Origin of the sequence: Streptomyces sp. PsTaAH-124, assembly GCF_000373685.1 — a bacterium.
GTDB lineage: Bacteria > Actinomycetota > Actinomycetes > Streptomycetales > Streptomycetaceae > Streptomyces > Streptomyces andamanensis.
This window is the reverse complement of record NZ_KB892162.1, coordinates 77,377-191,935: the sequence shown is the minus strand read 5'-3', so window position 1 is coordinate 191,935 and position 114,559 is coordinate 77,377. Positions and strand designations below refer to the sequence as shown.

Sequence of the window (114,559 nt, the reverse complement as noted above, 5' to 3'; positions counted from 1 at the left end):
CCCGGGCCCCGTCCCCGCGCCGGGGCGGGGCGGAGCGGCGGCCGGGTCCGGCGGGAGGAACTGCCAGAGCTGGGGCCAGTCCGACCAGAAGGTGTACGAGGCCGGGCCGAAGACCTCCACCAGCAGCCGGGCCGGCAGCGGAAGCAGCGGGGTGGCGAGCAGGCCCAGGTGCAGTGGTCGTACGACGCGGCCGGTGGGGCGGTGGGTGAGGCGCAGGTGCCCGGTGTGCCGGTCGTGCGCGACGTCCAGGTCGGCGGGTCGGATCAGCCGGCCGGGGGGCCGGTGCGAGGTGGAGCCGTCGAGGTCGATCGTGTACCGGGTGGCGGGGGCGCGCTGGTTGAGGGCACTGCCGAAGGCGGCGTCGAACTCGGCGTACAGGATGCCGCTCTGTTCGCTCTCGGGTGCTGTGAGGGTGGTGGCCGGGTCCGGGTGTGTGCGCGGTGCGCCGAGGAGGCGGGCGGTCCGGGTGCGGCCGGTGCCGTGGCCGCCGGTGACCGTGTTGAGCACCAGCGCGGGACCGGTGCCTGCGTCCGTGTCCGTGCTCGTGTCCGGGCGTGCGTGTGTGTCTGTGTCTGTGTCTCTGCCGGGGAGTGTCTGGACGTAGCAGGTGTGGCGGTCGCCGGAGGTGTGCGGGTCGGGCCAGGCGGCGCACAGCTCGCGGACGGCTCGTGGGTCGAGCCGGACCGTGCCGTCGGGGCCGGGCGTGGTACCGGAGATCAGACGGCGCAGTTCGTCCTGCCGTCGCGTGTCCCGCGCGGTGGCGAACACTGAATCCGGTGCGTCCGGGGTGTTCGGCTCGGCTCGGTCCCAGTGGGCGCCGAAGTCCTTGAGGAAGGTGGACAACGGCCGTACGAAGCCCGGCCCGTAGGCGCTCGCGGCGCGCTGTCCCAGCGCCTCCCGCCGGGGCGCGAGGGTGTCGAAGGGGGCGAGCAGGGCGGGCACCAGGGCGAGATCCGCGAGAGCGGTCCGCCAGGCGGCCGGGTCGAGGACAGCGGCGGTACCGGTGACGACGGTGTTGTGGAAGTACGGTGTGCCGCGCTCCGGTCGCCCGGCCGGACCGAGCAGTCCGAGCCGGTGGGCCGCGTCCGTGGTGCGGGTGTGCACGGTGGCGGCGATACGTCCGTGGGATCCGGGCTCGGCGGCGCGGGCGGCGTCCGCTGCGTCGCGGACCGCGCACAGATCGGCGAGCAGGAGCCTGACGCGGTCGGCCGCCTGCGGGGCGGACGGCTGTGTGTCGGTGGGCTGTGCGCCGGTCGGTTGTGTGGCGGCCGGTGCGGGCAGCCGCTTGCCGAGCCAGTCACAGAGCGAGGCCGCGTCCAGTTCCTGGTCCGGGAGGCCGAGGCGTACTTCCAGCAGCCCCAGCCGGACGAGCTGTGCGACGACGGCGTCTGCGGCGTCGGCGGTGGCCGCCCCGGGCCGGGCAGTGGTGCCACCGGTCGGCCCGGGTGCGCCGAGCAGGGCGCGCAGCCGCCGGGGATTTCCGCCCTCGGGGACCGCCGCCAGGATCGCCTCCAGCGCCGGTGTGGCGGGCAGCGAGCGTACGGCACCGGACGGGCCCGGCACGGTGAACAGCCACTCCTCGTCCCCGCCCGGGGAACGTACCCGGGTGGCCCACGGGTTGACCCGCAGTTCCACGGCCTCCTCCAGCTCGGGCAGCAGCGCGAGGGCGGCGGCGATCCGGGACAGCGGCAGCAGACCGGCTTCGGCCACCTCGGTCCGGACGGTGCTCTCCAGGCGTACCGCGGCGCCCGCGTCCGCCGCCCAGCGGCCGAACCCGCTCGCGGCGAAGGTGGTGAGCGGGCTGGGCTTGGCCATCGCGCGGGCCGCGTACTTGGCCAGCCGGACGGCCGCCCCGTCCAGTGGCCGCCGTCCGGCTCGGGCGCGTTCGCGCCAGCGCAGCACGTCCGCGTACAGATCGGCGCTGGCATACCCGAGACCGGCGGCGAACGCCCGGTCCTCGACGAGCTCCGCCAGGGCCGCCGCGGCGGAACGGGTCTCGGCGGGGAGGAGACGCTCCAGCTCGGCGAAGAGTTCGCCCCGGGTGCCCAGCAGGGCGGTGTGCCGGTGCAGGCCCTCGGCGAGGGCGGTGCCGAGGACGTGCGCTGGGGCCGCCCTGTCCAGCAGCGCGGCGATACGGGCGCCTTGATGGACGGCTCGGCGCAGCCCCACCAGCCGGGCCTTGAACGGGCGCGCGGCCTCCGTACCGATCACCCCGTGCAGTTCTTCGCCGAGGCGCGCCGCGTCGAGGGCGAGCCGCTGGTCCAACGAGGCGATCCGCACGGCGAGTTCGGTGCTGTGCGGGATACGGGAGGCGTCCAGCGCGGTGGCGGGCAGACCGGCGACGCGTACGCCGAAGGGGGCGGAGAGGACGTCGGCGGAGGATGCGGAGCACGGACCGGGGGCGGGGCAGGTGGCCGTGGGGGCGGGGCGGACGGGTGGAGTCCCGGTGCTCATCAGAAGACCACCGGGACCCGGAAGGAGGCGCCGGGCCGCGCCGTGCCGAGGGCCACCTGGAAGAGGACCGTCTCCTCGTCCGGGGACAGGCCCAGCAGATGTGCGGCGCGGGCGGCGTCGTAGCCGTTGTGCACCCGGGCGGAGAGCCCGTTCCGGGCGGCGACGACACAGATCCGGTGGGCCACCGCCCCCGCGGTCAGATGCAGCCTGCGGAACGCGTCCGCGCCGTACTTCGCCACCGCCTCGCCGCGCCGGACGGCGATGTAGGCCGTGCAGGCGGTGGCGCGGAAGTTGACCGACACCCGGCCCTCGGTCTGCCCGATCTGCTCCAGCAGCGGAAGCGGGTCGCCGTCCTGGACCCGGCGGGTCTGTCCGCCGTCGTGCACAAGGTGCCCCGGCCCGGTGCCGGTGACCCGGCTGACCAGCAGATGGCAGGAGAAGTCGTCGAACGGCGCGTCGGCGAGGGCGGCGCCGAGCTCGGTGAGCAACCGCGCCGGGGCGGCCACCGGGGCCGGGTCGAAGATCGCGGCACCGGAGTGGCGGGCCCGCAGCACCGAGGCCAGGTCGGGCGGCAGCCAGGGCGGACCGCCGGCCCTCAGGGAGGCCGGATCGGCAACGGTGGACGGTTCGGGGCCCAACTCCACGTATCCCATGGGGTGTTCACCGGCCTCCGGCAGCCAGTTCGCGCACAGCCCGAGCAGGGTCCCCAGGTCCGCGCCGGGCCGGGCGGGCAGGCCGAGTGCGGCGGCCACCAGGTGCGCCGCGCCCAGCAGCATCCCCGCTTCCTGGGCGCACAGGCGCGGCGCGTAGTCGCCGTAGAGGCGCGCGGTGCGGGCGAAGCGGCTGGTGATCACGAGGAACGCGGGCGGGCCCGGGGCGAACGGCCGACGGGCCGCGGAGGAGACGCCGAGGCCGACGAGCTGATGACGAAGCGGATCGAAGCGGTACGCCGCCTGGGTGGTGACCAGGGTCAGTTCGCTCGGGTAGCGGCAGCGGGCGGAGGCCACCGCACGGTGCAGTGGACGGCCGCCCGGGGTCGGATCGTGCTGGAGCAGACCGTAGGAGTAGTGCAGCAGCGCGGCGAGGACGGCAGGATCGGCGAGGTCGGCCGGGGAACCGGGGGAGGGCGGGAGCCGCAGCGGTGGCGGCGCCAGCGGCAGGGGGGGACCGGCGGGAAGCGGGTCCTGGCCGGGGTCGGTCGTGCCCGGGACCGGGGCACCGGCGGCGAGCGTGTCCGGGATGGCGCGGCGGGAGTAGACCGCCTCGGACCAGAGGTCCATGGGGAACGGGCCGTCGGGCACCGTCACCTCGGCCGGGCGCGCAGCGCTCGCTGTGCCGGTCACGCCGCGTCCGCGCCGACGAGGCGGCCGGTGCGCAGGTCCAGTGCCACCGGCTCGGCGACCGGTGAGGGGCGGCCGTCGACGTCCGGGCCGTCCAGCCCTGCCGTCCGGTACAGCAGGTGCAGGCAGAGCTGGTCGGCGGCGAGTGCGGCGACCGGGCCGCCGAGGTAGGAACTCGGCTTCCGTGTCCGTGCGTTGCCCCCGGTGCTTGCGGTCGTCTCCCGTGCGGATCCGCCGCTGTCGGACGAGTCGCCGGGGGGCGGTGACTCCGACGCACCGCGGGGCTCGCTCACGGCGCTGATCACGATGTGGTCCCCTCGGCCCACCGCCTGCCCGTACCGGACCCCGGCGCGTTCCGCGAGGGTGTGGGCCCGCGCCATGGAATCGGGGGTGAACACATCGGAACCGAGCAGTAACACGCCGGTGTCGGGAGGGAGTCGGTCGAGAGGGCCGTCCAGTTCCTCGTATCGGAAGGAATGGTCCTCCTCGCGCAGCAGCGCGACGCAGTCCCGCAGCCGGGCCGTGCCGTCGTCCGCGGCCTCGTCGATGTGCAGGCGTATGTGTGCCACACCCGAGGCGATCAGGGCGAGAACGAGGGCGCCCGCCAGCCGTCCCGCACCGACCACCACGGGGGCGCAGTCGCGGTACCGCTCGAAGCGGTGCTCGGGCGAGTCGGCGCGCGCCGCGACGAAGTCGATCAGCGAGGCGTGCCGTGCGCGGACCTCCGGACTCAGTCGGTGCGGCAGATCCCGCGCGGCGTCCCGTGCGAAACCCTCCCTGACCAGCAGGTCCACCAGTGTGCGGACATGCCGGGCGGCCTGCGGCGCGAGGCCGGCGGTGAGCTGGTCCAGACTGCTCCGGCCGTCCAGGAACGGGCGCAGCCGCTCCAGCCAGGGATACATGCCCGGCAGCGCGAAGGCGGCGGTGTGCCGGGGCCCGCTGATCACCACGCCTCGGTCGGAGGGCAGCAGATGTGTGTCGGGAAGCAGTCTCGGCCTCATCGCCACCTCCATCGGGACGCCGCTGCGGGAAGGTGCTTCCGCGGGCGAGCAGCCGCCGACGGAAGCCGTGATGCGTGGCCTCTCGGCGGCCGACACTAACCGATTCAAATGGTCTAGTCCATCCCCTTCACAAGGGAGGACCGCCACGCTAATGTCCCAACTCGTTGTCGCCAACACGTTGTTGACGGCATGTCAAATCGGGAAGGAGGGTTCTGATGAACGAGTTCAGCAATGGCACGCCCTCGCTCGCTGACGCGGTCGCCGACCTCGCGCTGGACCTCGACCTCGGCTCGCTGGCCGAGGACGAGCACAGCCAGTCGCTGACGGCGGGCCACGGCATGACCGAGGTGAGCGCGTCCTTCTGCTGTGCCCCGCCGCCGAACTGCTGCAATTGCAGCTGTTCCTGAGCCGGCCGGCGGCGTGTGCCGGGCGGGGCGCCCCGCCCGGCACACGCCGCCACGGCGCACCCTGGAAGGATGCGCCGTGCGTACGGTGCGACCGTGCGGATACCGGGCGCCGTCAGGCACTCAGCACTGAGGCCGCCGCCCGTGGTTCGCCCGGTGCTTGCGGCGGGCCTTCTTCTTCCGGCGACGCTTCGAGGACATGCAGACCTCCTGATGAGGCACGCGCGGGTGTTCCCCGGCCCATGCTTCCACAGCTCCCGGCGGTCCGCGATTCATGGAACGGGCCCAGCGTCCGGCCGACCGGGGAACGGTTGCCTCGGCAGTACGACCACGGGAAGGTACCGGCGACCACGGTGGACGCCTGGGGCCGGGCCCTCTGGCTGATCCGCCCCGACGTGGAGGTCCGCACGAGCCGGTACGGCCGGACTTCCCCCGACCGCGCACCGGCTCGCACGACGCGATTCCGGTCATCAGCAGTGGCTCCGCAGTCCGGGGGCATCCCCTGCGCGGCATCACCCTGCGGGTGGCCCACCTGGACCGAGGCCCGTGCCGATGGCCGGACGCGGCTGCGGAGGACCCCTGTGGTCACTGCTCGTCAAGCCGCTGGCGACGGGGTGCCAAAGACGCGGGCCGCGGTGTACTGCCACAGTCGGGACCGGGCCGAGGGGATCCCGGGATCCTGGAACCGGAGGCACGGAAGCGACCTGGTGCAGGTCCGGCTTGCCGTGACCGGGGTGAGGCCCGTCAGAGCACACCCGACTTGGGGGGAACATGCGTTCACCGATCTCATGGCGCGGCAGGACTGTCCGGGCCGTAGGAATGACGGTCTTCGCGGCAGGTGCAGCCATGATGGCCGCCGGGCCCGCCAGCGCGTCCGACGTCGACTGGCAGATCCTGACGAGCGACTCCGGCCGGCCGGGAGGCATCGCCCAGTGGTCGGGACCGGACACCTTCCGGGTCTGCGACAACCAGGCCGACGGTCTGCGGGCCTGGGGCAGGGCGACCTGGGGAAGCGGCTCCTCCACGACGCTCCAGGACGCGAACGGCGCGGGCACCTGCACCACGGGCCACACCAATTCCCTGAAGGCAGGGGTGCCCCTCACCATGGAGATCTGCCTGCGCGACGGCCCGACCGGACCACTGCGGTACTGCGTGACCAAGACCGGCAAGGCCTGACGACACCGGGTGCCGGACGCCCGGGGGCCCGCCGCGGTGACCGCGGCGGGCCGCTGCGGTGCCACCTGCGGACGACCGCCCGACCGCATACCGCGCGCCGCCCCTCACGAGTACCGTGTCCGCCGAACCCTCCGCGCGGCCAGCGCCGCTCGCAGGGGGCGGCCGTGGCGGCATCGGATGCGGCGACCTCGGCTCGGAATCTCGCGAAGTCCCGTTCTGCGTAAGCCTCGTCGACATTCTCTCGATGCGCTCGTCGCCCTCAGGCGAGCGTCACCTCCACCGGCAGCCGCTTGACGCCGTTGACGAAGTTGGAGCGGACCCGGGGGACGTCGCCGGTCAGGTGGATGCCCGACAGGCGGGGGATCAGTTCCTCGAACAGGATGCGGATCTCGGTGCGGGCGAGCAGATTGCCCAGGCACAGATGGGGGCTGCCCTTGCCGAAGGTGACGTGGTCGTTGTCGCGGCGGGTGACGTCGAAGCCGTACGGGTCGGGGAAGACCTCCTCGTCGCGGTTGCCGGAGGCGAACCACATGACGACCTTGTCGCCCTCCTTGATGTGCCGGCCGCCGAGTTCGACGTCGCGGGTGGCGGTGCGGCGGAAGTGGTAGACGGGGGAGGCCCAGCGCAGGAACTCCTCGACCGCGCCGGAGATCAGGGAGGGGTCCTCCTGGAGGCGGGCCAGTTGCTCCGGGTGCTGGAGGAGGGCCAGCATCGCGTGGGTGATGGTGTGCCGGGTCGTCTCGTTCCCGGCGACGACCAGCAGCAGGAAGTAGTTGTCGAAGTCCCGCGGGGAGAGCGGCACCCCGTCGCGCGGGGTCTCGTTGACGAGCCGGGAGACCAGGTCCGTGCCGGAGCCGCCGCGCCGCCGCCGGGCCAGTTCGCGCCCGTAGGCGAACACCTCCAGCGAGGCGGGGGAGCGGAAGGGCAGATCGCGGTACCGCTCGCTCTCCGCGCTGTGCAGGAGCACGTCGGCGTAGTCCGGGTCGGTGTTGCCGATGATGCGGTTGCCCCAGTCGATGAGCCGCTGGTTGTCCTCGGGCGGCACGTCCAGGAGGCGGGCGAGGACGTTGATCGGGAAGTCGGCGGAGACCTCCTTCACGAAGTCGAAGGAGCCCTTGGCCAGGGCCGCGTCCAGGGTGGTGGCGGTCAGGCCGCGCAGGAAGTCGGCGTAGCTGTTGATGACGCCCGCGCCGAACTGCCGCTGGAGCAGGCGGCGCAGCGCGCGGTGGCGGACTCCGTCCAGTTCCAGGAGGGAGGCGCGCCGGGCGATCTGGTCGTCGTCGACCTCCTCCAGATTGACGAACCGCGTGGAGGTGAACGTCTCGGCGTCGCGGTCGACGCGGGCGATGTCGGCGTGCCGGGTCACCGCCCAGAAGCCGGAGTTGGGGGACTCCTCGGGCTGCCAGTGGACGGGGTCCTCGTGGCGCAGGGTGTGGAACATGCGCCAGGGGGTCACGCCGTCGGTGAAGTTGTCGAGGTCGGCGAGGTCGACGTCGGCCAGGGGCAGCGGCTCGCGGACGGCCTCGGACACGAGCGGGGCTGTCGGGGTCATGGGGTGGGCCTCCTCGGGGTCACAGGTGGTAGGCGTACTCGGTGAACTCCCAGTCGGTGACGTGCCGTTGGAAGCGTGCGACCTCGTCGCGCTTGTAGGTGAGGTAGGAGGCGGTGAAGTCCTTGCCGAGCAGGTCGGTCAGTGCCGTGTCCGCCTCCAGCGCGTCCAGGGCGGCGGGCAGGCTGCCGGGCAGCACGGTGGACCGGGCGGAGTCGTAGCCGTAGCCCTCCAGCGGGGCCGGCGGCTCCTCGCCCGCCAGGACGCCCAGCAGCGCCGCAGCGAGGGTTCCCGCGATCAGCAGATAGGGGTTGGCGCCCGCGTCGCCCAGGCGCAGTTCGAAACGGGTCGCCGCGCCGCGCTCGGGCGGGATCCGGACCATGGCGCTGCGGTTGTCCAGACCCCAGTCGATCAGCCAGGGCGCGAGGGTGTCGGGGCCGAAGCGCTTGTAGGAGTTGACGGTGGGGTTGGCGAGCGCGGCGAGCGCGGGCGCGTGGGCGAGGACCCCGGCCACGGCGTGGCGGGCGGTCGCGGAGAGGCCGTACGGCGCCGCCGGGTCGGCGAAGGCGCTGATGCCGTCCTCGTCCACACAGGACAGGTGGAGATGGAACCCGGAACCTCCCGCGGAGTTGAAGGGTTTGGCCATGAAGGTGGCCAGCCGGCCTTCCTTGCGGGCGAGTTCCTTGACGGCCGTCTTGAAGCGGAAGGCGCGGTCGGCGGCCTCCAGGGCATCGGAGTGGGTCAGGTTGATCTCGAACTGGGAGCCGTCGTACTCGTGGTTGCCGCCGCTGACGCCGATGCCGAGATCACGCAGCATCCGCAGCGTGCGCAGCAGGTGGTTGTCGCGGTCTGCGCGCAGCCCCGCGGTGTAGACGACGCCCTGGGCCTCGCTGTAGCGGCGCCAGCCGGACGCCGTCTCCGGGGCGGCGTCGCACAGGAAGTACTCCAGCTCGGGGCCCACCACCGGGCGCAGCCCGTGCTCGGCGCACCGCTCGACGACGGCGCGCAGCAGGTCGCGGGGGGACTCGGGCGCGGGCAGTCGGGTGGCCGGGTCGGTGACGTCGCCCAGGCAGGTGGCGACCCCGGGTTCCCAGGGCAGGGCGGTGAGGGTGTCGAGGTCCGGGTGGACGCAGATGTCGGGCAGTCCGGCGTCGAGGCCGCCGGGGACGGGGACCGTGTCGCCCTGGGGGCTGGTGTGGTAGACGGCGCGGCAGAAGGCGAGGCCGTGGTCGCAGGCGGCGGGCAGGTGGTCGAGCAGGACGTCCCGGGCCCGTTCGGTGCCGATGAGGTCGGGATAGGTCACCCGGACCACGTCGATGCCCTCGGCGGCCAGGCGTTCCAGGTGCCGGCGGACGGACGGTGCGTCGGATGCGCTCACCGGTGTCTCCTCTGGAGAAGGGGGGCGCCTGTGACGGCTCGGGCGCCGGGGGAGAAGGGGGTAGAGGCGGTCTCGGACTGCGGGAGCGCAGGAGGCCACAAGCTTGTTTGATCGCAAACGGTAGGGCCGGGCGACGCGCTCCCGCAAGAGGGGCGTCACGGAAATTTATCCATCCGGATAGCTATTGACCAGGGCCCTGCCGCTTCCTATCTTGTTTGAAGCCAAACGAGTTGGGGATCCGGTGTCCCCCCGTGTCCCTTGGCCGGGGCCCGGCCCCCGCGGCCGGGCCCCTTCTCCACCACCCCGACGCCCCCTCAGCCCCAGGAGGACCGGCCATGAAGGTCGTCGTCGACATGAACAAGTGCCAGGACCACGGCCAGTGCGTCTTCGCCGCCCCCGACGTCTTCTCCTTCGACGACACCGGACACCTGGCCCACGTCCCCGACCCCGACGAGACACTGCGCGACGACGTCGAGGAGGCCGCCGACGTCTGTCCGCTCCAGGCCATCCGGATCGAGGACTGAGCCGTGCGCGCCACCGTCGTCGTGGCCGGCGCCTCCCTGGCCGGCCTGCGCACCGCCGAACAACTGCGCGCGGCGGGCTGGGACGGCCCGGTCACGCTCGTGGGGGACGAACCCCACATGCCCTACAACCGCCCGCCCCTCTCCAAGGAGGTGCTGGCGGGCCGGGCGTCCTTCGCCTCGCTCGCCCTCAGACCCCGCCCCGCCGTCCACGACGTGCGCTGGCGGCTGGGCACCCGCGTCGTCCGCGCCGACCTCGACCGGCGCACCGTCACCCTCGCCGACGGCGAGACCCTGCCGTACGGCGGACTCGTCGTCGCCACCGGCACCCGCCCCCGCCGGCTCGACTGCCCCGGTCCGCGCACCGGCCGGCACACCGTGCGCACCCTCGACGACGTCCGGGGCCTGCGCACGGCGCTCACCCGGCCGGGCGCACGGGTGGTCGTGGTGGGCGCCGGGTTCATCGGCTGCGAGGTCGCCGCCACCGCCGTCGCCCTCGGCGCCGCCGAGGTCACCGTCGTCGACCCGCTGCCCCTGCCCATGGTCCGCCCGCTCGGCGAACTGCTCGCCACCGCCCTGCTGGCGCGCCACGAACGGCGGGGAGTGCGCTTCGCCCTCGGCACCGGCGTGACGGCGTTCACGGGCGACGACCGCGTCACCGGGGCCGTCCTGGCCGACGGCACGGTCCTCGCCGCCGACGTCGTCGTCGAGTCGGTCGGCTCCCTGCCCAACACCGAATGGCTCGACGGCAACGGCCTGGACCTCACCGACGGCGTACGCACCGACGCGCAGCTGCGCGCCGGCGGCCGCCCCGACGTGATCGCCGTCGGCGACATCGCCCGCTTCCCCAACGCCCGCTACGACGGCGTACCGCGCCGCGTGGAGCACTGGTCGATGCCGAGCGACACCGCCCGGCACGCCGCCCGCACCCTCACCGCCCACCTCACCGGCACCGCAGAAGCCCGCGCGCCGTTCGCGCCGCTGCCCACCTTCTGGAGCGACCAGCACGACGTCCGGCTCCAGTCCTTCGGCGCCCCCGCGCTCGGTCTCGACGACGTCCGTGTCCTCGACGGCGACCCGGCCGGGGACCTGGTCGTCGGCTACCACCGCGGCGGGCGCCCGGTGGGCGTCGCCGCCCTCGGCGGACCGGCCGCCGCCGCTGCCGCCGCCCGCCACCGCGCCGCCCTGGCGCGGCCGCCCGCCCTCATCGCGTAAGGAACAGCAGCCATGACCACCGTCCGCGGATTCCTCCACCCCAAGACGGCGACGGGCACCTCGTCGCTGATCCCCGCGCCGCCCTGGCGCTACTCCGGCGACCTGCTGACCGTCGAGTACCGCACCGACCCGGACCGGGTGCGCGCCCTGCTGCCCGAACCGCTCGAACTCGCCGAGGAGGACCCCGGCGCGGTCGCGCTGATCTGGGCCGACTGGCAGTCCTGCTCGGCCTCGGGCGCGGAACTCCTCGACCCGGTGCTCGCCCAGTACAAGGAGGCGTTCGCGGTCGTCCGCTGCCGCTACCGGGGCCGGACCTACAGCCGCTGCGTGTACATCTGGGTCGACAAGGACTTCGCGATCGCCCGCGGCCTGCACCAGGGCTACCCGAAGAAGCTCGGCTCGATCCACCAGACCCGCCCGCACCCCTACGGACCCGCGCCCCGCATCGAGGCCGGGGCCCGCTTCGGCGCCACCCTCGCCGCCGCCGACCGGCGCCTGGCCCAGGCCGTCGTCACCCTGCGCGAACCCGCCCCGGCCAACGGCTTCGTCAACGCCCACCCGATGGCCCACCACCGCTGGCTGCCCTCCGTCGAGAAGGGCGGCGGCCTCGCCCTGGACGAACTGGTCGAGTCCGGCGCCGCCTCCTTCGAGGGCGGCCCTTCCTGGGTGGGCGACGCCGACCTGGAGCTGTTCGCCTCGCCCACCGAGGAACTGGCCCACCTGGAGATCCGCGAGCCGATCGCCGCGTACTACCGCCAGGTCGGCGTGGTCTGGGACGGCGGCCGGCTGCTGGAGTCGCACACCTCCGGCGCCCAGTGACCGCACCGCAGACCCCGAGGAGCCCCACCGCATGAGCACACATCTCACCACCGTCGCCGGAGTCCCCGTCGACACCCGGCACTTCATCGGCGGCGAACGCGTCGCCTCCACCGAGACCTTCACCGACGTGTCCCCCATCGACGGCAGTGTCCTCGCCGAGATCTCCCGGGGCACCGCCATGGAGGCCGCGGCGGCCGTCGCCGCCGCCAAGGCCGCGTTCCCCGCCTGGGCCGCCACCCCGCGCGCCGAACGCGCCCGCCTCCTGCACGCGATCGCCGACGGCGTCGAGCGGCGCCTGGAGGAACTCGCCCTGGTCGAGACCACCGACAACGGCGCCCTGCTGCGCTCCCACCGCCGCGGTGTCATGCCCCGTGTCGCCCACAACTTCCGCTTCTTCGCGAACTGGTTGCTCGAACTCGGCCACGAGGACTTCACCACCCGCGGCCACACCAACCACGTCACCTGGGACCCCGCCGGACCCTGCGTGCTGATCACCCCGTGGAACGCCCCGTTGATGCTGGCCACCTGGAAGGTCGCCCCCGCACTCGCGGCCGGAGACACGGTCGTCCTCAAGCCCGCCGAATGGTCCCCGCTCACCGCCTCGCTGCTCGCCGACATCGCCGCCGAGGCCGGACTGCCCGCCGGTGTCCTCAACGTCGTCCAGGGCTACGGCTCCGAGGTCGGCGACCCCCTCACCGCGCACCCGGACGTGCGCCGCATCAGCTTCACCGGATCCGTGCCGACCGCCCGGCACATCTCCGCGTCCGCCGCCGCGAACCTCACCCCGCTCAGTCTCGAACTCGGCGGCAAATCACCCCTGCTGGTCTTCGCCGACGCCGACCTCGACCTGGCCGCCGGCCTCGCCGTCGAGCAGTACGACAACGCGGGCCAGGTGTGCCTGGCGGCCACCCGCATCCTGGTCGAGGCCCCGGTCGCCGAGGAGTTCACCCGCCGCTTCACCGAGAAGGCGGCCGCGCTGAGGCAGGGCGACCCGAGGGAGGAGACCACCGACATCGGGCCCACCATCCACCCCCGACAGCTGGAGAAGATCGACGGCTTCGTGCGGCGCGCACTGGAGGCGGGGGCCCGCGCGGTGATCGGCGGCCATCGGGGAGAGGGCCAGTACTACGTCCCCACCCTGCTCACCGATGTCCGGCAGGACTCCGAGATCGTGCAGGAGGAGGTCTTCGGACCCGTGCTGACCCTCCAGACGTTCGAGGACGAGGACGAGGCCGTACGCCTGGCCAACGACACCCGCTTCGGACTCGCCGCCACCGTCGCCACCGGCGACGCCGAACGCGCCGCACGGGTCACCGCACGCCTGGTCGCCGGAACCGTCTGGGTCAACTGCTTCTTCGTCCGCGACCTCAAGGCGCCCTTCGGCGGCTCCCGCCACTCCGGGGTCGGCCGCGAGGGCGGCACCTGGAGCTTCGACTTCTACTGCGACGTCAAGAACACCGTCACCGCGCCGAAGGGATTCAAGGACCATGGGTGAGATCGTCGGGGCGGGACTGCTCGCCCATGTGCCCACCATCGTGCTCCCCGAGAAGACCCGCCGGGAACTGAACGAGGGCAAGGAGGTCACCCTCGTCACCGGCCTCAGGCAACTGCGCCGGGACGTCTTCGAGCGCGACGACTACGACACCGTGGTCGTCCTGGACTCCCACTGGGCCACCACCGTCGAGTTCGTCGTCACCGCGCAGCACCGCCGGGCCGGCCTGTTCACCTCCGAGGAGCTGCCGCGCGGCATGTGCCGCATGCCCTACGACTTCCCGGGTGACCCCGAACTCGCCCGCAACATCGCCTCGTTCGCCGGGACACACGGCACCTGGATCACCCCGATCGACGACACCTACCTGCCGGTCTACTACGCCACGCTCAACCTGTGGAAGTACCTCGGCGAGGGCCTGCCCGACAAGCGCTGGGTGTCCATCGGCGTCTGCCAGACCGGCGACATGGAGGACCATCTGCGCCTGGGCCGCGCCCTGGCCGACGGCATCGCCGCCACCCCCGGCCGCCGGGTGCTGCTGATCGCCTCCGGCGCGCTGTCGCACACCTTCTGGCCGCTGCGCGAGCTGCGCGACCACGAGGCCAGCGACCCGGCGCACATCTTCACCCCCGAGGCCCGCGCGGCCGACCTGGAGCGCATCGACTGGTTCCGGCAGGGCCGCCACGACAAGGTCCTCGACACCATGGACACGTTCTGGAAGTACCGGCCCGAGGCGAAGTTCTTCCACTACCTGATGATGGCCGGCGCCCTGGGCGAGCAGGCGTGCACCGCCCCCGGCCGCCAGTACGGCGAGTACGAGAACTCCGTCGGCACCGGCCAGGTCCACCTCTGGTTCGACCGTCCCGAGGACGGCTGGACCGGCGCGGGACCGACCACCCCCGCCTCCTCCGCCCGCACCCACCGCGACCGCGCCTAGAAAGGCCCCGCCCCATGCCCGAGTACCGCCGCATCCTCCTGGACGGCCAGGTGACGGAGACCGTCCGCGACGGCGACGAACTGGTCGCCGGGGACGGCCGCCGCGTCCCGGCCTCGGCCGCGGTCCACCTCCCGCCGGTCGTCCCGTCCAAGGTCGTCGCCGTCCACCTCAACCACCGCAGCCGGGTGGAGGAGTTCGGCATCGGCCTGCCCGCCACCCCCACCTACTTCCACAAGCCGGTCTCCGCGCTCAACGCCCACGGGGGCGCGATCGTCCGGCCCGAGGGCTGCAAGTGGCTCAACTACGAGGGCGAGGTGGCGATCGTCATCGGCAGGACCGCGCGCAACATCTCCCCTTCCGAGGCGGGCGCGTACATCGCGGGCTACACCGTGGCCAACGACTACGGGCTGCACGACTTCCGCGACACCGACGCCGGGTCCATGCTCCGGGTCAAGGGCTCCGACACCCTGTGCCCGCTCGGCCCCGGCCTGGTCACCGACTGGGACTTCCACGGCAAGCGGCTGCGCACCTATGTCAACGGCCAGGTGGTGCAGGACGGTTCGACCGACGAGATGCAGTGGGACATGCACTACCTCGTCGCCGACATCGCCCGCACCATCACCCTGTACCCGGGCGACGTCCTGCTGTCCGGGACCCCGGCCAACTCCCGTCCGGTGCGGCCGGGGGACGTGGTCGAGGTCGAGGTGGAGGGTCTCGGCCGGCTCACCAACCACATCGTGAGCGGCCCCACCGCGATCCGCGCGGACGTCGGCGCCCAGCCGACCGAGTCGGAGGAGGTCCTGTCCACCGCGCTCGGCGGCGACTGGGAGTTCCGCGGCATCAGGCCGCCGCGGCGCTGAGCGGGGCGCCGCCGGTAGGGTCGGGGGCATGACCGACCCCCAGGAGCCCGCGGACGGCCGCCGCGGCCGCAAGCGCGTGACGCACTACGGCACCGGACGGGTCGCCCTGCTGGACGCCGCCGTCCGCGTGGTGGCCCGGGTCGGTCTGCGCGGGCTCACCTACCGGGCGGTCGCCGAGGAGGCCGGGGTCACCCACGGTCTCGTCGTGCACCACTTCGGCTCCCGGGACGCGCTCATCGAGGAGGCCGTAGACCACGCGGTCCGCGCCTCGCTCGGCGTCAGCGCCCTGGAGGGCGGCACGGGCCGGGCACCGGACTTCGCCGCGGGCCTCGGGGAGATGGTGGAGGCCGGTCCCGACCTCCAGGCGTTCCAGTACGAGCTGATGCTGGAGGCCCGGCGCAGGCCGGAGCTGCTGCCGCAGCTGCGCGCCCTGTACGAGGGGTACTTCGAGACCGCCGGGAGCGAGCTGTCCCGGATCCTCGGCGACCAGGCCGACCGGGGCCTGTCCCGGCTGGTCTTCGCCGCGCTGGAGGGCCTCGTGCTGCACCAGCTCGTCTTCGGCGAGCGCGAGGTGACCGAGGAGGCGCTGGCGCGGCTGCGGGACCTGCTCGCCGGACTGGCCGCGGACGGCCGGGACGCCGAAGGCACCCCCGCCGCCGACACCGGCACCGCCACCGGCACCAGCACCGGCGACGCGTCCGGGAGCTGAGCGCGCCCGATCCCCGCCGTACCCGCGGCCGGGTGGCCTCGGGCCGCCCGGCCGCGGCCGTGTGCCGCCGAGGACGGTCCGATTCCTGTCGTCCGCACCCCTTGTCAAACGGATAGTCCCGCACCACCATGGGGCAACTCGTTTGGGCCGAAACGACTTCCCCCTTCTTCTGGCAGGTGAATCCGAGTGGACAGTCACACGGCGCCCGCGGAGCGGACCGTACGGGACGCCCCCGCCGCAGCCGCGCTCAAACCCGACGCCCTGGGTGTCCTGGGCATCCTCTTCTTCGTCCTGTCCGGCCAGGCCCCCCTGACCGGCATCGCCGGGGCGGCCCCGATCTCGGTCGCCATCGGCAACGGCGCGGGCACCCCCGCCGCCTATCTGCTGGCGGGCGCGGTCATCCTCCTCTTCTCCGTCGGGTTCGTCGCCATGGGCCGCCATGTCGTCGACGCCGGTGCCTTCTACACGTACATCGGCAAGGGCCTCGGCCCGACCACCGGCGCCGGCAGCGCCGCCGTGGCGCTGTTCTCCTACTGCGTCATCCAGGCGGCCATGTACGGCCTGTACGGCGCCACCCTGAGCACCCTGGTCGCCCATGACACGGGCCTGCGCCTGCCCTGGTGGGTGTGGACGCTGGCGACCATGGCCCTGGTCCAGGCACTCGCCGCCACGGGCATCGAGGTCGGCGCCAAGGTGCTGGCCCTGCTGGTGTGCGCCGAGTTCACCGTCCTGCTCGTCTTCGGCCTGGTCACCCTGGTGAAGGGGGGCGGCCCCGAGGGCCTGGGCGCCGCCGCCAGCTTCTCCCCGTCCGCGGCCCTCCAGGGCGCGCCGGGAGTCGCCGTCATGTTCGCGGTGGCGTCCATGTTCGGCTTCGAGGCCACCGCCATCTACGGCGAGGAGGCCCGCGACCCCAAGCGGACCGTGCCGCGCGCCACCTACCTCTCCGTCGTGGTGGTGACCTGCTTCTTCGCCCTGACCTCCTGGATGCTGGTCGCGGCCCACGGGGCGTCCAGGGCACCGGGGGCGGCGGCCGCGGCGCTGGCGGGCGGGGACGCCTCGGACTTCGTGTTCGCGCCGATCGCCGCGCTGTTCGGCCACTGGATCGACGCCGTGCTGCCCGTCCTGCTCGCCACCTCGCTCTTCGCGGGCATCCTCACCTTCCACAACTCCGCCAACCGTTACCTGTTCGCGCTCAGCCGCGACCGGCTGCTGCCGCGGGGCCTGGGCAGGCTCAACGCACGCCACGCCCCCTGGGCCGCCGGTTGCGCGCAGACCGTCATCGCCCTGGCCCTCGTCGTCCCGTTCGCCCTGCTCGGCAAGGACCCCGTGGTGAGCCTCTTCTCCTGGTTCAGCGGACTGGCCGTCCTGGCGATGATGCTGCTCTACCTGCTGACGTCCCTCTCGGTGATCGTCTTCTTCCGCCGCACCGGCCTCGACCGCCGCCGCTGGAACACCGTGCTCGCCCCGGCCCTGGGAGCGGCCGGTCTCGCGGGTGCCGTCTGGCTGATCCTGGCCAACTTCACCACCCTGATCGGCGGCGACACGGGCACGGCCGTCCGGCTCGTGCTCTCGGTACCGGTGGTGATGCTGCTCGGCATCGGCGCCGACCGGCTGCGCCGCCGGGGCACCGCGGCCACCGGCTGACCCGCGGCCGCCGAACACCGCCCCGCCTCCCCCCGTCCCGCCCCCTTCCTCCCTCTCTCCCGCACCCCTCCGGTCCGCACCACCAACGAAAAGAGGACGCACGGTGGACGCCACCCACGACGACTGGATCCGCCGGGCCAAGGCGCTCCGGCCGAACGGCGCACACGTCATCGACGGCCGCGACCACGCGGCGGACCGCACCTTCCCCGTCGTCTCCCCGAGGGACGGCCAGGTGCTCGCCGAGGTGGCCGACGCGGACGCGACCCAGGTGGACCTGGCCGTCACCGCGGCCCGCCGCGCCTTCGACGACGGCCCCTGGCCGCGCCTGGCACCCGCCGAGCGCGGCCGGACCCTGCTGCGCGTGGCCGACCTGATCGAACAGCGGCGGGCGGACCTCGCCCTCACCGTGAGCCTGGAGATGGGCAAGCCGATCAGCGACGCCCACGACATCGAACTGCGCGCCCTGATCAACACCTTCCGCTGGTACGGGCAGCTCGCCGACAAGCTCACCGACGAGTCCCCGCACACCGCGCCCGACGCCCTGGCCCTGGTCACCCGCGAACCGGCGGGCGTCGTGGGCGCCGTCGTCCCCTGGAACTTCCCCCTCACCCTGGCCGGCTGGAAGATCGCCCCCGCCCTCGCCGCCGGGTGCACGGTCGTCCTCAAGCCCTCGGAGCACGCACCGCTGTCCGCCCTGGCACTCGCCCGCACCGCCGCCGAGGCAGGTCTGCCGCCCGGTGTCCTCAACGTCGTCAACGGCGACGGACCGGGCGCCGGACGGGCCCTCGGCCTCCATCCCGGCGTCGACGTCCTCGCCTTCACCGGCTCGACCGCCGTCGGCCGCCACTTCCTGCGCTACGCCGCCGACTCCAACCTCAAGCGCGTCTGGCTCGAACTGGGCGGCAAGTCACCCAACATCGTCCTGCCCGACGCCCCCGACCTGGACCGGGCCGCCGCCACCGCCGCCTGGGGCATCTTCTTCAACCAGGGCGAGATGTGCACCGCGCCCTCCCGGCTGCTGGTGCACACCTCCGTCGCCGAACGCGTCACCGAGGCCGTCGTCGCCCGCGCCCGCGCACTGCGCGTCGGCGACCCCCTCGACCCGGCCACCGAGATGGGCGCGCTGGTCGGCCACGATCACCTCGACCGCGTACTCGGACACATCAGGACAGGCACCGGCTCCGGCGCCCGGCTGCGCACCGGCGGAGAACGCACCCTGACCGGCACCGGAGGCACGTATCTCCAGCCCACCGTCTTCGACCGCGTCCCACCGGACAGCGCGCTCGCACGCGAGGAGATCTTCGGGCCCGTCCTGTCCGTCCTCGCCTTCGACGACCTCGACGAGGCCGTGGCCCTCGCCAACGCCACCGACTACGGACTCGCCGCCGGACTGTGGACCTCCGACCTGTCCACCGCCCACCGCGTCTCCCGCGCCCTGCGGGCCGGCACCGTCTGGGTCAACTGCTATGAGGAGGGCGACCTCACCGTGCCCTTCGGCGGCATGAAGCAGTCGGGCAACGGACGGGACAAGTCCGTGCACGCCCTGGAGAAGTACACCGAACTGAAGACCACCTGGATCCAGCTGTGAACGACACCCGCGCCGCCCACCGGCCCCTCGTCGCCGTCCCGGCCCGCTTCTCCGCCTCCGCCTCGGCGCTGCGCCACGCGGCCGAGGTCAACGCCCGCGCCCTGGTCGAGGCCGTCTGGCGGGCGGGCGGCGAGCCCGCCACCATCCACCCCCACGCCCCCGGCGGCGTCTGCGACCCGGCCCAGGCAGCCGCCCGGCTCGCCCGCTTCGACGCAGTCCTGCTCCCCGGCGGCGGGGACCTCGCCCCCCACCGCTACGGGGCGCACGAGGCGCACGCGGCCGTCTACGACGTGGACGACGAACAGGACGCCTTCGACCTGGAGGTGGCCCGGCAGGCACTCGCGCTGAGGCTGCCGCTGCTGGCGGTCTGCCGGGGCCTCCAGGTGGTCAACACCGCCCTCGGCGGCACCCTGCACCAGGACATGGGCGGACCGGGCCGCGAGCACCGGCATCTGCGCCACCCGGTGTCCCTCACCCCCGGATCCGCCGTCGCCGCCGTCACCGGAGCCGACAAGGCCGAAGCCTCCTGCTACCACCATCAGCACGTCGACCGGCTGGGCAGCGGCCTGACCGCCACCGCGTACGCCGCCGACGGCACCGTGGAGGCGGTCGAGCTGGAGGCGGCGGGGCCCGGGACCGGCGGCTGGTTCCTGGCCGTGCAGTGGCATCCGGAGGACACGGCCCGCGAGGACCCCGCCCAGCAGCGGCTGTTCGACGCACTGGTCGCCGCCGCGCGCGGCACCCGCTGACCGGGCGGCGCGGCGGGGGCGGTTCAGCCCTTGGCGCGCCGCCCGCCGCGCCGCGGCGCCAGCTCGGCGCCCGCCAGCAGCGCCCTGCGGCGGTCCTCGCCGTGCTGCTCCACCTGGAGGACCACACGCCGCAGGGTGGCCGCCAGGCCGCTGCACTCCTCGGTGGTCAACTGCGAGGTGACGAAGGCCTCTTCGTCGTTGAACGCGGGGAAGACACGGCGCATGAACTCCTCGCCCTCCCCGGTCAGGCTCAGCAGCACGAGCCGCCCGTCGGTCGGGTGCCCCGCCCGGCGCAGCAGCCCCCGCGACTCCAGGGTGCGGGCCACACCCGTGAGGGTGCCCTTGGAGATGCCCGCCTCCTCGGCGACGTGCCGGGTCTCCGACTCGCCCCACACCCACACCACCCAGAGCACCACGAACGCGGTCCAGGTGAGGTTCGAGCCGCGCAGTACGGAGTTCTCCAGGTGGTGGCGCACGGTGGAGGCGGCCCGGTAGATGTTGGCCACGGCCGCCATCTGCTCCCGCTGGACGGCGATGCCGCCCAGCTTGGCCTCCGCGAGCTTCTCCGCTTCGGTGATGGATCGCTGGCCGGGCAAGCGTGCTCCCTGGGTCTGGACAGCACCGGGCGGCGTGTCGGTCCGGCCGGTCGTTCGGGAACGAATTGTACGGGCGTGGCCGGCCCGGGGCCGAGGGAGACCGGGAAGGCCCCCGGCGCCGGGCCGGCCGTTCACGCGGGAGGGACGGCGCGCGGCGCGGTCACCGCTCCCGCTGCCGGGGCGTGCCCTGGTCGCGTTCGTACACGATCCGGCCGTCGAAGACGGTCAGGTCGATGTCGAGCCCGGGGATGTCGTGCGGATCGGTGGCGCGCAGATCGCCGCCGAGGACGCACAGGTCGGCGGCCTTGCCCGCTTCCACGGTGCCTTTCCAGGACTCGGCGAAGTCCTGCCGCGCCGCGTTGACCGTGTAGGCGCGCAGCGCCGTCTCCAGCGGGACGCACTGCCCGGGGCCGCTGACCCGTCCGGTGGCCTTGGACTCGCGCAGCATCATGGCGGCCACGCCCTGGCGCCAGTTGGGCGCGGTGATGGGGGCGTCGGAGCTGGCGCAGACCGCGATGCCCGCCTCGGCGGCGGAACGCACCGGCCACTGGTAGTCGGACCGTGCGCCGCCGACCACGTCGTCCATGAGGTCGGCGATGGTCCACTTGATGGCCGGGTTCATGTTGATGCCGTAGCCGTGCGCGGCCAGTTTCGCCAGGCTCGCCGGGGAGGCGAAGTCGCCGTGGATGACGTAGTGCCGGGCGTCGGGGCGCGGGTGGGCCCGGTCGGCGGCGACGAAGGCGTCGACCACCGCGTCGATGCCCCGGTCGCCGGTGACATGCACTCCGAGCTGGTGCCCGGCCGCGTGGGCGACCCGTATCATCTCGGCCAGTTCGGCCTCCTTCAGACCGGCGTCGGCGCCGTGCACGCACAGCCCGCCGTGGCCGCCGCCCGCGTACGGTTCGCTCATCCACGCGGTCTCGTTGGGCGGCACCCCGTCCGCGAACACCTTGACCCCGATGACGGCCAGCCGTTCCGGGTCCACGTCGTCCGGTACGGCGAGCCCGGCAAGACCCTCGGTGACATCGGCCGCCGAACCGCCCATCGGCGCCGGGAGCAGCAGGATCCGTACGCGGGCGGCCAGTTCGCCGCCGCGGGCCAGTTCGACGTACGCGTGGAGCGTGCCGGTGTCCAGGCCGCCGCCGAGGATCTGGGCGCCGCCCGGACCGAGGCCCGGCTCGGTGTAACTGGTGATGCCCTCGGCGTGCAGGGCGGCCACGGCCGTCCGGATCGCCGTCCTGCGCTGGGCCACGGTCGCGGGCGGGATCAGCTCCTGCACCAGCGCCTGGGCCGTCTCCTTCAGGATGCCGGTGGGCTCCCCGCCGGCGTCGGTCTCGATGACCCCGCCGGCCGGCGGCTCGCCCCCGCGGGCGACCCCGGCGAGTTCGAGCGCCCTGGAGTTCACCCAGACCATGTGGCCGGAGAAGTCGGTCAGGCAGACCGGGTGATCGGGGGCGGCGGCGTCCAGGTCACCGCGGGCGGGGCGGCGGCCCGGGTCGGCCAGGCACTCGGCGAGGTAGCCGACGTCCCAGCCGAGGCCGGTGATCCACTGCCCGGCGGGGGTGGTGGCCGCGGCCTGCCGTACGGCCTCGGCGACGTCGGCGATCGACCGGACCTCCGGATGCCCGAGGCTCAGCGCGAACGGCGGCCGGGTCAACGCCCAGGCGGCGGCGTGCAGATGGGAGTCGTTGATCCCGGGGAGCACGGTCCGCCCGGCGAGGTCGATGACCCGGGTGTCCGGTCCGGCCAGCGCGGCGATCTCCGCGTCGCTTCCCACGGCGAGGATCCGGTCGCCCGCCACGGCCACCGCCTGGGCCACGGAGAAGTCGTCGTCGATGGTCAGCACGTCGCCGCCGGTCAGGATGAGGTCCGCTGTCGTTGGCATCGGCGGCCTTTCTTGCAGAGGAGGAAGAGGAGGAAGAGGGGGGAGAGGAAGAGGGGGGAGGGGTCAGAGGTCCAGCACGCGCCGGAGCCAGGACCGGCGCGCGGCCAGGGCGGCACGGGTCACCTCGTGGTCGGGGGCGAACACGTCGAAGCCGTGGAACGCGCCCTGCCAGATGTGCAGTTCCGCCTGACCGCCGGTGGCCCAGATGCGGTGCGCGTAGGCCACGTCCTCGTCGCGGAACAGCTCCGCGCTGCCCGCCTCGACGAACGCGGGCGGCAGGCCCGACAGATCGGCCGCCCGCGCGGGGGCCGCGTACACCGACACGTCGGCCGTGCCGTCGCCCGCCTTCTCGCCGAGCAGTGCCCGCCAGCCCAGCAGGTTCATCTCCCGCTGCCAGGTGCCGAGCCCGTCGTACTGGTGGCTGGAGACGGTGGTGTTGCGGTCGTCGAGCATCGGGCACAGCAGCAGCTGCCCGGCCAGGTGCGGTCCGCCCCGGTCGCGTGCCAGCAGGGCCACACCCGCCGAGAGGCCGCCGCCCGCGCTGCCGCCCATGACGACGAGGCGGCGGGGATCGACGCCGAGCTCCGCGGTGTGCTCCGCCAGCCACCGCAGACCGGCGTAGCAGTCCTCGACCGGGGCCGGGTCCGGGTGCTCGGGGGCGAGGCGGTACTCGACGTTGACGGCGACCACGCCCAGTTCCTCGACGAGGGCGGCCAGACGTACGGTGTCCTGGTCGCGGTGGCCGCTGACCATGCCGCCGCCGTGGATGTTGTAGAGCCCCGGGACCGGCCCGGTGACGCGGCGCGGGCGCAGCACGGTGATGTCCAGGTCCGGCGCGCCGTCGGGCCCCGGGATCGTACGCTCCTCCGCGTCGATCTCGCGGCCGCCGACCACCTCGCCGACCGGCGGCACGGGGATGAGGGAGGCGGAGGCGCGCATCGCCTCGACGGTCGCGGGCGGTGCGGGCGCCTCACCGGACCCCCGGGACATGGCGTCGAGCACCGCCTCCAGGGCCGGGTCGAAGGGAACGGGCGTGACGGACATGGTGCTCCTGTCCTGGTGCGGGCCGACCGGTGGGGAAGGGGTGGCCGTGGGGAAGGGCGGCCATGGGGAAGGGGTGGCCGGGCGGGCGGCCGGGCTCACCCGGGGTGTGTGAAGGTGAGCGCGCGCGCCGGGTTGTCGACCATGATCGTGCGCAGGTCCCGTTCGCTCACCCCGAGGCCGCGCAGGGCGGGGAGAAAGTAGCGGGGGATGTAGTCGTAGCCCTTGCCGCCGTACTTCTTGAGCTGGATCTTCTGGCACACGTCGTGGCCGAGCAGGATCTGGTGGGCGTGGCCGCGTTCGACCAGTCCGGCGATGCCCCGGGCGACCTTGTGGTCACTGGTGAGGAACAGGTGTCCCCAGGGGCTGCCGGGCGACGCCAGGAAGTCGAACTCCACGAACACGCCCCGGGCCAGCACCCGTTCGCCGAACTCGGGGTCGGTGAGGATTTCACCGCCGTGCCCCAGGACGATGTTGGCGGGGTCGACGCCCTCCTCGTCCAGGATGTCGAGCACCCGGAACTTGTCCTCGCCGACACCGCCGACATGGAAGGTGACGGGGGCGCCGGTCAGCCTGCTCGCCCGGCCGCTCGCACGGACGCTCTTCAGCTCGTTGCCGGTCAACGGCACGGAATCCGCGCCGACTTCACCGATGATGCCCGACCGTACGCCGGTTCCGCCGGCGCCGAGGACGATGTCGCGCACGAGGGTGTCGCTGAGTTCGTCGACGGTGCGCTCGTCCATGTCGGAGGGATGGAACGTGGGGGTGTACCAGCCGCCGCCCATGACGACGTGCAGTCCGCTCGCCCGGGACAGCCGCAGCAGTGACCCGGGGTCGCGGCCGAGGCCGGCGGGGGAGACCTCGACCAGGGTGCCGCCGCCGCGGCGGGCGAAAGCCAGCACCTCGGTGAGCATCTCGTCGAAGTCGTCGCCCAGGATGTCGTTGTCGGCGTTCGGGCGGCCGTGGCGGGTGCGTGCGAGGGTGGCGAGCGTGAGCGGTTCGGCGGCCTCGGGCGCGTCCTCGCCCGGCCGGCAAAAGCCCGGCGGACGGCGCAGGTCGACGAAGACGTGCTCGTGCATGAGCGTCGGGCCGAGCACCGAGGGGTCCACCGGGCCCGCGACGGTGAGGACCTGCCCGGCGAGGTCGGGGATGTCAAAGGGGTGGCGGCTCACTGGTCCGTCCTCGGGGTCGTGAGGGTGAGCAGTCGGCGCGGGTTCGTCACGGTGACGGTCTCGACCAGGGCCTCGTCGGCACCGAGCATGCGCAAGTAGGGGACGAACTGCTCCAGGACGAAGCCGTATCCGCCGCCGCCGTAGGCGAGCAGCTGCGACTTGGCGCGCACGCCCTGGGAGAGCAGGATCTGTCCGGCACGGCCCCGGCGGGCGAGTTCGAGCACGGCCGCGGCGACGTCCTGGTCGTCGCAGACGCTGCGCACCGAGGGCAGCCGGCCGAGCCGGTCGAACTGCACGAACACCCCGCGTTCCAGCAGGGGTTCGAGGTCGTCGGGGCGCGGGGTGAGCGGGTCGCAGTGTCCGACCGCCACCCGGGCGAGGTCCGCGCCCTGCTCGGCGATCAGGTCGAGCACGCGCTGCTGGTCGGCCGGGTCCGCGCTGCGGTCGATCGTCAGGGCGGCGCCGGTGGCCGCCGAGGCCCGTGCCGCGGCGACGAGGACGGCGCGTTCGGCGCCCTCGCGCGGGTCGAGGGCGGCGAGCGCGCCGATGATGCCGGCCCGCACTCCGTCCACGCCCTCGGTGAGGTCGCGGACGATCTCCTCGGTGAGGCGGCCGGGGTCGTTCCCGGCCGGTTCGCCGGACCAGCCCGGGTGGTGGCATCCGCTGCCCATCACGATGTGCAGACCGCTCGCCTCGGCGATCCGGCGCAGACCGGCCGGGCGGCGGGCGAGCGCGTCGGTGGTGGCGTCCACCAGTGTGCCGCCCCCCGCGCGGCGCAGCGCGGTGGCCTCGGCGGTGGCCAGTTCCTCGTCGTCGAGCAGCCAGTCGTCCCGGTTGGGCGCCCCCATGCCCACCTCACCGAGCAGGTCCATGGTGAGCGGCGCCCGGTAGCGGGCGAGCCGCCCGGCGTCCGTGGGGCGCTCCCGTCCGGTGGCCGCCCAGGACGCGGGGGTGTCGTGGGGCGGGGCGAAGTCGCCCAGCAGGTGTTCGCGGGGGAGTACCGCGCCGAGCGCGTCCGGTGCGATCTCGCCGGTGACGGTGACGACCGTCTCCCGTGCTGCCCGCGCGGTTCCCGGCGGGTGTACCGCTGCTGCGGTCGGATCGGTGGTGGGCATGCGGTCAACGTAGCAGATGAGATCAGTAATCGTATACGATCTGGCATGGAAAAAGTCCCGCCGCCCGCGGAGTGTGCCGGGCGGCGGGACGATCAGCCGGGGGAGCGGCGGGTCCCGTACGGGCGGGCCGGGCGCGACAGCCGGGACACGCCGGTGGGCTACTGGATCGGTGGGCCGGTGGACCGGAGGGTCGGTGGACCGGGTCAGTCGGCCCGGGGCGCGTCCTGGGCGTGGTGCAGCGCGTCGGCTGTGGCGATCTTGTGCGCGCACGCGACCCGTTCGATCTCCTGGGCCTGCGCGCCCGCCGCGATCAGCTCCAGCATCCGCTCGTGCTCCTCGACCGAGCGGCGGGCCCGGCCGGGGACATAGGTGAACGTGGAACGGCGCATATGGTCCAGCCGTGCCCACTCCGCCTCCAGGAGCGCGACCAGATGCCGGTCCGGGCAGTGCTCGTACAGCGAGAAGTGGAACTCCCGGTTGAGCGCGGTGAAGGAGGCCGGGTCGAAGTCCTCCAGCGCCTTGACCATACGGGCGTTGACCTTCCGCGACCGATCGATGTCCCGTGCCGTCATGTGCGGCGCGCAGATCGCGGTCGCGTACCCCTCCAGCCGGGCCAGCACCTGCAAGGAGTGCTCCACCTGCGCCGCGTCGAAGACCGCCACCCGGGCGCCGATGTTGCGCTCGACCTCGACGAGCCCGTCGGACTGGAGCCGGCGCAGCGCCTCGCGCAGCGGGATGGTGCTCACCCCGGTCTCCCGCGCGAGCCGGCTGAGGACCAGCCGGTAGCCCGGACCGTAGGTGCCGTCGAGGATGCGCGAGCGCAGCAGGTCGTAACTGACCTCGGCCTTCGACTCCTTGGCCCGGGTCTGCTTCTGCGTGACACTCATCGCTGTCCCCTCGTCCTGGTCCGGCCGGCCCTGGCGCGGCCCCGGAACTGTACGCGGTCGGCGGTCCCCGGCGCATCGGCACCGGCCGCGCCGCACCTGGTCCTGCGCTCGGTCACCGGGCGAGGACCTCCAGGACCGCACGGCGGAAGGCGGCGTCGGCCAGGGCGTCCTGATGGCCGCCGGGCACCGTGGTCAGCTCCGCCCCCTCGATGCCGGCGACGATACGCTCGATCCCCCGGGTCATCACGTCGTCGGCGCCGACGACGAAGACCGGCGGGGTCGCCCCGGCCCAGCCCTGCGGGACGAACGGCGTACCGCGCAGGCCCTCGACGCACAGCGCCAGAGCGGCCGCCCGGTCCCCGTGGGCGCGGACCATGCCGGCGATCATCGCGGTGAAGGGATCGGCCGGTTCGGTGCCGTCGGCGACCGCGCGGTGCAGCGCCCGGACGTCGACCGCCTCGAAGGGCTCGGCCGGGCTGAGCCCGCCGAGCACCGCCCGGCGCAGCCGGTCGGGCGCCGCCCCGGCCAGCTCCCACAGCAGCCGCGCGCCCAGCGAGTAGCCGACGGCGTCGAACGCCGTGGCACCCGCCTCGTCCAGCACCGTCAGCAGGGCCGCGGCCAGCGCCGGAGCACCCGCCTCGGCCGCCGCCGAGGGCGCGGGGCTGTCCCCGTGGCCGGGCAGGTCGGGCACGAGCACCGTCCGTCCGGCGTCGGTCAGCGCCCGGACGGTCCCGGTCGCGACCCAGTCCCTGTCCCCGTCGGAGCCGAAGCCGTGCAGGAGCAGCACCGGCGGCGCGTCGGCGGCCGGGCCGGGGGAGGAGAAGCCTTGAGTGCCGGGAGTGCCGGGAGTGCCGGGAGTGCCGGGAGTGAACGTACGGACGGCCGGACCGGTTCGACCTTGCATCGTGTGGGCGCCCCTCACTGAGAGTTCCGAAGGTGGTGTCACTGTCATCACAGTGCCTCTTCCACTCTAGATCATGCATGATAGCGTATACGATTATTGAGGCCGCCGCGCTCGCCCCGGCCTCCCGGTATCTCCATGAGCCGCCTTCCGGCCGGCCAACCCCGGTCACCCCGGCGGCGACCGGCACCACCCCTCCTCGACCGGCCCCCGCCGCCGCTCACGCCCCAGGAGAACTCCCATGCCGCACCCGCTGGGAACCCAGCCGTCGAAGATCATCGCCGTCCATCTCAACTACCCGAGCCGGGCGAAGGAGCGTGGACGGATCCCCGCCCAGCCCTCCTACTTCCTCAAGCCGCCCTCCTCCCTGTCCGGCACCGGTGACCCCCTGGTGCGCCCGGCCGGCTGCGAACTCATGGCCTTCGAGGGCGAGATCGCCCTCGTCATCGGCCGCCACGCGCACCGGGTCACCCCCGAGCAGGGCTGGAGCCATGTCGCCTGGGTGACCGCGGCGAACGACGCAGGCGTCTACGACCTCCGGTACGCCGACCGCGGCTCCAACCTGCGCTCCAAGGGCGCCGACGGCTTCACCCCGCTCGGCCCCCGGCTGCTGGACGCCGCCACGCTCGACCCGGCCGCGCTGCGGCTGCGCACCTGGGTCAACGGCGAACTCGTCCAGGACGCCGACACGAGCACCCTGCTCTTCCCGTTCGGCACCCTGATCGCCGACCTCTCCCGGCTGGTCACCCTGGAGCCGGGCGACGTCATCCTCACCGGCACCCCGGCCGGGGCCTCCGTCGTCTCGCCCGGCGACGTCGTCGAGGTGGAGGTCGGCGACCCGGACCGTGAACTGTCCACCGGACGGCTGCGCAACACGGTGACCGAGGCCGCCCTCGACCTGGCCGACTGGGGTGCCATGCCCCGCGTCGACACCGCGCTGCGCGCCGACGCCTGGGGTCCCGGACACCTGCCCGGACCCGCCCTGGACCCGGGCCTCGCCGACGCGCTGCGCTCCGTCGCCACCGCCACCCTCAGCTCGCAGCTGCGCAAGCGCGGACTCCAGCACATGACGATCGACGGCGTGCGCCCCACCCGGCCCGGCGACACCCTCGTCGGCACCGCCCACACCCTGCGCTATCTGCCGCTGCGCGAGGACCTGTTCCAGAAGTACGGCAACGGCATGAACGCCCAGAAGCGCGCCGTGGAGGAACTGCGCCCCGGCCAGGTGCTCGTGATGGACGCCCGCCGTGACCCCACCGCCGGCACCATCGGCGACATCCTGGCCCTGCGCGCCAAGATGCGCGGCGCGGCCGGCATCGTCACCGACGGCGCCCTGCGCGACAGCGCCGCCGTCGCCGCCCTCGACCTGCCCACGTACTACGCCGCCGAGCACCCCGCGGTCCTGGGCCGCCGCCATGTCCCCTGGGACACCGGCGTGCCCGTGGCCTGCGGCGGAGCGCTCGTACAGCCCGGCGACATCCTCGTCGGCGACGCCGACGGCGTGGTCGTCGTCCCGCCCGACCTGGCCGGGCAGCTCGCCGCCGACAGCGCCGAGCAGGAACTCCAGGAGCGCTACATCGCCGAGCAGGTGGCGGCGGGCGAGCCCATCGAGGGCCTCTACCCGCTCGGTCCCGCCCGGCAGGACGCCTACCGGCGGTGGCGCGAGACCGAGACCCGGTCCTGACCGCGCCCACGCCCGCGTCTTCTTCTGTCCGCCACCCGCTCCACCCGCTTCACCGACCCCGCCTGCCTGACCCGCCCGCACCCATCGCCCTCCACGCACCCGGAGCAGCACATGAAGTTCCGCACCGACCCCGCCACCATCCGCGGGTCCATCGCCCCCGTCGTCACCCCGTTCACCGACGAGGGCGCCCTCGACCACGACAGCCTGCGCGGCCTGATCCGCTGGCAGCTGGAGTCCGGCTCGCACGGCATCTCGCTGGGCGGCTCCACCGGCGAGCCGTCCGCGCAGAGCACCGCCGAACGCATCGCCGCGATGCGCACCGCGGCCGACGAGATCGGCGACCGGGTGCCGTTCCTGCCCGGCACCGGCTCGCACAAGCTGGACGAGACCCTGGAGATCACCGCCGCCGCCCGGGACCTGGGCGCGGACGCCGCCCTCGTCATCACCCCGTACTACGCCCGGCCCACCCAGGAAGCCCTGTACCAGTGGTACGCCACGGTGGCCCGTGAGTTCCCCGACCTGCCGCTGGTCGCCTACAACGTGCCCTCGCGCACCGCCGTCGACATCGCGCCCGAGACCGTCCGGAGGCTCTTCACCGACTTCGACAACTTCGTCGGCGTCAAGGAGACCACCAAGGACTTCGAGCACTTCTCCCGCGTCCTGCACGCCTGCGGCCGCGACCTGCTCGTGTGGTCCGGGATCGAGCTGCTGTGCCTGCCGCTGCTCGCGCTCGGCGGCGCCGGATTCGTCTCCGCGGTGGCCAACCTCGCGCCCGCCGCGGTGGCCCGCATGTACGAGCTGTGGGAGGCCGGCGACTTCGACGCCGCCCGCGACCTGCACTACCGGCTGCACCCGCTGGTCGACCTGCTGTTCGTCGAGACCAACCCGGCCCCGGCCAAGTGGGTGCTCGCCCAGCAGGGCCGGATCGCCTCCGCCCACGTCCGCCCGCCGCTCACCGGACCCACCGAGGACGGCCTGACCCGCATCCGGGCCCTGCTCGTCGAGGGCGGCGACCTCACCCAGCAGCTCTGACCCCGCGAACGAAGCCCCGCGAACGAAGCGGCTCCGCGAACGAAGCCCCTGCGAACGAACCCCCGCGAACGAAGAGAGACGCCATGAGCACCGACACGCCGGCCCCACGCCCGGCCGACCTGCCCGAGCAGATCCAGCACTGGATCGGCGGTGAACTCACCGCGAGCGCCGACGGCCGCACCTTCCCGGTCTGCGACCCCGTGTCCAACGCCCCCTACGCCTCCGCCGCCGCCGGTGCGTCCGCCGACGTGGACCGCGCCGTCGCCGCGGCCCGCGCCGCCTTCCCCGCCTGGTCGAAGCTGGGCAACCGGGAACGCGCCCGCATCCTGTACCGCGTCGCCGACGCCGTCGAGGCGCACGAGGAGCGCCTGGCAGCCTGGGAGACCTTCGACTCCGGGCTGCCCATCACCCAGGCCAAGGGTCAGGCACGGCGGGCCGCGGAGAACTTCCGCTACTTCGCCGATGTCATCGTCGCCCTCGGCGAGGAGGCGTTCCGGGCCGGTGACCAGCAGATCAACTACGTCGTCCGCACCCCGGTCGGCGTGGCGGGCCTGATCACCCCGTGGAACACCCCGTTCATGCTGGAGAGCTGGAAGCTGGCCCCGGCGCTGGCCTCCGGCTGCACCCTCGTCCTCAAGCCCGCCGAGTGGACCCCGCTGTCCGCGAGCCTGTGGCCGCAGATCCTCGACGAGGCCGGGGTGCCCGCCGGTGTGGTCAACATCGTGCACGGCATCGGCGAGGAGGCCGGACAGGCCCTGGTCGACCACCCGGACGTGCCGCTGATCTCCTTCACCGGCTCCACCGACACCGGCCGGCACATCGTGCGCAGCTCCGCCGACCGGCTGAAGACCACGTCGATGGAGCTGGGCGGCAAGTCCCCGGTCGTGCTCTTCGCCGACGCCGACCTGGACGCGGCCCTCGACTCCGTCGTCTTCGGTGTCTTCTCGCTCAACGGCGAGCGCTGCACCGCGGGCTCCCGCGTCCTCGTGGAACGTCCCGTGTACGAGGAGTTCACCCGCCGCCTGGCCGAGCGCGCCGAGCGGGTCAAGGTCGGCCCGCCCGCCGACCCGGCCACCGAGGTCGGCGCGCTCGTCCACCCCGAGCACTACGCACGTGTGCTGGAATACGTGGAGATCGGACAGCAGGAGGCCAAGCTGGTGGCCGGCGGAACACGTCCGGCACACCTGCCCGAGGGCAACTACCTCCAGCCCACCGTCTTCGCCGACGTCCCCCGCGACGCCCGTATCTTCCAGGAGGAGATCTTCGGTCCGGTCGTCGCCGTCGCGCCCTTCGACGACGAGGCCGAGGCCGTCGCCCTGGCCAACGCCACCCAGTACGGACTGGCCGCGTATGTGTGGACGTCCGACCTCAAGCGCGGCCACCGCATCGCCCACGCCGTCGAGTCCGGCATGGTCTGGATCAACTCGCACAACGTCCGCGACCTGCGCACTCCCTTCGGCGGAGTGAAGGCCTCGGGCCTCGGCCGCGAGGGCGGCGCGCATAGTATCGACTTCTACACCGAGTCGAAGATCGTCCATGTGATGCTCGGCGAGGTGCACACACCCCGCTTCGGCGCGTCCTGACCGCGAAGGAGTAGCACCCCCATGAGTACACCTCCCGACGTCGTCCGCTCCGCCTACGCCCAGCTCGTCGTCACCGACCTGGCCAAGGCGCGCTGGTTCTGGTGCGACATGCTCGGCTTCCACGTCCAGTACGAGGACGAGGAGATGCTCTGCCTGCGCGGCACCGACGAACTCACCCACCACTCGCTCGTGCTCCGGCAGGGCGGGACGGCCGCCCTGGACCACCTCGCCTACCGGGTGCGCACCCCCGAGGACGTCGACCGCGCCGAGGAGTACTTCACCGCGCTCGGCCGCCCGGTCCGCCGCGTCCCCAGGGGACAGGGCACCCCGGGTGTGGGCGACGCCGTACGCGTCGTCGACCCGCTCGGCTTCCCGGTGGAGTTCTTCCACGACATCGACCGCGCCGAGCGCCTCATCCAGCGCTACGACCTGCGCCGCGGCGCCGAGATCGCCCGCCTGGACCACTTCAACATCTGCACCCCCGACATACCCGCCGCCTACGCCCACTACCAGGCGCTCGGCTTCGGCTGCTCGGAGACCATCGAGGGCGACGAGCACGAGCTGTACGCGGCCTGGATGTACCGCAAGCAGACCGTCCACGACGTCGCCTTCACCGGCGGCGCCGGACCCCGGCTGCACCATGTGGGCGTGGCCACCCACGAGTCCCACCACGTGCTGCGCACCGCCGACATCTTCGGCTCCCTGCGCAAGGAGCACCACATCGAGCGCGGCCCCGGCCGGCACGGTGTCTCCAACGCCTTCTACCTGTATCTGCGCGACCCGGACGGCCACCGGGTGGAGATCTACACCTCCGACTACTACACCGGCGACCCCGACCACGAGACGTACCGGTGGAACGTCCACGACGACCGCCGCCGCGACTTCTGGGGCAACGCGGTGATCGAGTCCTGGTACAAGGAGGCGGCCCCGGTCCTGGACCTCGACGGCAGGCCCCAGCCCGTCACCGAGGCCGTGCTGGACGAGTCCGCCGTCCAGGTCGGCGCCGACGGCCTCGGCATCGTCGACCCGGTCAAGCAGGACGACTGACACACGGATGTGCCGGGTGGCGGAACGCTCCGCCACCCGGCACACGTGTCTTCGCCTGCGCCCAGGTCGCCGTCAGCGCGGCACGCCGGGCCGCTTCACCGTGTTGCGGTCACCGGGCCCGCCGACGGGCGCGGTTTCCCCGGCGCTGCGCAGCCGGGGCAGCACGGTCGTCCAGACCAGCACACCGGCCACGGCGGTGGCCGCCGCCATGGTGACGGCCATGGTCGTCTCGGCGCTGCCGCCGAGCGAGACCAGGGGCGCCACCACGGGGCCCACGGCGAAGCCCGACATGCCGAGCAGAGCCGCCGCCGTCCCGGCGCGCTCACCGTGCCCGGCGAGCGCCAGCGCCGAGCTGTTCGGGCTGATGACGCCGTAGCAGAACAGCACCAGCGCGAGCAGCACCAGCACGACGGCCAGGCCCGCCCCGGCGAGCACCGCGAGCAGCAGTCCCAGGGCGGTCACGGCCGTCGCCGTCGTGCCCGCCGCGTACATGCGCACGGGCCCGGCCCGGCGCACCACGGCGCGGTTGCACAGGGAGCCGAGCACCGCGACGACCGCGTTGGCCGCGAAGACCGCGCTGAACGCGCGCGGGCCGAGGTGGAAGCCGTCCTGGAGCACGAAGCTGATGGACGCCAGGTAGGTGAAGAAGGCCGTACCGGTGCACGCTCCCACCAGCAGGTAGCAGACGAACAGGCGGTCGCGCAGCACCACGGCGAACCGCCGCCCGGTGTCGGCGAACCCGCCCGGATGCCGCAGCCCGGCGGGCAGCGTCTCCGGCAGCAGCGTCGCGGCGACCGCCAGCAGGGCGGCGCCCACGGCGGCGAGCACCACGAACAGCCCGCGCCAGTCCAGCACCGCGGTGAGCTGCCCGCCTGCGACCGGGGCCAGGATCGGCGCCAGCGCGCCGACGAGCCCCAGCAGGCTCAGCAGCCGCGCCAGTTCGATGCCCGAGGCGATGTCCCGCGCGGCGGCCAGCGCGATCACGACACCTGCCGAGCCCGTGACACCTTGCAGGAATCGTGTCACGAGGAGCACCTCGATCGTCGGGGCGAGCGCGCACAGCAGCGAGAACACCGCGAACAGCGCGATGCCCCACAGCAGCGGCCGGCGCCTGCCCAGCCGGTCGCTGAGCGGGCCCGCCACCAACTGGCCGAAGGCCAGCCCCAGCATGCACACCGACATCGACGCCTGGGCGAGGCTGTCGCTGGTGTGCAGGTCCCTGGCGAGCCGGGGCAGCAGCGGCATCGACAGGTCCATGGACAGCGGCCCGAACACCTCCAGCGAACCGAGCACGAACGCGGCGCGGCGCGCGCTCATCGGGCGCGCGCCGCTGATCGTGTCCGCCGTCATCGGGACCGGCCGGTGCCGCCGAGGACGCGCTCCAGCCACGAGTGGCGCACGGCCCCGGCCGCCCGGGACACCTCGGCGTCCGGGGAGAAACCGCTGAAGCCGTGGAAGCCGCCGGACCACACGTGCAGTTCGGCCTGCCCGCCCGTCGCCCAGATCCGGGTGGCGTAGTCGACCGCCTCGTCGCGGAACACCTCGGCGGCCCCGACCGAGACGAAGGCGGGCGGCAGCCCGGACAGGTCCCGCGCGCGCGAGGGAGCCGCGTACGGCGACACCGCGTCCGTGCCCCGGTCCGCGCCGAGCAGCGCGGTCCAGGCGGTGTCGTTGTTGGCGCGGTCCCAGATGCCGATGCCGTCGTACTGCCGGCTGGAGAGCGTGTCGTTGCGGTCGTCGAGCATCGGGCAGTCCAGCAGCTGGCCCGCGAGGGCGGGGCCGCCGCGGTCGCGGGCCATCAGCGCGAGCGCCGCGCTCAGACCGCCGCCCGCGCTCGCGCCGCCGACGACGACGCGGGCGGGATCGACGCCCAGCTCGGCGGCGTGCCCGGCGAACCAGAGCAGACCCGCGTAGCAGTCCTCGGCGGCGGCGGGCGCGGGATGCTCCGGGGCGAGGCGGTACTCCACGGTGGCGGCGACCGCGCCGTGGCGCAGGACGTCCTCGACGAGACCGGCGAGTCCGAAGAACCGGTTGCCGAGGACCATGCCGCCGCCGTGGACCGAGTAGAGGCCCGGCGCGTCGTGTACCGCGCCGCGCGGCCGCAGCACGGTCAGCTCCACGTCCGGCGCCCCGGCCGGACCGGGCACGGTGACATGTTCGCAGGTGACGGGCGCGTCGCCGATCACCTCCTCGGCGGGGGGCACCAGTGTGGCGAAGTGCGCGCGGTTGGCGAGGATCGTCCCGGCGCGCAGCGGGATGCGTTCGATCAGCTCGCGGCAGTGCGCGAGGCCCGGTTCGAGCTCCGGGTCATAGGGGACGGGGCGCGGGCGCGGTGGGCGCTCCCCGTCCGGAGTGCGCGGTGCGGTCGCGGTCACGGTCAGGGGCCTTCCGGGTCGACGGCGTCGCGGTCGGCCCAGAACGGCTCGGCCAGGGCGCGCAGTTCCTCGGCGCCCACCCGGCGCAGCAGTTCCAGGGCGCCGATGTTCTGCCGCACCTGCTCCAGCCGGCTGGCGCCGACCAGGGTGGTCACATTGGCCGGGTGGGTGAGGGTGAAGGCGACGGCGAGCTGGGCGCAGGTGGTGCCGAGCTTGTCGGCGAGCCGGGTCAGGGCCGGGACGGTGGCCACGATGTTGTCCCGGATGCCGCCGGGGTCGCGGCCGATCTCGCGCTCCGGGGCGGTCCGCCCGGCCAGGATGCCGCCCTCCAGCACATCGGAGGCCTGCATGGCGAATCCGTCGGCGAACAGCTCGGCGAACGGCTCCCCGTCGGGGATGGAGCGGCGCGCCAGGCTGTACTTCAGCTGGGCGATCTGCGGTCCGGGCACCCCCTGCTCGGCGGCGATGCGGCGCAGGGCGCGTACGTTCGAGGCCGACCAGTTGTTGACGCCCCAGGCCCGGATCAGTCCGGCCTCGGTGAGCGCGGCGAGGTCGCCGACCAGGTCCTCCAGGCGTACGTCGTCGCGGCGCAGGTCGCCGAGGATCACCAGGTCCGCGTGTTCGAGACCGGTGCGCAGGAACGCGTTCTCCAGCTGCGGGGCGAAGCCCTCGGCGCCGAAGCCCTCGATCCACAGTTTCACGGAGGCCAGGTAGTCGGCGCGGGGGACGCCGACCGCCCGCATGATCGCGCCCCACAGCACGTCGGTGAAGACGGGCGGCATGCCGGGCATGCCGTAGACACCGACGTCGAAGAGGTTGACGCCCTGGTCGAGCGCGTGGCGGACCATGGCGACGGCGTCGGCGAAGTCCATCCGGTCGAAGGTGTGCCAGGAGCCGAGGGACAGCTGCGACACCTCCAGGTCGCTGCTGCCGACGCGGCGGCGGGGGAGAAGCGTGGGGGACACGTGTGAGTTCCTCTCGTGGGCCCGTACGCGGGCGTCACGCGGGCGTACGGAGCGGTGCGGGTGTGCTGTGCGGGTGTGCCGTGTGCGGGTACGGACCGCGGCAGGCCGGGGCGGTCTCAGGGCAGCCGGGGGTCGACGACGGCCTTGATCTCCTCGTGCCGGCTCATCGCCTCGATCCGGGCGGACGCCTGGGACAGACCGACGGGTGTGCCGAACAGCCGGTCCCACGGCATGCGGTCGCCAAAGGAGGTGAAGAAGCCGATCGCGTCGTGGTAGTCGGCGATGTCGCCGTTGAGTGAGCCGACGACGGTGAGTTCCTTGCCCATCACCGTGCCCAGTGCGAGGGCTTCGGAGCCCGGACCGGTGCTGCCGACGACCACGACGCGTCCGCGCTGCGCGGCCATCTCCACGGCCTCCCGGCCGACCGAGGGCGCCCCGGCGAAGTCGAGCACCAGGTCGGCGCCGTGGCCGCCGGTCAGTTCCCGCACCCGGTCCACGACGGCGGCCGAGCCCCCGGCGATGTCCACCGTCTCGTCGGCGCCGAACTCACGGGCCAGGGCCAGCCGGGAGGCGGGAGCGCCGACGGTGACCACGCTGCCCGCGCCGCTGATCCGGGCGACGGCGGTGGCGAACAGACCGAGCGCGCCCGAACCCTGCACCACGACACGGGAACCGGGGCGCACCCCGCCCACCCGGGAGAACGCCCGGAGGACCGTCTTGGCCGCACACCCCGCCATCGCCGCCCAGGTGTCGGGTGTCTCGGCGGGCAGCAGCAGCTTGGCGGCGCCGGGCACCACATAGGCGTACTCGCACAGGCCCGCCGTGGCGTGCGGCCAGGCGTCGGAGCGCTGGAGGAACCCGTAGCCGCGGGCGGAGCAGGCGACCGGCTCGCGCAGCACGGTGCAGCCGTGGCAGGCGCCGCAGGTCGACTCGGACCACCCGATGCGGTCGCCGGGGCCGAGTGCGCGGCCCAGCGCGTCGCGGGTGTCCTCGCCGACCGCGACGATCTCGCCGACCATCTCGTGGCCGAGCACCATCGGCAGCATGCCGGGGAAGGTCATCTTCCCCGACCAGATCTCGATGTCGGTGCCGCACAGCGTCGTGCACAGGATCCGCACGAGGGCGGCGCCCGGCTCCGGTTTCGCAGGAAGTGGCAGGTCAGTGAGTTCCAGAGGGGCGCCGTGCGCGGTGAGGACGGCGGCACGTGCGGCGGAGGGAAGGTCCATCGGATGCTCCTTCGGATCGAGCACGCGGCGGCTCGACGATGCGTTAGTCTACGGTTGTCGACTCAAATGTCGAGACCCCCGAGAGCAATGAGGAGCACCCGTGCGCACAGCCGACGGCGACGCCCGCAACGCATCGGCCGACCTGATCCTGCGAGGCGGGGTGGTCCATTCCCTGTGCGCGGGCGGCGAGGAGGCGACCGCGATCGCCGTCCGCGACGGACGTGTCGCACGGATCGGCGACGACCGCGCGATGAGGGAGCTCACCGGCCCCTCGACCACGGTCGTCGACCTCGGCGGCCGGGTCGTCCTGCCCGGCGTCAACGACGCCCATCTGCACGCCACCTGGCTCGGCGCGCTCTGGCCGGACACCCTCTTCGGCGGACAGGCGGGACTCGGACCCGGACCCGGACCGCAGCGCCCCCTGCTCGACGCCGCCCAGCGCCGCCGGGCGATCCTGCGCGCCGGGGACCTGCTCGCCTCGCTCGGCATCACCAGCTACACGGAGCCGGGCCTCGGTCCCGGCGAGGACGAGGGCGCGACCGGCGCGTTCGGCACCTCGGTCGTGGGGGAGTACCGCGCGCTCGCCGCCGAGGGGCTGCTGCGGGCCCGGGTCACCGTGCTCTCGCTCTACGGCGAACTCGACGGCCCCAGCGACCTGGAGCACTTCCTCGCCGGGCTCGCCGCCACCGACGCCACCACGAGCGACCCGCGCTGGCTCCGCTTTGCCGGCGTGAAGATATTCGCCGACGGCATCCCCCCGATGAAGTCGGCCTACACGCACCACTGCTACACGGACGGCGTCCGGCCCGAGCTGCTGGTGGCGGGCGCCGACGACACCGAACGCGAGGCCAACCTGACCCGGATGATCCTCGCCGCCCACCGCCTCGGCCTCCAGGTGGGCGTGCACGCCACCGGCGACCGTGCCATCGATGTCATGCTCGACGCGATCGAACAGGCCCGCCGCGAGCACGACGTCGACCTCGGGCACTACGTCATCCACGGCGACCTGGTGACCGTGCCGCAACTGCGCCGGATGGCCGCCCTGGGAGTGGGTCTGGACACCCAGCCCGAGATCGCGCTGCGCACCCACCCCCTGGTCGACGCCGCGCTGGGCGAGGGCACGGCGACGGCGGCCTGGCCGCTGCGCGCCGTGCTGGACGCGGGCGTGCCGCTCTGCCTGACCTCCGACGCCCCGGTGCTCTCGCCGGACTGGCGGCGCCAGATCGCCGCCGCCGACGCGTGGATGGGCCCCGCCGCCGATCCGCGGCGGCGCATGGACCGGCTGCTGCGCTGCTACACGGTGGAGCCGGCCCGCCAGGACCGCGCCGCCTCGTGGAAGGGCACGCTCGCCGCGGGCATGGCCGCCGACCTGTGCGTACTGGAGACCGACCCGTACGCGGTCACACCGGCCGAACTCCCGCATGTCAGCGTCGATTTGACCGTGGTGGACGGCAGGATCGTCTACGAGCGCGGGGCAGCCGGGAAGGCCGGGGCGGTCGAGGCGGTGCAGACGTCCGGGACGTCGGGGGTGCCGGAGACCGCCGAGGCGGCGGAGATCGCCTGACGGGCGGAGCGACCGCGAGCCCGTCATGGCCGGGGGAGGGGGAAGGGGAGGGGGAGGGGGAGCGAGCGGCGCCGCACGACGCGGCCCGCCGCAAGCGGGGCGGGGCCGGGCGTACCGGCTCCGCCCCGCCGGGGTCCGGGCCCGGTTCCGTAGGGGGCCGGGCCCTTTCGCGCGTCCGGGAGCGCTTCGACCGGAAACTCGGCGAGGGACGATGACATTGGCCGTATCTCGCCTGCCGTCCCACGAGCCGCACAGGCTTACTGATGCTCCCGCGCCGTGCACTGCGCGGGTGGTGGTGACGACAGCACGGGGGGACCATGGATCACACGGGCGACACCGGCGTACCACCTCCCGGGCCTTTGCCGCAGCGTCCGCCCGGGCCACCGTCCCGGCCGCCGCAGCCGGCTCCGCAGATACCGCCGATGCCGCTGCCTCCGCGCAGTGGAAAGCCGCTGGAACTCCGGGTCGAGCGGCAGATCCTGTGGGTGGGGTCGGCGGCGGTTCCGTTGCGCAATGTCAGCTGGGTCGAAGTGTTCAGGCTGAAGCCCGCCTGGGGCAAGGCCGGCCTCTACCTCCTGCTGCTTGCGGGCGTCGTCTTCTTCGTCTCCGACCGGTTCGACTCCACGGGCGGGGGCGGCGGGGGCGGCAGTCCCGCCTCGGGCGTCCTGGCCCTGGCCGCCCTGGTCGTCGTCTGCGCCGTCCTGATCTCGTCGCGCAAGCCGGTGCTGGTCGTCGAGCTGAACAGCGGTTCCAGGGTGGTCCTGACCCTGCCGACCATGGATGAACTGCGGGCGATCGCCGGTCAGGTCGTGTACGCGATCGACCACCCGGAGTACGAGTTCTCCGCCGTCCTGGAGCAGTACAACACCACGAACAACTTCGGTTCCGTCGTCAACATGAACGGCGGCAGGGGAAACACGGGGATCAAACTGTGAGCGACACGTCGAACTACTACGGAGACGTCGTCAATGTGAACGGCGGCGAGAAGGTCGTCGGCATCAACCACGGCACCGTCGTCCACCATGACGGCACCGGTCAGGACGCCCAGCTTCGAGCCGCCGTGACGGACCTCACCCGCCTCCTGGACAGCCTGCGCCCGGCGCTCACCCCGGACCAGGCCCGGACCGTGGACGACGCGCTGCCCGCGCTCACCCCCGACCGGACCGCCCTGCGCGAGCGCGGCATGATCCTGGCGCATGTCTCGCAGATCGCGGCGACCGTGGGCGAGGTGGGCAGGCCCGTCATGGAGGCGCTGGGACGGCTGCTCGCGCTGCTGAGCTGACGGGCCTGCCCCGGGGCGGACGCGGTCCGGCCCACGCCGTGGGCGGAACAGCGGATCCGGGCTCCGCGACAGCGGCCGAGTTCCCACGGCGTCCCGGTCCGGAGCGCCTCACCGGCTGCCGCCCCCGGCGCGAGCGGCCTCGCGGCCTCGGCGTTCGCCTCCGCCGAGGGTGCGGGCATCCGGCCGGGGCCCGCGCCGCCCCTCAGGTGAGGAGCTGCCCGCCGTCCACCGGCAGGCTGGTGCCGGTGATGTGGGTGGCGGAGTCACCGGCGAGGAAGACCGCGGCGGCGGCGACGTCGTCGACCGCCGCGAGCCTGCGCAGCGGGATGCGGCTCTCCCATGCCTGGCGCTGCGGCGACCCCTCGGGCATCCCCGTGGCCAGCATCTCGGTCAGGACCGGGCCGGGCGCCACCGCGTTGACGCGGATCCCGTGCTCCGCCAGCTCGATCGCCGCCCACCGGGTGAGTGAGTCCACCGCCGCCTTGCTGCTCTCGTAGCCGCCCATGCCGGGTGTGGGCTGGCGGCCGCCGATCGAGGAGATGTTGACGATCGCCCCGGTGACGCCCGCGCCGACCATCCGCCGGGCGACATGCTGGGTCATCAGGAACGTACCGAGCACATTGGTCCGCAGGATCGTGTCGAGGTCGGAGCCGGCCAGCTCCAGGAGCGCGCCGTGCACGGTGAGCAGCCCGGCGTTGTTCACCAGGACCTCGACCGGGCCCGACTCGGCCTCGATCGCGTCGAGTTCACGGCCGATCGCGGCCGCGTCGGTGATGTCGAGCACCCGGCCGTGGACGCCGAGTTCCGCGGCTGTCCGCGTGACGCGCTCCGCGTCCCGGTCGGCGACGACCACGGTGTCGCCCGTGGCGGCGAAGGCCGCGGCGACGCCCCGGCCGATCCCGCCCGCCCCACCGGTGACGAGCACGGTGCGTGTCTTCTTCATCGTCCACTCTCCTCACAGCGTGACCCGCGTCACGGCGTCGGCCGTATAGTATACGGTTGTAGACGAAAAACCCGAGGCTTCCGGGAGGAACTTTGAGTGCTGCGAAGACCGTTCCCCGCCGCCGGCTCGGACCGGGCGGACCCGAGGTCCCGGTGCTGGCCCTGGGATCGTGGAACACCTGGGACCGCATGGAGTTCGACGACGCCGTGGCGCTGATCGCACGGGCCGCGGAACTCGGCTGCGCCTTCTTCGACGTCGCGCACTACAACATGGGCCCGCACGCGGAGAACGCCCGCACCGACCTGATCTTCGGGCGGGCCGTACGGGAGGCCGGGCTCGCCCGCGCCGACTGGCACTTCTGCGGAAAGCTCTGGCTCTGGGACTACCCCGCCACCGGGTTCACCCGGCAGCTGGAGACCTCCCTCGAACGCGTCGGCACCGAGCGGGCCGACTCGGTCGTCGTCGGCGACTACTTCGGCGAACTCGACGTCGAGCGCGTGGTCACCGATGTCGCCGAGCAGATCGAGGCGGGCCGCTTCGACACCTGGGGTGTCAACAACTGGCGCTACGACGACCTGCGCCGGGCGATCGACGTCGCACGCGCACGAGGACTCGTACCGCCCTCGTTCGCCCAGCTGAAGTACGGCCTGGTCCGCCGGTCCATGGCGGAGGGCGGCTACTACGCGCCGCTGTTCGCGTCCGGGGAGATCGCCCTCCAGGCCTCCGACGTCCTGGAGGGCGGCATGCTGGCGGGCAAGCTGATCCCGGACCGCAAGATCGGCGCCGATGTCGGCGGCATCCGCGAACGCGTCGCCGCGTCCTACGGCACGGTGCGCCGCCTGGCCGACGAGTTCGGCGCCTCGCCCGCCCAGCTCGGCATCGCCTTCTGCCTGGCCAACCCCGCCACCGCCAACGTGCTGGTCGGCGTCTCCCGGCAGAGCCAGCTGGAGGACAACGTCGGCGCGCTGGCCCTGCTCGACCGGGTGGGCGCGCAGGCCCTGCGCCGGGCCACCGCCGACCTCTGGCTCGACCGCGACGTCGCCGCGGACGGCACCTGGTGACACCGGCCGGCACCGGCCACCGCACGGATCCACCCCCGACAGCCGCACCACACCCTCAGGAGAACACCATGACCGCATCCGGCACACCGGCCACGCCCGACCGCATCGTCGGTATCGCCACCGGCTACATGGGCGCCAAGCAGCTCTTCGCCGCGGCGCGCACCGGTCTCTTCCGCGCCCTCGCCGACGGTGAGCGCGACATACCGGCGCTGGCCTCGGCCACCGGCCTGAGCGAGCGGATGGCGCGGATCCTCGCCGACGCCATGAACGGCCTGGGGCTGCTGGAGCGCCGCGACGGCCGCTACCGGCTCGCCCCGGACGCCGCCGCGTACCTGACCGGCGACGGCGACCTCGACCTGCACCCCTTCCTCGCCTTCCTGAACGAGATCAGCTACGGCCACTGGCTCCAGTTCGACACCACCGTCGACACCACCGAGCCCGGCGAGCTGAAGATGGACGACGACCGGTGGAAGGCGTTCATGGCCGGGGTCATGCGCTACAACACCCTGCACGCCGCCATGCTCGCCCGATCCTTCGACTTCACCCCCTTCCGCAGCCTGCTCGACCTCGGCGGTCTCTCGCCCGACTTCGCCATCGGCGCCCTGAAGGCCAACCCCGGTCTCACGGCCCGCTTCGTCTTCGACCCGGCCTCCACCGACGCCGTCACCGGGGCGCTGGCCGCCGCGGGCGTCGCCGACCGGGCGACGGTCGAACCGGCGCCGACCGACACGGCCGACCCCGGCGGGGAGCACGATCTCGTCATGGTCAACCACGTCATCCACCGCTTCACCGCGGAGCAGAACCGGGCGATCCTCACCGCCGCGCGCGCCGCCGCGGCGCCCGGGGCCACCCTGCTCCTGCTGGACTTCCTGCTGGACGACGACGAGCGCCAGCGCTCCATCGACGCGCTGCACGCCGGGGAGTACTTCGTCATCGACGGCACGGTGGTGTACCCGGCGTCCGAGGTGGAGGAGTGGCTGACGGCCGCCGGCTGGCGTCCGCGGGAGGTCCTGGCGCTGCCCGGAAGCCCCCGTGTGGTCGTCGCGGAAGCTGTCTGACCTGCGGTGACACCCCCGGCCTGACCCTCCGGCCACGACATGGCCCCCTCGCTCGCCAATCGGCTGCGACGGGGCCATTGTCTTTTTAGCCGACATCCGTAGACTAACGGCCACGACACGTGAGGTGGCGTGCGAGGGAACACTGGCCCGCGCACCCGCTCTCGTCGATCGATGGGCCGAGCGCTGCGACGGCGACGAGAACCGGCGATCCTCTCCCGGCTCGATCTGGCATCAGCGCCCCTCTTACCCGAGAGAAGATTCCATGCAGAGGATCTGGAGAGCCGCACTTGTCGCGGTCGTCGCGCTCGCGCTCGCCGCCTGCACGAACGCCGCCGCCACGTCCGGCAGAACATCGACGGACCAACTCAGGATCGGCACGCTCCTGGACGTCACGTCCTGGGACCCGGCCAACGCCGACATCGGCTTCGACGGTCCCTACCTGTCCGCCGTCTACGACCCGCTGGTCGCCCTGGACAAGAACTCCCGCCCCGTCCCCGCACTCGCCACGTCGTGGTCCTACTCCCCGGACTACCTGACCCTCACCATGCACCTGCGCACCGGGGTCTCCTTCAGCGACGGGCAGCGCTTCGACGCGGCGGCCGCGGTGCAGAACCTGGAGCACCTCAGGTCCGGGGTCCGCTCCGGCCAGACGTACGCCGACGTCACGAGCGTCACCGAGGTGGACCCGGACACCATCGCCCTCCACCTCAAGAAGAAGAACGACTCGCTGCTCTACTACATGGGCCTGGGCCGCAGCTGGATGGCCTCACCCGCCGCCATCAAGGCCAAGAGCCTCACCGCCGCACCGGTCGGCTCCGGCCCGTACACCTTCCGGGCCGGCGAGTCCACACCCGGATCGCAGTACGTGTTCACCGAGCAGCCCCGGCACTGGGACCGGGCCACCTACCCGTACCGCACGGTGAAGGTGTTCCCGATCGCCGACCCGACCGCCAGCTTCAACGCCATGCTCTCCGGCCAGCTCGACGTCAACTACGCCAACGCGGCGGACATCCCGTACGCCGAGCGCAACGGCTGGAACGTCGCCTCGAAGGTCGCCACCTGGGTCGGCATCCAGTTCACCGACCGCACCGGCAAGCAGCTCAAGCCGCTCGGCGACGTCCGGGTGCGCCAGGCCATCAACCACGCCTTCGACGGCGCGGCCATCCTCAAGTCCGTCGGACAGGGCTCCGGCGTGGCCACCAACCAGGTGTTCCCGGCGGGCGACCCCGCCTACGACGCCTCGCTCAACGACCGCTACCCGTTCGACATGGACAAGGCCAAGCGGCTGCTGGCCGAGGCCGGCTACCCCGACGGCTTCCGGGTCACGATGCCGATGTCGTCGATCTTCCAGGCCTGGCAGCCCGCCGTACAGCAGATTCTCGGCCAGCTCGGCATCAAGGTGACCTGGAAGAACATGTCACCGGCCGACTACCAGAAGAACGCCTCCACCTTCCCGATGTTCGTGGCGGTCGTGGCCCTCGACTCCAACTCGGCGGCGTCGGTGGACGGCCGGATCGCCTCCCGCCAGTGGTTCAACCCGAACCCCTCCACCGAGGCGTTCCCCGAGATCCAGTCGCTGCTCGGCAGGATCCAGGCGGCCACCGGCGACCGGCAGACCGCGCTGATCCGCGAACTGGACGCCAAGGTCACCGACACGGCCTGGCAGGACGTCTGGTACCAGGCGAACAACACCTACTTCAGCATGAAGGGAATCACGGTGACCCCCATCACCGGCATGATGTTCCCGACCCTGCGGTTCATCCAGCGCGGCTAGGGCCTCTCGTCGGGTCATGCCGGGCTCGCGTGCCCTGGCACCGTCCTCACCGCGTCGCCGTCGGTTGCCGTGGCTCCGCCGTGCCGCCCGCCTCCGCCTCGCGACGCTCCCCCACCGCCCGAACGGCGTGGGAGGTGCCCCCACCACCAGACCCCGCTCCCTGCCCCGGCCTGATCCAGACGAAAGACCCTAGCTCCCGTCCCGGCGGCGGCCCGCCCCGACAGCCGGCCGCCGCGCCCAGAGGGGTCCCACATGATCAAATTCACCTTGCGGCGCCTGCTCTCAGGAGCCGTCCTCCTGGTGGTCGTCACCTCGGCCTCCTTCTTCCTGGCACATCTGGCCATCGGCGACCCCACCGCCGCCCTCCTCGGCGACAGCGCCACCCCCGTCCAGCGGGCCGCGCTGCGCCATCAGCTCGGCCTGGACCGGCCCCTGCTCGTCCAGTTCTGGGACTGGTTCTCCCACGCGCTGCACGGCGACTTCGGCACCTCCTGGCGCAACTTCCAGCCGGTCTCCGACCAGATCTCCCTCCGCGTCCCGGTCACCCTGTCCGTCGTCATCGCCGCCACCGTCCTGGCCGCCCTCATCGGTCTGGCCGTCGGCATCGCCACCGGACTGCGCCCCCGCGGCGTCCTCGCCCGCGTCCTCAAGGTCGCCTCCGTCGTGCTGTTCGCCCTCCCGGGCTTCTGGGTCAGCCTCATCCTCGTCCTGACCTTCGCCATCAAGCTGCGCTGGTTCCCCGCCGTCGGCTACGTCCCCCTCGCGCACTCCGGCACCGAATGGCTGCGCTCCATCACCCTGCCGTCCATCGCCCTGGCCCTCGGCGCGATCGTGATGATCGCCGAACAACTGCGCAACGGCTTCCTGGAGGTCACCCACCAGGACTTCGTCCGCACCCTCAGGGCCCGCGGCCTGTCCTCGCGGCGCGTCACCCTGCATGTGCTGCGCAACGCCTCGCCCGCCGCGCTCACCGTCCTCGCCGTGATGTTCGTCGGACTGCTCGGCGGCGCCATCGTCGTCGAGATCGTCTTCAACCTCCCGGGCATCGGCAGCCTCACCCAGTCGGCCAGCCAGATCGGCGACATCCCGGTGCTGCTCGGACTGACCGTCGTCACGGTCGTCTTCGTCGTCGTCGTCAACTTCCTGCTCGACCTCGTGCTCGGGTGGGTCAACCCGAAGGTGCGCGAGAAATGACCGAAGCCGCGTTCCCCGCCACACCCGAACCCGTCCAGGCCAGACAGCGACTCTGGTCGCGCTATCTGCGCCGCCCCGTCGGCGTCGCCGCGCTCGCCGTCTTCCTCCTCGTCGTCCTCGTGGGCCTGTTCGCGCCGCTGCTCGCCCCGCACGACCCCAACTTCGTCGACTTCAACCTCACCCAGGCCCCTCCCGGCCACGGCCACCTGATGGGCGGCGACTCCGCCGGCCGCGACATCTTCAGCCGGCTCCTGTACGGCGCGCGCACCACCCTGTACGGCGCCGCCGTCGCCTGCCTCGCCGGGGCCCTGCTCGGCGTCCCCGCGGGCGTGGCCGCCGGCTACTTCGGCGGCCCGGCCGACCGGATCTTCTCCTGGATCAGCGATGCCGCGCAGTCCGTGCCCGGCATGATCGTCCTGCTCATCGTCGCCGCGGGCACCGGCGCCGACTTCACCGTGCTGATGATCACCGTCGGCGCCTTCATGGCACCCGGCTACTACCGCATCTCCCGCTCCAGGGCGCTCGCCGTGCGCAAGGAGCCGTACATCGACGCGGCCCGGGTGGCGGGCCTCACCCACACCCAGATCCTGCGCGCCCACATGCTGCGGGCCGTCTACGCACCCGTCATCATCCAGTCCGCGCTGACCGCCGGCATCGCCATGGGCCTACAGACCGGGTTGCAGTTCCTCGGCATCGGCACCGCGTCGAACCCCGACTGGGGCCAGATGATGAACGACGGGTTCCGCACCATGCTGACCCACCCGCTCATCCTGCTGTGGCCCTCGGCCGCCCTCGGCATCACCATCGCCGCCCTCGCCTTCATGGGCTCCACCCTCGCCGACCTGGTGAACTCGCGCACCGCACCGGCCCCCCGGCGCTCCCGTGCGGCCGCGCCGCCCCGCCAGGAGGGCTCCACCACCGGCGAGTTGCTGCACTCGGCGGCGGACAGCGCGCTCAGGATCGAGAACCTCCGCGTCAGCTACCGCACCCCGCACGGCGACAAGCAGGTCGTGCACGGCGTGAGCCTGGACGTCGCACCCGGCGAAGTGCTCGGCATCGTCGGCGAGTCCGGCTCGGGCAAGTCGCAGACCGTCTTCTCCGCGCTGGACCTGCTCCCGGCCGACGGCACCGCCACCGCCGACGGCATCTGGGTCGGCGGCAGCGAGGCCGGCTCGCTCCCGCGCGCCAAGCGCCACGCCCTGCTCGGCACCCGCATCGGCTACGTGCCCCAGGAGCCGATGAGCAACCTCGACCCCTGCTACACCATCGGCCACCAGCTGACCGAACCCCTGCGCGCGGTGCACGGGCTGTCCAAGGCCGAGGCGGGGGAGCGGGCCCGCGCGATCCTCGAACGCGTCGGCATCACCGACCCCGACCGGGTGCTGGCGTCCTACCCGCACCAGATCTCCGGCGGCATGGCGCAGCGCGTCCTCATCGCGGGCGCGGTCTCCGGCAACCCCGGCCTGCTGGTCGCCGACGAACCGACCACCGCCCTGGACGTCACCGTCCAGGCAGAAGTCCTGGAACTGCTGCGCGAGTTGCAGGCGGAGTACGGGATGGCCCTGGTCATCGTCACCCACAACTTCGGTGTGGTCGCCGACATCTGCGACCGCGTCGCCGTCATGAAGGACGGCCGGATCATCGAGACCGGCCCGGTCGAGCAGATCTTCGGCGACCCCGGCGACCCGTACACCGCGGAACTCATCCGCGCCTCGCAGGACGACACCGAGAGCCGCGCCGACCTGGACGCGGCCTGGAACACGGCCGGACGGACGGTGCACTCATGACCACGGACACCCACGGGGACGCGCTGCTCGAAGTGGACGACGTCATCGTCGACTACCGCCGCGGACGCAGCACGTTCCGGGCGCTCAAGGGCATCTCCATGAAGATCGGCGCGGGCGAGTGCGTCGGCCTGGTCGGCGAGAGCGGCTCGGGCAAGTCGACCCTCGGCAAGGCCATCCTCGGCCTCGCCCCGGTCACCTCCGGCACCATCCGCTTCGACGGCCGCGACATCACCCACGCCAAGGGAGCCGAACGGCGCCGCCTGGCCGCCGACCTCCAGGTCGTCTTCCAGGACCCCTACGGCTCACTGGACCCCACCCTCACCGTCGGCCAGATCCTCGCCGAACCCCTCACCGCGTCCGGCACCGGCCGCGCCGAGGCACGCAAGGCGGTGGCCGAGATGCTCGACCACGTACGCCTGCCCGCGGACACCGTCACGCGCTACCCCAGCGAGTTCTCCGGCGGCCAGCGCCAGCGCGTCGCCATCGCCCGCGCGCTGGTGCGCCGCCCGCGCCTGATCGTCTGCGACGAACCCGTCAGCGCGCTCGACCTCACCACCCAGGCGGCGGTGATCGACCTGTTCATCGACATCCAGCGCGAGACCGGCGTCTCCTACCTGTTCGTCTCCCACGACCTGGGCGTGGTCCGGCGCATCTGCCACCGGGTCTCGGTCATGTACCAGGGAGAGTGCGTGGAGTCCGGACCCAACGAGACCGTCACCCGCGACCCCGGACACCCCTACACCCGCCGACTGCTGCTGGCCTCCCCGGTGGCCGACCCGGCCCGGCAGGCCGAGCGCAGGAGAAGCTGGCTCGGACTGCGGGCGGTGAGCGCCTCACCCGTACCGTAGGCGCGACCATGCCGAAGATCATCGATCATGACCAGCGGCGGCGCGAGATCGTCGCGGTCGCCAGGAAACTCATCGTCCAGGGCGGGTTCGAGGCCGCGACGATGAGGAGCATCGTCGCCGAGGCGGGTTTCGCCAACGGCGCGCTCAAACGCTACTTCCCCAGCAAGGACAGCATCGTCGCGGCCACCTTCCAGAGCGTGCTCGCGGAGATGAACGAACGGATGACAGAAGCGGGCGAACCGGCCCCCGACCCCGAGGAGGCACTGCGCCACGACATCGAGGCGACCCTGCCGCTCGACCGGTACCGCATCGACGGCGCCCGTGTGCTGCTCGCCCTGTGGGAGCACTCGGTGGCCAACGAGGAACTCGCCGAGCTGTACCGCGACCACCTGCGCCGGTGGCGTCGGCTGCTCGCCGCCCGCATCGCCGCGGCACGCGGCCGGGGAGAGCCGCCCGACGACCCGGCCGTGACCGCTCTCGCCGGAGAGGTCATCGGCATGACCATCGGAGCCAACGTCACCGCCCTGATGTTCCCCGACGGCGCACTCGTCCCCGAACACCGCTCCCACGTCGACCGGTTGATGCGGAACATCATCGGCGACTGACCCACGGGGGTGCGGAGCCCGCCGCGCCCCGCACCCCCGTACGCACCGCCCAGAAAAGGATCGTTCATGAATGTGCGAGGCCAGCTCTACATCGACGGGGAGTGGACGGCCGCCGCGGACGGCGCGGAGTTCACCACCCATGACCCGGCCACCGGGACGGCCCTGGGCACCTGCGCCCAGGCCGGACAGCCGGAGGTGGACGCCGCCGTCGCCGCCGCCGCGCGGGCGCTGACCGACCCCGCGTGGGCCGCGCTCACCGCGGCGGACCGCGCGAGACTGCTGTGGCGCGTCGCCGAACTCATCGAGCGCGACGCCGAGTTGCTCGCCGAGCTGGAGACCCGCGACCAGGGGCAGCCGCTCCAGGTCGCCCGCGGGGTGAGCGTCGCCGGGGCGGCCGAGCACTTCCGTTACTACGCCGGCTGGGTCACCAAGATCCAGGGCGCGGTCAGCCCGGTCTCCTTCCCCGGCACCCTGCACTTCACCCGCCGCGAACCGGTGGGCGTCTGCGCGCTCATCACCCCCTGGAACTTCCCGCTGATGATCGCCGCGTGGAAGCTGGCCCCCGCGCTGGCCTGCGGCAACACCGTCGTCCTCAAACCGGCCGAACAGACCCCGCTGACCGCCCTGCACCTGGTGCGGCTCTGCGCGGAGGCCGGACTGCCCCCGGGCACGGTCAACCTGCTCACCGGCGGTCCCGCCACCGGCCGGGCCCTCGTGGCCCACCCCGGCGTGGACAAGGTCTCCTTCACCGGCTCCACCGAGGTGGGACAGGAGATCGTCCGCGCCTCGGCGAACGACCTGAAGCGGGTCACCCTGGAACTGGGCGGCAAGGCACCCAGCATCATCGCCCGCGACGCCGACATCGACGCCGCCGTCCAGGGCAACGTCCAGGGCGCGCTGCTCAACAGCGGCCAGGTCTGCGCCGCCTACTCCCGCTTCTACGTGGACCACCGCCGCGCCCAGGAGTTCACCGAGAAGCTCGCCGCCGCCGTCGCCGCGCTGCGCCTGGGGTCCGGGATGTCCCCGGACACCCAGCTGGGGCCGCTGGTGACCGAGGAACACCTGCGGCGGGTGGACACCATGGTCAAGAAGGGCGTCGCCGCCGGCGCCGAGGTGGTCACCGGCGGCGAGCGCGCCGACGGCCCCCTGGAGCACGGCAACTTCTACCGGCCCACCGTCTTCGCCTCGGTACGCGACGACATGGCCGTGGCCCGGCAGGAGATCTTCGGTCCCGTACTGCCCGTGCTCACCTACGAGGACGAGGAGGAACTGGCGGCACGCGCCAACGACACCCGCTACGGCCTGGCCGCCGCGGTGTGGACCCGGGACCTGTCCACCGCCCACCGGCTGGCCGCGGACGTCCGCGCGGGCGCGGTGTTCGTCAACATGCCGCCGGTCCCGGACCCGGCGGCGCCCTGGGGCGGCTTCGGCTCCAGCGGCTGGGGCCGCGAGATGGGCTCCTACGCGCTGGACGTGTTCACCGAGACGAAGGGTGTGTGGATCCACCATGGCTGACACACCCGCCACCGGAGAGGAAGACCGCATGACCGACTCCACCACCGTGCACGAGAGTGTCCGGGCCGCCGTGGAAGCGTATGTCTCGGCGGTGCGCGCCGGGGACCCGCTGGCCGTACGCGAAGCCTTCAGGCCCGAGGCGTACATGTGGGGCTACCTCGGCCGGGAACTGGTCTCCGCCCCGATCGGGGCGTTCTGCCAGGTCGTCGCGGCCGACTCGGGCGAGCGCGCCTGGACCCGGACGTACACCTACGACATCCGCTCGATCGAGGTGAGCGGCGAGGTGGCGGTTGCCGTGCTCGACGAACGCGGCTACCAGGGCGAGGACTTCACCAACCACTTCTCCCTGGTCCGCGAGGACGGGCGGTGGCGGATCGCGTCGAAGACGTTCTTCCGCACGGCGGGCCCGGCGGAGTGACCCACCCCGCTCGCCCGCCACGGTCAGCGGGCGACCACCACGAGTAAGGGGTTGCCGCCGTCCGGCCCGGTCGGATAGGAAGCTCGCATGCTGAAGGGCGGCAAGGTCGGGCTGCGGGCCCGGCACGAGGACGACATACCTGTCCTGCGGACCGAGCTGTACGACGACGTGGTCAACGCCTCACGGGCCGAGGGCGGTCCGTGGCGGCCGCTGTCACCCGGCACCAAGGACCCGCGGCTCGTCGTGGACGGCACGGAGCAGAAGCACGTCCCGTTCTCCGTGATCGAACTGGACGGCGGCACCCTGGTCGGCACCGCGACGCTGTGGGGCATCGACACCCACCACCGCACCGCGCACATCGGACTCGCGCTGCTGCCCGCGTCCCGCGGCAAGGGCTACGGCACCGACGTGGTCGCGGTGCTGTGCCACTACGGGTTCGTCGTGCGCGGCCTGCACCGGCTCCAGATCGAGACCCTGGCGGACAACGACGCGATGCTGCGCGCGGCCGAGCGCAACGGCTTCGTCCGCGAGGGCGTGCTGCGCTCCTCGGCCTGGGTGATGGGCGAGTTCCTGGACGAGGTACTGCTCGGACTCCTCGCCCGGGACTGGACGGCGGCGCCCCGGCCCGCCGGACGCTGAGCGCCTTCCCCGTCCTGGCCACGGGCCGAGGCCGTGCCGTCCGGGGCCGCGCCCGCTCGCTCAGTGCTCCCCGTCCGGCTCCGCCACCGCCCCGGCGGCCCGCGGCCAGTGCGCCCGCAGACGGCGGAGGTAGGACCGCGCCATCGGGCCCGGCGGCACGCCCCGGGCGAAGGCCCGCATATTGCGTTCGCCCGCGTTGTAGCCGAGGGCGAGCAGTTCGTCGCGCCGGTAGCGGCGCGCGTACCGCTGCGGCAGGACCCGGTCGAGGTCCCTGAGATGGAGGGCCGCGGCGTGGACGGCGAAGGCGGGGTCGTCCCGGAGGTCCTGCCAGCGGCCCGTCAGCGCGTGCGCCCGCCGCACCTTCTCGAACGTCGCCCGGTGCATGTTGGCGACACCGAACGAGGCGTCGCGCTTCCACCACTGCCAGACCCGTTCGAGCAGGGGATGGTGCGGCTTGTACGCCTCGTTGTGCAGCACGGCCATCAGCAGCACCGGTGAGATGCCCGCCTGCCGTGCGCTGCGCACCACGGTGGCGGCGTAGTCGGCGGGCTCGTAGCCGCCGGGCCGCAGCGGCGGGGTGGGTACGCCGTCCTCGGGGCCGGGCCCCGTTCCCTGCTCCCGCGCCGCTCGCGGTCCCTCGCTCATCCTGTCCCGTCCTTCCTCGACCCGGCCGCCGCGGCGACCGCCGTGTGCAGGAGCACGTGCCCCCGCCCCACGGCCTCAATCCGACGGCTGCCGCCGGGCGGACGGCCGGGCGACGGTCAGCGGGTGAAGGTGAACCAGTTGACGTTGACGAACTCGACGGTGCTCTCCTCGAACGTCAGATAGACGTCGTGGACGCCGGTCACGGCCCGGGTGACGTTGGCCGGGACGGTGCGCCAGCTCTGCCAGCCGCCCGTGTCCCCGAGGCCGATCTCGGCGATCTGCGGCCCGGTGGCGCTGTCCACCCGCACCCGGATCGCGCCGCTGACACCGGCGCCCACCCCGGAGGCGACCCGGGCGAGGAACTGCGCCGGGGCGGCCGAGCCGAAGTCCAGCGACGCGTACTTCAGCCAGTCCCCGGCGGCGAGATACCCGACGTCACGGCCGCCGCCGGTGTCGGAGCACGCCTCCGTCTGCGTGCCGCTCTGCGCGCTGTAGTCCTCCGCCTGGACGGTGGAGTAGGCGCTCGTCCCGCCTCCGCCCGGCGGGGTCGTCCCGCCGCTGCCCGGTCCCAGGGTGACCGTCCAGGAGGCGGGCGCCGGGTCCTGGAGGTGCCCGTCGACCGGGGCGGAGCCGGTGGGACCGACGTCGTCGTACGGGAAGGCGTAGCCGATGCTCGCGTACCGGTGCACCAGCCGGGCGTAGTGGTTGGTGACCGACTCCGTGTAGTACTGGGCGGGGGTGACCCCGCTGGGCTGCGACGCGCCGCCGGAGACCAGCAGGCTGGAGCGGTTGAGGGCGGCGGCGAGACGGGCGGCGACGGCGGAGCGCGCGTCGGCGCCGGAGTTGTACAGCGGGCCGCTCGCGCAGCCGAAGATGTCGGCGGCGGAGGGCTTGGTGAAGGGCACCCCGTTGGTGTTGAGCCCGGCGAAGGTGAGCACGTCACCGCTGACGGTCCCGGAGTACGCGCCGATCGAGCCCTGGCCGTCCACGGTGAGGGTGTGGGTGCGGTAGTAGTCCCACACCCGGTCCAGGTACGGCCTCCAGTACGCGCCGAAGTCGACCGGCGCGTGCGAGGGCGCCAGTACGCGCAGGACCGTGCCCGCGGAGTCGGTCGCCACCAGCTGGTCCCAGGGCGCGCCGTCCGCCGCGTGCTGGTCCCGCAGCCCGGAGGCGATCGAGGCCAGGGCACCCGAGGGCAGCGCGGGCACCGACTGGTTCCCGGCGGCCCCGGTGGTGGCCATCGAGACGGGCAGGGCGACCATGTCGACGTAGCTGATGTTGGCGTACAGGTTCGCCGAGTTGTAGGTGAACTCGCAGAACGTCCAGCTGGTGGTCCAGTTGGGGTCGGTGCTGGTGAAACCGGGCTGCACCAGGCCGGGCACGCCGCCGTTGCCCCCGGGCGGGTTGACGAAGAACTGGATCCTGCGGCCGGCCGAGAACCAGACCCGGCCGCCGATCACGTAGTCGCGGAGCGTCAGCCGGGTCGGTGCCGACCCCGAGGCGCCCAGCGGGATCGCGTAGTCGGGTATCGGGGTCAGTACCGAGGACGGGCTCGGCAGCCGGTGGAAGACACCGTCCGCGGTGACGAAGCCGGGCCAGCCGGAGATGTCGGCGCCGGAGATGTAGGCGTAGACCGGCGCGGAGCCGCCCGAGTTGTTGGCGAGCGCGACGGGGAGCGCCGCGGCGAGGGCACGCGGAGCGGAGCGGGCCGCGGCGGTGCCGGCGGCCGTCAGGGGGAGGGCGGCCGCGGTGGCCGCTGCGGTGGCGAGAAGGGCACGGCGGGAGAGCACAACGGCCTCCGGGGTGGTGTGGGGGTGGTCGCCTCGGCGAGACAGGGGAGACAAAGGAGACAGGAGAGAGAAGGGGGAGTGGGAGCGGTACCACTACGGGACCACTATTGGACTGTGCCAATCGGCGGGTCAAGGGGCGTGCGGGAAAGGGGGGTTGGACGACCGGAGGTCCCGGTCCGGTTCGTCCCGTCCGTGGCTCGGGCCGCCGCGGTCCGCTCGGCACCGGGACGCCGCCCGCCGTGGCCCGGTGGCCGGGAGCCCCCCGGGAAGAACGCCGCAGGAGTCTTGGGAGACACTTTGCGAGGTACCCGGAACCCGGCGGCCGCGACGGGCCGTCTGACAGGGGAGTGAGCCCCTCGGGGCGCGAGAGTTGAGAGAGTGGGGCAGGTCATGGGACGGCGCAGGGGTGGCATACGGATCGCACTCGTCACGGGCGCGATGCTGGTGGGCGTGAGCGCCTGCGGCCACGACGGCGGCAGCGACCGGGCGGGCGGGGACGACGCGAAGGCCCCGGCGAAGCCGAGCGCGACCGCCTCGCCGTCGCCGACGAAGCCCGCGGGGCCGCCGATGCTGCTGGACACGATCATGCCGCAGTCGAAGGCCACCGTCGGTGTCGCCATGCCCGTCTCGGTGGTCTTCAGCAACCCGGTGGCGGCCAAGGCGCGGGCCACGGTCGAGAAGCACATGAAGGTGAGCGCCTCCCGGCCGGTGACCGGCGCCTGGCACTGGTTCGGCGACAAGCGCGCCGACTGGCGGCCCAAGGATTACTGGCCGTCCGGCACCGAGGTCAAGGTGGACGTCGACATGCGGGGCGTCGCCAACGGCAACGGGCGCTACGGCGTGCGCGAGTACACGCACACCTTCAAGGTCGGCGACGACGTGCGCGCCGACGTCTCGGTGCGCGGCCACACCCTGAAGGTGACCCGCAACGGCCAGGCGGTGCGCACCCTGTCCATCAACGCGGGCAGCGCCCAGTACCCGACCTGGAACGGCACCATGGCCGTCATCGACAAGGAGAAGACGGTCCACATGACCTCATGCAGCGTGGGCATCAGCTGCACCAAGGGCGCTCCCGACTACTACGACCTGACGCTGCCCTGGGACATCCACCTCACCCAGTCCGGCACCTATGTGCACTACTCGACCGGCGACCCGAACCCGGGCAGCGGCAGCGCCCGCGGCTCGCACGGCTGCGTCCACCTCTCCCTGTCCGACGCCGAGTGGTTCTACGGACAGGTCAAGCAGGGCGACCCCGTGACCATCACCGGCTCGCCCCGGGCCAAGGCGGACCCGGACAACGGCTACGCCGACTTCAACCTCGGCTGGGACCAGTGGCTCACGGGCAGCGCGTCGGGCGAGGGCACGACCGCGGCGCTGTGAGGCGCGGCTAGGACCCGTCCCGGCCAGCCGTGAGGCCGCCGACCCAGTCGTCGACGCCGAGGACCCGCGCCCACTGCGGGAACAGTCGCTCGGTGAGGACCCGGTGCACCTCGGGATCGGGGTCCAGGCACGCGTCGGCGAGGACGGTGAGGCCGAAGTCCAGGTCGTTGGCCTGGCACAGGGTGGACAGCACCACGGCGCCGGTGGCGATGCCGGTCAGCACCAGGCTGTCGATGCCGCGTGCCCGCAGCACCACGTCGAGGTCGCTGCCCGAGAAGGCGCTCGCCCGCCGCTTGGTGACCACCACCTCGCCCGGCAGGGGAGCGACCTCGGGGTGGATCTCGGTACCGGCGGCGCCCTCGACGTAGAGCCCGGCCTGCGCGATGGCGCTGAGCGCCCTGTTGTGCGTGCCGACCTCCGGGAAGCCCGGTCGCAGGGCGATGGTCACATGGATCACGGGGATGCCCGCGGTCCGAGCGCCGTCCATGGCCCTGCGCACCCGGTGCAGGAACTCGGGTCCGGCGTCGGTGAGGTCCACGACGGACCGCTGGACGTCCATCACGAGCAGGGCGCTTTTCATGGCATCTCCAGGGTCGGGGCCGGTCCGGCATCGTAGCGGGCCGGCCCCTCCCGTCCCCGCGCGGGTCCGGCGTGAGCCGCCGACGGGCGGCGGCTCACGGCCCGCAGGCGCGGACGGGGCCATGTCACCTCATCGCACCGTCCAGGTCAGGGAGTTGGACGCCGCCTGCCGGACCGCGGGGTCCCGTACGGCGCCGGTGCGGTCGCTCACCACCGCCGTGACACGGTGGGCGGAGCGACGACCGGCCAGCTCGCGCGGGGTCACCGTCATCCGCCCGGCGGCCCACGGTATCCGCTTCCCGTCGACGTACCAGTCCAGGCGCAGCCGGGCGAGACCGGTGAGCGGGGCGAGCCGCACCGTGATGTCCCGGGCGGAGGCGATCGGGCGCGCGGTGTCGAGCGGCGAGGTCAGGGCGTCGGCGTCCGCGTAGAAACCGGCGATCATCGCCTCGCGGCCCACCACGTTGAAGTCGGTCGAGGACAGGTCGCGCATGAGGGACGTCTCGGTGGGACGGTAGACGCCCGTCTCGTAGTAGCCGCCGCCCTCGTAGGTGCCCACGGCCGAGCCGGTCGGGTCCTGGGCGCCGAGCCAGCGGTGCCACTTCGCGGCGGCCGGATCGCGTCGCAGGGTCAGGTTGGCGGCGTCCGGCTCGTCGGCCGAGGGGTAGGGGCCGTATCCGGCGTACTGGTACTCGTCGGCCAAGTGCCCTATGGAATGCCCCAGTTCATGGGCGCCGATGAGGTAGGAGCGGTCGTTGTCGGACGACATCGTCGCCACGCCGTGGAAGGGCGTGCCCGGCGGCAGGTCGACGGCGGAGTAGCCCGCGCCGCCGTACTTGGCGGAGTTGGCGATGACGAAGACGATGTCCGCGGCGGGGGCCGCGGCGGCGTAGCGGGTGACGCTGTCCGGGTCGATGCACAGCAGGCGTTCCAGGCCGTCGCAGAAGAAGAAGGAGCCGAGGGCCGTGGTCCGCCTGACGTCCGCCGTCGGATCGCCGGAGACGCCGGACTCGGGGGAGGGGGTGTCGACGAGCCAGATGTTGAACAGGCCGCGGTAGCTGCGGTACGGCTCGATCCGGAAGATCTGGTCGAGCTTGTCCTCGGCGTCCGCGGTGAAGTCGTCTTTCTGGGCGGCCGTGTAGCCGTCGCCGAGCACCACGAGGTCGAGCCGGCCGGAGACCGGCCCGGTCTGCTGGAGGGCGCGCACGGTGGGCGCGGCACCGGCCGCGGGCGACGCGGTGCGGGCGTGCGGGGCTGTGGTGCCGGCGGTGTCCGTGGTCACCGTCACCTGGCGCGGGGCGGACCAGGGATCGGGGAAGTACTCGACGTTCTGGCGGTGCCCGGCGGAACCGGTCGCGGCCCCGGCCGGTGGCGGGTCCACCCCCACGACCAGCGCGGCCGCGCTCACCAGGGCGGCCACGACGGCGGCGGTCCAACGCGGATACGGCTTCCTGCGATGCGGCACGGCGACCTCACTGGAGTTCCCGATTAACCCATGAAGTAAGTGGAGTTAAAGCAGGGATTAACTTAGGGGTTCGCGCGTCGGTACGCCAGAGCCTCCGCGCCGCCGCCGTGCCCGTCGTACGCGAACCGTCCGGCCGGGGCGAGCGGTTGGGGCACTTTTCGGCCAACGGCGGTGTCCGGAGCGACCGCGCCCGCTCCGGGGGTGTCCCCCCGGACAGATGATCAATAGCCTGGGAGGAACAGCCGGTTCCTTATCTGAGGGAGCATCATGTCCACCGCGCAGCAGGTGCCCGACATCCTCTCGCCGGAGTTCGCGAAGGACCCCTATCCGGCCTACCGTGCGATGCGTGACACCGCGCCCCTCATCTGGCACGAGGCCACCCGCAGTTACATCGTCTCGCGCTACGAGGACGTCGAACGCGTCTTCAAGGACAAGAACAACGAGTTCACCACGGACAACTACAACTGGCAGATCGAGCCTGTGCACGGCACAACGATCCTCCAGCTCAGCGGGCGTGAACACGCCGTGCGCCGCGCCCTGGTCGCCCCCGCCTTCCGCGGCAGCGACCTCCAGGAGAAGTTCCTGCCCGTGATCGAGCGCAACTCCCGCGAACTGATCGACGCGTTCCGGCACACCGGGTCCGCCGACCTCGTGGGCGACTACGCCACCCGCTTCCCGGTCAACGTGATCGCCGACATGCTCGGCCTCGACAAGGCCGACCACGCGCGCTTCCACCGCTGGTACACGGCCGTCATCGCCTTCCTCGGCAACCTCTCCGGCGATCCCGAGGTGACCGCGGCGGGCGAGCGGACCCGGGTGGAGTTCGCCGAGTACATGCTGCCGATCATCCGCGCGCGCCGCGACGACCTGGGCGAGGACCTGCTGTCCACGCTGTGCGCCGCCGAGGTGGACGGCGTACGGATGAGCGACGAGGACATCAAGGCGTTCTGTAGCCTGCTGCTCGCCGCCGGCGGCGAGACCACCGACAAGGCCATCGCCAGCATCTTTGCCAACCTGCTGAGCCACCCCGACCAGCTCGCCGCCGTCCGCGCGGACCGCGCTCTGATCCCGCGGGCCTTCGCCGAGACGCTGCGCTACACCCCGCCCGTCCACATGATCATGCGGCAGTCCGCCACCGAGGTGCGGCTCAGCGGTGGCACCGTGCCCCCCGGCGCCACCGTCACCTGCCTGATAGGCGCCGCCAACCGCGACGACAACCGCTACCGCGACCCCGACCGCTTCGACATCCTGCGCGACGACCTCACCACGACGACCGCGTTCTCCGCGGCCGCCGACCACCTCGCCTTCGCGCTCGGCCGGCACTTCTGCGTCGGCGCGCTGCTGGCCAGGGCCGAGGTCGAGACCGGTGTGAACCAACTCCTCGACGCCATGCCCGACATGCGCCTGGCCGACGGCTTCGACCCGGCCGAGCAGGGTGTCTTCACCCGCGGGCCGCAGTCCCTGCCGGTGCGGTTCACCCCCGTGGGCGGCTGAGCCGCCTCCCGGCCGGAGCGGCGGGCCCGGCGGCCGCACCACGGGCCCGCACCGCACCGCCGCATGACTTACCGCACCACCGGTGTGAACGCCACCGGAAGCGACACCAGCCCCCGCATCCAGATCGACGGACGCCAGCGCAGTTCCCCGGGCTCCACCGCGAGCACCAGGTCCGGCAGTTGCTCCAGCAGCGTCTCGACGGCCGTACGCGCCATCACGTCCGCCAGCAGCGGCGCCGGATACGGGCAGCGGTGCTCGCCGTGACTGAACGACAGATGTGCGGAGTTCTCCGCACCCACATGCGACTCCGGCCAGATCTGCGGATCGGTGTTGGCCGCGGCGAGACCCAGCACCACGCAGTCGCCCGCCCGGATGTGCCGCCCGCCCAGCTGGGTGTCGCGTACGGCCCAGCGCCCGATGAAGTTCTGCGTCGGAGTGTCCAGCCACAGCGCCTCGTTGAGCGCCTCGCCCACACTGAGCCGGCCGCCCGAGACATTCACCGCGAACCGCTCGTCGGTCAGCAGCAGCCGCAGTGTGTTGCAGATCCAGTTCGCCGTCGGCTGCTGCGCGGCGGCGATCACCGAGATCAGGTCCTGGACGATCTCCTCGTCCGTCAGCTCCGCCGGATGCAGCAGCATGCGCGAGGTGACGTCCGGACCGGGATCGGCCCGCTTGTCCTTCACCAGCTGCCGCAGCCGCTCGCCCACCCGGCCGTACGCCGCCACCGGGTCGTCGCCCTCGGCCGCGTCCAGCGAGATCCGCAGGTCGTCGACGAGCTGCTGGGTGTCCGCGCCCGCGGTCGGCATCCCGCACATCTGCACCACGGCCCGCATCGGCAGCGCGTGCGCGTAGCCCGTCATCAGCTCGGCCTGCCCGCTGCCCGCGAAGCCGGCGATGAGCCGGTCGGCGATCAGGCGGCAGTCGCGGGCCAGCCCGAACTGGTCGACGCCCTCCAGCGCGTGGGTGATCACACCGGCCCGCCGCCGGTGCTCCTCGCCCTCGGTGAACAGCACCGACGGCTGGTACCCGACGAACGGCAGCAGCGGCCAGTCCGGCGGGATGTTCGCCCACTGGTTCCAGCGCCGCGAGTCGCGGGCGAACAACTCGTCGTGCCGGGTCACGTACGTGACCTCGGGATAGCCCAGCACCAGCCAGGCCGGGATGCCCCCGTCGAGCAGCACCGGCGCGACCGGCCCGTGCTCCCGGCGCAGTTCGCGGTAGAGCTGCGACGGCGTCTGCTGGTACTCGAGACCGGCCAGCGGGACCGCGTCCTCGTGGGCCGGGCAGCCCGGCGGAGCCGGACGGGCGGAAGGGGTACCGGTGTCGGTCACGGTGTCGTCTCCTGGGCCATGGCGATGTCGTAGAGGTGGTCCACGAGGGTGATGAGCACGTCCTTGCCGGACTGCCGGACCCGTGCGTCGCATTCGATCATCGGCACCCGCTCGGGCAGGGCGAGCGCCTGGCGGATCTCGTCCAGTGAGTGATGGGTGGCGTCGTCGAACCGGTTGACGGCGACCACGAACGGCGTCCGGTGGTGCTCCAGCCGGTCTATCGCGTACCAGGAGTCGTCCATCCGCCGGGTGTCCACGAGGACCACCGCGCCCAGCGTGCCCGAGAACAGCCGGTCCCACAGGAACCAGAACCGCTCCTGCCCCGGCGCGCCGAACAGGTACAGCACCATGCGCTCGCTGAGGCTGATGCGTCCGAAGTCGAACGCCACCGTGGTCGTCGTCTTCGCCGACACCGCGCCGATCTCGTCGACCCCGACACCGGCCTGCGTCATCACCTCTTCGGTGTTCAGCGGCCGGATCTCGCTCACCGAGCGGACCAGGGTCGTCTTGCCGACACCGAACCCGCCCACGACGACGATCTTCAGGCCGGTCTCCGCGGTGTCGGCCAGCGGTGTGCGGTGGGAGGGCGGCTCGGAGGTCCGAGGCGATACGGACGCGTCGGACGTCTCAGAGGTTGCGGAGCCCATGGAGCACCTCCTTGAGAAGGGCGGAATCGGGGAGCGAGGCGACGGAGGGCGCCGCGCGCGGGTGCCGGGCGGTGATCCGGCCGGTGTCGAGCAGGTCGCCGAGCAGGATCCGCACCACGGTGATCGGCAGTCTCAGCTCGGCCGCGATCTCGACCACGGCCGTCGGGTGGGCGCACAGTTCCAGGATCCGGACATGCTCCGACTGCATCCCCGCCGCCGGACGGCACTCGCTGACCACGAGCGTGACCAGGTCGAAGGAGTCGCCTGCACGGCTGCGCCCGCCCGTGACCGTGTAGAGGCGGTCGGGGTCGCCGATGTCCACGGGCCTGCGCGTCATGAGGCACCGCTCCCTCGGACGGGCTGTCGGGGCTCCGCGCGCAGATGGTCGCCGATCTGTTCGACCAGCTCCGTCATCTGATGGCCCACCACGCCCGGATCGGCGTCCTCCTGGGCGACGACGGCGAGGTGCGCGCCCTCCCCGGCCTCCACGATGAACAGCAGCCCGCCGTGGAACGCCGTCATGGAGTGGCGCACCCCGCCGCTGCCGTCGCCGAACTCCGCGGACGCGCCCTGGGCGAGCGCCTGGATGCCGGAGCAGATCGCCGACATCTGGTCGGCCTGGTCGAGGGTCAGATGCTCGGTCCAGCACAGTTTCAGGCCGTCCCGGGACAGGACCAGCGCGTGCCGGGTGCCGGGGGTGCGCTCCAGGAGGCTCTGGAGGAGCCAGGTGAGGCTGTTGTCGGTGGTCTGCATGACGGGTGTCGGGACGGTGGTGCCCGGCTGGCCGGTCACCGGCCCGTTCCTCCAATCTCATGTCTCATGAACTCGACGGGGAGGTGGGCGCCGGGAGCCCCGCGTGGGGCGCGGAAGCGGAGGGGCGGAGAAGCGGAAGAGGCGGAAGCGGGGGAAAGGGCGGAAGCGGGGGAAGGGCGGCGGGGATACGGGCCGGGCGCGCGGGGGCGCCCGCGGAGCGGGGAGGGACGTGGCCGGGGCCGGGCGCCGGGCTAGGACGCGGTCGGCGGCCGGGAACCGGGCCGGTCCTCGCCGTCCGGTCGCGTGGCGCCGCCCGCGGACTGGCGCCCGCGGTGGAAGGCACCGAATCGCGCACCCGCGTCCTGCCCCGGCGGGCGCTCGGAACGGGACTCCGGACGGCCGTCCTGCGCCGCCTGTGCCGCCTGGGACGGCGACCGGCGCTGCTCGCGCTCCCGCTCGGCCTCCGCCATGGTCCGGCCGGGGCTGCGCACCGGCAGGCCGTTCGGGGTCGCCCCGGCGGGGCGCCGGTGGCGCCCCGGCTCATGGGGGTCGGACCGGTCGGCAGGCCGCGCCGCGAGGGCGGGGCGCACCGCCGGGGCGGGGGCCTGTGGCTGCTTCGGGAGCGCGTCGAGGTCGGGAGCGGGTGCGGGCGCCGGGACGGCCGTGCGCGTGGCGGCGGTCGCGGCGCCCCCAGCGGGCGCGGCGGCGGTGACCGGCGGGCGGACCGGCTCGCGCGGCGCGGGCTCGCGCTGCTGGGCGAGGAGTTGCGGAGGCAGCAGGACGACGACACCGGTGCCGCCGCGCGAGGAGGGCCGGTAGTTGACGCTGATGCCGTACTTCAGCGCGAGCCGCCCCACCACGATGAGGCCGAGCCGGGTGCCCTGGAGCGAGGCCAGGTCGCTCATCCGGCCGGACACCGCCTCCTCGGCCCGGCGCATCGCCGCGTCCGCCATCTTCAGACCGCTGTCCTCGATGGTGACCACGAGCCCGGCGCTGCGCTCCTCGACGTAGACATGCACCTCGTCGATGGGCGGGGAGAAGTTCGCGGCGTTGTCCATCAGTTCGGCGAGCAGATGCATGACGCCCTCGGCGGCGAAGCCGGAGATCGCGGCGGTCGCGGAGCAGTGCAGGCGCACCCGGCGGTAGGCCGCGATCCGGCCCACCGCGCCGCGCAGGACGCTCTCCATCACGATCGGCTTGTTCCAGGCGCGGCTGGACCGGCCGCCCATCAGCAGCGCCAGCCGGTCGGTCAGCAGACCGAGCTGGGAGGTGTTGTGGTCCAGCTTCAGCAGGTCCCCGAACACCTCTTCGCTGTGTCGTTCCTGCATGTCCCGCAGATCGGCGAGCATGCCGACCGTCTTGGCCTGGACCCGGCTGAGCGCCTTCGCGGAGGCGGCCTGCGCCGCGGCCACGCGCCTCTCGCTGCGGGCGAGTTCACGGACGAACGACTCGGCGAGCGTGCGGACGGCGGGCAGTCGCGGCAGGTCGAGTTCGGTGAGCACCGTGTCGGCGGACTCGCCGTCCCCCAGCCGGGCGACCGCGGCCGGCAGCGTCTCCCGCGTCAGCCGCTCCAACTCGGTCATGACAGCGCCCACTTCGTGCCGGGCCTGCCGGCGCTCGCCGTCCAGGAGCGCCGTCTGCCGGGCGCCCTCCTCGACCGTGGCGGCGAACGCCTGCGCGAGCCCGCCCAACTGCGCGTCGCCCGGGGGCGGTACGTCCCGCAGCGCCTCCGCCGCGCTCGCGCCTCCCCGCACCCGGACGGCCACGGCGGGGAGCGTGACATTGACCAGGTGCGCGGTCTGAGCGGAGTGGTGCGCGAGCTGGGCCCGGAGCCTGCCCGCCTCGGTCTCCTGCGCGGCGGCCGAGCGGCGGGCCCGGCGCGCCAGCCGGGTGCCGACGAGCACGGCCACGGTCACACAGACCCAGCCGGTCACCGCCACGCCCAGGGTCCAGGCGCGGGCGCCGCCCGGTGCCAGGGCGACCGCCGCACCGGCCGCCACGGCGCTCACCGCCGTCACGGCCACGGGGACGGCCGGTGAAGTGTGCGGCTCCTTCGCCGATCGGTGCTGGCTGGGCGGTGCAGGCACTGGCATTCCGCGGTCCCTCGGTCCGTGAGTGGGGGAGAAACGGTGCGGTCCGTGGACTACGGCCGCAGGTCGTCGCGACACGCCCCAAGAGGAGGACGATCTTCCGACCGGACTCCGGTTCATGTTAGCCATCCTGACCGCAGGAGACCTTCGGTCCAGCCGTACAGTCCCTCGTCGGCCCGACTTCGTCGCGAACTCGCCGTTCCGTTTCCGTCGGCGTGATAGAGGGGGCGGCCGGATCCGGACCCGGCTGACATGCACGGACCCGGGGTTGTCCGGCTGACGCACCCTCACAATGTGCTGGGATGCGAGGTTTTCGAGGTCCCGTCCCCTCACACGGACGCCTGGTTTCCAGCCAAGCACCGTCCCGCCCATGACCGATCGCATCGTTCCCGGGCCGGACGTGGCGGCCGGTGACGCCGTCCGGCGGTTCTCCGGCATCGATGGGCAGAATATGGGAAGCGCGCCTGCCCCCCGGTTCACCATCGTGGTCCTGTGACTTCGACCCAGGAAACGACCCGCTCCCGCGGCGTCGGCGACCCGCCCGGACACTGGCGCCGGATGAGGGTGTGGGCCACGGCCCACGCCGTCGACGACTTCTATCAGGGCCTCGTGCCCGCCGCCGTCCCCTACTTCGTGCTGGAACGGCACTTCAGCTATGTCGAGGCCTCCGGGCTCGCGCTGGCCGCGACGCTGGGCAGCGCGCTGCCCCAGGTGCCGATCGGCCTGCTGGCCGACCGTCACCGGCTCCGCTGGATGGCACCGCTCGGGATCAGCCTGGCGGGCGTCGGAGCGGGACTGTCAGGTCTGGCGCCCGCCTACCCGGTGGTGTTCGCGCTGCTGCTGCTCGCCGGGGTCGGCATCGCGATGTTCCACCCGCCCGCCGGACGCGACGCCCGCCGGGCGGCAGGCGGCAGCGCCACCGCGATGAGCTACTTCGCGGCCGGTGGAAGCGTCGGCTTCTTCGTCGGACCGGCCCTGGTGACCCCGGCCCTGGACCGGCTCGGGATCGGCGCGACCGCGCTGTTCATCCCGCCGGCCGTCCTCATGGGCTTCGTCCTGCTGCGCCACCACACCCGCACGGCGGACACCGCGGTGCGCAGGGCCGGGCCGCACGGCAAGGACCAGCCGGGACGTTTCGCCGCGCTGACCGCGGTCGAGGTCGCCCGGTCCACGATCTCGACCGGTCTGAACACCTTCATCTCGCTGTACTGGATCCGCCACCTCGGCGCGGGCAGCGGACTCGGCGGGACCGCCCTGACCCTGGAACTCGGCGGCGGTGTGCTCGGCACCCTGCTCGGCGGACGGCTCGCCGACCGGATCGGCATGGTCCGGACCGTGCAGATCGGGAACGCCGCCATGCTGCCCGCCCTGTGGGCCATGCTGGCCTGCGACGACAAGTACGCGGCCCTCCCGCTGGCCCTGCTCGTCGGTCTCATCTCGAACATCCCGTTCGCGGTGCTCATCAAGCTGGGCCAGGACTACCTGCCCAGCCGCCCGGGGACCGCGGCCGGTGTCACCCTCGGCCTGGCCGTGAGCGCCGGCGGCCTCTTCATGCCCCTGCTGGGCCTGGTCGCGGGCCACCACGGACCGCGCGGCGCGCTCGTGGTCCTCGCCGTCGTCCCGGTTCTCGCCATCCTGCTCTCCACCGCGCTGCGCGAACCGGCGCACGAACCGGCGCACGAGCCGGACCCCGGTGAACCCGCCGGACCAGCCCCCGGAGCGGCCCCACGGTGACCGGGGGACCGGGTGAGCGGGTGCGCGCCGCGCCGCCGTACGGGCGCGGCCACCTGCCCCGCCCGGCGCCGGGCCCCACGCCCCGTACCGACAAGACCTATCCTTCCCCTCGATGTCCGAGATCCGACACCAGCCGGTCGCGCCGACCAGCACCCAGTCCCGCGCGGGCGGCGATGTCATCGACCGCCACCGCCACGACGACCACCAGCTGATCTACGTCAGCTCGGGCGTCCTCGCGATCCGCACCGAGCACGGCTCCTGGATCGCGCCGAACGACCGGGCCCTGTGGATCCCGGCGCACACCTGGCACGAGCACCGCTTCTACGGCCGCAGCCGCTTCCACACCGTCGGCTTTCCGGCCGGGGACCCGAAGCCCGTGCTCGACGCGCGGACACCGGCCGTCGTCGCCGTCGACGCCCTCGTGCGCGAACTGCTGATCGCCCTCACCAGCCCCGACCTCACCCGCACCGAGACCCGCCACATCGAGGCGGTCCTGCGTGACCGGCTCCGCCGGGTCGCGGAACAGCCGATCATGCTGCCCGTGCCGAGGGACCGGCGGCTGGCCCAGGTCTGCCGACTGGTGGAGGCCGACCTGAGCCGCCCGTACACCCTCGCCGAACTCGCCCGCCACGCCCACGTCGGCGAACGCACCCTGTCCCGGCTGTTCCGGGGCGAGTTCCGTATGACCTACCCCCAGTGGCGCACCCGGGTCCGTCTCTTCCACGCCATGGTGCTGCTCGCCGAGGACGCCACCGTCACCGACACCGCCCACGCCTGCGGCTGGGCGTCGGCCAGTGCCTTCGTGGACATCTTCGCCCAGGCCATGGGCACCACACCCGGGACGTACCGCGCGGGAGTGCACGACCCTCGGGAGCGGTGAGCGTGTCCGGCGCGGTGTCCCGGCGCCCGAGGGCTCAGCGCAGCGCGGCCACCAGCGCGTCGCTCGCCGAGCACCACAACTGCCGTGCCTCGGTGAAGCCTTGCTCCCGCAGCGTGTCCAGGTGCCAGCTGGTGGCCGTGGGGCGGTCGGGCAGCGCACCGGCGGGGCGGGGCTCGCGCGGATCGCCGAGCAGGGCGAAGCGGCGGGCCGCCGGTCCGGCGAGGACGGGATCGTCCGCGACACGGCTCCACCAGTCGGCCCAGTCGAGGGCACCCTCGCGCCGCCGCCGCTCCCGGCCTTCGAGCAGCAGGGCGTGCAGGGCCGCGTTGAGCCGGGGCGCCGACTCGTCGCACATGTGGTCGGCGTTGAGGAACACACCGCCCTCGCGCACCAGCGAGGCCAGGCTGCCGTAGAGGCGGCGGAGCGGGCCGGTGTCCAGCCAGTGCAGGGCGGTGGCGGTCACGACGGCGTCGAACGAGGCGATGGGCAGCCGCGCGGTCCAGTCCGGGTCGGTGAGGTCGGCCTCGGCGAAGGTGACACGCCCGTCACCGGCGAAGTGGCCGCGAGCGATGGTCAGTAGGGCCGGATCGATGTCCACGCAGACGGTACGGGCGCCCGGGAGCCGCCGCAGCAGGCGGTCGGAGATGCTGCCCGTGCCGCAGGCGAGGTCCAGGACGAGCGGAGTACGGCCCGCCACGGCCTCGACCGCGTCGGTCATGACCCGGAAGCGCTCCTCCCGGTCCGGCATGTACCACTCCTGCTGGCGGTCCCAGCTCGTCTGCCACCGCTGCCAGTCGGACGCGGTCGAGGTGGTGGTCATGGGTGGGGGTGTTCCTTTCGCTGGACGCCGGACGGGGCCGGTTCGACGGGTGCCGTGCCCGCGGTGCCCAGATGCCGGGACCGCAGCAGCAGGCGGGTGGTCTCGGAGCGCGGGGCGGACAGGACCGCACGGCTGCCGCCCGATTCCACGACGCGGCCCGCGTCGAGGACGACCAGGTCGTCGGCCAGCCGCTCCACGAGCGTGAGATCGTGGCCGATCCACAGCACGGCCGTGTCGCTCCGCTCGCGCAGGCGGCCGATCTCGGCGGTCACGAGCCCGGTGCTGACGGCATCGAGCGCCGTGGTGATCTCGTCGCAGACCAGCACATCCGGCTCGGCGAGCAACGCCCGTGCCAGCGCCGCGCGTTGCAGTTCCCCGCCCGACAACGAGGCGGCGTGCCGCATGGCGTGCTCCGGGGTGAGCCCGAGCCGCTCCCACACCTGCCGGGCCCGCCGTTGTGCCTCCGCCGCCGTCAGACCGCGCAGGCGTACGGCGGTGCGGGCGACCTGTTCCAGCACGGTGCGCCGCTCGTCGAAGGAGTTCCGCACCTCCTGCCAGACGTACTGCACACCCCGGATCTGCCGGGCCGTGCGGTGGCGCAGCACCGGCAGCGGCGAGTCCCGGAACATGAGGTGTCCCCGGTGGCGTTCGTGCAGCCCGGCGAGGCAGCGCGCGAGCACGGTCTTGCCGCTTCCCGAAGGTCCGACGACGGCGGTGCAGCCGCCTTCGGGCACCCGCACGGACACCTCGCGCAGGACCTCGCCCCGCCCGCCCGGACGCAGCCACGCGGTCAGGTCCCGCGCCTCCAGCACGGCACCGGCGACCGCGGTGGAGACGCGCGCCGGGGGAGCGGCGGGCGAGGGCGCTGCCTCCGGGAGCGGCGGGAGGACGTCCGCGGTGGGGCCCGTCGCGGTGACCCGGCCGCGTTCGAGGACCACCGTGCGCCCGGCCACCGCCCGTACCAGCTCGTGGTCGTGACTGAGCAGCAGCAGCGCGTACCCGTCGGCGGCCAGCCGCGTCAGCTGTCCGGCCAGCCGCAGCCGCGCCACCGTGTCCAGACCGGTGCTGGGCTCGTCGAGGACCAGCACCCGGGGGCCGCAGACGAGTACCTGGGCGAGCGCGACACGCTGCCGCTGGCCGCCGGAGAACTGGTGCGGGAAGCGGCGCCGCACGGCCGGTTCGTCCGGCAGCCCGGCGGTGTGCAGCGCCTCGGCGGCGTACCGGGCGGCGGCGGCCCGGCCGCGGGCGTCCGGCCGGTGCAGGCGCGCGAGTTCGGTGAGGACCGAGCCGATCCGCCGGGCCGGATTGAGGGCATGGGCCGGGTGCTGGGGCATGTAGCAGACGACCCGGCCGCGGACGTCCCGTCCGGCGGCCGTCGGTCCGTCGGCCCCCACCACCGGGACGCCCGCGACCCGGACCGTGCCGCTCAGCCGTACTCCGGGCGTCGCCTCGCCCAGCAGGGCCAGCGCCGCGGTGGTCTTGCCGCTGCCGGACGGCCCCACCAGCGCGGTCACCGTGCCCGGAGCGACCGTGAGCCCGACACCGTCCAGGAGCCGGGCCGTCCCGGCGTACGCTGTCAGGCCGCTGACCTCGATCACCGGTTCCACGGCACCGCCTTCCCGCGCGTCCGCGCACCGGAGCGCGCGGCGTGCGGCAGCAGCCCGTCCGCGAGCAGGTTGGCGCCCACGGTGAACAGCACCAGCATCAGGGTCGGCGCCAGCACCGCCCACGGCTGCACGAACAGCGCCTCCCGGCTCGCGGCGATCACCACGCCCCAGTCCGGCGAGGTCGGATCGAGGCCGAGACCGAGGAAGTTGGCGGCGGCCACGGTGAAGACCGCGCCGCCCACGCGCGTCCCGGCGTCCGCGGCGGCCACCGGCAGCACGGCCCGCCCGACGTGGTGGACCAGGACGCGCGCCGCCGACTCGCCCTGGAGCCGCATCGCCTCGGCCACGGGACCGCTGGCCGCGTCCAGGGCCGCCGCGCGCAGCAGCCGGGCGACGGCGGGCACGTTCAAGGCGGCCACCGCCAGCGCCACCGCGACCGGATGCCCCCGCCAGCCGACCCCCACCACACTGATCACCAGCAGCGAGGGCAGCGGCAGCAGCAGTTCCACCGGCCTCATCAGCAGGTCGTCCAGCAGACGGCTGCGGGCCGCCGCGGCGGTCAGCCCGAGCGCGCCGCCCACGGCGACGGCCAGCGCCACCGCGGCACAGGCCACGCCCAGGGCGCTGGCCCCGCCGCGCAGCACCAGGGTCAGCACGTCCCGGCCCAGGGCGTCCGTCCCCAGCGGATGCCCGTCGCCGAGGGCGTAGGGCATGCCGTCGGACGGGATGCCCGGGTCCGTCACCAGCGGGCCGACGACCGCGGCGGTGACCGGCAGCGCCAGCAGCAGCGCGCCCCCGGCCGCCCGGCGGCCCCCGGACCGTCCGCGGGCCCTCATCGCAGTACCTCCGTACGGGGAGCCAGGCGCTGGCCGACGAGATCCGCGGCCAGGTTGAGCAGGCACGCCACGGCCGCGAGGGCCAGGGTGAGGGCCTGCACGGTGGGTACGTCACGGTTCTGCACGGCCGCGACCAGCGCCGTGGCGGTGCCCGGGACCGCGAAGACGGCCTCGACGACGAGCACCCCGCCCAGCAACTGGTCGCCGGTGCGCGCCAGTTCCTGTACGCCGGGGACCGCCGCGTTGGGCAGGACGTGCCGCAGCACCAGCCGGGCGGGCGGCACACCGAGCCGCCGGGCCTGCACCGTGTAGCCGGAGTGCAGCGCGGTGACGGTGCCGGCCCGGATCTGCCGGGACAGCACGCACACGGTGCGGGCCAGCAGCACCGCCACCGGCAGCACGAACAGCTCCGGCCGCCGCCACCACACGCCGTCCGCGCCGATCCAGGTCGACGGCAGCCAGCCCAGACGCAGCGAGAAGACACCGACCAGCAGCAGCGCCAGCACGAAGTCCGGTACCGAGGTGAGCGCCAGCGTCACCGCGGACACCACGCGGTCCGTCCTGCTGCCCGCCCGCAGCCCCGTCAGCAGGCCGAGCGTGACGGCCAGCGGCACCAGCAGCACGACCGTGACGGCGGCCAGCGCCGCCGTCACCGGGACCGACGACGACAGCACCTCGCCGACCGGGCCGCCACCGACCAGCGATGTGCCGAGGTCACCGGTGAGCAGGCCGTGCGCCCAGTCGGCGAACCGCTCGGCGAGCGGCCGGTCGAGCCCCATCTGCTCCCGCAACTGGGCCACTTGGCCGAGCCCGGCCTGTTCGTTGAAGTCGACGGTGGCCGCGTCCCCCGGCAGCAGATCGGTCAGCAGGAAGACGATGACACTGAGCGCGGCGAGCTGGACGAGCGTCCACCCGCACCGCCGCAGGGCATAGCGCAGCACCCGTGCTCAGCCCAGCCACACCGTGTCGAACCGCGCCCAGTCCACCGTGTTGGGCGGAGCCTCCCGCACACCCCGGACGGTGCGGGACACGGCGTTCAGCCACTCCGGATGCCCCCACAGCACCAGACCGCCCCGGTCGCGCAGCGTCGTCTGCACCGAGCGGTACCGCTCGGTGCGCCTGCCGTCGTCCGCCACGGCCCGTGCGGCGGTGAACGCCTCGTCGAAGTCCCGGTGCTTCCAGGCCGTCGCGTTCTGCGGGGCGTCGCTCAGCAGCCGCTCGCTGAGGTAGGTGGGGATGGTCATGGCACCGCACCGGTGGTTGGTGACGGTGCCCTTGCTCAGCACGTCGGTGAAGTACGACTCCGGCGGCCCGTCGACGACCTCCACCCTCAGCCCCGCCTCACCCGCCTGCTCGGTGAACAGATGGGCGGCCTGCGCGAATCCGTCGGCCGCCGTGGAGGTGTAGAAGGTCACCTTCTTGTTGTACAGACCGGTGCGCCTGAGCAGTCGCCGCGCCTCGGCCACGTCCCGCTCGCGCTGCTCGATACCGTCCGGGTAGTACGTATAGCCCTTGCCGTACAGGTCGTTGCCGATCTCGGCGCGGCCCGAGCAGACCACGTCCACCAGCCGCCTGCGGTCCACGAGGAGCTTGACGGCCAGCGCCGCCCGCGGGTCGTCGAACGGCGCCCGGTCCGTCTTCAGCGCGAAGCCCTGCACCCCGCTGCGCCTGGTCGCCACCACCCGTACCCGGCTGTCGTGCTGCACCGTACGGGCGAAGGTCGGCGTCATCTCGTGCGCGAAGTGCACCTCCCCGCTGCGTACCGCCGCGGCGCGCGCCTCGGTCTCGGCGGACAGGATCCGCACCTCGTCCAGGTGCGGGGCGCCGTTCCAGTGGCCGTCGAAGCGGCGTCCGGTGAACTCGCGTCCCGCGGTGAAGGAGACGAACCGGAACGGTCCGGTGCCGACGGGGTGGCGCGGGTCGTTCCAGCCGTCGCGGACGACGGGTGTGCCGGTCATCGCCAACTGGCCGGGCAGTTCGGCGTTCGGCCGGGTGAGCGCGATCTCCACACTCCGCGGGCCCGTCTTGCGGCAGTTGGGCAGATCGATGTGGGCCAGGGAGTTCTTCGCCAGATGGTCGGCGGCGCGCGGATCGAGGATCCGGGAGAGGCTGTACAGCACGTCGTCCGGGGTGAGGGCGTGCCCGTCGTGGAACCGTGCCTCCCGCAGCTCGAACCGCCACACCCGGGCCTCGGCGTCGCTCGACCAGGAGCGGGCCAGCCGCGGCACCGGCCGCAGCGTGGAGTCGAGTTCGACGAGTTTGTCGAAGACGGCCTTGTGCCGGGCGATGTCGACGAACTGCCGCTGCGCGTGCGGGTCCATCGTCTCCTTCACCCCCGCGCCCGGGAAGGCCGCGCGCAGCGTCCCGCCCTTCTTCGGCGCGGAGGAGCCGGAGTCCGCGGCCGAGCAGCCGGTGAGCAGCCCGGCGCCTGCCGCGGCCGCCGCGGTGAGCACACTCCGGCGGGTGGGGGTGACCGGCATGTGGACGTCCCTTTCAGCCTGTTGCTCAAGAACCACGGCACACGCATCAAATAAGCAATTGCAACGATCATGCAAGAGTGGCCCGTGTGGGACTGGTCACGCGGGCGGCGCGGCCCGGCCCCAGGTTGTCCGCTGCGCGACACTGCTCGTCCTGGTACGTCATTTCCGTCGGGCCGCCCGCCCCCTAGCGTGATCGGTGCGGCACCGGCCCCCCACTGCACGGCGGTGTTCCCGCACCCGCATCCCATGCCCGCCCACCAGGGGGAACCCATGCCCTTGACCGCGACCGACACCCGCGGAACACCACCCGTTGACCTGCCACGCCGCCCCGGCACGGTGCTGTTCATGGTCTGCGCCGCGATCTTCATGCTGATGCTCGACGCGACCGTCGTCACCGCGGCACTCGCCGACATCCGCACGCAGTTCGACGCCTCCATCGACGGCCTCCAGTGGGTCATCGACGCCTATTCGATCCCGCTGGCCGGCCTCCTGCTGACCTTCGCCACCCTCGGCGACCGGTTCGGACGCAAGCGGATGTTCCTGGCCGGCATGGCCGTGTTCACCGGCGCGTCGCTGGCCCTCACCCTCGCCGGCGGCATCGTGCAGCTCGACATCCTGCGCGCGGTGCAGAGCGTCGGCGCGGCCATGCTCTTCGCCACCGCGCTGCCCCTGCTGTCGGCGGCCTTCCCCGAACCCGCCGCACGGGCGAAGGCGATCGGCGTCTACGGCGCGGTGATGGCGGGCGCGACCGTCCTCGGCCCGGTCATCGGCGGCGCGCTCGTCACCCGGTTCGGCTGGCGCTCCATCTTCACCGTGAACCTGCCCATCGGCGTCGCCCTCCTCGTGCTCGCCGCACTGAAGATGCCCGAGGCGGCCCGCGCGTCCGGCCGCCGGGCCGACCCGCTGGGCTCACTGCTGCTCACCGGCGGTCTGGTGGCCGGTGTGTTCGCCGTGACCCGCAGCAGCGTCCTCGGCTGGACGTCACCGGCCGTCCTCGGTCTGCTCGCCGCCGCGGTCGTCCTGGTGTCCGGCTTCCTGGCCTGGCAGATACGCGGAGCCGAGCACCCGCTGCTCGACGTCGCCATGGCGAGGAGACCCGGCTTCACCGGCACCGCGATCGTGTCGGTCGCCCACATGGCCACACTGATGGCCGCGACCACCTACCTCTCGCTGTTCCTCATCGGCACGCTCGACTGCACACCTCTCCAGATGGGCCTGCGGGTCATCCCGCTCAGCGTCGGCGCGATGATCGCCGCACCCCTGACCGCGGTCCTCGCGAAGAAGGTGCCGATCTCCGTCTCGCTGACCGTCACCATGGCACTCGTCGCGGCGGGCATGTTCCTCCTCGGCGGCTTCGCCCCCGGCGACGGCTGGACCCACTTCCTGCCCGGTGAACTGGTCGGCGGTGTCGGCCTCGGGGCGATCACCGCGGCCACCCAGGCCGCGTCACTGACCTTCGCCGCACCGGAGAACGCGGGAATGGCCAGCGCCACCTTCGGCACGCTGCGGCAGGTCGGCATGGCTGTCGGGATCGCCGGACTCGGCTCGGTGTTCGGCCATGTGGCCCGGCAGCAGGCCGCCTCCGGCCTCGCGGCCGTACCGGGAGCGGACTCGGTGCCCCAGGACCTCAGGGACGCGTTCGTCCACCAGGTCGGGGCCGGCTCGGGTCACCAGGTGCTGGAGGCGGTACCGCCCCGGCTCCAGGGCAGCGTGCCCGCACTGACCCGGGTCGCCGACCACGCGTCGGTCGACGCGCTCAACTCCGTGGCCACCCTCGGCTCCGTCGTCGCCGCGGTCTCCGTGGTCCTCGCGGTGATCGCCTTCACCGTCGACCGCGGCCGCGCCGCCAGGGCGGCGGCACGGACGCGGCTCACCGGGGTGTGAGACCCTCACCGGCACCGGCACCACTCGCGCCGAAGTACGCGGCGGGAGTGGTGCCGAGCTCCCGCCGGAACGCGGCGATGAAGGCGCTCGCGGTCCGGTAGCCGACCGCGCGGGCGACCCGCGCGATCGGCTGTCCCGCGCCCAGCAGCGGCAGCGCGGCGTCGAGCCGCTGAAGCGTCCGCCAGCTCGCGAAACTCACCCCGGTCTCGGCACGGAACCGGCGCGAGAGCGTGCGCGCCGATGCCCCGACCTCCTGACCCCACTCCTCCAGATCCCGTGCGTCGGCCGGATCCGCACGGAGGGCGAGCGCCACCCGCAGCGCCAGCGGGTCGTCGGGAAGGATCACCGGCAGGGTCGCGACCGGCACGGGCTCCAGCAGGTCCCACAGCACCGCGGTGGCCCGCGTCCGCCGGTCCCCGGTGCCGATGCCGCCGTCCAGCTCCATCAGGTGGGACAGCAGCGGCCCCACCAGCCCGGTGGCGTTGACGACCGTCGGGGAGAGCCACCGGAGCGGGCAGCCGTCCGGTTCGAAGTACAGCGAGAGCATCGCGCCGGACGCGCCGGGCAGGACCCCGTGCTCCACCCCACCGGGGATCCACAGCGCGCGCGACCGCTGCACGACCCAGCGGAAGTCGCCCGCCTCCATCGTCAGCACACCGTCCGGCGCCCAGGCCAGCTGGTGCTGCGGATGGCTGTGCGTGGGCAGTCCGCCGCCCGCCGCGAGCGGGATGACGATGCCCGCGCGCTCCTCATAGCTGATGCTGATACGCCCCGGGCCGCTCACAACAGCCCACTCTACGCCGGGCACTTCGGCACGGCGCCCGCACGAGACCTTGCCCCGGCCCATCCCGCACGGGAAAGATCGACGACCATGCGCCCCGACGAACTCAGCCCCGACGAGAGCCGGTTGTGGCACGCCTTCGCCCACGGCGGGACCGTCGACCTCCGCGGCGTCCGCGACGGCCCACCGGCCGTCGAACCGGAGATACGGGCCGAGGTCGTCGCGGCGCTGCTGACGGGTGCCGGAGCCGCCCCCGCCCCCGGCGCCCGCCCGGCGCTGCGCCTCACGGGAGCCCGCGTCACCGGCCGGCTCGACCTGCGCTTCGCCGAGATCGCGGCGCCCGTCGCCCTGGACGAGTGCGCCTTCGACGAAGTGCCCCTGTTCCAGGGCGCGAACCTGCGCGACCTCGCCCTCACCGGCTGCGCCCTGCCGGGTCTCGCCGCCGACACCGCCCGGATCGACGGCCGGCTGGTCCTGTCCCGCTCCCGGCTGACCGGCCCCCTCGTCCTCACCCGCGCCCAGATCCACAGCGACCTGGACCTCCGCGAAGCCGTGATCACCGCACCCGGCACGGAGGCGGTCTCCGCGGTGCGCCTCACCACGGGTGGCGACGTCCTGTGCACCGGTCTCACCGTCCGGGGCGCGTTCCGGCTCACCGGCGCCACCCTGTCGGGCGAGCTGGACCTGGAGGGCGCCTCGCTCAGCAACCCGGGCGGCCACGCCCTCGACGCCTACCACGTCCAGGTCACCGAGGACTTCACCTGCCACCCGGGCTTCAGCGCCGAAGGACGGGTCATCCTCTCCGGCGCCACGGTCGCGGCGGCGATCGGCTTCTGCGGCGCCCGGCTGGACAACGCGGGCGACATCGCGCTGGAGGCCGTCGACGTCAGCGTCGCCCGCAACTTCGACCTCGGCCAGGGCCTCACCGTGAACGGCGGCGTCACGCTCGACGGCAGCCGCATCGGTACGCGGCTCAGCTTCCGGGACGCCACGCTGACCGACCCCGGCGGCACCGCCCTGTCCCTCCGCCTCACCCAGGCCCGCGAGACCGACCTGCGCACCCGGCGTCCGGCCGAGGGCACGGTGGACGCGACCAACGCCCACCTGGGCACCCTCTACGACACCCCGGCCACCTGGCCCGCCGACCTGCGACTGGCCGACACCGCCTACACGGCCCTCGCCGCCCCGCTGACGGCCGCCGAACGGCTCCGCTGGCTCCGGCGCGGCAGCGACGGCTACCACCCGCAGCCCTACGAACAACTCGCGGCGGCCTACCGGCGGCTCGGCCACGAGGACGAGGCACGCACGGTCCTCCTCGCCAAGCAGCGCCGCCGCCGCTCCCTGCTGCCCCCGCACACCCGCCTGTGGGGCTACGTCCAGGACGCGACCATCGGCTACGGCTACCGTCCGCTCCGCGCCGGACTCTGGCTCCTGGCCCTGCTCTGCTGCGGCGCGCTCTTCTTCGGCGCCCACCACCCCGCGCCGCTGGAGGCGGGCAAGGCACCGCCGTTCAACGCCCTCTTCTACACCCTCGACCTGCTCATCCCGATCAGCGCCTTCGGCCAGGAGACCGCCTTCGCCCCCCGGGGCACCGGCCAGTGGCTCGCCTACGCGCTGACCGCGGCGGGCTGGATCCTGGCCACCACCACCGCCACCGGCATCTCCCGGTCGATCAGCCGCCAGTGACCGACCCGCCCCGGTGACGCGGCACCCCTGGTCACCGGGCGCGGCGCGCGGCCCACAGCGGCAGCCGCTCGAAGAACGCGACGGCCTCCTCGCGCCACCGCGGCCGCCAGCCCGCCGCGACCGAGGCCGCCTCCTCGGCGAGCCGGTTGAGGTCCGCGCGCATCCGCTCGTCGACACCGTGCCGACGGGCGATGTCACGGACCTGTCCGACCGTCTCCGGCCGGCAGCCGGGACCGGCGAGCGCGGCCTCCACGACCTCCCGCTCGCGGCCGGTCGCCGCTGCCAGGACCGCGCACACCGCGTAACTGCGGCGCCCCTCCCGGAGATCCGACCCGGCCGGTTTGCCCACCGTGCCGGAGTCCGCGAACAGGTCCAGGTAGTCGTCGCGCAGTTGTCCGCCGACCCCCACCAGCGTCGCGTACCGTGCGAGGTCCTTGTCATGGGCGGCAGGATCCGCGCCCGCCGCGAGCAGACCCAGCCGCAGCGGGGCGAGCACCGAGTACCGGGCGCTCTTGTACTCGGACACCAGGTCCAGCATCTCCCGGTCGGGAACCGGGCCGAAGTCCCGTTCCAGGTCCAGGATCTGACCGGCGACCGTGTCGGCCCCCGCCGTCGCCTGGACGGCCGCCATCGCCTGCCGCAGCTCGGGGGAGACGGGCGCGGTCAGCAGGACCCGCAGCGACAGGAACGCGGCCAGGTCCCCGGCCAGGACCGCCAGCCCCAGGGCCGTCTGCGGCCGGCCGGGGAAGCGCTCGCGGTACGCGTAGTACACCGACGGAGCCCCCCGGCGCACGGGGGAGTCGTCGATGATGTCGTCGTGGATCAGCCCGTGCGTGTGCAGCAGCTCCATGCTGAGCGCGGCCTCCTCCAGCCCGGCCACGGCCTCGGGGGTCACCAGCCGGGCCGCCTCGTACAGCAGGGCGACCCGCAGCCGCTTCCCGCCGCGCAACGACATGTCCCGCACCAGCTCCAGCGCCTCGGGCACGAACACCCCGCGCGAGGGCCGCTCCCGGGCGACCGTGTCGAAGTAGCGCGCGAACCCGGCGTCGAAGCGGTCCCGGTGGCCGGTGAGCCGCTCGCGGACACCGGTCTCGTTCCCAGTGGTCATCGTTCTCCCCGGGTCGGTGGGCCGAAGCAGAGTGGCGCCGGTCGGCACCACCGGCCCGCATTCAACACCACCCGTCCCCTCAGGCCCGCACGTCCGGTGCCGGGCTCTCGTGGGTGGCGGCCCAGGAGGCGAGCAGACGCAGGGCCTCCTCGGACGCCGAGCCGGGCTCGGCGGCGTAGACGGTCATCGTCAGGCCGGGCTCGGCGGCCAGTTCGAGACCCTCGAAGGCGAGCGTGACCTCACCGACGATGTCATGGTGGAAGTGCTTGGTCCCGGTGCCGTGGTGGCGGACGTCGTGGGCGCCCCACCGGGTGCGGAACTCCTCGCTGCGGGTGGCCAGTTCACCGATGAGGTCGTGCAGGTCCCGGTCGTACGGGTTGCGGCCCGCCTCGGTGCGCAGGACGGCGACGGTCACCCCGGCGAACATGTCCCAGTCGGGGTAGAAGCGGCGGGAGGCCGGGTCGAGGAACTGGAACCGGGCGAGGTTGGCCTGGTTGCCGGGGCCGGCGTAGAGATCGCGGTGGAAGGCGCGGCCGAGCTGGTTCGTCGCGAGGACGTCCAGGCGGCCGTTGCGCACGAAGGCCGGTCCCGCCGTGACGGCGTCCAGCGTCCACTGGAGGCTGCGGTGGACCTTCCACCGGTCCCCGGTGCGGCGGCGGCGCGGGCGGGCCAGGACGTCGGTGCCGTCCGCCGCCTGGGCGAGGTTCAGCAGATGGGCGCGCTCGGCGTCGTCCAGCCGCAGCACGCGCGCCACGGACTCCAGGACGGCCGGGGAGACCCCGGCGAGGCTGCCGCGTTCGAGCTTCGCGTAGTACTCGACGCTCATGTCGGCCAGGGCCGCGACCTCGCTGCGACGCAGGCCCGGCACCCGGCGCCGGGGCCCTTCGGGCAGTCCGGCCTGCTCGGGGCTGATCCTGGCGCGCCGCGAGGTCAGGAAGTCGCGGACCTCATCACGGTTGTCCATGCCTCGACGGTACGGCCCGCGGGCCCCCTGGGCGATGTACTGCCGGTACACCCTTCACCGGTGACTCGCTCCCCGCCCCGAGCAGCGGTTTCCTGGAAGACGTGGCACCCGGAGGCCGCCCCGAGGGGCGGCCGGGGTGCCCGGCCCGGGACCGTGGCGCACAGCGCGCCGCCCTCGCCCCGGTCCGCCACCGCGGTCGGCGGCGACCGGCACACCGGAGTGTGCGCGGTCCGCGACAGTACGTCACGTAAGGAACTTCTCTCATGCGCGGAGCAGTGATCCACGCCCCCGGCGACATCCGCTACGAGACCGTGGACGACGCGAGGATCCAGCAGCCGACCGACGCCGTCATCCGCACGGCCGTGACCTGCGTGTGCGGCTCGGACCTGTGGCCGTACCGCGGCGCGGAGCCGACCGAGCACGCCCGTCCCATGGGGCACGAGTACGTCGGCTTCGTGGAGGAGGTCGGCTCCGAGGTCACCGGCCTGCGGCCCGGACAGTTCGTCGTGGGCTCGTTCGCCACCTCGGACAACACCTGCGCGAACTGCCGCAACGGCTTCCAGTCCAGCTGCCTGAACCGTGAGTTCATGAGCACCTGCCAGGCCGAGTACGTCCGCATCCCCCACGCCCAGGGCACGCTCGTCGCCACCGACGGGGTTCCCGACGAGCGGTTCTGGCCGGGACTGCTGGCCGTCTCCGACGTGCTGGGGACCGGCTGGTGGGCGGCCGACGCAGCCGAGGTGACGCCCGGCTCCACCGCCGTCGTCGTCGGTGACGGAGCGGTCGGTCTGTGCGCGGTGATCGCGGCGAAGGAGAGGGGCGCGGAGCGCGTCATCGCCATGTCGCGCCACGAGAGCCGGCAGCAGCTCGCGCTGGAGTTCGGCGCCACCGACATCGTCGCCGAACGCGGCGAGGAGGGCGTGGCCCGGATCAAGGAGCTGACCGGCGGGATCGGCGCCGACAGCGTCCTGGAGTGCGTCGGCACCGCCCAGGCCATGCGGCAGGCGCTGCACTCGGCACGGCCCGGCGGCAGCGTCGGCTTCGTGGGGATGCCGCACGGCGTCGCCGTCGACGGCCAGGAACTCTTCTTCTCGCACGTCGGGCTGCGCGGCGGCCCCGCGCCCGTGCGGCGCTACCTGCCCGACCTCATCGACCGCGTGCTGACCGGGAGCATCGACCCCGGCAAGGTCTTCGACCTCACGCTCCCTCTGGACCAGGTCGCCGAGGGCTACCGGGCCATGGACGAGCGCCGCGCGATCAAAACACTCCTCGCACCCTGACGGCCGGGGCCGGACCCGCCGTCCGCCCCCGGCGCGAGGACCGTCCGACCTCGGCAGACACATCCCAGTCCGATCGACACGCACCGGAGGAAGCACCGAATGGAACTCATCGAACCCCAGCCCACCAGCAAGGCACCCGCGGACTGGTTCACCGGAGACGTGTGGTGGGACGTCATCGTCGCCGGCCGGGAACCCTCCCGGATACGGGTCAACCTCGTCCGCTTCGCCCCCGGCGCCCGGACCCACTGGCACGCGCACGCCGTGGGCCAGACCCTGCACGTCGTCTCCGGCATCGCCCTGATCGGCACCCGGGACGGCACCGTCCTCGAAGCCCACCCCGGCCAGACCGTCGCCTGCCCGCCCGGCGAGGAGCACTGGCACGGCGCCGCCCCCGACCGTTTCATGGAACACCTCGCCCTGTGGGAGGGGACCGGCGACGACACGCCGGAGACCCGGTGGGCCGAGGCGGTGACGGAGTCGCAGTACGGCGGGGTGCGTCAGAAGAGGTGGGAGTGAAGGGTATGGATCGTGACCTCGGCGTCGGGGAGCAGGGCTTCGGAGCGGGCCGGGGCCAACCCCCGTGAGTTCTGTCCCGGATACAGCTCGACCGAGCGGATCTGCGGGCAGCCGGCCGAGGCGGGGAAGTGCGCGGGAGCGGGGAGGCGTTCGCCGCGCCGGGTGAGGGTGCGCAGCGGGAGCACGAAGGGGATCCGGTCGGCGAGGAAGGCGAACCCGCACCTGCCCGGTCCCAGGGGACCCCCCTTCCCAGGCGCTTGTCCGACCAGGTATCTTGCATCGCATGGAACCAGGTGATTCGACCAAGCAGGCTCGGGCGGCAGCCCAGCTGCGCAAGGGGGTCCTGGAGTACTGCGTACTCGCCCTGATGCGGGACCGCCCCCGCTACGGTGTGGAGCTTCTCCATGCCCTGGAGGACTCCGGTGCCCTCGCGACCAGCCAGGGCACCGTCTACCCCCTGCTCTCGCGGCTGCGCCGCGACGACCTGGTCACCACCACCTGGCAGGAGTCCGCGTCGGGACCGCCCCGCCGCTACTACGCGCTCACCGACAGCGGGCGGGCCGCGCTCGACGAGTTCACCCACGTCTGGCCGGGCTTTCGCGACGCCGTAGACACCTTCCTCGCCACCCCGCACCACCCGCACCATTCCACCGGAGACCTCGTATGAAGACCACCGCCGACCCCGTACGCGACTACCTCGCCGCCGTCGAGCGCGAGGCCGGCGCACTGCCCGCCGACCGCCGCCAGGAACTCCTCGCCGATCTCGCCGAGCACATCGAGGTCACCCGCGCCGAACGCCCCGGTGTCGCCGTCGGCGCGGTCCTGGCGGAGCTGGGTGACCCCCGTGCGATCGCGGCGACGGCGCTGGCCGAGGCGGGGGAGCGGATCACCGGGGCGCAGGCCGCGGGCGGTGCCCCGGCACCCGCGCGGCGGGGCAAGGTGCACCCCCTCGTCCCGCTCGCGATGCTCACCCTCTCGCTGCCCTTCATGATGGTCTTCCCCGGCCAGCCCGGCCCGCTGTTCGGCGTCCTGTTCCGCATCACCGGCGCGGTGCTCCTGTGCACGTCGGTGCACTGGAGTGCCGTCCAGAAGTCCACCGGTGTCCTGGTCACCGCCGTCCTGCCGACCGCCGTCATCGCCACCTGGAACCTGTCGCGCGGCGGCCCGTTGGGCGGTTCCCCGGCCCTGGTGGCCAATCTGGCGATGCTCGCCCTGCTGACCGGCGCCGCGGCATGGCTCTGGCGGGTACGCCGGCCCTGAGGTGCCGCTACAGCCCGACCGGGTTGAGATAGGTGGCCGGGTGGGTGGCGCCGTCCTGCTTGAGGATCTGGCCGCCGAACGGCCACTTCAGCGTGAAGTGCCGCGTCTCGTCCGGCGGTGTGACCAGGAACGTCGCCGGGACGAACTTCTCCTTCCGCGGCGTGGACGCGGCCACCGGGAGCAGGGTGATGCCGAAGTCCACCGTGTCGCCCCGCTCCAGGGTCATCCGCACGGGCTTCGCGGAGGAGCGCACCAGGGACCAGGTGCCGTCGGTCTTCTGCGCGCCGACCATGTCGACGCCGGCGAAGCCGGACAGGGTGCAGGTGCGCTTGCTCCGGTTCGTGAACCAGATGTGCGCCTGCGTCTGCTTCTTGGTCTGCTTCATCTCCGGCGTCGCGTCCTCCCCCGTGGCGAAGCCGGCCTTCAGGTCGGCGGTGTGGCAGCGGGTCGGCCGGGCCGCGGCGGGGGCGGCCGAGGCCGGGACGGCGGCAGCGGCGGTACCGGTGGCGACGGCGGCCGCAAGGGCCACGGTGATCAGTTTGCTCTTCATGGAGTTTCGCGTTCCCCTCGCAGGACGGACCGGCGCGCGCGGTCGGTGCGCGCCTGTGCACCTGAAGATGCGCGACACCCGTGGGAGGTTCGGCGTCAGGAAGAACCTTTTGCGTGACCTCGGGACCCGATGGGAACGCTTGCCCGTATGTCAAGTACGGGTGTTCCCATGGGGGTTGCGGGCGCCCCTGACGGGGGCGGCCGGACGGCCCGCGGCACGTGACACGGACCCGCGAGGCCGCGGCCGACGCCCCCGCCCTCCGGCTTCGCCGCCGACCGGCTCGGCTGGTATTACTGGGGCATGCAGGAAGAGACCGCACGCTCCGCGATCGACACGTTCATCTCCGCGTTCAACGCCTCGGACGACAGCTATGTGACGGCCCTGCTCTCCCAGGCCCTGACCTCGGACGTGGTCTTCTGGGGGCCGTTGGGGCGCAGCGAAGGGATCGAGGCGGTCGAGCGGTTCGTGCTGGACATCCGGCGCCATCCGGCCGGGACCGGCACGATGGTGCGCTGCTCGGCGGTGGACATGCCGGACGAATGGGCCCGGTACCAGTGGGTCTTCACCACCCCTGACGGAGGCCCCCGCCTGGCGGGAACGGACGTCGTCCATCTGCGACGGAGCCTCATCGACCAGGTCATCGTCTTCGCGGGGGAGATCGAGCCGTTCGCCTCCTGAGCCGTCCTTCCGCCGCTGTCCTTCTCCCGAGCCTGCCCCGTCGGCGCTCCGGCCCGCTGTCTCCCCGGTCGGAGCACTACAGGGCGCCGTCGTCAGGTGCCGTGCGCCGCGCGGACCGGGCCGTCGGCTGGGCGCCGCGTTCGGTCTCGTCGCGCACCAGGAGGGAGAGCAGCGAGGCCACGGAGAGACCGGCCTCCGCCGGGTGGCGCAGCACCTTGTCCGGCTCGATGCGGTAGGTGTTCGTGCGCCCGTCGCGGGTGTGGGAGAGGTAACCGCCCTCCTCCAGATCGGAGATGATCCGCTGGACGGCGCGCTCCGTCAGCCGGCAGTGGGCGGCGATGTCCCGGATACGGACGTTCGGGTTGTCGGCGATGGCCGCCAGCACACGCGCGTGGTTGGTGACGAACGTCCAGCCGGTGTGGGATTCGGGTACGGCGACCATGCGCAGCATTTTAGAGCACATCATTGCCGGAATGCGGATACGTGACATACTTTTCGTGCAATGGCTGACCGGCTCCCGTGGGGGGAGGCGACAGTGAGGAGCCCGAGAGTGCCTTGGGAAGAGGCCCCGATGTCCGACATGAGGAGCGCTGCCGGGAGGGGTGACGGGGTGCCGGAGCGGACCGGCTCACGCGCCTCGGCGGGAGCCGCGGTGATGCAGTACGAACTGCGCGGAGTCCGGGTCGTCGTCATGCACGGTGCCTACGACCAGCACTCGATCCCGCCCCTGGAGGAGGCGCTCGCCGCCGCGGCCCGGGAATGCTCCCTCGTGGTCCTGGACGCCTCCGGTGTGAGGTTCGCCGACTCGTCCCTGCTCAACCTGATGCTCCGCACCCGCCGCGTGGTCGCCCTGCGGCTGGCCGCGCCGCCGCCCCAGCTCCAGCGGCTCCTGGAGATCACGGGGGCCGACGCGGTGCTGGACACGCGGGCGACCGTGGAGGAAGCCGTCGGCGCATAGGTCCGGCGGCGGGTCGGACGCTCACTCGTCGAGCGCGGCCGTCATCGCGTCGAGGTCGGCGAGCAGCGCCGCGAGACGGTCCTCGGGTACGTGTCCGATCATGCGTCTCTCGACGGCGTACACGGCGCCGCGGGCGGCGTGCAGGCGCTGCTGCCCGGCCGGAGTGAGATGGACGGGCAGGGCACGGCCGTGGTCGGTGGTGGCCGCCCGGGTGATGAGGCCGGCCTCTCTGAGGCCGCGCAGGACGACGTTGGCCGACTGCCGCGTGACGAAGGTGCCCCGCGCCAGGTCGGCGTTGGACAGGCCGGGCCGCTGGTCGAGGAGTTCGAGGCAGGAGTACTGCGGGACGGTGAGGCCGTGCTCGCGCAGGGCCTTGTCCATGGCGCCGCGCAGCGCGGCCGCGGCACGTTTGAGGCGGTACCCCACATGCTCCGTCACGTCCTGGGCCGGATGGGGCGGGGGCACGGCTGAACGATCATCCATGTCAGCATTTTGACATACCCGGAGCGGGCGCCTACGGTTTCTTATGTCAAAGTCCTGACATCCACCTCCGGAGGAACCATGACCGCCACCGTCGAAGGCCCCGATTTCATCGCTCTCCAGGTGAAGGACGTGCCCGCCGCTGCCGCCTTCTTCGAGGAGCGCCTCGGACTGCGCCGCGCGCCCGCCTCGCCACCCGGCGCGGTGGTGTTCACCACCAGCCCGGTCCCGTTCGCGGTGCGCGAGCCGCTCCCGGGCGTCGACCTGGACGGTGCTGCCCGCCCCGGCCTGGGCGTGGCGCTCTGGCTGCGCGCCTCGGACGCGAGCGCGGTGCGCGAACAGCTGGTGCGGGCGGGCACGGAGGAGGTCAGCCCCTTGCAGGACAGTCCGTTCGGCCCGATGTTCTCCTTCACCGGTCCCGAGGGATATCGGCTCACCGTGCACGGCGGCTGACCCGGAACACCTCGCGGAGCGGCCTCGAACACAGCGGAAAGGGGCCTCCCTGAACGGGAGGCCCCTTTCCGGGGGCCGGGCGGCGGAAAGCAGGAAAAGGGATCTCAGTCCTTGAAGACGTCCTTGGTCTTCTCCTTGGCCTCACGGGCATCACCCAGACTCTTCTCGGCCTTTCCCTCGGCGGCCATCCGCTCATTGCCGAGCGCCTTGCCCACGGCCTCCTTGGCCACGCCCTGGGCCTGCTCGGTCTTCGCCTTGGCCTTCTCGCCCGCGGTCATGACAGGCACCTCCTCAGAGAGTCTTCCAGTGTTGCGACGACCCCCTTGTGCCCCTGCTTCCTCACCACAAACAAAGGTTTTCCGAGGAATGCGCGACGGGATGCAGGGCACACGGCAGTCCAGGAGGTTGATAACTATGGTTCCCCTTTTGCTGGTCCTGCTTCTCGCCCTCGTCCTTTTCGGCGCGGGTTTCGCCCTCAAGGTCCTGTGGTGGGTGGCTCTCGTCGTCCTGGTCGTGTGGCTGCTCGGGTTCCTCATGCGCTCCACCAACGCGGGCGGCGGTCGTGGCCGCTGGTATCGATGGTGACCTGACACCGCAGCTGCCCCCGCTCTTCGCAGGGCCCGACCGCACGGCGGTCGGGCCCTGCGGGCATGAGGGCGAGCGGGCCGCGGGGCCGTCCTATAGTTGCCCGCATGAGCCGTTGGAGGGATGTGACCGGGGGGAAGTCCGGAGAGGACTACGCCGCACGGTTCGCGGCCCTGGCCCGCGCGGGCCAGGACGTGCACGGAGAGGCCCGGTTGTGCGCGGCGCTCGTGCCGCCGGGAGCACGCGTGCTGGACGCCGGGTGCGGCACCGGGCGGGTCATGATCCGGCTCGCCGAGCTCGGCTACGACTGCGTCGGCGTGGATCTCGACGCGTCGATGCTGGCGGTCGCGCGGCGCGAGGCCCCGGGACTTCCCTGGTTCCAGGCCGATCTGGCGGAGTTCGACCCGGCCGGGCTCGGCATCGCGGGAGACTTCGACCTGGTCGTCGCCGCGGGCAATGTCCTCCCACTGCTGGCCGCGGACACCGAGGCCGCGGTGGTCCGGCGGCTGACCGCGGCCCTCGGTCCGGGCGGTCTGCTGGTCGCGGGCTTCGGCCTGGACGAGGCCCACCTGCCCGTGCCGTCCGGCATCACCCTGCCGGAGTACGACGGCCACTGCGCCGCGGCCGGTCTCACCCTCGTCGACCGCTTCGCCACCTGGGACGCGGAACCGTACGACGGCGGTGGCTACGCCGTCAGCGTCCACCGCCGGTGAGGAGCGGACGGCGCCTTTCCCGCGGGCCCTCCGCGACCGGGGGTGCGCAGAGGGCACCGGGTGACGCGTGGACGACGGTTCAGCCGGGCGTCCCCTGCTGGGCGGCGGTGCCGTTGCACGTGCGGAGATCGACCTCGGTGCCGTTGGCGCTGCCCGCCCCTGCCACGTCGGCATACTCGCCGCCGTAGCCGTGGGCGGCGGTGGTGCCGCAGGGCGGATCGGCCGGGGTGCCGCCCCCGGTGACCGCCCGGAAGATCCTGGTGAACTGGTAGGCGCTCCGCGGAGTGCCGCCGGCGCCGGCGTTCTGGAGCAGCGCGACGCCGTTGGACTCCAGACCGCCCGGGCCGACGGGAAACGTGTGGTCGACGTCCAGGGTCCTGCCCTGCGCCGACGTCCGCGCGCCCCGAGCAGAACCGGCTCCTGCTCCAGGAGATCGCGTGGGCGGCCGGCGGCAGCGGCCCCGTCACCCCGCCGCCCGGAGGCGTGTCCGGCCGGATCATCGGCTACGGCGGCACATGCGTGGACGTGGCGGGCGGCGGCTCCGCCGACGGCACGGCCGTCCAGCTCTACGACTGCAACGGCACCGCGGCCCAGCAGTGGACGGTCGGCTCCGACCGGACGCTCAGGGCGCTCGGCAAGTGCCTGGACGTGACCGCGGCGGGAACCGCCGACGGCACCAAGGTGCAGTTGTACGGCTGCAACGGCTCAGGAGCCCAGGTCTGGCAGCACCGTTCCGGCGGTGAACTGGTCAACCCCGCCTCCGGCAAGTGCCTCGACGCCACGGGCCCCGGCTCCGCCAACGGCACTCGGCTCCAGATCTGGACCTGCTACGCGAGCGCCGACCAGCAGTGGACACTCCCGAGCTGATGCCACGTGCCGACGCACGTCCCGCCGGGGCGCCGCCGGGAGGGAGCAGCCTCCCGGCGCGCCCCGGCACACCGCCGCGGGACTCACGCGCCCCGCGGACAGGAGCGGAAGAAGTCGACGAGGGCCGCGCTCACCTCGACCGGCCGTTCCTGCTGGGTCCAGTGCCCGCAGCCGGTCAGCTCCAGGGGCGGGCGCAGCAGGCCGGGCATCCGGTCGGGTAGCTTCCGGATGAGTTCGGGGGTGCCGGGGAAGGCGGCGACGGGGTCCCGGTCCCCGTAGACGTACAGGGCGGGCGAGGTCACGACGGCGCCCGCCCACGGAGCGGTCAGCTCCCAGTTGCGGTCGAGATTGCGGTACCAGTCGAGCGCCCCCGTGAAGCCCTCGGAGAAACTCTCGGTGAGCGCGTCGAGGTCGCTCTCGGTGAACCACCCGGGCAGCGTCCCCGGGTCGGGCATGGCCGCGAGCCAGCCCCGTTCGGGATCGACGAGCGGCTGCCTGATCTCGCCGGGCACATCGCCGGACGCCCAGTAGATGAACTTCCGCAGCGCGGTGCGTGTGTCCCGCCCGAACTCGGCGTCGGCCACCCCGGGGCGGTTGAAGTAGTTCCAGTAGAAGCGCCCGCCGAACGCCTTCTCCATGGCGACCAGCGGCGGCTGCCTGCCCCGGAACGGCGGCGGCACGCTCAGTCCGGCCACCCCGAGGACCAGGTCCGGGCGCAGCAGCGCGGTGTGCCAGGCGACCGGCGCTCCCCAGTCGTGCCCGACGACGTACGCCTTCTCCTCGCCCAGCTCCCGGATCAGCCCGACGACGTCACCGACCAGGTGCAGGATGCTGTACGCCGCGACGTCCGCGGGATGGTCGCTGCGGCCGTAGCCCCGCTGGTCCGGGGCGACCACGCGGTACCCCGCCTCGACAAGGGGACCGAACTGGTGGCGCCAGGAGCGCCAGGACTCGGGGAAGCCGTGCAGCAGCACGACCAGGGGGCCTTCCCCCTCCTCGGCGATGTGCAGCCGGATCCCGTTCACATGGACCACGCGATGCTCGATCATGAGCCGAGCGTACGCGCCGCCGCACGCCGTGGGCGGGGTCTTCGCACGGCCGGTGGCAGGCCCGTCGCCCGGTGCCGGACGCCGTGCGCAGACGCGTCGGGCGGCACGACGCGAACCTCGCCGCGACGATGTCCGCGCGTCTGCTCGGACCTGGCTTCGACGCCGCCGCCGCCCACCGCCGGGCCGGCTGGACCCGTCCGGTCCTGATGCTCACCCCGCTCGACGCAGGCGCCGGACGGGCGGCGCTCGTCGGGCGGGGGTGCGGACGACCGGCTCGTCAAACCCGTCACCGGCGCCGAACCGACCGCCCGCACACACGCCCCGTACCGCGCTCCCGTGGTCCCCGGGCGGGCGTCCCTTCCCCGCTTCGGCGACCTGGAACAGCGCCCACCCGCGACCGCCCGGCACAGCGCGGCGCCGACGCACAGCACCGGGCTGAGCCGCACACGGTCGACGCGCTGATCGTCCGGCTACGCCGACGGCTCGGTCCCCCGGACCTGATCCGGGCCGTCCGCGGGACCGGCCACCGCCTGACCGGCCCCGCCTGACGGCCCGGGGCCCATCACCAGGAACACGAAGACGGTGGTGAGGAGCACGACGACCGACGCGGCGAGCCAGGTGGTGCGCATGGCGTGGAGGAAGCCGCCGTACGCCGCCTGGGCGACGGCGTACGACTGCGGGCCGTGGCCGTGCGCCGCCAGGTCCTGGGCGACCTGGAGCGTCGCCGCGACGGATCCGCGCGCCCGCTCCGCCAGTCCCTCGTCCAGACCGCCGACCGCCGGATCGATCCGGGAGCGGTAGGCCGCGTTGAGCACGGAGCCCAGGACGGCGGCGCCGAGCGAACCGCCGACCTGCCGGAAGGTGTTGTTCACCGCCGAGGCCGCGCCCGACTCGCCGGCCGGCAGTGTGGAGACCACCGTCGCGGTCGACGGCGGATGCACGTGCGCGGTCCCGGTGCCGAAGACGAACAGCCAGATCTCGAACAGCCAGATCGGTGTGGACCGGCCGACCGCCGCCAGCCCCAGCAGACCCGCCGCCATGGTCGCCAGACCGAACGTGCACACGGCGCGCACACCGAACCTGGCGACGAGCCTCGGCACCCGGGGCGCGAAGATGATCAGCGAGGCCGCGAGGGGCAGCACACACACCCCGGTGAGCAGCGGCCCGTAGCCGCGCACGCTCTGGAGATAGAAGGTGATCACGAAGGTGCCGCCGACCAGCGCGAAGTAGAGGACGGCCAGCGAGGTCGCCGCGGCGGCGAAGCCGCGCTCGCGGAAGTAGCGCATGTCCAGGGCGGGTTGGGCGACGCGCCGCTCCCACAGGACGAAGGCGGCCAGCAGCACCGCTCCCGCGGCGAGCGGCAGCCCCGCGTCGCGGCCCGTCCAGTCGTTCAGCTCGCCGGCCCGGATCACGCCGTAGACCACGCCGAGCAGCCCCAGACCCGACAGCGCGACGCCGAGCAGATCCATGCGTCGGCCCTCGGAGGTGCCGGACCGCCGGGCGGCCGGCACGAACCGGACCATCGCGACCAGGGCCACGGCCACGATCGGCACATTGACCAGGAACACCGAACCCCACCAGAACCGTTCGAGCAGCGCGCCGCCGATGATCGGGCCGAGGGCGACGGCCACGCCGACCACGGCGGTCCAGATGCCCAGGGCCTTGGTGCGCCGCTCGCCGGGGAAGACCGCGGAGATGATGGCCAGGGTCGCGGGCATGATCAGCGACCCGGCCACGCCCATGACCGCGCGCAGCCCGGTCAGCTGGTCCGGTGTCCTCGCGTACGCCGACAGGGCGGAGGAGACACCGAACAGGGCGACGCCCGCCACGAGCAGCTTCTTGTGCCCGACCCGGTCGCCGAGCAGCCCGGAGACGAGCAGGAGGCCGGCGTAGGCGAGCGTGTAGGCGTCGACGGCCCACTGGAGCTGGCTGTGGTCGGCGCCGAGGCCGACGGGCGCGGGCTCGGCGAGGGTCTTCAACGCCACGTTGAGGATGGAGTTGTCCATCGACACCAGCAGCACGGCGGCCAGTACGGCGACGAGGACCGCGGTGCGGCGTGGCTCGCGGCCGGTGCCCTCGTGCGTCCGTGAGGGGCGGTCGGCCGCGGCGGGGACCGGTGTGCTCAAAGTCCTGTGTCCTCTCGGGGACAGCGACGCCCGGCGGGGCCGGGCGGGCAGGAGTGCGGTCCGGCCGCGTGCCGGTCCCGGACCGTTCGGCTCGGCTCGGACGTCTCGGCTCGCGCGGAGTCTATCCGCGCGGGACGGGGACCGAGGGGAGCGCGGCCGTGTCGTCCCGCGTGATCGCGCCTCAGCGCCTCGGGGCGTTCCGCCTGGGCAGCCAGCGCTGTTCCGCCTCCGCCAGCTCGTCCTCCCCCTGTAGTTCGAAGACCTCGGCCAGGGACGCCACCGTGACCTCGACGTTCCGCAGATGCTGTTCGGAGTGGATCGTGGCGGCGGTGAGCTGCATGGCCCGCAGGGCCGAGCGCATGAGGTGGTTGGCCCACACGACGGTGGAGATGCCCTCCTCGGCGAAGACCTCGGTGGGCGTCGTGTAGTACGTCGTCGGCACGATGACGACCGGCAGCCGGTCGCCCCACTCCGCCTTGAACGCCAGGATCTCGCTCGGGTCGGAGCGGGCCGAGTGGATCAGGATCGCGTCGGCGCCGGCGCACCGGTACAGCTCGGCGCGGCGCAGTGCCTCGGCCGGTCCCTCGCCCGCGATGAGCGCCTCGGTGCGGGCCACGACGACGAAGTCGGGGTCGTGCTGGGACGCCTTCGCGGCCTGGATCTTCCCGGCGAACTCCTCGGCGTCGGCGAGTGGTTGGGTGCCGCCGCGGACGAAGCTGTTCGTCTTCGGGAAGAGTTTGTCCTCGATGCACACTCCGGCGATCCCGCGCTGTTCGAGTTTGCGCACGAGACGGCGTACCGAGTTGAAGTTGCCGTAGCCCGTGTCCCCGTCGAGCAGGATCGGGATGCCGGTCGCGTCGCTCATGAACTCGGCGACCTCCAGGACCTGGGTCCAGCTCGCCTCGTTGCTGTCGCGCACCCCCAGCGCCGCGGCGATCGACAGACCGCTGGCCCAGATGCCCTCGAAGCCGGCCCGTTCGACGAGCTTCGCCGACAGGCCGTTGTGCGCCTCCATCAGGAAGCTGATCTCCGGGCGGTCCAGCAGGTGTCTGAGCGTGGCTGTCTTGTCCGACGCCGGGCCGGTGCCGCTCATGAGGCCGTCGCCGTCGTGACGGGGGAGGCGTACAGGGCACGCAGCCGTGTCGCGATCTCCGGGAGGGCGAGGGGGACCCGCGGTGCGGGCACCGGGTCGGTCGTCACCTTGATCTCCAGCAGCCGGGGCCCCGGCTGTGCCATCAGTTTGCCGTACGCGGAGGGGAGTTCCGCCGGTGCGGCGCAGTACGCCGTCGCGGCGTAGCCCAGCAGCCCGGCGGTCGCGGCGAACGGCACCGGCCCCTGGAGCGGCTGCCCGCCGGTGGAGTCGTAGCAGCCGTTGTTGTAGATGACATGGAGCAGGTCCGGCCCCGAAGCCGCGACACTGACCAGGGTCCCGAAGCGCATCAGGGACGCTCCGTCGCCGTCGAACACCGCCACCGGCCGTCCGCCCGCGCGCGCGATGCCGAGGCCGACCGCCGAGGCGCAGCCCATGGATCCGCTGAGATAGAGATGGGTCGGGCGGTCCCCGGCGGCGTACAGCTCACGGCCGGTCAGCCCGGTCGTCGTGACGACCACCTGCTCCTCGGGCAGCCGCTCCCGCAGCCATCTGATCGCCTGCGCCCTGCTCAGCCGGTCGCCGGTGCCCGGCACCTGCTGCGGCACGCTCCGGCCGAGCGGCACGGTCTGCGGGCCCTCCCGGAAGGTCCCCTTCCTGATCAGCAGGCAGTAGGCCCGTCGGGAGGCGTCCATCGCCCGCTCGGCCTCCTCCACCGCCCGGACGAACCCGGCGGAGTCGGCCGGGACCCACGCGTGGGCGATCCCGACGTCGTCCAGGATCCGCGCCGTGGTGCGTCCCATCACGTCGTGGTGGGGCTCGTCCCGGGTCCCCGGCTCCCCGCGGACCGACATCAGCAGCAGCACCGGCACACCGTAGGGCAGGCACAGCGAGGCGAGCGGGTTGAGGGCGTCCCCGAGCCCGGAGTTCTGGAGGGCGACCACCACACGCCGGCCGGTGAACCAGGCGCCCGCGGCGACCGACACCGCCTCGCTCTCGCAGGTCGCCGGGAAGTAGGTGACGTCCGGGCGCCGGGCGGCGCGCGCCAGCAGCGGTCCGAGATAGCTGCACGGCACCGCCGCCATCTCGCGGTAGCCGCGGGCCAGCAGGGTGTCGAGGACGAGGTCGGGGTCCAGGGCCGGGGTGTCCCCGGGCGCGGACGTCGCGTTCACGGTCACCTCGCCTGGATCCGGCGCATCAGCCGACGCGCCCCGTCCGGGATCGCGTCCCGGCGGTGCATCATCGCCCGGTTGTCCCAGACCACCAGGTCGCCCGGCTGCCACCGGTGCGCCCAGGCCGCCGCCGGGTTGTCGCAGTACCCCCACAGCTCGTCCAGCAGTGCCTCGGACTCGGCGAGCGGCAGACCCGGTACATAGGCGTTGAGCCGACGGCCCAGGTACAGGGCCTTGCGGCCGCTCTCGGGCCGGACGCGCACCAGGGGATGGACGGCGCCCGAGGAGGTGGTGATGTCGGTGACGGGAGTACGGCCGTGGCGCAGGTCGCCCGCCGCCGTACGGCTGTCGTCGTGCTTGCACGACAGCGACCCGATTCGGTCGCGCAGGGCGGCGGGCAGCGTGTCGTACACGGCCGACATGTCGAGGAACCAGGTGTCGCCGTGGCCCTCGGGCGTCTCGACGGCGTGGAGCGCGCTGGCGAGCGCGGGCTCGGCGACGTAGCACATGTCGGTGTGCCAGCCGAGTTCGCCGCCGCCCAGATGGCCGAGCGGACGGCCGTCCTCGACGATGTTCGAGATGACCATGACCTCGGGCGGCAGCCCGGTGGTGTCGACGATCGCCTCCTGGGTGGGCACCGGCACCGGTGTGCCGAACAGCGCGCCGAACGTCACCAGGTCGTCGGGGGACAGCTCGCAGCGGTGGAACACCAGGACCGGATGGCGCAGCCACGCCTCCTTGATGCGGGGCGCGAGTCCGGGCAGCCGGGCCGAGGTGAGCGGCGGCAGGGTCGCGAACGGGGGGACGGCCGGCGCGGCTTTGTCGGCCGACGAGTGCGTCACCACGTGAATCCTCCTTGCGGCAGGGCGGGAGCCGGACCGGTGAGCCCGCCGAACAGGCTCTCGGTCAGCTCGACGAGATCGGAGACGGCGAAGCGGTCCAGCGGCGGCCGGCGCAGACACGCGACGGCCAGCTCGGACAGGCGCGCGACTTCGCGCAGGGTGGCGCCCGGGGCGTCGGCCCCGTCCAGCAGTTCCATGATCGCCGCGATCTCGGTGTCGCCCGGATGCGGGACGGTGAGCAGGGCCTGGAGGCGGCGGCGCTCGGCCGGAGCGCACCGCTGGTGTCCGACGACGATCGGGAACGTCTTCTTGTGCTGGCGCAGGTCGCTGCGGAGCGGCTTGCCGTTGCGCGCCTCACTGCCCCACAGTCCGCGGTAGTCGTCGATGACCGAGAACGCCGTGGCCACCAGCGCGCCGAACTCCCGGAAGGCCGCGCGGACCTCGCGCTCGGGGGTGCTGACGGCCGCCGCCAGCTCGATCCCGCATCTGATCAGGCACGAGCGGCCCAGAGCCACCGTCCTGACCTGGTCGAGCGTCATGTCGAGCCGCTGCTCCCAGTCCAGGTCGATGTGCTGGGAGTCGGCCATCTCCAGACACGAGTCCAGCAGGGTCCTCGACAGGTCCCGCGCCTCGACATGCGGCCATGCCCCGTCCAGGTAGTCCTGGAGCGCGTCGAGTCCGACGACATAGATCCCGGCCGCCGCCGTCATCGCGTGCCCGGTGCCGTAACTGACCCAGAGCGCCGGGCGGTTCCGGCGGGTGCGGTCGCCGTCCATGATGTCGTCGAGGATGATGCTGAAGTCGTGGACGAGCTGCACCGCTATCGCCGCCGGTACCGCTCTTCGGTGGTCACCGGCTATCGCCCGCGCGGTCAGCAGCGCCAGCAGCGGCCGTACCCGCTTGCCGCGGGAGTCGTCCGCCGTCGGCTCGCCGTCGTCCCAGGAACGCCAGGCCATGTGGTCGCTGACCATCCGCCGGAACGTCTCGGACCGCGGCTGCTCGCGGTGCAGGAAGGCGAACAGCTCCTGGTCGAACTGGTTCAGCAGCGTCCCGGGGATCACGTCCCGGTCCGTTCCGCGGCGACCATGAGATAGGCGATCGAGGAGGCGTGGTACCCGTCGATGAACAACTGCTCGATCGTGTCGCTGTGTTCGCTGCGCCGTCGCAACTCCCAGTAGGGCAGCGCGTCGTCGTCCATCTGGGCCACGTGGTACGGCACGAACCCGGAGTCCAGCAGCGCGCGGAGGTAGGCCCCGCGGGTGTGCATGGTGCAGGCGTAGTGGCGGTCGATCGCGGCGATCACATCGTCCGCCGAACCGCTCTCGTCGACCGCCCAGGTCGCGAAGACATAGCGCCCGCTCGGCCTCACGATCCGGGCGAACTCCCGGAACAGCGCGGTCAGATCGCTGACGTACATCGTGACCTCGTTGGTCAGCGCCGCGTCCACGCTCGCGCGGGGCAGCCCGGTGCGCAGCATGTTCATGTAGTGGAACCGGACCTTGGCGTCGCAGCCGCGCTCGCGGGCGCTGCGTTCGGCGAACCCCCGCTGGTACCGCGAGATCGTGGCGCCGTCGACGAAGCAGCCCAGGCGCTCGTGGGCCATGAAGGCGGTGCCGCCCCGGCCCGAGCCGCCGTCGAAGACGCGGTGCTCGGGCCCCAGCCCGTCGAGCAGGTCGAGCAGCCGCTCGGTCTGCGCGTTCTCCAGTTCGTGCAGCCGGCGCTGCACCGCGGCCTCGTCCTGGAGCGCCCCGGGCGTCCGGTCGAAGTCCCCGATCCCGAAATGGTGGTGGACGAGGTTCGTCTCCTTGCCGAGCAGCAGGTTGAAGTCGTCCTGCTTCTCGTCGTACATCCGGGCGACTTCCCGCTCGTAGGCGGTGTCGACGACTGCTCGACCGCCCGCTGATTCACTCGGCTGCGCTTCGACGGAGTCGAGCGAGACCTTTCTCATACCAGTACCTCGTCACGGTGAGTGGCGGCGCGACTCCCGGCGTCCGTCTGACGTCGGCCGGGCCGGAAGTCGATGGGGGTGTGCCTGCCGGACGGGCCCGCGGCCGGTGGACGGCACGGACGGCGGATCCCGGTCGAAGGGCTGCGAAGGGACGCGAGGAACGCGAAGGGTTTCGAGGGGACGCGGAAGGGTTCAGCGCGGAGCGACGTCGAGAACGAGTGGGTCGGCGCGCCGCAGGAAGGACACGGGCTGGAGTCTCGCGGGAGCGGTGTCGGCGAGCGTGAAGCGGAAGCGCCGCAGCAGGGTCGCGACGACCAGCTTCAGCTCCATCATCGCCACACCCCGCCCGATGCAGACACGCGGTCCGTATCCGAACGGGAGGTACGCGGCGCGGTGCGCCTCACCAGGGGTGCCGCGGTGGAAGCGGCCGGGATCGAACCGTTCCGGCTCGGTCCAGTGGGCCGGATCCCGGTGCAGCGCGTACGGCGACACCAGCAGGACAGTGTCGCGGCCGAGGCGGTGGCCGCCCAGGGTGTACGTGCGCCGTACCCGTCTGCTCAGCAGCCAGCCCGGCGGGAAGAGCCGGATCGCCTCCAGGATGGTGTCCTCCGTGTACTCCAGGGTGTGCAGGTCCTCGTACCTGAGCGGCCGGTCCGACGGCAGGCGGTCCAGCTCGTCCACCACGCGCGCGGTGATCTCCGGATGGCGGCCGAGGAGGTCGAACAGCCAGACCGCCGCGGTCGCGGTCGTGAGCCATCCGGCGACGAAGGTCGTCTTCACCTCGGCCAGCAGCTCGTCGTCCGTCCAGCCCGCGCCGGTCTCCTCGTCGCGGCACTCCATCAGCATCCGGAGCAGGCCGGCCCGCTCCGGCGGGTGGGCGCGGTGGTCGTCGATGATCTCGGTGATGCTGGCGTTCAGCCGGGCCACCCCGTCGTCGAACCGGCGGCTCGCCGGGGTCGGCAGCCAGCGCGGCAGGCCCGCCGGTGCCCAGCGGCGGCGCTGCCGGTACTCCAGGCCGTAGTCGAAGGCGCGGGTCAGCTGGGCGGCGGTCTCCGGGACCGCCACACCGAACATCATCCGTACGATCATGCGCTGGAGCAGGTCCAGCAACGCGGCGCTGCAATCGACGGATCCCCGGGCCTCGGCGACCGGCGCGAGGCGCGAGACGGTCCGGTCGATCTCGTCCGCCGCCGAACCGAAGAGCTCCGGCAGGTGGGAGGTCCGGAAGGCGGGCTGCAACTCGTCGCGCCGCTTGCGCCACACCTCGCCCTGCATGGTGAACACCGACTCGCCGAACAGGGTGCCCAGCACGTCGTTGGTGCGGGTCATACCGACGTCCGCGTACGGCGCGGTCATGACCGCCCGCACCAGGTCCGGGTCGTTGACCTGGTAGAACGATCGTCTGCCGATCCGTCCGAGCCGGACGACCGGACCCCGGCGGCTCGCCTCGCCCAGGTAGGCGATCGGGTCCTTCCGCATCCGCGCGATGCCGCCGAAGTACGGCAGCCCCGGCATGGCCGCCGGACGCGCCCGGCCGGCGGGTGCCGGTGGCGCGGCGGTCTCGGTCACCGGACGGCCTCCGGTGTCCGCCGGAAGTAGGCGTCCGCCCAGCGTTCCAGCGGGTCGGCGAGCTTGGGCAGCACCTCGGACAGCGCGTCGACGGCCAGGGAGATCCGGTCCCGGACGAGGAATTCGAGGAACGCGCGGGCCTGGACGCCGTCGAGGATGTCGCGTGTTCTCGCCACGTCCCGGCCGGCGGCCGGGGTGTGCAGCAGATCGACCAGCTCGTCGCGGCGGGGGTGGTCGAGCGCGAGGGCGTAGGCGAGGGGGGAGGTGACCTTGACGGGGTCCTTCTCCAGGTCGTCGCCACCGCCCCAGACGCCCCCGGCGTCGTCGAGCACCTGTACCGCGAACCCGATGTGGTGGCCGAAGCGGGCCAGTGCCTCGGCCGCCGCGTCCGGTGCCTCCATGGTGAGGGCCGCGCAGCGCAGCAGGCACTCGTAGATGACGGACGACTTCCAGCCGACGAGCTGTTCGTAGAAGAGCGCGACCCGGGTGGCGGCCCGCACGGGGTAAGGGGGCTCGGAACGCAGCTCGGAATAGCCCACGACGTCGAGGTACTCGCCGATCGACGCCGTCAGGCACGCCGAGCCCAGTTCGACGGTCGCCCGGGACACCGCCTGGACCGTCGCCGTGTCGGCCGCCGGGTCGAGCGCGGCCAGGGGGGCGCGCAGCACCTGGTCCTTCAGCGCCAGCACCAGCTCGATGGCGCCGGCACCGCCGAGCTCGCGCCACTGCTCCGACATCGGGTCGCGGTCCACGAGCTGGTCGATCGGCGCGGAGAGGTGGACCATCGTGAACCAGCCGCTCAGGACCCGCGCGGAGGCGTCGGAGGGCCGGTGGCCGAACTCCGTGGCGAGCAGGGTCAGCAACGGTTCCCACAGCCGGGTGCGTTTGCGCAGGGAGCGGGCGAACTCGGCCCTGATGGCGGGATGGCCGTCGAACGCGGGGTAGGACACCGCGTGTTCGGCCAGGTTCCATTCGATGTCGTCGCGCACGGGGGCGTTCATCCGTGTCCGACCTCCTCCGCGATCTCGAAGTCGACCATGTCGGTGTCGGTCATGGGAAGCCGCAGCATGCGCTCGTCCTCGGGGCTGGCGAGCAGTTCATCGAGGACGTGTCCGATCCGTGTGCGCTCGGCCGCGGGGACCGTTTCGAGCATGTCCCGCCTCTTCGCGGCATCGGAAGAGACGGCGGCTTCGAACAGCTTTGCCAAATCGACGAGATTGATGGGGTTCACGGCAGCAGTCACCTCGTTCATTTCCTTGCGGTAGGGGCCTGCTGGTCTAGAAATCGGCTGCCTGCACCACCGTGGGCGCGACGACACGGCCTTCCTCCATGGATTTCTCCATGGCGGCCTGGATGTAGTGGGCATTGATACGGGAGAGCGCGCTCTTGGCCAGATCGGGGCTCTTGACGACGGAGTTCGCGGCGGTGATCGCGAGTTCGGCCACGGCGGGCCCGCAGTCCGCGAGCAGATTGCCGCGCCGGAAGCTGTTGCCGGCGATGACCGAGGCCGCCGCGTGGATGCTCAGGTAGGTGAAGGCGGTGATCAGCTCGGGGAACTCGGCCTGGGCCTTGTGCAGGTCGGAGATCAGTGACTTTCCGTCGAGAGAGATCACGGAGGTCATGAAGGTCTCGTAGTCGGTGGGCTGCGCGGCGGGCTTTTCGGCGTCATCGGTCATCTGTTCGCCTTTCACGGGGAGGGCGGAGTTCCGGCCGTTCCGGCGTGTGCGGGAACAGTCGGCCCCGGTAATCCGTGTGTTCGAATCGTTCGGGAGGCGGGAAAATCGAACGGATCGGCGGTGACAAGGTTGTCAGTCCCTGCGGACTGAGTACGCGTGCAGGTGAGTTCTTGATCCCGCATCAACCGGCTGGTGCGAGTCCGTGGTTATTCTGCGGCATCGCGGAATTGCCGTGGAGTCGGAATTCGGTCAACAGATCTCCAGCGCGCCCGAAAAAGGCTGGTGGCGTGAATTCCTGTGACTGCCGTTGCGGGTGAGTCCATGGTGCGGCGCAGACGTGTTTCCGAAAGATCTTACGGTGATGGCCGGGACCGGTCGTCCGGCGTGCCCGCCCGCCTTCGGGAGCTGCGGCCCGTCACCACGCCTGCGACTCCGCCGAGGACGCAGAGGCCCGTTCTTTTCGCCGGCCGCCGCCGCGCAGCCGCGACGCGAGCAGCGGCAGGATCAGTACCGCGACCATCGCGGCACCGACCAGTGCCGCGGCCCGGCCCCCGCCGAGCACCTTCCGGTCCACACCGATGGTGGTGATCGTCACGGCGAGCGGCAGACATGGAGACGCGCACAGCGTGAGAGCCCGGCGGTCGCCGGGGCCGGGTGGTGCGAGGAGGCGGACCTGGGCGCCCCGCACCAGCAGGAACCGCAGCAGGGAGACGGGCATCACCGTGCCCAGTGCCGTACAGGTCAGCGCGGGGCCGATGACGCTACCGAGCACGATCTCGTGGATGCCAGCGGCACCGGGACCATGCGTGTCACCGCCTCGGTGAGGACCGGTGCGAGGACGGCGCCCGCGCCGCCCGGCGTCGGACTCGGCTGGGGTGTTCCGGTACAGCTCGGGCTCCTCGTGACGACCGGCCGGGACAGCGGCGGGATCCGGCACGGACCACGGTCACCACGGCCGGCCTCACCCGGACCCCGTGCCCGGCACGACCGGTCGTACGGTCGTACGCCGTAGGAGGGAAGTCCGGGGGCGCACCGCACCGCCACGACACCCGGGCCCCGCCCCTGGGTCCTGGCCGCGGGGGCGGGGCCCGGGTGCCGTGCCGTCCTTCAGTTCCCCGGGCCCGCCCCCGCGTGGGCGACCTCGGGGACGGGACGCCCGCCGGTGCCGTCTGCGCCGTTCTCGCCGTTCTCGCCGTCCCGGTCCCGCCGGAGCCAGGTCAGCAGCGGGCCCGTCATCGCGGTCGTCGCGACCGCTACCACCACCAGCAGCGAGTACCAGCGGCCGTCGAGCAGGCCCGCCTGCTTGCCCACGTTGAGCGCGATGAGTTCGGTCAGGCCCCGGGTGTTCATCAGCGCCCCGATGACGGCGCTCTGCCGCCAGCTCCCCCCGCTCAGCCGCGCGGCGAGCGTGCAGCCCCCGAGCTTGGCGACGACCGCCACCCCGAACAGCGCGAGCAGCAGGAGCACGTCCGCGCCGCCCAGCCCGCCGATGTCGACGGACCAGCCGGTGGTGATGAAGAAGACCGGAAGCAGCAGGCTGCCCGCCCGGTCCGCCCACGACACCAGCTCCGGGTCGGGGGTGCCGTCCGTACGGCGCGGCATCAGCAGCCCGGCCAGGAACGCCCCGAACACCGCGTGCAGGCCGAGAACGCTGGTCGCCCATCCGGACAGCAGCGCCACCGCGATCAGCGGCCCGTCGCGCAGCGTCCCCCGGAGGGCGGCGGTGCGTCGCAGCACCGGCCGGGCCACCGCCAGCATCGCCAGCAGATAGCAGGCCAGCAGCCCGATCAGCACCGCCGGGGAGCGGCCCCCCGAACCGGCGAGTGCGACGACACCGGCCAGCAGCACCCAGCCGACGACGTCGGTCAGCGCCGCGGCGGCCGTGGCCACCGTGCCCGGCGTCGTCGCGGACAGCCCGCGGTCGCGGACGATGCTCGCGAGGACGGGCATCGCCGTGATGGAGAGCGCGACCGCGAGGTACAGCGGGAAGGCCCAGCCGTCGGGGACGCCCTGCGGCGCCAGATCGCTGCCGAGGACGAGCCAGCCGAGCCCCGCGCCCGCCGCCATGGGGACGGCGAGCGCGGCGACGGACACCGTGGTGACCGCCCGGCCCTGGTGGCGCAGCAGGGACGTGTCCAGCTCGCAGCCCACGGAGAACATGAACAGCACCAGCGCCACCTGCCCGAGCACCCCGAGGTGGGGCAGCGCCTCGTCCGGGACCAGCGCGGAGCTGGGGTCGCCGGGGAACCGGCCCAGCACGCTCGGCCCGAGGACGATGCCCACGAGCACCTGGCCGATCACCGGCGGCTGCCCGACCCGGCGGGCCAGCGCCGAGAGCCCGGCGGCGAGGGCGACGACCACACCGGTGGCCGCCAGCACGCTCGACGTGATCTCCTCGGCGCTCACCGGACCGCCCCCGTACCGGTGACGGCGGGCGCGGTCATGCGGCCGGGCCCTCCTGCGCGGACACGGCGGCCGCGGCGTCCGCCGTCACCGGCACGGCCCAGCCGAGACCGTCGTTCGAGGCGACCAGGCCGTCCTCGAACAGCGGCTTCTCCAGGGTGGTCGCACCGCCCATGGAGGCGCGGGCCTGGACCTCGTTCATGCCCTGCATCACCTCCGTCACCACCTGGGTGCCGAACAGTTCGCCCATCCGCTCGCCGCTCTCGGTCTGCGCGGGCCCGGTGCGGGTGACCGCGTCCGCCAGTTCCCTGGAGGAGCCGCCGAAGCGCTCCTTGAGCGTCTCCAGGTCGGTCAGCGCCGCCTCGCCGGAGGAGACACCGCCGACCAGCTCCACGAACGCTCGCAGGTCGGTCGCCTCGGCCCGGGACACCTTGCGGGCCTGCCAGAAGTACGACTCCTCGTTGTGCTGCATGTCGTAGAAGGCGAGCAGGAACTCGTAGAAGACGCCGTACTCGCGGCGGTAGCGGCGTTCGAACTCGCCGAAGGCGCGCTCCTCGTCCAGCTCGCCGTCGAGCGCGCTGTTGATCGAACGGGCCGCCAGCAGACCGCCGTAGGTGGCCAGGTGGACGCCGGTGGAGAACACCGGGTCGACGAAGCAGGCCGCGTCGCCGACCAGCACCATGCCGGGCTGCCAGAAGCGCTCCATGGCGTACGAGTAGTCCTTGCGGACGCGCAGTTCGCCGTAGGGGCCCTCGGTGACGCGCTCGGCGTCCTGGAGGAATTCCTTGATCATCGGGGCCTGCTCGATGAACTGGGCCATGGCGCCCTCGGGATCGCGCGAGAGGGTGCCGACCTGGGAGCGGTTGACGACCGCGCCGACGCTGGTGAGCGTGTCGGTGAGCGGGATGTACCAGAACCAGCCGTCGTCCCAGGCGCAGCACAGGATGTTGCCGGCGTCCGGTCCGGGCAGCCGCTTGCCGCCCTCGTAGTAGCCGTAGAGGGCCACATTGCGGAAGAAGTCCGAGTAGTTGCGCTTGCCGACCGTGCGGGCGAGCTTGCTGTTGCTGCCGGAGGCGTCGACCACGTACCGGGCGGCGGTCTCGTGGGTGCGGCCGTCCTCGTCGGTCCAGCGCAGCCCGGTGATCCGCTCGCCCTCGCTCAGCGTGGCCACGGCCGTGCACCGTTCGCGGACCTCGACGCCGAGGCGGCGGGCGTTGTCGAGGAGGATCTTGTCGAACTTCATGCGCTCCACCTGGTAGGCGGTGGAGGTGGGGCCGGACATCAGCGGGGAGTAGGCGAACAGGAAGTTCCACGGCTCGGGGTTGGAACCCCAGCGGAACGTGCCGCCGCGCTTCGGCATGAAGCCGGCCTTCTCCAGTTCCTCGGTCACCCCGAGGAAGCGGCAGACGCCGTGGATCGTCGCGGGCAGCAGCGACTCGCCGATCTGGTGGCGGGGGAAGGACTCCTTCTCCAGCAGCAGGACGCGGTGACCGGCCATCGCGACCAGGGCGGCGGTGGTGGAGCCGCCGGGGCCGCCGCCGACCACCACGACGTCGTAGGAGCCGGCGGGACCCGCCGGGGTGGTGCCGGTGGCGTGCTCGGGCGTGGACATGTGATTCTCCCTGGAGGTGCGGCCGGAGCCGGTGGGATGGGCGGTTGCGTGTCGTACGGGCCGCGCGCGTCGGACGGCGGCGCCCGAAGGGATCGGGCGGGGCCGGTACGGCGGGGCGGCGGGACATGTGCCGTGTGGAAGGCGGTGTCGGAAACGGGGCCTGGGGCCCGGCGACGACCTGCCCGGCAACGCAAGTAAGGCTTACCTTAGTTGGCTTGCGGACGCCGGGTCAATCGCCGTCGGCGGCCGCTGCGGGCCCCCGTCCGGGACGGCCCGCAGGGCCGCGTCCAGCAGGGGACCGATCTCGTCCAGCGCACCCGCCGACATCATGTCGTCGTGACCGCAGTCCAGTACGTGCTCGGTCAGCGCGCCGTCGATGTGGGCGGGCCACACCAGGCCCGGTGCGTCCGCCGTGGGGGTGGAGCGCGCGGCGGTGAAGAACAGCACCGGACCACGGAAGCGCCGGGTCCGGCTGCGCGAGAGCAGCCGCACACAGTGCACATTGGTGTCGACGACGGCGTGCAGCAACTCCTCGTCGAACCCGGCGAGCAGACCCTGGCTGTCCCGGATCGCGGCGACCGCCTCGGCGCGGCTCACCGCACGGCCGCTGTCGCCGTCGAGGCCGGCCACCGCCAGCAGGAAGCCGCTCTCCTCGCGCTCCAGCCGCTCCCGCCAGTCGGGGGAGTCGAGGTAGGACCAGTCCTCCCGCTCGGGCGGGTAGGCGTCCAGCAGCGCGAGGAACGCCACCTCCTCGCCGCGCTCCTGGAGCATCGCCGCCAGCGTGTGCGCGACCGTGCCGCCGAAGGAGTAACCGGCGAAGTGGTACGGCCCCTCGGGCTGGACTGCGCGGATCTCCGCCAGGTACAGCTCGCACAGCCCGGCCACGTCCGCGACGGCGGGCAGTTGACCCGACAGGCCCGGTGACTGCACGCCGTACACCGGCCGTTCCGGGTCCAGGTTCCGCAGCAGACCGGTGTACTGCCAGCTGAACCCGGAGGCCGGGTGGAAGCAGAACAGCGGCGCCCTGGAACCCCGTTCGCGCAGCGGCAGCACGACCCGCAGGGCGTCCCGGCGGGCGTCGGTGCCGATCCGCGCGGCCACCCCGGCCACCGTCGGCGCCGACATCACCGTACCGACCTGCACCGGCACCCCCAGCTCGGCGCGGATCCGGCCCACCAGCCGCATCGCCAGCAGCGAATGGCCGCCCAGATCGAAGAAGTTGTCCTCCACGCCGACCCGTTCGAGCCCCAGCACCTCGGCGAACAGCCCGCACAGCAGCTCCTCGCGGGTGTCCTTCGGTGGGCGGCCCCCGCCCGTGTCCCCGAAGGCGGGCGCGGGCAGCGCGGCGCGGTCCACCTTGCCGTTGACCGTCAGCGGCAGCGCGTCCAGCGGGACGAACACGGACGGCACCATGAACTCCGGCAGCAGCGCCGACAGTCTGGCCCGCAGCGCGTCCGCCCCCGGCTCGTCCGGGGCGTCCGTACCGCCGGAGGCGGCGACGGTGTACGCCACCAGCCGCTTCACCCCGCCGGGACCCGTGTGCACGGCGACCGCGGCGGCGGCCACCGCCGGATCGCCGGTGAGCGCCGACTCGATCTCGCCCAGCTCGATCCGGAAGCCGCGGATCTTCACCTGGTGGTCGGTACGGCCCAGGTAGTCGAGCTGCCCGTCCGCCCGCCAGCGCACCAGGTCGCCGGTGCGGTACATCAGCGTGCCGGACCCGCCGAACGGGTCGGCCACGAACCGCTCCGCCGTCAGCGCCGGGCGCCGGAAGTAGCCGCGCGCCAGCCCCGCCCCCGCCAGATACAGCTCGCCCGGCACCCCGCGCGGCACCGGCCGCAGCGCGCTGTCGAGCACATAGGCGCGGGTGTTGTGGATGGGCCGGCCGACGCAGGAGGACGCGCTCGCGTCCGCGTCCGCGCCGAGCGCGTTGATGGTGTACTCGGTGGGACCGTAGAGGTTGTAGCCCAGGGTGCCCTCGGTGTCCCGCAGCAGCGTCCACAGCGAGTCCGGCACCGCCTCGCCGCCGAGCAGCACCAGCGTCGGCCGGTGCCGGTCCGCGTCCAGCAGACCGGCGTCGATCAGCTGCTGCCCGTAGGACGGGGTGACGTTGACGACGTCGATGCCGACCCGGTCGTAGTGCGCGGTCAGCGCCGCCGGGTCCAGGCGCAGTTCCTCGCCGATGACGTGCACCTCGTGCCCGTCCACCAGCCAGAAGAACTCCTCCCAGGACATGTCGAAGGCGAACGACACCGTGTGCGCGACCCGCATCCGGCGCCCGCCCGCCAGCTCCGCGGCCGGACCGAAGATGCGCTCGCGGTGGTTGAACAGCATGTTGACCAGTCCGGCGTAGGGCACCACGACCCCCTTGGGGCGGCCCGTCGAACCGGACGTGTAGATCAGGTAGGCCGGGTGGCGGCCGTCCCGGGGCGCGAGCAGCTCGTCCTCGGTGACCGGCGCGCCCGAGCGGCCCGCGAGGTCCGCCACGGTCGGCGGCGCGTCCAGCACCAGCGGCGGCACACCCGGCACGCTCGGCACCCGGCCGTCGACCGCCGTCGAGGTCACCAGGCACAGCGGCGCGGCGTCCTCGACCATCGCCGCCAGCCGGTCCACCGGATGGTCCAGGTCCAGCGGCAGATACGCGGCGCCCGTCCTCAGCACCGCGAACAGGGCGACGACGAAGTCCGCCGAGCGCGGCAGGCCCAGCGCCACCGTGCGCTCGGGACCGGCGCCCCGCTCGATCAGGGCCCGCGCCAGACGGCAGGACCGCTCGTCCAGCTCGGCGTAGCTCAGCCGCTCGTCCTCGAAGACCAGCGCCGTCGCGTCCGGAGTGGCCGCGGCCTGCCCCGCGAACAGGTCGATCAGCGACACGTCCGGCACCGAGTGCCCCGTGTCGTCGCCCAGTTCCAGCAGCGCCGCCCGCTCCTCGTCCGCCAGCGCGTGCAGCCGGCCCACCGCGGTGGCACCGCCCGCCGCGAACTGCGAGACCAGCCGGCGCAGCCGGGCCGCCAGCTCCCCGGCGGTCGTCGCGTCGTACAGGTCGGGCCGGTAGGCGAGGCTCAGCTCCAGCGAGGCGCCGGGCGTCACCGCCAGCGTCAGCGGGTAGTGGGTGCCGTCCACACTGTGCGTCCAGCCGATGCCGTACCGGGCGACGGCCTCCTCGCGGGCGGCGTCGTCCAGCGGCGTGTTCCGGAACACGTACAGCGTGTCGAACAGGGTCCCGAGCCCGGTGGCCTGCTGGATGCGGCCGAGCCCCAGACAGTGGTGCGGCAGCAGCTCGGCGTGCTCGCGCTGCACCCGTACCAGCAGGTCCCGCAGCGGCTCGTCCGGGCGCAGCGTCACCCGGAACGGCAGCGTGTTCATGAACATGCCGATCATATGGTCGACGCCGGGCACCTCCGCCGGGCGGCCCGAGACCGTGGCACCGAACACCACGTCGTCCCGGCCGGTCAGCGCCGCCAGCGACAGCGCCCAGGCGGCCGACAGCACGGTGTTCAGGGTCACCCCGCAGCCGCGGGCGAACTGCCGCAGCCCGTCGCTGAGTTCCTCGCCGAGCGCGATGTCCACCACCTCGGCGGTGACCGGCTGCCGCGCCGGGTCGGCCGGTGCGACCAGGGTCGCCTGGTCCAGCCCCGACAGATGCGCCCGCCAGGCGTCCAGCGCAGCCGGGGAGTCGGTGTCCGCGAGCCACCGCAGATAGTCCCGGTACGGCGTCACCGGGGGCAGCGAGTCCAGGTCGCCGCCGCGCCCGTACAGCGCGAACAGCTCCTCGAAGAACAGCGACTCCGACCAGCCGTCGGTCAGGATGTGATGCTGCGTCAGGCACAGCATCCAGCGGTCCTCGGCGAACTTGAGCAGGGTGACGCGCATCAGCGGCGGCGCGGACAGGTCGAAGCGGGTCGCCGCGTCGGCGAGGGAGAACTCACGCTGCGCGGCCCGCTGCGCCTCCTCGTCGAGACCGGTCAAGTCCTCGATCCGCCACGGCAGTTCCCACGCGGCCGGGACGGCCTGCACCGGCTGGGGCAGACCCTCGTGCCAGAAACCCGAGCGCAGATTGGGGTGCCGGCGCAGCATCGCGTCGAACGCGGCCCGCAGCGCGCCCGTGTCGACGGCGTGCCGCAGCTCCACGAAGTTCTGCATCAGATAGACGTCCAGCGCCCGGTCGTCGTACACCGCGTGGAAGTACAGGCCCTCCTGGAGCGGCGCCAGCGGCAGCACCTCGGCGATCTCACCGAACGCCCCGGCGAGCGCCGCCCGCCCGGCCGCGTCCGGGACCACCAGCGGCTCCCGGGACACGACCGGGGCGGCACCGGCGTCCACAGCGCGGGCTGCGGCGGCCAGACCCGCCGGGGTGCGCTGCTCGAACACATCGCGCGGGGAGAGCACCAGGCCCTCCTTGCGCGCCCGCGTCACCAGCTGGATGGAGACGATGCTGTCACCGCCCAGGGCGAAGAAATCGTCGTCCACACCCGCCGAGGCCAGGCCCAGCACCTCCGTGAAGACCCGGCACAGCGTCTCCTCGCGGGCGTCGCGAGGAGCCCGGGACACCGTCGCGCCCGTCAGCACCGGAGCGGGCAGCGCGGCCCGGTCCAGCTTGCCGTTGACCGTCGTCGGCAGCGCCTCCACCACCACGACCGCCGCCGGCACCAGGTGATCGGGCAGCACCGCCGCCAGCTCCGCGCGGACCGCCACCGGATCGGCGGCGCCCGTCACATAGCCGACCAGCCGCCTGACCCCGGGAGTGTCCTCGCGCACCACGACCGCGGCGGACGTCACACCGTCCAGCGCGACGAGCGCGGATTCCACCTCGCCCGGCTCGATCCGGTAGCCCCGGATCTTCACCTGGTCGTCGGCCCGCCCCAGATACTCCAACTCCCCGTCCGCGCCCAGCCGTACGAGGTCACCGGTGCGGTACATCCGGGTGCCGGGCGGACCGTAGGGGTCGGCGACGAACCGCTCGGCGGTCAGCGCGAACCGGCCCAGATAGCCACGCGCCGTGCCGTGACCGGCGAGGTACAGCTCGCCCGCCGTCCCCGCCGGGACCGGGCGCAGCGCGCTGTCCAGCACATAGGCGCCGGTGTTGCCGATGGGCCGCCCCACGACCGGCGTGCCGCGCACGGAGAGGTCAGCGGCGAGCGCGTCCACCGTGTACTCGGTCGGCCCGTACAGGTTCACCGACATGACGCCACCGGCGTCCCGCACCTCGGACCACAGCTCCGGCGGCACCGCCTCGCCGCCGAGCAGCAGCAGCGCGGGCCGGTGGTGCGCGGCGTCCAGCAGGCCCCAGTCGAGCAGCTGTCGGGCGTAGGTGGGGGTCACGTCCATCGCGTCGATGCGCCGCCCACGGACGTACTCCACGACGAACTCCGCGTCCCGGCGGCCCACTTCGTCCAGCACATGCAGCTCGTGCCCGGCGATCAGCCAGAACAGCTGCTCCCAGGAGGTGTCGAAGCTGAACGACGCCGTGTGCAGGGCCCGCAGGGTGCGCCCGCCCGCCGCCGCGACCACCGGACCGAAGACCTCGCCGATGTGGTTCGCGTACAGATTGGACAGCCCGCCGTGGGTGAGCACCACGCCCTTGGGACGGCCCGTCGAACCCGAGGTGTAGATCACGTACGCCGGGTGCTCCGCCACCACGTCCGGGCATCCGGGCGCCGCCTCGGACGCGATCGGCCCGGCCCAGGTCGCGGGCGCGTCCAGCAGGATGCGCTCCGGCCCGCCCGACCGCGGCAGCAGACCGACCGCGTCGGAGGTGGTCAGCACGCACACCGGAGCGGCGTCGTCGAGCATGTATGCCAGCCGGTCCGCCGGATGGTCCAGGTCGAGCGGCAGATAGGCACCACCGGCCCGCAGCACCGCGAGGATCGCCACCACCGACTCCGCCGACCGGGGCACCGCCAGCGCCACCACCGACTCCGGGCCCACCCCGCGCGCGGCGAGCAGCGCGGCCAGCCGCGCGGCCCGCCGCTCCAGCCCGGCGAAGGTCAGCGTCACCTCGCCCGCGACCACCGCGACGGCGTCCGGCGTCCGCGCCGCCTGCTCCGCGAACCGGTCCGCGACCGTGCCGCCCGGTACGTCCCGCACCGGACCACGCCAGCTGTCGCGCACCCGCCCGGACTCCGCCTCGGGCAGCAGCTCCAGGGCGCCGACAGCGACTTCGGAGGGCCCGGACAGCCGCTCCAGCGCCAGCGCCAGCCGTCCGGCGAGCAGTTCCGCGTGCCGGGCGTCGAACAGATCGGGGCGGTACTCCAGACGCAGCAGAGCGCGCTCCTCCAGCGCCACGGCGAGGGTCAGCGGATAGTGCGTGGCGTCGCGCGCCTCCACCCCGGTCACCCGGAGCCCGCCGCCGACCGTGCGTGTCGCCCCCGGGTCCACGGGATAGTTCTCGATCACCACGAGCGTGTCGAACAGCTCCCGGCCGCCCGCCTGCTTCTGGATGGGGCCGAGCCCCAGGTGGTGGTGGGCCAGCAGCGCGTTCTGCTCGTCCCGGAACCGCCGCAGCAGCCCCGCCACGCTCTCCTCGGGGCGCGGCACCAGCCGGACCGGCACGGTGGTGATGAACAGGCCGAGCATCGACTCGACCCCCGGTATCTCGTCCGGGCGCCCCGACACCGTCAGACCGAACACCACGTCCTGACGCCCCGTCAACTGACCTATGACCAGGCCCCACGCGCACTGGATCAGCGTGCTCGGCGTCGTCCCGAGCCGCCGCGCGGCCGCCGTCAGCCGCGCCGTGGCCCCGGCCGACAGCTCCAGCGCGTGCACACCCGGCCGCACCGCCGGACGCGCCGGATCGGCCGGCGCCACCAGCGTCGGCTCCTCCAGTGTCGCCAGCGCCCGCCGCCAAGCGGCCTCGGCCGCCGCCACGTCCTGCTTCTTCAGCCACTTCAGATGGTCCCGGTACGGACGCACCGCGGGCAGCGCGGACGCGTCGCCGTCACTGCCGTACAGCGCCAGCAGATCGCCCACCAGCAGCGGCATGGACCATCCGTCCACCAGGATGTGGTGCACGGTGATCACCAGCCGGTGGTCGTCGTCGGCGACCCGGGCCAGCACCAGCCGCACCAGCGGCGGCCGGTGCAGCTCGAACCGCCGCTCCAGCTCGGCGCGTTCCAGCTCGGCCAGCGCCCGCCCGGCCTCACCGGCGGCGGACAGATCGGCGCGATCGACCCCGATGCGCACCTCCACCGGCACGAACTGCACCGGCTGCGGCACCCCTTCGTGCCAGAACCCGGCGCGCAGATTCGGGTGCCGCCGCAGCAGCGCCACCGCCGCCCGCTCCAGCCGGGCCGCGTCGACCGGCCCCGCCAGCGCCACCGTGACCTGCACGGTGTACACATCGGCGGCGTCACGTCCGGCGTCGTAGACGGAATGGAACAACATGCCCTGCTGCAAGGGGGACAGCGGCAGCATGTCCTCGATCCGAGCCTGCTTCACTGCTGGGCCCTCCACATTTCTTCGAGCATGGTGATCTGGTCCTGGTCGAGTTCGAGCAGGTCGAGGTCCGAGGGCGTGTGCCCGGCGGTCGCCCCGCCGTCCGCCCAGGCGGTAAAGGTGTCCAGCGCGTCCAGCCAGCCGTCCGCCAGCGCGCTGACGGTGCCCTGGGACAGGACCCCGCCCGCCCACACGAACGACGCCGCGAGCTGCGGCCCGTCCGGTCCGCCCGTCACCTCGGCGACGACCTCCAGCGCGTGGGAGAGCGGCAGGGCCGGATCAGGGGCCACGGCCAGGGCGTCCGCCTCGGGGGCCGGACCCCAGTCGGCGGTGGCGCGGGCCGTCTGGCGGCCCAGGTAGTTCCACAGGACCTCGGCCGCGCCGGGACCGAACAGCCCGGCCGTACCGGCGTTCAGCCGGCGCAGCAGACCCGCGCCCACCCCGCCGTCCGGCACACCGCGCACCTGCTCCTTGACCTCCTTCAGGGCCGCGCCCGCGTCCTCGGACCCCGCCAGCACGGCCGCCGGGTCATAGGCGCGCGCCCCCAGCCGCAGCGGATACACGGAGGTCAGCCAGCCGACCGTACGGGTCAGATCGGCGCCCGGCACGAGATCCTGCTCCCGGCCGTGCCCCTCCAGGTCCACCGCGAACCCGGCCGCCTGCGCGGACCGGCCCGCACGGGCCGCCCAGTCGCCCACGGACACCGCGAACGCGGTCAGCAGGATGTCGTTCACCGTGCCGTGCACCGCCGAGGGGACCCGCTCCAGCAGCGGTGCCGTCCGCTCGGCCGACAGCCGCACATCGAGCCTGCGCGCCGTCGACACGGTGTCCCGCCCCGGATCCAGCGCCCGGTCGGTGAGCAGCCGCCCGCGCGGCGCCTCCGCCAGCCAGCGGTCCAGCTCCGCCAGCCGCCGCGCACTGTGCGCCTCGGCGAGCAGCCCGGCCGTCCAGGTCCGCAGCGACGTCGGCACCGGCTCCGGTGCGGGCGCCCGGCCCGCCGCTGCGGCCTCCCAGGCCGCCCGCAGATCGGGCAGCAGGATCTGCCACGACACCTCGTCGACCACCAGATGGTGCGCCACCAGCAGCAGCCTGCCCGGCCCGTCCGGACCGGCGTCGAGGAACACCGCCCGCACCGTCCGTCCGGCCACCGGATCCAGCTCCCCGGCCGCCCGGTCCGACTCGTGCGCCACCAGCTCACGCAGCGCCCCGTCACCGAGGCCCACGGCGTCCACCGTACGCAGCACCGAAGCGGCCTCCAGCGCGCCCACCGGCCGCACCTCGGCGCTCCACAGCCCCGGCCGCGCCACCGTCAGCGCCAGCCGCAGCCCGTCGTGCCGGTCCAGCACCGCCTGGAGCGCCGTGACCAGATCGGCCGCGCGCACTCCGGCGGGCAGCCGCACCAGTCGGGCCTGGCAGAAGCGCTCGTACGGGCCGCCCCGGGCCGCCAGCCAGTGCGCGGCCGGAGGCAGCACCAGGGGCCCGGTGCCCACGTCCGCCGGACGCGGAGCCGTACCGGTGTCCTCGGGCGCCACGACCACGGCGAGCGCGGCCGGTGTCGGATGCTGGAACACCTGGCGTGCCGTGACGGTGAGCCCGGCCTTGCGGGCGAGGCTCACCAGCCGGATCGAGACGATGCTGTCGCCGCCCAGCTCGAAGAAGTTGTCCTCGACGTCGACGGCCGGCAGCCCGAGCACCTCGGCCATCAGCCGGGCGAGCACCTGCGCCGCCCCCGCCCCTGCGGAGACGGACCGGGCCGCACCCGAGGGCACGGGCAGAGCACGGCGGTCGAGCTTGCCGTTCGCGCTCAGCGGCAGGGCGTCCAGCGTCACGAAGAGCGCCGGGACCATGTACGCGGGCAGCCGCTCCGCCGCATGGGCACGCAACTCGTCCGGTACGACGGCCGTACCGGGCGCGGGCACCACATAGGCGACGAGCTGCTGCACCCCCGGCCGGTCCTCGCGGACGTGTGCGGCGGCTTGTGCGATGCCGGGTGCGTGGGTGAGCGTGGTTTCGATTTCGCCGAGTTCGATGCGTTGGCCGCGGAGTTTGATTTGGTGGTCGGTGCGGCCGAGGTAGGTGAGGGTGCCGTCGGGGTTCCAGCGGGCGAGGTCGCCGGTGCGGTACATGCGGGTGCCGGGGGTGCCGTGGGGGTCGGCGGTGAAGCGTTCGGCGGTGAGGGCGGGTTGGGTGAGGTAGCCGCGGGCGAGTTGGGTGCCTGCGAGGTAGAGCTCGCCGGGGACGCCGACGGGGGCAGGCTGGAGGTGGGGGTCGAGGACGTAGACGCGGGTGTTCCNGACGGGTGTTCCGATGGGTATGGAGTGGTGGCTGTTGTCGGTGGGGNGGGCTGGGGCTCGGGTGACGTCCACGGCNGCCTCGGTCGGGCCGTACAGGTTCTCCAGCGCGATCGGGCGCGTTCCGGCCGAGGCGTGGAACCTGGTGGCCAGGTCGGTCGAGAGGGCCTCGCCGCTGCACACCACCAGTCGCAGGCTCGGGCAGTCGGACAGCTCGGTCTCCGTCAGGAACGCGGCGAGCATCGACGGGACGAAGTGGCAGACACTGACGGCCTGTTCGCGGATGAGCGCGGCCAGGTAATGCGGGTCGGTGTGCCCTTCGGGCCGAGCGACGACCAGCGGCACGCCCTGCGCCAGCGGCCAGAACAGTTCCCACACGGAGACGTCGAAGGTGGTGGGTGTCTTGAGCAGGACCCGGTCCGCTGTCGTGAGCCGGTAGGTGTCCTGCATCCACTGGAGGCGGTTGACGATGGCGGCGTGCTCGATCAGTACGCCCTTGGGGCGTCCGGTCGACCCTGAGGTGAACAGTACGTACGCCGGATGGGACGGCAGCAGCGGTGCGAGCCGGTCGGCGTCGGTGATGTCGTCGGACGCGAGCCCCGCCAACTCTTCGGCCACGGCGGGTGTGTCGAGGAGTACGGCGCTCGGCCGGAGCTGTCCGGGGAGTGTGTCGAGTGAGGGCCGGTCCGTGACCACGCACACCGGTGTGGCGGTGTCGGTCATGTAGGTGAGCCGGTCGGCGGGCAGGGTGGGGTCGAGTGGCAGGTAGGCGCCTCCCGCGCGTACGACGGCGTGCAGGGCGACGAGGAGGTCCATGGAGCGGGGGAGGGCGACGGCGACGACGGACTCGGGGCCGACGCCCCGGCCGATGAGCAGCCGCGCCAGCCGGTTGACCCGCTCCTCGAAGGCGCCGCGGGTCAGGAAGGCGCCGTCGAAGAGCAGCGCGGTGGCCTCGGCGTCGCGGGCGCCGCCCGCCACGAGACCGGCGAGGGTGGCGGGACCGTCCGGGACGCGCGCGGTGTCGTTCCAGCCTCGCAGCACCTGTTCCCGCTCGTCCGCGTCCATGACCGGGAGGGCGGAGAGCGTCTGCCCCGGGTCGCCCGCCACCGCGTCCAGCAGCCGGACCAGCCGCCCGGCCAGCCGCTCGACGCTCGCGGCCTCGAACAGCTCCGTCGCGTACCGCACCCCACAGCTGATCCGGCCGTCCGCCGCGGAGCCGCCGAAGGCGAACTCCAGGTCGAACTTGGACCCGCCGATCTCCACCGGCAGTTCGTCCGCCGGCACCCCGAACAGCTCAGGCATCTCGGTGGTCGCCGAGTGGTAGGTCACCATCGTCCGGAACAGCGGGTGCCGGGCCCCGGCGGACCGCCCGACCGCGTCGGCCACGGCCTCCAGCGGAAGGTCCGCGTGCGAGAACGCCGCGAGATCCGCGTCCCGCACCCGCCCGACCAGCTCCGCGAAGGTGGGATCGCCGGACAGGTCGGCCCGCAGCACCAGCGTGTTGAGGAAGAACCCGACCAGCCGGTCCACCTGCTCGTCCTCCCGTCCGGCGACCGGGGTGCCGAGGGGGATGTCGTCACCGGCGCCGAGCCGGTGCAGCAGGGCGGCGACCGCCGCGTGGACCACCATGAACACGGTCGCGCCGCTCTCCCGCGCGAGCCGGGCCAGCTCCGCACCCGTGCGTGGGGACACCTCGAACAGCACCACGTCACCTTCGTGCGAGGGGGTGGCGGGGCGTGGCCGGTCGGTGGGAAGCGGAATTTCCTCGGGCAGACCGGCGAGGGCCTGGCGCCAGTATGCGGTCTGGTGCGCGGCTGGTGAGGTGGTGTCGTCGGGATCGCCGAGGAGGTCGCGCTGCCAGAGTGCGAAGTCGGCGTACTGGAGGGGGAGTTCAGGGTAGTCGGGGGCCGTGCCGGTGAGCCGGGCGCGGTAGGCGGTGTCGAGGTCGGTCAGCAGGGGGCCGGTGGACCATTCGTCGGTGGCGATGTGGTGCAGCAGCACGACCAGCACATGATCGTCGTCC

99 protein-coding genes and 1 pseudogene (1 of these 100 cut by a window edge) are annotated in these 114,559 nt (G+C 73.2%); 46 read left to right on the top strand and 54 right to left on the bottom strand.

The window, feature by feature from the left end; all coding sequences use genetic code 11:
• The 3 genes in view from B086_RS0109230 to B086_RS0109220 are tightly spaced (each overlapping or abutting the next) and all read right to left on the bottom strand, a layout consistent with a single transcriptional unit that may run on beyond the window.
• A protein-coding gene (locus tag B086_RS0109230) for a lantibiotic dehydratase (protein ID WP_018566128.1) crosses the window boundary here: on the bottom strand, positions 1-2,454 show its 5' portion. 453 nt of this gene lie to the left of the window's left edge; 2,454 of the gene's 2,907 nt are visible here — the first part of the coding sequence; its start codon is at positions 2,452-2,454; the stop codon falls past the left edge of the window.
• Entirely contained in the window at positions 2,454-3,797 is a 1,344-nt protein-coding gene (locus B086_RS0109225) for a nitroreductase family protein (protein WP_018566127.1), read from the bottom strand. Before B086_RS0109225 ends, B086_RS0109230 begins: the two co-directional genes overlap by 1 nt.
• Positions 3,794-4,795: a hypothetical protein gene (locus B086_RS0109220; RefSeq protein WP_158690378.1), complete on the bottom strand. Its 1,002-nt coding sequence runs from the start codon at positions 4,793-4,795 to the stop codon at positions 3,794-3,796. Before B086_RS0109220 ends, B086_RS0109225 begins: the two co-directional genes overlap by 4 nt.
• A 215-nt stretch (positions 4,796-5,010) precedes the next feature.
• Here B086_RS0109220 and B086_RS0109215 point away from each other — a divergent pair, with 215 nt between their 5' ends.
• The gene (locus B086_RS0109215; RefSeq protein ID WP_018566125.1) at positions 5,011-5,202 is read left to right on the top strand and encodes a thiomuracin/GE37468 family thiazolyl RiPP peptide; all 192 of its coding nucleotides are present in this window, start codon (positions 5,011-5,013) and stop codon (positions 5,200-5,202) included.
• 843 nt (positions 5,203-6,045) lie between these two features.
• On the top strand, positions 6,046-6,375 hold the full coding sequence (locus tag B086_RS0109210; protein WP_018566124.1) for a hypothetical protein: 330 nt from the start codon (positions 6,046-6,048) through the stop codon (positions 6,373-6,375).
• 259 nt (positions 6,376-6,634) lie between these two features.
• Here the strand turns inward: B086_RS0109210 and B086_RS0109205 are convergent, their stop codons facing one another.
• Both B086_RS0109205 and B086_RS0109200 read right to left on the bottom strand, forming a co-directional pair.
• Positions 6,635-7,927, bottom strand: a complete 1,293-nt coding sequence (locus B086_RS0109205; RefSeq protein WP_018566123.1) for a cytochrome P450 — start codon at positions 7,925-7,927, stop codon at positions 6,635-6,637.
• A gap of 19 nt (positions 7,928-7,946) precedes the next feature.
• The gene (locus B086_RS0109200) at positions 7,947-9,302 is read right to left on the bottom strand and encodes a glutamine synthetase family protein (RefSeq protein ID WP_018566122.1); all 1,356 of its coding nucleotides are present in this window, start codon (positions 9,300-9,302) and stop codon (positions 7,947-7,949) included.
• A 335-nt stretch (positions 9,303-9,637) separates the two neighbouring features.
• Between B086_RS0109200 and B086_RS0109195 the strand changes: the two genes are divergently transcribed.
• The 10 genes from B086_RS0109195 to B086_RS0109150 all read left to right on the top strand — a co-directional run bounded on the left by B086_RS0109195 (position 9,638) and on the right by B086_RS0109150 (position 19,833).
• Complete coding sequence (locus B086_RS0109195) at positions 9,638-9,826, top strand: ferredoxin (protein WP_018566121.1); 189 nt, start codon at positions 9,638-9,640, stop codon at positions 9,824-9,826.
• 3 nt (positions 9,827-9,829) lie between these two features.
• The gene (locus tag B086_RS0109190; protein ID WP_018566120.1) at positions 9,830-11,038 is read left to right on the top strand and encodes an NAD(P)/FAD-dependent oxidoreductase; all 1,209 of its coding nucleotides are present in this window, start codon (positions 9,830-9,832) and stop codon (positions 11,036-11,038) included.
• Between the two features lie 12 nt (positions 11,039-11,050).
• Positions 11,051-11,857, top strand: coding sequence for an acetoacetate decarboxylase family protein (locus tag B086_RS0109185; RefSeq protein ID WP_018566119.1), 807 nt, complete (start codon positions 11,051-11,053; stop codon positions 11,855-11,857).
• Positions 11,858-11,888: 31 nt separating this feature from the next.
• The gene (locus B086_RS0109180; protein WP_018566118.1) at positions 11,889-13,352 is read left to right on the top strand and encodes an aldehyde dehydrogenase; all 1,464 of its coding nucleotides are present in this window, start codon (positions 11,889-11,891) and stop codon (positions 13,350-13,352) included.
• Positions 13,345-14,283, top strand: a complete 939-nt coding sequence (locus B086_RS0109175) for a 3,4-dihydroxyphenylacetate 2,3-dioxygenase (protein WP_018566117.1) — start codon at positions 13,345-13,347, stop codon at positions 14,281-14,283. The genes B086_RS0109180 and B086_RS0109175 overlap by 8 nt, the downstream gene beginning before the upstream one ends.
• A 14-nt stretch (positions 14,284-14,297) precedes the next feature.
• The gene (locus tag B086_RS0109170; protein ID WP_018566116.1) at positions 14,298-15,143 is read left to right on the top strand and encodes a fumarylacetoacetate hydrolase family protein; all 846 of its coding nucleotides are present in this window, start codon (positions 14,298-14,300) and stop codon (positions 15,141-15,143) included.
• Positions 15,144-15,171: 28 nt separating this feature from the next.
• Complete coding sequence (locus B086_RS0109165; protein ID WP_018566115.1) at positions 15,172-15,852, top strand: TetR/AcrR family transcriptional regulator; 681 nt, start codon at positions 15,172-15,174, stop codon at positions 15,850-15,852.
• Positions 15,853-16,038: 186 nt separating this feature from the next.
• Entirely contained in the window at positions 16,039-17,496 is a 1,458-nt protein-coding gene (locus B086_RS0109160) for an APC family permease (protein ID WP_018566114.1), read from the top strand.
• A gap of 103 nt (positions 17,497-17,599) precedes the next feature.
• The gene (locus tag B086_RS0109155) at positions 17,600-19,084 is read left to right on the top strand and encodes an aldehyde dehydrogenase (protein WP_018566113.1); all 1,485 of its coding nucleotides are present in this window, start codon (positions 17,600-17,602) and stop codon (positions 19,082-19,084) included.
• Entirely contained in the window at positions 19,081-19,833 is a 753-nt protein-coding gene (locus B086_RS0109150; RefSeq protein WP_018566112.1) for a gamma-glutamyl-gamma-aminobutyrate hydrolase family protein, read from the top strand. The genes B086_RS0109155 and B086_RS0109150 overlap by 4 nt, the downstream gene beginning before the upstream one ends.
• 23 nt (positions 19,834-19,856) lie before the next feature.
• On the opposite strand, the gene B086_RS0109145 is transcribed toward B086_RS0109150, so the two are convergent.
• The 7 genes from B086_RS0109145 to B086_RS0109115 form a co-directional block, all read right to left on the bottom strand.
• Positions 19,857-20,429: a MarR family winged helix-turn-helix transcriptional regulator gene (locus tag B086_RS0109145; RefSeq protein ID WP_018566111.1), complete on the bottom strand. Its 573-nt coding sequence runs from the start codon at positions 20,427-20,429 to the stop codon at positions 19,857-19,859.
• A gap of 160 nt (positions 20,430-20,589) precedes the next feature.
• Positions 20,590-22,314, bottom strand: a complete 1,725-nt coding sequence (locus tag B086_RS0109140) for an amidohydrolase (RefSeq protein ID WP_018566110.1) — start codon at positions 22,312-22,314, stop codon at positions 20,590-20,592.
• Between the two features lie 63 nt (positions 22,315-22,377).
• On the bottom strand, positions 22,378-23,358 hold the full coding sequence (locus B086_RS0109135) for an alpha/beta hydrolase (protein WP_018566109.1): 981 nt from the start codon (positions 23,356-23,358) through the stop codon (positions 22,378-22,380).
• Positions 23,359-23,453: 95 nt separating this feature from the next.
• Complete coding sequence (locus B086_RS0109130) at positions 23,454-24,527, bottom strand: phosphotriesterase family protein (protein ID WP_018566108.1); 1,074 nt, start codon at positions 24,525-24,527, stop codon at positions 23,454-23,456.
• A complete protein-coding gene (locus B086_RS0109125; RefSeq protein ID WP_018566107.1) occupies positions 24,524-25,642 on the bottom strand; it encodes a phosphotriesterase in 1,119 nt (372 codons plus the stop codon). Before B086_RS0109125 ends, B086_RS0109130 begins: the two co-directional genes overlap by 4 nt.
• Before the next feature lie 203 nt (positions 25,643-25,845).
• Positions 25,846-26,529, bottom strand: coding sequence for a GntR family transcriptional regulator (locus B086_RS0109120; protein WP_018566106.1), 684 nt, complete (start codon positions 26,527-26,529; stop codon positions 25,846-25,848).
• Positions 26,530-26,641: 112 nt separating this feature from the next.
• Positions 26,642-27,433, bottom strand: a complete 792-nt coding sequence (locus B086_RS0109115) for an alpha/beta fold hydrolase (protein ID WP_106436049.1) — start codon at positions 27,431-27,433, stop codon at positions 26,642-26,644.
• A gap of 238 nt (positions 27,434-27,671) precedes the next feature.
• Here B086_RS0109115 and B086_RS0109110 point away from each other — a divergent pair, with 238 nt between their 5' ends.
• From B086_RS0109110 to hpaD, 4 genes are all read left to right on the top strand, one after another.
• A complete protein-coding gene (locus B086_RS0109110; protein WP_018566104.1) occupies positions 27,672-29,114 on the top strand; it encodes a fumarylacetoacetate hydrolase family protein in 1,443 nt (480 codons plus the stop codon).
• A 111-nt stretch (positions 29,115-29,225) separates the two neighbouring features.
• On the top strand, positions 29,226-30,146 hold the full coding sequence (gene dapA / locus B086_RS0109105) for a 4-hydroxy-tetrahydrodipicolinate synthase (protein WP_018566103.1): 921 nt from the start codon (positions 29,226-29,228) through the stop codon (positions 30,144-30,146).
• An 83-nt stretch (positions 30,147-30,229) separates the two neighbouring features.
• A complete protein-coding gene (gene hpaE, locus B086_RS0109100) occupies positions 30,230-31,729 on the top strand; it encodes a 5-carboxymethyl-2-hydroxymuconate semialdehyde dehydrogenase (protein WP_018566102.1) in 1,500 nt (499 codons plus the stop codon).
• Positions 31,730-31,750: 21 nt separating this feature from the next.
• On the top strand, positions 31,751-32,776 hold the full coding sequence (gene hpaD, locus B086_RS0109095) for a 3,4-dihydroxyphenylacetate 2,3-dioxygenase (protein WP_018566101.1): 1,026 nt from the start codon (positions 31,751-31,753) through the stop codon (positions 32,774-32,776).
• Positions 32,777-32,848: 72 nt separating this feature from the next.
• On the opposite strand, the gene B086_RS0109090 is transcribed toward hpaD, so the two are convergent.
• The 4 genes from B086_RS0109090 to B086_RS0109075 form a co-directional block, all read right to left on the bottom strand.
• Positions 32,849-34,126, bottom strand: a complete 1,278-nt coding sequence (locus tag B086_RS0109090; protein WP_018566100.1) for a multidrug effflux MFS transporter — start codon at positions 34,124-34,126, stop codon at positions 32,849-32,851.
• Complete coding sequence (locus B086_RS0109085) at positions 34,123-35,151, bottom strand: alpha/beta hydrolase (protein WP_018566099.1); 1,029 nt, start codon at positions 35,149-35,151, stop codon at positions 34,123-34,125. Before B086_RS0109085 ends, B086_RS0109090 begins: the two co-directional genes overlap by 4 nt.
• Positions 35,152-35,153: 2 nt before the next feature.
• The gene (locus B086_RS0109080; RefSeq protein WP_018566098.1) at positions 35,154-36,116 is read right to left on the bottom strand and encodes an aldo/keto reductase; all 963 of its coding nucleotides are present in this window, start codon (positions 36,114-36,116) and stop codon (positions 35,154-35,156) included.
• 116 nt (positions 36,117-36,232) lie between these two features.
• Positions 36,233-37,342: a zinc-binding dehydrogenase gene (locus tag B086_RS0109075; RefSeq protein ID WP_018566097.1), complete on the bottom strand. Its 1,110-nt coding sequence runs from the start codon at positions 37,340-37,342 to the stop codon at positions 36,233-36,235.
• Positions 37,343-37,442: 100 nt separating this feature from the next.
• On the opposite strand from B086_RS0109075, the gene B086_RS0109070 reads away from it, so the two are divergent.
• From B086_RS0109070 to B086_RS0109060, 3 genes are all read left to right on the top strand, one after another.
• The gene (locus B086_RS0109070) at positions 37,443-38,906 is read left to right on the top strand and encodes an amidohydrolase (RefSeq protein ID WP_018566096.1); all 1,464 of its coding nucleotides are present in this window, start codon (positions 37,443-37,445) and stop codon (positions 38,904-38,906) included.
• Positions 38,907-39,328: 422 nt separating this feature from the next.
• Positions 39,329-39,841 carry a DUF6232 family protein gene (locus B086_RS0109065; RefSeq protein WP_018566095.1) on the top strand — a complete coding sequence of 171 codons (513 nt, stop codon included), beginning with the start codon at positions 39,329-39,331 and terminating at the stop codon, positions 39,839-39,841.
• Positions 39,838-40,188, top strand: coding sequence for a hypothetical protein (locus B086_RS0109060; protein ID WP_018566094.1), 351 nt, complete (start codon positions 39,838-39,840; stop codon positions 40,186-40,188). The genes B086_RS0109065 and B086_RS0109060 overlap by 4 nt, the downstream gene beginning before the upstream one ends.
• A gap of 202 nt (positions 40,189-40,390) precedes the next feature.
• On the opposite strand, the gene B086_RS0109055 is transcribed toward B086_RS0109060, so the two are convergent.
• On the bottom strand, positions 40,391-41,131 hold the full coding sequence (locus B086_RS0109055) for an SDR family NAD(P)-dependent oxidoreductase (RefSeq protein WP_018566093.1): 741 nt from the start codon (positions 41,129-41,131) through the stop codon (positions 40,391-40,393).
• Positions 41,132-41,223: 92 nt separating this feature from the next.
• Here B086_RS0109055 and B086_RS0109050 point away from each other — a divergent pair, with 92 nt between their 5' ends.
• The 10 genes from B086_RS0109050 to B086_RS0109005 all read left to right on the top strand — a co-directional run bounded on the left by B086_RS0109050 (position 41,224) and on the right by B086_RS0109005 (position 52,030).
• Positions 41,224-42,192 carry an aldo/keto reductase gene (locus tag B086_RS0109050; protein ID WP_026252252.1) on the top strand — a complete coding sequence of 323 codons (969 nt, stop codon included), beginning with the start codon at positions 41,224-41,226 and terminating at the stop codon, positions 42,190-42,192.
• Positions 42,193-42,260: 68 nt separating this feature from the next.
• Positions 42,261-43,250: a methyltransferase gene (locus B086_RS0109045; protein WP_018566091.1), complete on the top strand. Its 990-nt coding sequence runs from the start codon at positions 42,261-42,263 to the stop codon at positions 43,248-43,250.
• A 262-nt stretch (positions 43,251-43,512) separates the two neighbouring features.
• Complete coding sequence (locus tag B086_RS0109040; protein WP_018566090.1) at positions 43,513-45,024, top strand: ABC transporter substrate-binding protein; 1,512 nt, start codon at positions 43,513-43,515, stop codon at positions 45,022-45,024.
• Between the two features lie 252 nt (positions 45,025-45,276).
• Entirely contained in the window at positions 45,277-46,218 is a 942-nt protein-coding gene (locus B086_RS0109035; protein ID WP_026252251.1) for an ABC transporter permease, read from the top strand.
• Positions 46,215-48,005 (top strand): dipeptide/oligopeptide/nickel ABC transporter permease/ATP-binding protein, encoded by a 1,791-nt coding sequence (locus tag B086_RS0109030; RefSeq protein WP_018566088.1) that lies wholly within the window; start codon positions 46,215-46,217, stop codon positions 48,003-48,005. Before B086_RS0109035 ends, B086_RS0109030 begins: the two co-directional genes overlap by 4 nt.
• Complete coding sequence (locus B086_RS0109025; protein WP_018566087.1) at positions 48,002-48,853, top strand: ATP-binding cassette domain-containing protein; 852 nt, start codon at positions 48,002-48,004, stop codon at positions 48,851-48,853. Before B086_RS0109030 ends, B086_RS0109025 begins: the two co-directional genes overlap by 4 nt.
• Before the next feature lie 8 nt (positions 48,854-48,861).
• Positions 48,862-49,458, top strand: coding sequence for a TetR/AcrR family transcriptional regulator (locus tag B086_RS0109020; protein ID WP_018566086.1), 597 nt, complete (start codon positions 48,862-48,864; stop codon positions 49,456-49,458).
• A gap of 66 nt (positions 49,459-49,524) precedes the next feature.
• A complete protein-coding gene (locus B086_RS0109015) occupies positions 49,525-50,973 on the top strand; it encodes an aldehyde dehydrogenase family protein (RefSeq protein WP_018566085.1) in 1,449 nt (482 codons plus the stop codon).
• Positions 50,974-51,001: 28 nt separating this feature from the next.
• Positions 51,002-51,391 (top strand): nuclear transport factor 2 family protein, encoded by a 390-nt coding sequence (locus tag B086_RS0109010; protein WP_018566084.1) that lies wholly within the window; start codon positions 51,002-51,004, stop codon positions 51,389-51,391.
• Between the two features lie 87 nt (positions 51,392-51,478).
• On the top strand, positions 51,479-52,030 hold the full coding sequence (locus tag B086_RS0109005; RefSeq protein WP_018566083.1) for a GNAT family N-acetyltransferase: 552 nt from the start codon (positions 51,479-51,481) through the stop codon (positions 52,028-52,030).
• Between the two features lie 60 nt (positions 52,031-52,090).
• Here the strand turns inward: B086_RS0109005 and B086_RS0109000 are convergent, their stop codons facing one another.
• Entirely contained in the window at positions 52,091-52,675 is a 585-nt protein-coding gene (locus B086_RS0109000; protein ID WP_018566082.1) for a lytic transglycosylase domain-containing protein, read from the bottom strand.
• A gap of 116 nt (positions 52,676-52,791) precedes the next feature.
• Positions 52,792-54,465, bottom strand: coding sequence for a beta-1,3-glucanase family protein (locus tag B086_RS0108995; RefSeq protein WP_018566081.1), 1,674 nt, complete (start codon positions 54,463-54,465; stop codon positions 52,792-52,794).
• Between the two features lie 390 nt (positions 54,466-54,855).
• Between B086_RS0108995 and B086_RS0108990 the strand changes: the two genes are divergently transcribed.
• Entirely contained in the window at positions 54,856-55,845 is a 990-nt protein-coding gene (locus B086_RS0108990) for a L,D-transpeptidase (protein WP_026252249.1), read from the top strand.
• A 7-nt stretch (positions 55,846-55,852) separates the two neighbouring features.
• Here the strand turns inward: B086_RS0108990 and B086_RS0108985 are convergent, their stop codons facing one another.
• Together B086_RS0108985 and B086_RS0108980 are read right to left on the bottom strand one after the other, a co-directional pair.
• On the bottom strand, positions 55,853-56,425 hold the full coding sequence (locus B086_RS0108985; RefSeq protein ID WP_018566079.1) for a cysteine hydrolase family protein: 573 nt from the start codon (positions 56,423-56,425) through the stop codon (positions 55,853-55,855).
• 129 nt (positions 56,426-56,554) lie between these two features.
• Positions 56,555-57,889, bottom strand: a complete 1,335-nt coding sequence (locus tag B086_RS0108980; RefSeq protein WP_051115795.1) for a M64 family metallopeptidase — start codon at positions 57,887-57,889, stop codon at positions 56,555-56,557.
• Positions 57,890-58,156: 267 nt separating this feature from the next.
• Between B086_RS0108980 and B086_RS0108975 the strand changes: the two genes are divergently transcribed.
• Positions 58,157-59,383: a cytochrome P450 gene (locus B086_RS0108975; protein WP_018566077.1), complete on the top strand. Its 1,227-nt coding sequence runs from the start codon at positions 58,157-58,159 to the stop codon at positions 59,381-59,383.
• A 68-nt stretch (positions 59,384-59,451) separates the two neighbouring features.
• Here B086_RS0108975 and B086_RS0108970 read toward each other — a convergent pair whose 3' ends face one another.
• The 5 genes from B086_RS0108970 to B086_RS39625 all read right to left on the bottom strand — a co-directional run bounded on the left by B086_RS0108970 (position 59,452) and on the right by B086_RS39625 (position 64,207).
• On the bottom strand, positions 59,452-60,714 hold the full coding sequence (locus tag B086_RS0108970; protein WP_018566076.1) for a cytochrome P450: 1,263 nt from the start codon (positions 60,712-60,714) through the stop codon (positions 59,452-59,454).
• Positions 60,711-61,361 carry a GTP-binding protein gene (locus tag B086_RS0108965; RefSeq protein ID WP_018566075.1) on the bottom strand — a complete coding sequence of 217 codons (651 nt, stop codon included), beginning with the start codon at positions 61,359-61,361 and terminating at the stop codon, positions 60,711-60,713. Before B086_RS0108965 ends, B086_RS0108970 begins: the two co-directional genes overlap by 4 nt.
• A complete protein-coding gene (locus tag B086_RS0108960) occupies positions 61,342-61,698 on the bottom strand; it encodes a DUF742 domain-containing protein (RefSeq protein WP_018566074.1) in 357 nt (118 codons plus the stop codon). The genes B086_RS0108965 and B086_RS0108960 overlap by 20 nt, the downstream gene beginning before the upstream one ends.
• Complete coding sequence (locus B086_RS0108955) at positions 61,695-62,114, bottom strand: roadblock/LC7 domain-containing protein (RefSeq protein WP_037873192.1); 420 nt, start codon at positions 62,112-62,114, stop codon at positions 61,695-61,697. Before B086_RS0108955 ends, B086_RS0108960 begins: the two co-directional genes overlap by 4 nt.
• A 251-nt stretch (positions 62,115-62,365) precedes the next feature.
• Positions 62,366-64,207, bottom strand: coding sequence for a sensor histidine kinase (locus B086_RS39625; protein WP_051115794.1), 1,842 nt, complete (start codon positions 64,205-64,207; stop codon positions 62,366-62,368).
• A 367-nt stretch (positions 64,208-64,574) separates the two neighbouring features.
• Between B086_RS39625 and B086_RS45895 the strand changes: the two genes are divergently transcribed.
• The 3 genes from B086_RS45895 to B086_RS0108935 all read left to right on the top strand — a co-directional run bounded on the left by B086_RS45895 (position 64,575) and on the right by B086_RS0108935 (position 66,818).
• Positions 64,575-64,700 (top strand): hypothetical protein, encoded by a 126-nt coding sequence (locus B086_RS45895; RefSeq protein WP_018566071.1) that lies wholly within the window; start codon positions 64,575-64,577, stop codon positions 64,698-64,700.
• Positions 64,701-64,762: 62 nt separating this feature from the next.
• A complete protein-coding gene (locus B086_RS0108940) occupies positions 64,763-65,938 on the top strand; it encodes an MFS transporter (RefSeq protein WP_037873148.1) in 1,176 nt (391 codons plus the stop codon).
• Positions 65,939-66,050: 112 nt separating this feature from the next.
• Positions 66,051-66,818: an AraC family transcriptional regulator gene (locus B086_RS0108935; RefSeq protein ID WP_018566069.1), complete on the top strand. Its 768-nt coding sequence runs from the start codon at positions 66,051-66,053 to the stop codon at positions 66,816-66,818.
• 34 nt (positions 66,819-66,852) lie between these two features.
• On the opposite strand, the gene B086_RS0108930 is transcribed toward B086_RS0108935, so the two are convergent.
• Genes B086_RS0108930 through B086_RS0108910 form a run of 5 tightly spaced genes read right to left on the bottom strand, consistent with a single transcriptional unit; the run spans position 66,853 to position 72,561 of the window.
• Positions 66,853-67,638, bottom strand: a complete 786-nt coding sequence (locus B086_RS0108930; RefSeq protein WP_018566068.1) for a class I SAM-dependent methyltransferase — start codon at positions 67,636-67,638, stop codon at positions 66,853-66,855.
• Positions 67,635-69,245 (bottom strand): ABC transporter ATP-binding protein, encoded by a 1,611-nt coding sequence (locus B086_RS0108925; protein WP_018566067.1) that lies wholly within the window; start codon positions 69,243-69,245, stop codon positions 67,635-67,637. Before B086_RS0108925 ends, B086_RS0108930 begins: the two co-directional genes overlap by 4 nt.
• Entirely contained in the window at positions 69,233-70,081 is an 849-nt protein-coding gene (locus B086_RS0108920) for an ABC transporter permease subunit (protein ID WP_018566066.1), read from the bottom strand. Before B086_RS0108920 ends, B086_RS0108925 begins: the two co-directional genes overlap by 13 nt.
• The gene (locus tag B086_RS0108915; protein ID WP_018566065.1) at positions 70,078-71,022 is read right to left on the bottom strand and encodes an ABC transporter permease; all 945 of its coding nucleotides are present in this window, start codon (positions 71,020-71,022) and stop codon (positions 70,078-70,080) included. Before B086_RS0108915 ends, B086_RS0108920 begins: the two co-directional genes overlap by 4 nt.
• Positions 71,023-71,028: 6 nt before the next feature.
• A complete protein-coding gene (locus B086_RS0108910; RefSeq protein WP_018566064.1) occupies positions 71,029-72,561 on the bottom strand; it encodes an ABC transporter substrate-binding protein in 1,533 nt (510 codons plus the stop codon).
• A gap of 270 nt (positions 72,562-72,831) precedes the next feature.
• On the opposite strand from B086_RS0108910, the gene B086_RS39620 reads away from it, so the two are divergent.
• Positions 72,832-74,445 carry an MFS transporter gene (locus tag B086_RS39620; protein WP_158690377.1) on the top strand — a complete coding sequence of 538 codons (1,614 nt, stop codon included), beginning with the start codon at positions 72,832-72,834 and terminating at the stop codon, positions 74,443-74,445.
• On the opposite strand, the gene B086_RS0108900 is transcribed toward B086_RS39620, so the two are convergent.
• The gene (locus B086_RS0108900) at positions 74,432-75,229 is read right to left on the bottom strand and encodes a helix-turn-helix transcriptional regulator (protein WP_018566062.1); all 798 of its coding nucleotides are present in this window, start codon (positions 75,227-75,229) and stop codon (positions 74,432-74,434) included. The genes B086_RS39620 and B086_RS0108900 overlap by 14 nt on opposite strands.
• An 87-nt stretch (positions 75,230-75,316) precedes the next feature.
• Between B086_RS0108900 and B086_RS0108895 the strand changes: the two genes are divergently transcribed.
• Positions 75,317-76,912 (top strand): hypothetical protein, encoded by a 1,596-nt coding sequence (locus B086_RS0108895; RefSeq protein WP_018566061.1) that lies wholly within the window; start codon positions 75,317-75,319, stop codon positions 76,910-76,912.
• A 31-nt stretch (positions 76,913-76,943) separates the two neighbouring features.
• Here the strand turns inward: B086_RS0108895 and B086_RS0108890 are convergent, their stop codons facing one another.
• Positions 76,944-78,020: a polyprenyl synthetase family protein gene (locus tag B086_RS0108890; RefSeq protein WP_018566060.1), complete on the bottom strand. Its 1,077-nt coding sequence runs from the start codon at positions 78,018-78,020 to the stop codon at positions 76,944-76,946.
• Between the two features lie 79 nt (positions 78,021-78,099).
• The gene (locus B086_RS0108885; protein ID WP_018566059.1) at positions 78,100-78,984 is read right to left on the bottom strand and encodes a helix-turn-helix transcriptional regulator; all 885 of its coding nucleotides are present in this window, start codon (positions 78,982-78,984) and stop codon (positions 78,100-78,102) included.
• Positions 78,985-79,247: 263 nt separating this feature from the next.
• On the opposite strand from B086_RS0108885, the gene B086_RS0108880 reads away from it, so the two are divergent.
• The 4 genes from B086_RS0108880 to B086_RS0108860 all read left to right on the top strand — a co-directional run bounded on the left by B086_RS0108880 (position 79,248) and on the right by B086_RS0108860 (position 82,040).
• Positions 79,248-80,264 (top strand): zinc-dependent alcohol dehydrogenase family protein, encoded by a 1,017-nt coding sequence (locus tag B086_RS0108880; protein WP_026252247.1) that lies wholly within the window; start codon positions 79,248-79,250, stop codon positions 80,262-80,264.
• Between the two features lie 99 nt (positions 80,265-80,363).
• On the top strand, positions 80,364-80,780 hold the full coding sequence (locus B086_RS0108875; RefSeq protein ID WP_018566057.1) for a cupin domain-containing protein: 417 nt from the start codon (positions 80,364-80,366) through the stop codon (positions 80,778-80,780).
• A gap of 283 nt (positions 80,781-81,063) precedes the next feature.
• Positions 81,064-81,447, top strand: coding sequence for a PadR family transcriptional regulator (locus B086_RS0108865; RefSeq protein WP_026252246.1), 384 nt, complete (start codon positions 81,064-81,066; stop codon positions 81,445-81,447).
• Positions 81,444-82,040 carry an HAAS signaling domain-containing protein gene (locus B086_RS0108860; RefSeq protein WP_018566054.1) on the top strand — a complete coding sequence of 199 codons (597 nt, stop codon included), beginning with the start codon at positions 81,444-81,446 and terminating at the stop codon, positions 82,038-82,040. Before B086_RS0108865 ends, B086_RS0108860 begins: the two co-directional genes overlap by 4 nt.
• A gap of 7 nt (positions 82,041-82,047) precedes the next feature.
• Here the strand turns inward: B086_RS0108860 and B086_RS0108855 are convergent, their stop codons facing one another.
• Positions 82,048-82,590, bottom strand: coding sequence for a DUF4232 domain-containing protein (locus B086_RS0108855; RefSeq protein WP_018566053.1), 543 nt, complete (start codon positions 82,588-82,590; stop codon positions 82,048-82,050).
• Between the two features lie 300 nt (positions 82,591-82,890).
• Here B086_RS0108855 and B086_RS0108850 point away from each other — a divergent pair, with 300 nt between their 5' ends.
• Positions 82,891-83,268: a nuclear transport factor 2 family protein gene (locus tag B086_RS0108850; RefSeq protein WP_018566052.1), complete on the top strand. Its 378-nt coding sequence runs from the start codon at positions 82,891-82,893 to the stop codon at positions 83,266-83,268.
• Positions 83,269-83,344: 76 nt separating this feature from the next.
• Here the strand turns inward: B086_RS0108850 and B086_RS39615 are convergent, their stop codons facing one another.
• Positions 83,345-83,710, bottom strand: coding sequence for a helix-turn-helix transcriptional regulator (locus B086_RS39615; RefSeq protein ID WP_051115799.1), 366 nt, complete (start codon positions 83,708-83,710; stop codon positions 83,345-83,347).
• A gap of 129 nt (positions 83,711-83,839) precedes the next feature.
• On the opposite strand from B086_RS39615, the gene B086_RS0108840 reads away from it, so the two are divergent.
• On the top strand, positions 83,840-84,226 hold the full coding sequence (locus B086_RS0108840; RefSeq protein ID WP_051115793.1) for an STAS domain-containing protein: 387 nt from the start codon (positions 83,840-83,842) through the stop codon (positions 84,224-84,226).
• Positions 84,227-84,247: 21 nt separating this feature from the next.
• Here B086_RS0108840 and B086_RS0108835 read toward each other — a convergent pair whose 3' ends face one another.
• A complete protein-coding gene (locus tag B086_RS0108835; RefSeq protein WP_026252244.1) occupies positions 84,248-84,709 on the bottom strand; it encodes a MarR family winged helix-turn-helix transcriptional regulator in 462 nt (153 codons plus the stop codon).
• 78 nt (positions 84,710-84,787) lie between these two features.
• Between B086_RS0108835 and B086_RS0108830 the strand changes: the two genes are divergently transcribed.
• A complete protein-coding gene (locus B086_RS0108830) occupies positions 84,788-85,159 on the top strand; it encodes a VOC family protein (protein ID WP_018566048.1) in 372 nt (123 codons plus the stop codon).
• A 104-nt stretch (positions 85,160-85,263) separates the two neighbouring features.
• On the opposite strand, the gene B086_RS42695 is transcribed toward B086_RS0108830, so the two are convergent.
• On the bottom strand, positions 85,264-85,437 hold the full coding sequence (locus B086_RS42695) for a CsbD family protein (protein ID WP_018566047.1): 174 nt from the start codon (positions 85,435-85,437) through the stop codon (positions 85,264-85,266).
• Between the two features lie 136 nt (positions 85,438-85,573).
• Here B086_RS42695 and B086_RS0108820 point away from each other — a divergent pair, with 136 nt between their 5' ends.
• The 3 genes and pseudogenes from B086_RS0108820 to B086_RS0108810 all read left to right on the top strand — a co-directional run.
• On the top strand, positions 85,574-85,744 hold the full coding sequence (locus B086_RS0108820; RefSeq protein WP_026252243.1) for a hypothetical protein: 171 nt from the start codon (positions 85,574-85,576) through the stop codon (positions 85,742-85,744).
• Positions 85,745-85,851: 107 nt separating this feature from the next.
• Complete coding sequence (locus B086_RS0108815) at positions 85,852-86,457, top strand: class I SAM-dependent methyltransferase (RefSeq protein ID WP_026252242.1); 606 nt, start codon at positions 85,852-85,854, stop codon at positions 86,455-86,457.
• A 390-nt stretch (positions 86,458-86,847) separates the two neighbouring features.
• Positions 86,848-87,324, top strand: a pseudogene (locus tag B086_RS0108810) (ricin-type beta-trefoil lectin domain protein); the annotation flags it as partial.
• An 83-nt stretch (positions 87,325-87,407) separates the two neighbouring features.
• Here the strand turns inward: B086_RS0108810 and B086_RS0108805 are convergent.
• The 16 genes from B086_RS0108805 to B086_RS39580 form a co-directional block, all read right to left on the bottom strand.
• On the bottom strand, positions 87,408-88,373 hold the full coding sequence (locus tag B086_RS0108805; protein WP_026252241.1) for an alpha/beta fold hydrolase: 966 nt from the start codon (positions 88,371-88,373) through the stop codon (positions 87,408-87,410).
• Between the two features lie 470 nt (positions 88,374-88,843).
• On the bottom strand, positions 88,844-90,499 hold the full coding sequence (locus B086_RS39610) for an MFS transporter (RefSeq protein WP_018566042.1): 1,656 nt from the start codon (positions 90,497-90,499) through the stop codon (positions 88,844-88,846).
• A gap of 181 nt (positions 90,500-90,680) precedes the next feature.
• Positions 90,681-91,592, bottom strand: a complete 912-nt coding sequence (gene aepX / locus B086_RS0108795) for a phosphoenolpyruvate mutase (protein WP_018566041.1) — start codon at positions 91,590-91,592, stop codon at positions 90,681-90,683.
• On the bottom strand, positions 91,589-92,761 hold the full coding sequence (locus B086_RS39605; protein WP_158690376.1) for a thiamine pyrophosphate-dependent enzyme: 1,173 nt from the start codon (positions 92,759-92,761) through the stop codon (positions 91,589-91,591). The genes aepX and B086_RS39605 overlap by 4 nt, the downstream gene beginning before the upstream one ends.
• A 2-nt stretch (positions 92,762-92,763) precedes the next feature.
• Complete coding sequence (locus B086_RS39600; protein ID WP_018566039.1) at positions 92,764-93,606, bottom strand: TauD/TfdA dioxygenase family protein; 843 nt, start codon at positions 93,604-93,606, stop codon at positions 92,764-92,766.
• Complete coding sequence (locus tag B086_RS41905; protein ID WP_051115792.1) at positions 93,600-94,664, bottom strand: polyprenyl synthetase family protein; 1,065 nt, start codon at positions 94,662-94,664, stop codon at positions 93,600-93,602. The genes B086_RS39600 and B086_RS41905 overlap by 7 nt, the downstream gene beginning before the upstream one ends.
• Positions 94,661-95,551, bottom strand: coding sequence for an SAM-dependent methyltransferase (locus B086_RS39590; RefSeq protein WP_051115791.1), 891 nt, complete (start codon positions 95,549-95,551; stop codon positions 94,661-94,663). The genes B086_RS41905 and B086_RS39590 overlap by 4 nt, the downstream gene beginning before the upstream one ends.
• Positions 95,552-95,743: 192 nt before the next feature.
• Complete coding sequence (locus tag B086_RS0108770) at positions 95,744-97,120, bottom strand: cytochrome P450 (protein WP_018566037.1); 1,377 nt, start codon at positions 97,118-97,120, stop codon at positions 95,744-95,746.
• On the bottom strand, positions 97,117-98,121 hold the full coding sequence (locus B086_RS0108765) for a polyprenyl synthetase family protein (protein WP_018566036.1): 1,005 nt from the start codon (positions 98,119-98,121) through the stop codon (positions 97,117-97,119). Before B086_RS0108765 ends, B086_RS0108770 begins: the two co-directional genes overlap by 4 nt.
• Positions 98,118-98,372, bottom strand: coding sequence for a hypothetical protein (locus B086_RS0108760; protein WP_018566035.1), 255 nt, complete (start codon positions 98,370-98,372; stop codon positions 98,118-98,120). The genes B086_RS0108765 and B086_RS0108760 overlap by 4 nt, the downstream gene beginning before the upstream one ends.
• A 25-nt stretch (positions 98,373-98,397) precedes the next feature.
• Positions 98,398-98,796: a hypothetical protein gene (locus tag B086_RS0108755; protein WP_018566034.1), complete on the bottom strand. Its 399-nt coding sequence runs from the start codon at positions 98,794-98,796 to the stop codon at positions 98,398-98,400.
• Positions 98,797-99,211: 415 nt separating this feature from the next.
• Positions 99,212-99,568, bottom strand: a complete 357-nt coding sequence (locus B086_RS0108750) for a hypothetical protein (RefSeq protein WP_018566033.1) — start codon at positions 99,566-99,568, stop codon at positions 99,212-99,214.
• A 335-nt stretch (positions 99,569-99,903) separates the two neighbouring features.
• Positions 99,904-101,202, bottom strand: a complete 1,299-nt coding sequence (locus B086_RS39585) for a cation:proton antiporter (RefSeq protein WP_018566032.1) — start codon at positions 101,200-101,202, stop codon at positions 99,904-99,906.
• A 34-nt stretch (positions 101,203-101,236) separates the two neighbouring features.
• A complete protein-coding gene (locus tag B086_RS0108740; RefSeq protein WP_018566031.1) occupies positions 101,237-102,811 on the bottom strand; it encodes a tryptophan 7-halogenase in 1,575 nt (524 codons plus the stop codon).
• Between the two features lie 201 nt (positions 102,812-103,012).
• A complete protein-coding gene (locus tag B086_RS0108735; RefSeq protein ID WP_037873173.1) occupies positions 103,013-110,224 on the bottom strand; it encodes a non-ribosomal peptide synthetase in 7,212 nt (2,403 codons plus the stop codon).
• 20 nt (positions 110,225-110,244) lie between these two features.
• Positions 110,245-114,559: non-ribosomal peptide synthetase (locus B086_RS39580; RefSeq protein WP_158690375.1), on the bottom strand; the 4,315-nt coding region annotated here is incomplete at its 5' end.

What these genes read in the sequence shown, in the direction of transcription:
- B086_RS0108835 (WP_026252244.1), bottom strand. Translation starts at nt 84,709, where the DNA reads ATGGATGATCGTTCAGCCGTGCCCCCGCCCCATCCGGCCCAGGACGTG.
- B086_RS0109210 (WP_018566124.1), top strand. Translation starts at nt 6,046, where the DNA reads ATGATGGCCGCCGGGCCCGCCAGCGCGTCCGACGTCGACTGGCAGATC.
- B086_RS0108940 (WP_037873148.1), top strand. Translation starts at nt 64,763, where the DNA reads ATGAGGGTGTGGGCCACGGCCCACGCCGTCGACGACTTCTATCAGGGC.
- B086_RS0109185 (WP_018566119.1), top strand. Translation starts at nt 11,051, where the DNA reads ATGACCACCGTCCGCGGATTCCTCCACCCCAAGACGGCGACGGGCACC.
- B086_RS0109180 (WP_018566118.1), top strand. Translation starts at nt 11,889, where the DNA reads ATGAGCACACATCTCACCACCGTCGCCGGAGTCCCCGTCGACACCCGG.
- B086_RS0108755 (WP_018566034.1), bottom strand. Translation starts at nt 98,796, where the DNA reads ATGACCGATGACGCCGAAAAGCCCGCCGCGCAGCCCACCGACTACGAG.
- B086_RS0108860 (WP_018566054.1), top strand. Translation starts at nt 81,444, where the DNA reads ATGAAGACCACCGCCGACCCCGTACGCGACTACCTCGCCGCCGTCGAG.
- B086_RS0108855 (WP_018566053.1), bottom strand. Translation starts at nt 82,590, where the DNA reads ATGAAGAGCAAACTGATCACCGTGGCCCTTGCGGCCGCCGTCGCCACC.
- B086_RS0108930 (WP_018566068.1), bottom strand. Translation starts at nt 67,638, where the DNA reads ATGACCACCACCTCGACCGCGTCCGACTGGCAGCGGTGGCAGACGAGC.
- B086_RS0109215 (WP_018566125.1), top strand. Translation starts at nt 5,011, where the DNA reads ATGAACGAGTTCAGCAATGGCACGCCCTCGCTCGCTGACGCGGTCGCC.
- B086_RS39625 (WP_051115794.1), bottom strand. Translation starts at nt 64,207, where the DNA reads ATGCCAGTGCCTGCACCGCCCAGCCAGCACCGATCGGCGAAGGAGCCG.
- B086_RS0108910 (WP_018566064.1), bottom strand. Translation starts at nt 72,561, where the DNA reads ATGCCGGTCACCCCCACCCGCCGGAGTGTGCTCACCGCGGCGGCCGCG.
- B086_RS0108885 (WP_018566059.1), bottom strand. Translation starts at nt 78,984, where the DNA reads ATGGACAACCGTGATGAGGTCCGCGACTTCCTGACCTCGCGGCGCGCC.
- B086_RS0109025 (WP_018566087.1), top strand. Translation starts at nt 48,002, where the DNA reads ATGACCACGGACACCCACGGGGACGCGCTGCTCGAAGTGGACGACGTC.
- B086_RS0109170 (WP_018566116.1), top strand. Translation starts at nt 14,298, where the DNA reads ATGCCCGAGTACCGCCGCATCCTCCTGGACGGCCAGGTGACGGAGACC.
- B086_RS0109030 (WP_018566088.1), top strand. Translation starts at nt 46,215, where the DNA reads ATGACCGAAGCCGCGTTCCCCGCCACACCCGAACCCGTCCAGGCCAGA.
- B086_RS0108765 (WP_018566036.1), bottom strand. Translation starts at nt 98,121, where the DNA reads ATGAACGCCCCCGTGCGCGACGACATCGAATGGAACCTGGCCGAACAC.
- B086_RS0109165 (WP_018566115.1), top strand. Translation starts at nt 15,172, where the DNA reads ATGACCGACCCCCAGGAGCCCGCGGACGGCCGCCGCGGCCGCAAGCGC.
- B086_RS45895 (WP_018566071.1), top strand. Translation starts at nt 64,575, where the DNA reads ATGACCGATCGCATCGTTCCCGGGCCGGACGTGGCGGCCGGTGACGCC.
- B086_RS0108880 (WP_026252247.1), top strand. Translation starts at nt 79,248, where the DNA reads ATGCGCGGAGCAGTGATCCACGCCCCCGGCGACATCCGCTACGAGACC.
- B086_RS0108760 (WP_018566035.1), bottom strand. Translation starts at nt 98,372, where the DNA reads ATGAACGAGGTGACTGCTGCCGTGAACCCCATCAATCTCGTCGATTTG.
- B086_RS0108840 (WP_051115793.1), top strand. Translation starts at nt 83,840, where the DNA reads ATGTCCGACATGAGGAGCGCTGCCGGGAGGGGTGACGGGGTGCCGGAG.
- B086_RS0108955 (WP_037873192.1), bottom strand. Translation starts at nt 62,114, where the DNA reads ATGCAGACCACCGACAACAGCCTCACCTGGCTCCTCCAGAGCCTCCTG.
- B086_RS0109195 (WP_018566121.1), top strand. Translation starts at nt 9,638, where the DNA reads ATGAAGGTCGTCGTCGACATGAACAAGTGCCAGGACCACGGCCAGTGC.
- B086_RS0108890 (WP_018566060.1), bottom strand. Translation starts at nt 78,020, where the DNA reads ATGACCACTGGGAACGAGACCGGTGTCCGCGAGCGGCTCACCGGCCAC.
- B086_RS0109220 (WP_158690378.1), bottom strand. Translation starts at nt 4,795, where the DNA reads ATGAGGCCGAGACTGCTTCCCGACACACATCTGCTGCCCTCCGACCGA.
- B086_RS0109205 (WP_018566123.1), bottom strand. Translation starts at nt 7,927, where the DNA reads ATGACCCCGACAGCCCCGCTCGTGTCCGAGGCCGTCCGCGAGCCGCTG.
- B086_RS0109035 (WP_026252251.1), top strand. Translation starts at nt 45,277, where the DNA reads ATGATCAAATTCACCTTGCGGCGCCTGCTCTCAGGAGCCGTCCTCCTG.
- B086_RS0109115 (WP_106436049.1), bottom strand. Translation starts at nt 27,433, where the DNA reads ATGCAAGGTCGAACCGGTCCGGCCGTCCGTACGTTCACTCCCGGCACT.
- B086_RS0108985 (WP_018566079.1), bottom strand. Translation starts at nt 56,425, where the DNA reads ATGAAAAGCGCCCTGCTCGTGATGGACGTCCAGCGGTCCGTCGTGGAC.
- B086_RS0108875 (WP_018566057.1), top strand. Translation starts at nt 80,364, where the DNA reads ATGGAACTCATCGAACCCCAGCCCACCAGCAAGGCACCCGCGGACTGG.
- B086_RS0108935 (WP_018566069.1), top strand. Translation starts at nt 66,051, where the DNA reads ATGTCCGAGATCCGACACCAGCCGGTCGCGCCGACCAGCACCCAGTCC.
- B086_RS0109110 (WP_018566104.1), top strand. Translation starts at nt 27,672, where the DNA reads ATGCCGCACCCGCTGGGAACCCAGCCGTCGAAGATCATCGCCGTCCAT.
- B086_RS0108975 (WP_018566077.1), top strand. Translation starts at nt 58,157, where the DNA reads ATGTCCACCGCGCAGCAGGTGCCCGACATCCTCTCGCCGGAGTTCGCG.
- hpaE (WP_018566102.1), top strand. Translation starts at nt 30,230, where the DNA reads ATGAGCACCGACACGCCGGCCCCACGCCCGGCCGACCTGCCCGAGCAG.
- dapA (WP_018566103.1), top strand. Translation starts at nt 29,226, where the DNA reads ATGAAGTTCCGCACCGACCCCGCCACCATCCGCGGGTCCATCGCCCCC.
- B086_RS0108815 (WP_026252242.1), top strand. Translation starts at nt 85,852, where the DNA reads ATGAGCCGTTGGAGGGATGTGACCGGGGGGAAGTCCGGAGAGGACTAC.
- B086_RS0109045 (WP_018566091.1), top strand. Translation starts at nt 42,261, where the DNA reads ATGACCGCATCCGGCACACCGGCCACGCCCGACCGCATCGTCGGTATC.
- B086_RS39590 (WP_051115791.1), bottom strand. Translation starts at nt 95,551, where the DNA reads ATGAGAAAGGTCTCGCTCGACTCCGTCGAAGCGCAGCCGAGTGAATCA.
- B086_RS0109005 (WP_018566083.1), top strand. Translation starts at nt 51,479, where the DNA reads ATGCTGAAGGGCGGCAAGGTCGGGCTGCGGGCCCGGCACGAGGACGAC.
- hpaD (WP_018566101.1), top strand. Translation starts at nt 31,751, where the DNA reads ATGAGTACACCTCCCGACGTCGTCCGCTCCGCCTACGCCCAGCTCGTC.
- B086_RS0108920 (WP_018566066.1), bottom strand. Translation starts at nt 70,081, where the DNA reads ATGAGGGCCCGCGGACGGTCCGGGGGCCGCCGGGCGGCCGGGGGCGCG.
- B086_RS42695 (WP_018566047.1), bottom strand. Translation starts at nt 85,437, where the DNA reads ATGACCGCGGGCGAGAAGGCCAAGGCGAAGACCGAGCAGGCCCAGGGC.
- B086_RS0108735 (WP_037873173.1), bottom strand. Translation starts at nt 110,224, where the DNA reads ATGCTGCCGCTGTCCCCCTTGCAGCAGGGCATGTTGTTCCATTCCGTC.
- B086_RS0109125 (WP_018566107.1), bottom strand. Translation starts at nt 25,642, where the DNA reads ATGCCCACCACCGATCCGACCGCAGCAGCGGTACACCCGCCGGGAACC.
- B086_RS39615 (WP_051115799.1), bottom strand. Translation starts at nt 83,710, where the DNA reads ATGGTCGCCGTACCCGAATCCCACACCGGCTGGACGTTCGTCACCAAC.
- B086_RS0109020 (WP_018566086.1), top strand. Translation starts at nt 48,862, where the DNA reads ATGCCGAAGATCATCGATCATGACCAGCGGCGGCGCGAGATCGTCGCG.
- B086_RS0108805 (WP_026252241.1), bottom strand. Translation starts at nt 88,373, where the DNA reads ATGATCGAGCATCGCGTGGTCCATGTGAACGGGATCCGGCTGCACATC.
- aepX (WP_018566041.1), bottom strand. Translation starts at nt 91,592, where the DNA reads ATGAGCGGCACCGGCCCGGCGTCGGACAAGACAGCCACGCTCAGACAC.
- B086_RS0109000 (WP_018566082.1), bottom strand. Translation starts at nt 52,675, where the DNA reads ATGAGCGAGGGACCGCGAGCGGCGCGGGAGCAGGGAACGGGGCCCGGC.
- B086_RS0109015 (WP_018566085.1), top strand. Translation starts at nt 49,525, where the DNA reads ATGAATGTGCGAGGCCAGCTCTACATCGACGGGGAGTGGACGGCCGCC.
- B086_RS0109040 (WP_018566090.1), top strand. Translation starts at nt 43,513, where the DNA reads ATGCAGAGGATCTGGAGAGCCGCACTTGTCGCGGTCGTCGCGCTCGCG.
- B086_RS0109065 (WP_018566095.1), top strand. Translation starts at nt 39,329, where the DNA reads ATGCCGCTGCCTCCGCGCAGTGGAAAGCCGCTGGAACTCCGGGTCGAG.
- B086_RS0109010 (WP_018566084.1), top strand. Translation starts at nt 51,002, where the DNA reads ATGACCGACTCCACCACCGTGCACGAGAGTGTCCGGGCCGCCGTGGAA.
- B086_RS0108740 (WP_018566031.1), bottom strand. Translation starts at nt 102,811, where the DNA reads ATGTCCACGCCCGAGCACGCCACCGGCACCACCCCGGCGGGTCCCGCC.
- B086_RS0108960 (WP_018566074.1), bottom strand. Translation starts at nt 61,698, where the DNA reads ATGACGCGCAGGCCCGTGGACATCGGCGACCCCGACCGCCTCTACACG.
- B086_RS0108990 (WP_026252249.1), top strand. Translation starts at nt 54,856, where the DNA reads ATGGGACGGCGCAGGGGTGGCATACGGATCGCACTCGTCACGGGCGCG.
- B086_RS0109140 (WP_018566110.1), bottom strand. Translation starts at nt 22,314, where the DNA reads ATGCCAACGACAGCGGACCTCATCCTGACCGGCGGCGACGTGCTGACC.
- B086_RS39620 (WP_158690377.1), top strand. Translation starts at nt 72,832, where the DNA reads ATGCCCTTGACCGCGACCGACACCCGCGGAACACCACCCGTTGACCTG.
- B086_RS0109090 (WP_018566100.1), bottom strand. Translation starts at nt 34,126, where the DNA reads ATGACGGCGGACACGATCAGCGGCGCGCGCCCGATGAGCGCGCGCCGC.
- B086_RS0108820 (WP_026252243.1), top strand. Translation starts at nt 85,574, where the DNA reads ATGGTTCCCCTTTTGCTGGTCCTGCTTCTCGCCCTCGTCCTTTTCGGC.
- B086_RS0108830 (WP_018566048.1), top strand. Translation starts at nt 84,788, where the DNA reads ATGACCGCCACCGTCGAAGGCCCCGATTTCATCGCTCTCCAGGTGAAG.
- B086_RS0109175 (WP_018566117.1), top strand. Translation starts at nt 13,345, where the DNA reads ATGGGTGAGATCGTCGGGGCGGGACTGCTCGCCCATGTGCCCACCATC.
- B086_RS0109075 (WP_018566097.1), bottom strand. Translation starts at nt 37,342, where the DNA reads ATGGACCTTCCCTCCGCCGCACGTGCCGCCGTCCTCACCGCGCACGGC.
- B086_RS0108865 (WP_026252246.1), top strand. Translation starts at nt 81,064, where the DNA reads ATGGAACCAGGTGATTCGACCAAGCAGGCTCGGGCGGCAGCCCAGCTG.
- B086_RS0108850 (WP_018566052.1), top strand. Translation starts at nt 82,891, where the DNA reads ATGCAGGAAGAGACCGCACGCTCCGCGATCGACACGTTCATCTCCGCG.
- B086_RS0108895 (WP_018566061.1), top strand. Translation starts at nt 75,317, where the DNA reads ATGCGCCCCGACGAACTCAGCCCCGACGAGAGCCGGTTGTGGCACGCC.
- B086_RS0108965 (WP_018566075.1), bottom strand. Translation starts at nt 61,361, where the DNA reads ATGGGCTCCGCAACCTCTGAGACGTCCGACGCGTCCGTATCGCCTCGG.
- B086_RS0109135 (WP_018566109.1), bottom strand. Translation starts at nt 23,358, where the DNA reads ATGTCCGTCACGCCCGTTCCCTTCGACCCGGCCCTGGAGGCGGTGCTC.
- B086_RS0109120 (WP_018566106.1), bottom strand. Translation starts at nt 26,529, where the DNA reads ATGAGTGTCACGCAGAAGCAGACCCGGGCCAAGGAGTCGAAGGCCGAG.
- B086_RS0109055 (WP_018566093.1), bottom strand. Translation starts at nt 41,131, where the DNA reads ATGAAGAAGACACGCACCGTGCTCGTCACCGGTGGGGCGGGCGGGATC.